We start from the raw sequence: 110803 nt of genomic DNA on the forward strand, positions 1-110803 counted from the left end.
TTCACGGAGGAGTCCGACGTCCGAGCGAGCGGCGTAGCGGAGTGCGATGGTCATTTGCGCAATTCGATGACGGTTTTGCCGATGCGGATCGGAACTCCGAGGGGCACCGGGGTCGGGCGGGTCACTTTCGAGCGTTCGAGGTACGTGCCGTTCGTGGAGCCGAGATCCTCCACGATCCACTGGCCGTCCTGAGGAAAGAGCCGGGCGTGCCGGCTCGAAGCGTAGTCGTCGCTGAGAACCAGCGTGGCGTCGTTCGCCCGGCCGATGGTGATTGGCGTCTCCGTGAGGTTGATGATGGTCCCTTGCAGGGGACCACCGGTGACGATCAGCTGGCGGGGTTCGCCCTTCTTGGGCTTGGAAACCGGTCGGGACTGCTTGACCGGCTTGCGTGCGGGCGCGGGGGCCGTCCGCGGACCGAACAGGTCTGTCCGGATGACGCCGACCGCGGCGATCACGAAGAACCACAGCACCGCCAGGAAGGCGAGCCGGATCAGCAGCAGCGTTAGCTCGGACATGGACCGTCTGTCTACCTCTAATCGCGCCTGAACACCAGTGTCGTGCGGCCGAGGGTCACCCTCGTCCCGTCCTGCATCTCGACCCTGCGGACAGGCTGGCCGTTGACGAAGGTGCCGTTGGTCGACCCCAGGTCCACGAGCACGACCTGCGGCCCTTCCACTCTTAGCTCGGCATGATGCCGTGATACGCCGGGATCCACCAGCCGAAGATCACAATCGGTTCCGCGGCCGAGCAGCGTCACCGGTGTGGTCAGCTCGTACGACCGCTGGCCCTGGGGGTCGTCCTGCGTCGAGACGAGCAGCCGGGGACGCCCCTGGAACGCGCTGGGGCGGCCGGCGGGTACGTCGCTCGGCGGCTGACGGATCTCGTCCTGCTCCACCGTCGCGCCGCGGATCACCCCCGACCGGATGCGGAAGAGCCCGACCGCGAGATCGTCGGCGGTCTCGAACCGCACCCGCACCGGCCCGACGAACGAGTAGCCCTGCTCCTTGGCGTACTCCCTCGCGAGAGTGGCCAGTTCATGGCTGATGCTGTCGGCGTACACCTCCAGCCGTTCGCTGTCGGTCGTCGACAGCTCCACCACGAAGTCGTTCGGCACGAGCGTGCGACCCTGAGCGACGATCGCGGCGCGCTCGTCCATCTCCCTCTGCACGGCGCTGGCAACCTCGACCGGCTGGAGATCGGACTTGAACGCCCGAGCGAAGGCACCTTCAACCAACCCTTCGAGCCTGCGCTCGAAGCGCTGAAGGACTCCCACCGGATACCTCCCTTCCACTGCCACTACGGTCGCGATCGCTCCGGTGCTGCACTGAGCTCCTTCGCATCGTCGTTTAGAAGGATCGTATCCGGGTTCGTAAGCACGGGCGGATACGTGCTAACCTTTCCAGGCACCCAGAGATGGGGCCAACCGCAAGGGCAAGTGGCGGAATGGCAGACGCGCACGGTTCAGGTCCGTGTGTCCGAGAGGACGTGGGGGTTCAACTCCCCCCTTGCCCACCAGAAAGCAGCCCCGTGTGGCCGGAAGCGAAGCTTCCTTCCAGCGGGGCTTTCTCTTTGTGCCGTCCAGGGAGGCAACCCCCTGGAACCCCTGGCCGGATGACGCGCCTCGCCTGGTCGCAAGCGAAGCTTTCACGTCCGGCCTCCTCTCCCGGCCCGTACGGCACGGGCCTCGTGTGCGTGTCGCGCGCAGGGGGCCCCGAAGATCGGGGCCCCCTCCGCGCGCACTGCACATTCTCCGGACGCCGCCTTTCAAACCACTTTCCACACACTTGCATGCGGCGACCTTTACCGTCTGTCCCAGTTCGTGAGCATTGGTGTCTCGCAGTGAGAGACGTCCCCGTGCCCGTCAGGCGACGAGCAGCTCGCCGACCAGGGTGGTGAGATCGATCACACCGACGGGCGTGCCGCCGGCGTCCGTGACGAGCCCGAGCTGGGCCCGGGCCTCCTGCAGCAGAGTCACCGCGTCGGAGATCGTGGTGTTCTTCGCCATGCGGGGGACGGGGGTCGCCAGCTCGCCGGCCCGGCGGCCCGGCTGGATGACCGAGTCGCGCACGTGGAGCACGCCGACCACGTCGTCGGGGGTGACGACCAGCATGCGCAGGCTCCCGCCGCGCGCGGCCGTCCGGCGTACGAGCAGGTCGTCGGCGTTCGCGGGCACCGAGGGCGCCTCGCCGACGGGCACCATCAGCCGTTCGACGGGCTGGGAGTGCACCCGCAGCGCGCGGGTGAGCAGGTCGTGCTCGTCGCGGTCGAGCATGCCCATCCGGCCCGACTCGGCGACCAGCATGGCGAGCTGGCGGGGCGTGCGGGTGGTGGCCAGCTCGTCGCGGGGCCGTACGCCGGCCAGCCGCAGGATGCCGTTGGTCAGCGCGTTCAGCACGGCCAGGATCGGGCGGACGACCCAGGCGAAGCCGCGGAACGGCAGCGCCAGTCCCATCGCCGCCCGCTCGGGATGCGTGAGCGCCAGCGACTTGGGGGCCATCTCGCCCACGACCATGTGCAGGAACGTCACCAGGGCGAGCGCCACGACGTACGCCACGGGCGTGCGCAGCGACTCGGGCAGCAGCGTGAGCACCGGCTCCATCAGGTGCTCGATGGAGGGCTCGGCGACCATGCCGAGGCCCAGGGAGGCCAGGGTGATGCCGAGCTGCGCCCCGGCGAGCATGAGCGACAGCTCGCGCCCGCCTCTGACCGCGGCGCGGGCCGTGACCTTGGCCAGCCGGCCGCCGCTGCCGGCGACCTCCTCCAGCCGGTGCCTGCGGGCCGAGACGAAGGCGAACTCGGCCGCCACGAAGAACCCGTTGGCGGCCAGCAGCACGATGCCGATCAGTATGCCGGTGAGAGAACTCATGCGGGCCTGCCCTGGAACAGCGCGGAGAACAGCTCGGTGGCGTAGTCGGCGCCGCCCGGGTCGCGGGCGGCGCTGCGGGCCTTCTCCCGCTCCGGCCGTTCCTCCTCGGGCGCCTCCGCCGATTCCACCGCGGACGTCTCCGTCGACACCCGCACCCACTCGGGGACGCGGCGGCGCACGCTCAGCACGGTGAGCACGGCCCGCTCGGCGTCCTCCCCCTCCTCGTCGTCGAAGAGGTGGGGCTCGGGCACGAGGGGGGAGACGACCCGGTCACCGGGCTCGGCCATCCGGCCCAGGAGCGCGAGGACGAGCCCGGCGACGGTCTCGTAGTCCTCGCTCTCGGGCAGCCGGACGCGCGTCGCGCGCTCGACCTCGTCGAGGCGGAGGGTGCCCGGCACGTCCCAGACGTCGTCGCCGTGGCGTACCACGCCGAGCGGTTCGGGGTCGTTCTCGTCCACCAGCTCGCCGACGAGCTCCTCGGCCAGGTCCTCCAGCGTCACCACGCCGGCCAGCCCGCCGTACTCGTCGATCACGCAGGTGAACGTCTCACCCGCGGAGGTCATCCGCCGCAGCAGCTCGGGCAGCGGCAGCGTCGCGGGGACGAGCAGCGGCGCGCGGGTGACGCCCCCGACGAGCCCGTCGGACGGAACGCCGGCCCTCAGATACTCGGGCAGCCCGGCCACCCCGACGACGTCGTCGGCGTCGGTGCCGAGAACCGGGTAACGGGAGTGACCGTGCATACGCAGGGCGTCGAGGAACTCGGCGACCGGCCACTCGGCGCGCAGCGAGACCACGCGCGGGCGGGGGACCATGACGTCCTCGGCGGTGCGGTCGCCGAACTCCAGCGCCCGCTCCAGCATGTCGGCCAGCCGGGGCGGCAGCTCGCCCGCCGCGGCCGACTCCGTCACGATGCGCGACAGCTCCTCGGGGGTGGCGCCGTGTTCGAGCTCTTCCACGGGCTCGATGCCGAACAGGCGCACGAGCCTGGTCGCCGAGGCGTCGAAGAAGCGGATGACGGGCCCGGCGACCACGAGGTAGACGTGCGTCGGGCGGGAGAGGAACTTCGCGACGTCGTCGGGCCGGGCGATGCCGAGGTTCTTGGGGGCGAGCTCGCCGAGGATCATCTGCACGATCGTGGCGATCGCGACACCGAGCGCCACGGCGACACCGGGAACGACCGAACCGGGGAGCCCGGCGGCCTCGAGCGGACCGCGCAGCACGTCGGAGATCGCGGGCTCGGCGATGAAACCCACCAGCAGGGTGGTGACGGTGATCCCGAGCTGCGCGCCGGAGAGCATGAACGACAGGCGTCCGGTGATGTCGAGGGCCCGGCGTGCGGCGTCGTCCCCGGCCGCGGCCTGCTCGCGGAGGGTGCCGCGGTCGGCGGCGACGAAGGCGAACTCCTGCGCCACGAAGAATCCGGTGGCCAGGGTCAGGAGCAGCACGGCCAGAAGGCCGAGGGCGGCGCTCATCGGGCGCCCGCCGTGCGATCATGAGATCCCGTGCCTGGGCACGGGCAGGTACTCCAGGGGTCCGAAACGGACACGACGATCCTTTCGCGTGGTGGTATACCACCGTAACGGCTGGAACTTCTCCTGTGTTTCCCGGCAGCCTTTACTGACTGCTTAGAGGGCGTCTGGGTACCGTGAAGAAGGGGGCGCATCGGCAAAGACTTCGGCCGCTGCGGTCAAAGCAGGCGCAAGGACGCTGAGGGGCTGGGGGTTCAGGTGGCCGACGAGGACGAGGCGACCCGCGCGTACCGCCGTACGGCCCGGCCTTCGGCGGCACAGCCTCCGGCGGCACAGCCCCGTGCGGAGGCTCCGGCCGCTCCGGCGGGGTCCGGCAGGGAGGACACGGTCCCCCGCGCCCGCTCCAAGGTGTACGGCAAGCCGCGCTCCGGCGACAGTCCGATCCGCCCGCTCGGCGGGAGCGGGCACGAGGCCGGGGACCGGGACGGCGCCCCGCACGGTGGCGGCGGCGGGCCGAGGGGCCGCGACGGGGCCGTGCGCGGCGGTGGCCGCGGGCCGCGGCGGACCGGCAGGACCGTCCTGCGGGTCGTCGTGGTGCTGGTCGTGCTCCTGCTCGTCGCCGCCGTCGCCGGATATTTCTGGATCGGGTCCCGGTTGAAGCCGGTCGAGTCGCTGACCGACTACAGCGGACGGCCCGCCGAGACGCCGGGCGAGGACTGGCTGCTGGTCGGGTCCGACAGCCGGGCGGGGCTGACCGCGGCGCAGCGCAGGAAGCTCGCGACCGGCAAGGCCGTCGGCAAGCGCACCGACACGATGATGCTGCTGCACATCCCCGAGAGCGGCCGGCCGACCCTGGTCAGCCTGCCCCGCGACTCGTACGTCCCGATCGAGGGGCACGGCAGCGGCAAGCTGAACGCGGCGTACGCCTTCGGCGGGCCGAAGCTCCTGTCCAAGACGGTCGAGCGGGTGACCGGCATCCGGATCGACCACTACATGGAGATCGGCTTCGGCGGGTTCGTCGGCATCGTGGACGCGGTCGGCGGGGTCAACATCTGCGTTAAGCAGGACATCAAGGATCCGAAGGCCGGGATCGACCTGAAGAAGGGCTGCCAGGACATGGACGGCGGCACCGCGCTCGGCTATGTCCGGACCCGGGCCACCGGCGCCATCCCGGACTTCGAGCGCACCCAGCGGCAGCGTCAGTTCTTCTCGGCCGTCGTGCAGAAGGCCGCGAGCCCGGGCACGCTGATCAACCCGTTCACCTCGGTCCCGCTGGCGCTGAACGCGGCCGACTCGGTCGCCGTCGACCCCGGCACCGGCCTGTTCGACCTGCTGTCGGTCGGCCTGGCCATGCGTGAGGGACCCGTCGCCACCGCCGTGCCGGTCGGCTCGCTGCCGACGATCGGCGGCCAGGCGGTGGTCAAGTGGGACACGCAGAAGGCGCTGCGCCTGTTCGAGGCGCTCGCCGCCGACAAGCAGGTCCCCAAGGACGTGATCACCAAGTAGCCGCGGCGGCCGTGCGACGCGCCCGGCCGCTGACATGAGCGCGCGGCGTGCGCGGCACGAGCGTCAGCCCCCGGTTCCGCCCGGGTCAGCCCTCGGTTCCGGCAGGGTCGGCCCCCGGTTCCGGCAGGGTCGGCCCCTGATTCCGCCCGGGTCAGCCTCCGGCGGAGGCGGCGACCGCCGCGGCGGTCGTGGCCGCGACGACGGCGGCGTGCACGGACGCGATCGTCTTGCGGACCGCCTCGCCCGTCCACTGGCCCTGGGCGATCTCCTTGATCCGGTCCTTCGGCGCATCGGGAAACGCCTTGCGGTCGAGCTTGGCCGCGTGCATGACCGCGAACAGCACCGCCGTCCGCTCGTCGGGCTCGGCCCCGGTCAGGACGTTCTGGACGCGTTCCCGCACGCCCTGCTCGTGGCGCGGGTCGAGCTCGGGATAGCGCGTGGTGGGGAAGATCCCCAGGATCTTGCCCTCCTGCTCGCTCAGCACGCCCCGGGCGGCCAGGCGGGTGAGCAGCCGCTTGCGCAGCCTGCCCATGCGTAGCTTGCCCACCCACCAGCTGGCGTCGCGCCGCCTGGCCTCGCCGATGATCCGGGACAGCGTCGCGTCCAGTTCCTCGTCACCCAGCGGGGCGCCGTCCTCGACCCGCAGCTTCTTGCCGTCGAAGCCGACACGTCCGCGTATGGCGAGCTCCGCGAGCAGAGCACCCGCCAAGGCGCAGTCGAGCTCCAGCGACCCGATCATCGGCTTGCCGGTGTCCTCCCGGTAGGCCAGCAGCAGCACTTCCTCGGCGATCGTCAGTGTCACGTGATCGAGCGTAACGCGCCGATCCAGGCCAGAATGTGCCTTTATGGGAATATCTGACGAGCTGCACGCCATCGGGCGGCCGATGCTGGACGCCCAGCTCGCGCACCCGACCGTACGCGGCATCGCGGCGGGCGACCTGCCCGAGCCGGTGTTCCGGTCGTGGCTGGAGCAGGACTACCTGTACCTGCTCGACTACGTCCGGGTGTTCAGCCGGCTGGCCTGGCAGGCTCCGGACGCCCACCTCGGCGACCTGGTCGATCTCGCGTACGCCACCTGGCACGACGAGCTGGACCTGCACCGGTCGCTGTCGGCCGAGTTCGGCGCCGACCTCGACGGCGCGGTGAAGGGCCCGGCCTGCGCGGCGTACACCTCGTTCCTGCTGGAGTCGGCCGCCGACTACGCGGAAGGCCTGGCCGCGCTCTACCCCTGCATGTGGGGCTACTCCACACTCGGCCGGATTCTGGCCGCCGACCCGCCCGCCGAGCCCCGGTACAAGGCGTGGGTGGACACCTACGCCGATCCCGGATTCGCCGCCCTCTCCGCGCGCATCGCCGTCATGATCGACGAGGCGGCTCCCGACCCGGCACGCGCCCGGGAGCTGTTCGTCCGGGGTATGGAGCACGAGCTCGCGTTCTGGGACGTCCCCTGACGGAGCGGGTTAGTGTGAGGGCATGCCGGAGCTGCCCGAGGTCGAGGCGCTCGCCGAGTTCCTCCGCGAGCACGCCGTCGGCCATGCCGTCGTCGGCGTCGACGTGACCGCCTTCCAGGCCCTGAAGACCGTCGACCCGCCCGTCGCCGCGCTCGCCGGGCTGCTCGTCACCGGCGTGACGCGGCACGGCAAGTTCCTCGACGTCGACTGCGACGGCCTGCACTTCGTCACCCACCTGGCGCGTGGCGGCTGGCTGCGCTGGCGCGACGACCTCACGGGCGCGCGGCCGGTGCGGCCGGGCAAGGGCCCGCTCGCGGTCCGCGTACGGCTGTCGCCCGGCGAGGACGGCCGCGCCCCCGGCTTCGAGCTCACCGAGGCCGGCACGCAGAAGCGCCTGGCGGTGTACGTGGTGCGCGATCCCGGGGACGTCCCCGGCGTGGCCGGGCTCGGGCCCGACCCGCTGGCGGAGGACTTCACGCCGGGCGTGCTGAAGACGATCGTGGGCGGCAGCCGGGCGCAGATCAAGGGCCTGCTGCGGGACCAGAAGGTGATCGCCGGCATCGGCAACGCCTACTCCGACGAGGTGCTGCACGTCGCGAAGATGTCCCCCTTCAAGATCGCCGGGACGCTGACGGACGGCCAGGTCGCCGACCTGCACGACGCGATCGTGAGCACGCTGCGGGACGCGGTCGGCCGGGCCAGGGGGCTGGCCGCCAAGGACCTCAAGTCGGAGAAGAAGTCGGGCCTGCGCGTGCACGGCCGTACGGGCGAGGCGTGCGAGGTGTGCGGCGACACGATCAGGGAGGTGTCGTTCGCCGACTCGTCGCTGCAGTACTGCCCGACCTGCCAGACCGGCGGCAAGCCGCTGGCCGACCGCCGGCTGTCCCGCCTCCTGAAGTAGCGCCCAGCGGATCACCGTGGGTCACAGCTTCCGGCATGGGCCCGGGCATCGGCGGGGTGCGGCCACAATGGGCGCATGACATTGCCGGAAATCACCCCCGACGCCCTGCCCGACGACGCGTACCTGCTCGACGTCCGTGAGAACGAGGAGTGGGTGGCCGGCCACGCGCCCGGCGCCGTCCACATCCCGCTCGGCGAGCTGCAGGCGCGGGTGGACGAGGTGCCGCACGACCGCCCGGTGTACGTGGTCTGCCGCGTCGGCGGACGGTCGGCGCACGCCGCGATGTGGCTCAACCACATCGGCAGGGACGCCGTCAACGTGGACGGCGGCATGCAGCTGTGGGCCGCCGCCGGGCGCCCGATGGTCAGCGAAGCCGGTGGGACGCCCTACGTCGCATAGGAAAACGGTCAAAGAAGTGTCATAATCCCAAAGACATCATCAATACCCCGCGGGAGCTCGGGCGTGACCGGGCTGAGAGGGCGGATCGAACGTGCCGCCGACCGCATGAACCTGTCCGGATAATGCCGGCGTAGGGAGCGTGTGATGACTTCTGCCGTCGTCGACGACGCGCACGCGGAGGTTCCCCTCACCCTGGACGAGGAGGCCCCCAGGACTCTGGGGCTGCTCGACCAGGGAGCGTTCTGGGCCAATCTCGGCGTCAGCCTCCTCGGCTTCTCGGGGGCGCTGTTCCTCCTCGACCCCCTGGGCGGCAAGCCGCTGACCTTCACCGCGGCGGTGCTCGCCGCCGTCGTCGGCAGCCTGCTGGGCACGGCCATGGTCGGCCTGGCCGCGATCCCCGGCGCGCGTACCGGCCGGCCCGCGATGGTGCTGCTGCGCGGCCTGTTCGGGGCCCGGCTCTCGTACATCCCGACCGTGCTGAACATCGTGCAGATGCTCGGCTGGGGCGCCTTCGAGCTGTGGGTCATCGCCAACGGCGCGCAGGCCCTGTTCGGCACGGCGGTGCCGTACGCGGTGTGGGCGGTCGCGGCCGGTGCGCTGACGATCGCGCTGACGATCCGCCCGCTCGGCGCGCTGCGGCTGCTGCGCCGCTACGTCACGGCGGGCGTGGTGGTCGCGATGGTCTGGCTGTCGGTCGCCCTGTTCACTCAGGGGCCGTCCGTGGGGGGCGGCTCCTGGGACGCCTTCGCCCCCGCCGTCGACTACGTGATCGCGCTGTCGGTGTCGTGGGTGCCGATGGCGGCCGACTACGCCCGGCACTCGCGGTCGAGCGGCGCGGCGTTCACCGGCGTGGTGGCGGGTTACACGATCGCCCAGGTGGCCTGCCTGGCGCTCGGCATCGCCGCGCTCGCCCTGGTGGGCAACGACCCGGACAAGGTGTGGGACCCCTTCGTGGCCGCCCCGCTCGGGATCCTGTTCTTCGGCATCCTGGTGCTGCGCGAGGCCGACCAGTCGTTCGCGAACGTCTACTCGACGACCGTGTCGATCCAGAACCTCGCGCCGCGCTGGGACCGCCGGGCGATCTCGATCGTGATCGGCGTGCTCACGACCCTGATCGCGCTGTTCGCCGACGTGAACTCCTACGGCGCGTTCCTGACCGTGATCGGGGCGGTCTTCGTGCCGATGTTCGCCGTCCTCGTGGTCGACTACTTCCTGCTCGGCGGGGCCGCCCGGTGGAACACCGCCGGGGACGCCCCCTCCCGGTGGCTCATGGTCGTGCCGTGGATCCTCGGGTTCGTGGCGTACTGGATCGTCACGTCCACCCCGACGGTCGGCTGGTGGGACGGGTTCTGGACCGACGTCCGCCTCGCCCTCGGGTTCGTCCACCAGCCCTGGATGAACGCCGCGCTCGCCGCGTTCCTCGTGGCCGCGCTGGCGACCGTGGCGCTGTCCGTCCCGGCCCGCCGCCTGCGCTCTCGCCGTTGAGTTCGTCGAGCCTCACCTGCCGATCCGCGGGTTCGGCCCGCGTCCCCGGCGCCTGCGACAGCGCTCCGGGGGCGTGATCCGGCGGTTCAGGACGGCTGGGCAGTCTTGCCCGCGGTGCGCACGAACGGCTCCAGCAGGGCCCGTGCGGACTCCCAGGCGGTCTCCAGGTCGGTGCCGGACTCGATCAACCGGGACCCGGCGAACACGATGGCATTGATCATCTCCGCGGTCTCGGGCACCGCGGCGACGCCGAGGCGGCGCAGCGCCTCCACGAGCGGCTCCAGGAGCTGCTGATGCATGGCCCGGCTCTGCTCCGCGACCGTGTCGCCCGGCGCGACCTCCGCGAGGACGGTGGCCAGCGCGTGCTCACCCTCGTTGATGAGCTCGAAGTTCGTCAGCACGTAGGCGAGTACGCGGTCGGCGGGGGTCGCGGCGGCGTCCATCGCCGCGGCGACCCCCGCCGACCAGCGGGGGAAGACGTCCTCCACCAGCGCGTTGAGCAGGTCCTCCGAGGACCGGAAGTACTGGTAGAGACTGGGCCGGGCCAGCCCGGCGCGCTCCGCGACCCGGGTCAGCGTCGGCGGCCGGCCGGTCTCCGCGAGGATCTCCCTGGCGGCGTCGAGCAGCGCCCGGTGCTGGGCGGCCCGATGCTCGGCGACGGTAGCCGCCTGAATGCGTGGCACCTGCTCTCCTCCGCCATGGTCGTCTACTCCGACAGTTTCCCATCCACCATCGACAGGACGCGATCGCAGTGACCGAGCACCTCGTGATCGTGGGTGACCATGATCGTCGCGACGCCCGACTCGTGCGTCTCGTGCGCGAGCAGCGTGACGATGTCGTCGCTGCGGGCGCGGTCGAGCGCGGCGGTCGGCTCGTCCACCAGCAGCACGGCCGGGCGGGTGACGAGTGCCCGGGCGATGCCCACGCGCTGCCGCTCGCCGCCGGACAACTGGTGCGGGCGGTGCCCGGCGCGGTGCCCCATGCCCACCCGGTCGAGCAGCTCTCGCGGGTCGTGACCGTCACCCGCGCGTCTGCCCGCCACGTCGAGCGCGAAGCGGAGCTGGTCGAGCGCGGTGAGGGCCGGGATGAGGTTGCCGGACTGGAAGACGAACCCGATCCGGTCGCGGCGGTGGCGCGCCTTCTCGCGGGCGCTCGCCCGGGAGATGTCGACGCCGTCGAGCAGGACCCGGCCGGTGTCCGGCGTGGTGAGCGCGCCGGCGACGGCGAGCAGGCTCGACTTGCCGGAGCCGGACGGCCCGACGATGGCGACGAACTCGCCGGACGCGACGTCGAGGTGCACGTCGTCGAGCGCGGTGACCGTGGCGTCGCCGTCGCCGAGGGTCAGGGTGACGCCCTCCACCAACAGGCCGCCGCGTTCCCGGGCGCCGGGCCGGAGCGAGTCCGGGCGCGGGGACGTGGAACTGGTGGTCATCTCTGCCCTCCCAGGGCTGCGAGCGGGTCGACGCGGACGATGCGGCCCACGGCCGCCACGGCACCGGCGAGGCCGAGGCCGACGAGGAGCAGGGCGGCGAGGACGAGCGGGGCCGCCTCCAGCGCGAACGGCATGGGGGTCGTGGTGAGCAGCGTGCCGCCCCCCACCCCCAGCAGGAAGCCCACGGCGGTGGACACGGTCAGGATGACGGTCGCCTGGATCATCGTGTCCCGCATGAGGTAGCCGGTCGAGGCGCCCATGGCCCGTATGACGGCGAGCTCGTGCTTGCGCTGGATCGTCCACACGGTGAAGAACGTCCCGACGACGAGCGCGGAGATGGCGTACAGGAAGACCTGGATCAGCGTGAGCGTGGAGGTCTCGGCGGAGTAGCCGGGGGAGGCGCTGAAGGACTCCTTGAGCGTCATGCTCGTGGTGCCCGCCGCGGCGTCGCCGCCGGACAGGTCGATCCGGTCTCCGTCCCGGGCGCGCAGGGCGATGGCCGTGGCCTCCTCGTACGCCCCGTCACGCACCTCGTCCCCCGGCCCGGCGCCCGCGTGCACCTGCTGCCAGGTGCGCAACGGCAGGTACGCGACGTCGACGTGCCCGAAGGTGCGCTGGTCGCCCGTGGTGCCGACGACCTTGAGCCGGGTGCCCAGGCGGTCGATGACGACGGTGTCGCCGATGCCCACGCCCTCGTCCAGGACGGTCTTGCTGACCACGATCCCGTCGGGGTCGCCGAGTCCGGCGCCGTCGGAGACGGCGGGGGCGAGGAAGGAGCCGGGGTCGACGCCGAACAGGGCCAGGTCGATCGGCACCTGGGTGCCGGCGGCGGTCGTGGCCTTGGCGTTGACCAGCATGTTGCCGAACGGCGCGGCGTCGCCGACGTCGTCGCGGCCCTTCCACGCCTCGGCCTGGTTCACGTTGACGGTGCTGCGGGAGAAGGCGGAGTCGGTCTTGGTGCCCTCGGCGAAGGCGAACGCGGTGACGGGCAGCCGCTGGAGCCCGGAGACGCCGTCGTTGACGAGCCCGGAGGAGAGGCCGGACAGCAGCACGACGAGGATCGCGATGAGGGCGACGACTCCGCCCATCAGGCCGAAGCGTGCGCGGGCGAAGACCAGCTCGCGCCAGGCCAGGAACATGGCACTCCTTCGAAGCAGGGATTTCAGGGACGACGAGCGCCCCCATTTACCGACGCTCCGTTGGTAAACATACCAACACTGCGTCGGGAAGAAGCCCGCGCCGTGGTCCGTGGTCCGTGGAGCGCTGAGAGGCCGTAGTCCGTGGAGAGTGCTCCGGGTCTGCCGCTGAGACCTCACGCCCGCGCGCCCGCCGACGCGCCGGAGTGACTAGAGAGCGCCCTCCAGGCGGAGCAGGTGCTCCTTGGCCGCCTGGCCGCCCGCGTAGCCGCCGAGTGCGCCGGGGCCCTCCACGGCCCGGTGGCACGGCAGGAGCAGGCAGACCGGGTTGCCGGCGAGGGCGTTGGCCACCGCGCGGGGGGCCTGCGGCCGTCCGATCCGCTCGGCGATGTCCTTGTAGGTGGTGACGCTGCCGTACGGCACGGCCGGCATGAGCTGGATCACCGTACGGCTGAAGCCGGTGACCAGGCGCAGGTCCACGGAGAGGGAGAAGGTGCGCAGCCTGCCCGTGAAGTAGGCGTCGAGCTCCCTGCGCAGCGGATCGAGACGGCGCGGGTCGGGCCCGATGAACGAGCCGACGGCGCGGGAGATCCGGGCGAAGACCTCGTGCTCGCCCTCGTAGGTGCAGGCCAGCACGCCGCGTGCGGTCACCGCGAGGACCAGGCGGCCGACCGGCGCGTCGGTGGTGCCGAAGGCGACCTCGGGCGGGGTCTCGCCGACGTAGCCCGGCGAGGTCACGCGCAGCAGGGCTTCGAGGTCCTCGGTGGACATGGGCGCCCCGCTTTCTCTTCTCCGCGTGCAGGCAGCGTATCGGAGCGGTTGCGAGGTGACGGAAAAGGCCAAGATCAAAAGGTGAAAGAAGGCACGATGGGGGCGTGGGTGACAGCAGCGTGGACGGCCGGGCGGCGGACATCGCCCCCGCGGCCGCTGACGCCGCGGACGTGCTCGCGGGCGAATTCGACATGCAGCCGGGTGGCGGCTCAGGCGCGGGTCTCCACGGGGGCGACGTCGAGGAGGGCCTCGCGCGTGCGGTCCTGGCCGGCTCCCCCGACGCGATCGTCGCGCTCGACCGCGACCTGGCCGTGCTGAGCTGGAACGCGGCGGCCGAGCGGATGTTCGGCTGGCCCGCGGCCGAGCTGCTCGGCAGGCGGGCGCCGATCGTGCCCGACGAGCTGATGGCCGAGCACAACGCCGTGCTCGAACGCGTACGCGCGGGCGGCCGGGTGTCGCTGACCACCAAACGTCTCCACCGCGACGGGCGGCTGCTCGACCTGCGGGTGGACACGAGCGCGCTGAGTTCCCCGGCCGGCGTCCTGCTGGGGTACGTGAACGTCTACCACGCCGCCGAGGACGACGACGCGGCGCACGGCAGGATGGTGCGCCGCGCCCGCCTGGTGCGGCGGCTGACCGACGTGGTGGGCGACATCAACGCCGAACTCGACCTGCCCGTCGTGCTCGACCGGATCGCCGCGAGCCTGACCGAGCTGACCGGCGCCGACGCCGGCGGTTTCGTGTCCATCGAGGGGGAGCGGCTGCGCCTGGTCGGCGTCCACCGGTTGCCCGAGACGCTGCGCGGGGCCACCGCCGACCTGCACACGAGCCTGGTCGCCAAGCTGCTGCGCACCGGCAAGACCGTGCTGCTGGAGACCGGCCCGGAGGGCTTCCCGGACCTGATCTGGGCGCGCGTGCCCGGCCTGCACACGATCGCCGTCGGCATCGCCGCCGTCGGCGGACGTCCCTATGGAGCGCTCTACGCGTTGTTCGCCCGGCGCAAGGCGAGTCATCTGGAGCTCGAACTGCTCGAACTGCTCGCCGGGCACGCCGGCATCGCGGTCGCCAACGCGACGGCCTACCAGGACGCGGTGCGGCAGCGCGCCCACGAACGGGCGGTCTTCGACGCCAGCGCCGACGGCATCGCGGTGCTGGACGGCGCGGGGGCGGTCGTGCGGTGGAATCCGGCCGCGGCCGAGCTGACCGGCCACCCGGCGGAGCGCGTGATCGGCGGGCCGCCGCCCTTCCCGCTGCCGGCGCCGGGCGAGAAGCTCACCTTCCAGCTCCCGTCCGGCCGGTGGCTCGACGTGCTGTGCGCGGAGATCCGGGAGACGGGGGAGACCGTCGTCGACTTCCGCGACGTGACCCGGGCCAAGGAGCTGGAGGAGGCCAAGGACCTGTTCCTCGCCACCACCAGCCACGAACTGCGTACGCCGATCACGATCGTGCACGGCTTCGCCAGCACGCTCGACTCCCGCTGGGACCACCTGGCGGACGTGGAGCGGCGGTCGGCGGTCCACACGATCGCCGAGCGCGCCCGCTCGCTCGGGCAGCTCATGGACCATCTCCTGCTCGGCGCGCGGGCGGGCGCGGAGGAGCTGAAGGTCAGGGTCGAGCCCTTCGACCTGGCCGCCCGGGTCCACGCGGCGACGCTCGGGCTGCCGGTCCTGTCGGACCGGCACCGGCTGGAGGTGGACATCCCGCCCGATCTCCCCCTCGTGTACGGCGACGCGCTGGCCACCGACATCCTCCTGGCCCAGCTGCTGGAGAACGCGTTCAAGTACTCCCCCGACGGCGGCCTGATCCGGGTCGAGGCGTGGCCGGAGGACGACCGGGTCGTGCTGGTGGTGGACGACGAGGGAGTGGGAATCGCGCCGGGCGACCGGGAGCGGATCTTCGAGCGGTTCGTCCAGGCCGACAGCGGCAACCGGCGCAGGTTCGGTGGGGTCGGGCTGGGGCTCTACATCGTGCGCAACCTCGCCCGGGCCCAGGGCGGGGACGTCGCCGCGCTGCCCCGATCCGGTGGGGGGACGCGGATGCGACTGGTGCTGAACTCGGCGGAATCTTCATCCTGACAGGACAGATCGGAGCGTGGCGTCACCACTTAAGGACTGATCTATTGTCCAATGTGCACAAGCTGTGATGCGGGGCACGGTTTCCCGGCCGAGTGAGCGGGGCATTTCGGTCGTAGTTGCTCGTGCAGCAGATACGGGGGTCAGGGGGAGGTGAGTGCGTCGAGCGTCGTGATGCTGCCGTACGCACCGTCGAGCGTCGCCGTCGCACGTCAGCGCCTCAGCGCCGAGCTTTCGACCGCGGGGCTGCTCGCCTCCGCGGTCGACGACGTCGTTTTGATCATGAGTGAACTGCTGAGCAACGCGCTGCGCCATGCCCATCCTCTTCCGTGCGGCCGGCTCAAGGTGGCCTGGGTCTGCTCGGACAGCCAGGTCGAGGTGGCCGTGAGCGACGGCGGCGCGTGTACGGAGCCCCGCGCGGGCCGCCCGACGCTGTCGTCCCTCGGCGGCCGTGGGCTCGGCATCGTGGAGTACCTCGCAGAACGCTGGGGAGTCCGGCACGAGGAGGAGGCGACCACCGTCTGGGCCGTGGTGCCCGCCTCATGGCCCGACCAGAATGGGCATGCCGAGCTGTCCGAAATTCCGGTGCTGCGCGAGGTCGGCTGACACGCGCTCACGCCGCGTGGCCGGGCATCAGGGCCGGCTGTGCTCCATGCAGATCAGGTCGTCGCGGGAGTCCCACGACGCGGTGACGGTGAACCCGAGCCGCTCGTAGAGGGCGATCGCCGTCGTGCGCCACCGCCACACCGACAGCCGTACCGACCGCAGGCCGGTCGCGTGCGCCCGGGCGAGCGCGGCGCGGACGAGCGCGGCGGCCACGCCCCTGCCACGCTCGTCCGGGTCCACCCACAGGCGTTTGATCTCCGCCCGCCCGCCGGCGGGCGCGGCGAGCACCACGCAGCCGATCGCGGCGTCGCCACTGCGCGCGACCAGCACGACGTCGTCCGCGAACGCCGCGCCCGGGTCCTCGACCTCCGCCCGGTAGCGCCCGGGCAGGCGCGTCGCGTCGGCCGCCGGGACGCCCTTCTCGGCCTCGGTCCGCAGGTGGTAGGCGGCCAGGAGCGCCCGCAGGTCCTCCCGGCCGTCGTCCCCGGCCGCCCAGGTCACGATCGAGTGGTCACGGATCACGCCCGCCAGCATTCCACCGATCCGGGGTCAGGCCGTGCGCGGGTGGAGCACGGCCCGCTCGGCCGTCGTCCAGGCGCTGCTCACGAGCAGGTAGACGCCCGCCGCGAGCGGGAGGAAGGCCGCGGCGAGCACGGTCCAGAACGGCATCAGGACCGCCAGGCGCCGCATCGGCGCAGTGGGCTCGACCCGGCGGGCGGCGATCACGGCCACGGCCACGAGCAGCGCGAGCAGCGCGGCGAACACTCCGGCGGCAGGGCTGACCAGGCCCGCCCCGGCGAGCACGGCGGAGAGGTGCTCCCCCAGCGGCACGCCGAGCACGCTCTGCGCCAGCAGCAGGTTCGGGTGCCCCGCGATGACGGCCGCCGTGAACAGCCGGTAGGTCACCGTGAAGAACGGCAACTGCGCGAACGCCGGGAGAAAGCCGGTGAACTGGCCCACGCCCTCCTTGGCGTACAACGCGTTGACCTCGCGCAGGAGCCGCTGCGGGTCGTTCTTCCACCGCGTGCGCAGCCCTTCCACCTGTGGTGCGAGCCGCATGCGGATCCGCTGCGCCCGCGCGACGCGGACGCTCAGCGGCAGCAGCGACAGCCGTACGGCGAGGGTGACCAGGACGATCGCGAGTCCGGCGCCGGTGAGGTGGCTGAGCGCGTCGATGAGCCGGTAGGCGGGGTCGAGCACGAAGTCGAACATGGGAAGCCTTTCGTCTGTGACCTGTTGCCGGTGAATGAGGGCATGACGAAAGCGCTCGTCACCGGATCGCCGGTCAGACGAGCGCGGGGCTTCCTGATGGTGCGCGGGGACGGGGACGGCCAGGCGTGCCGGGATCACGCAGCCTGACCATCGCCGTCTCACCGTTGTACGACGGCCTGCCCGGCCCCTGACGCAGAACGGGGACGCCGGCCAGCCGGCAGAGCATCCAGGCGAACACCAGGACGGCCACGCCGGCCAGGCCGACCGCGGTCAGCGCGCCGGGGCCCGGGGACCCGGCGGCCAACTCGGCCAGCAGCCAGAGGAGCGATCCGATGGCGGCCTGGAGCGCGTTCACGTCAGCGGGACAGCTTCCCGACCACGGTGACGACGACCACGGCGACGAGGGCGACGATGCCGATGATCAGCAGGAACTTCAGCGTCGCGAACAGGGCGGGGATCACGAATCCGAACACCAGCCAGAGGGCCAGGAGGATCCCCAGTACGGTCAGTACGGTACGGGCCATAGCCACAAGGTACGCGGTGGGACCGACAACCGCGAGCTTGATCGTGTTCGACCATCCTCGGCCCTGCGGTGATCCACTGAATCCGCGCTCGCGACGGGCAGCGTCGGTCAGACACTGCCTTGATCCAGAATCGGTTCGCATACCCGTGATTCATGAGGTTTCACGTGAATCATCGCGTTCGGCGGCAGTTCATCGACAGAAAGTCAGGGCTCCCCTGCCGGTCCCTGTGGTCCCATCGGCTACCTTCACCGCATGCGCCGTAGGCTCCGTAGGCTCCGCTTGATCACCGCGAAATCACCCGACTCGTGGCGTTCCTGACGCGGCCGCGCGGCGCACACGACCCGGTCCCACTGGTTGAGGTATGAACCTTCCGCGACTCGCACCGGCCCTCCAGGGGCGTTTCAGTCCGCTGCGCTTCGATCCGCACCATCGGCTGTCCGGCTCGGACGTCGAAACCCTGCTGGAGGCGGCCCGGTGGGCTCCGTCCGCCGGTAACGCGCAGCCCTGGTCGTTCCATCTGCGCCGCCGGGGAGAGGACGGGCACGGGCAACTCGTGGAACACCTCGCCGGCAGTTCGCGCCGGTGGGCGCCCGATGCCAGCGCGCTGGTCGTCAACCTGGCCCATCGCGAGGCCGACGACAGCGGCCTGCTCTACTCCGAGTTCGCCGACTACGACCTCGGCCAGGCGGTGGCCCATATGACCGTGCAGGCCCATGCGATGGGCCTGTCTTCCGGAAGCGCGACGGCCGCCGCGAGCGGCGGTTCTTACGGGGCGGTGACGGCGCTTCGCCGGGCCGCCCGCCGGACTTACCGTGGGGACGTGCCCTCCTCGAGAACTTCCCAGAATCCCGCCCGCGTCCTGGTGGTGGAAGACGACCCCACCGTCGCCGAGGTGGTGGCCCGCTATCTGGAACGCGACGGGCACGAGGTCGAGTGCGTGGGCGACGGCGCCGAGGCGCTGCGCCGGGCTCTGGCCGACCCGCCCGACCTGATGGTGCTCGACCTGATGCTGCCCAAGCTCGACGGCCTGCAGGTCTGCCGGAAGCTGCGGGAGCGCCGGCCCGTCCCGGTGATCATGCTGACCGCCCTCGGTGAGGAGATGGACCGGGTTGTCGGCCTGGAGACCGGCGCGGACGACTACGTGACGAAGCCGTTCAGCCCGCGCGAGCTGGCCCTGCGCGTGCAGTCCGTGCTGCGGCGGGCCCGGGGCGCGCTGGTGCCCACCGGCACCGGCGTGCTGCGCGACGGCGACCTGGTGGTCGACGTCGGCGCCCACGAGGTGCGCCTGGGCGGCAAGGAGATCACCCTGACCGCGCGCGAGTTCGACCTGCTCGTCTACCTGCTGCGCAACCCCCGCCAGGCGTTCAGCCGTACGGCCCTGCTCGACCAGGTCTGGGGCTGGTCGTTCGGCGACTCCTCCACCGTGACGGTCCACGTGCGCAGGCTGCGGGAGAAGATCGAGGACGATCCCACCGACCCCCACCGGATCGTGACGGTCTGGGGCGTCGGCTACCGCTACGAACCGCTGTCGTGATCGTCCAGATCGTCGCGGTCGCCGCCGGGCTCGGTCTCGTCATCGCGGCCCTCGGCCTGGCGCTGCTGCGGGTGCTGCGCCGCCGGTCGATCGGCGTGATGCTCGCGGTCGTCGCGGCGGTGACGGTCTCCGCGACGCTGGCCGGGGTGGTCGCCATCACGCTCGCCATGATCATCGACGGGCGGCCGAAGAACATCGTGCTCACCGTCGTCGGCATCGGCGGCCTGGTGGGGCTCGGCGTCGCCCTGGTGAACGCCCGGACGGTGGTGCGCGCCAGCAGGAGCCTCGTCGGCGCGCTGGAGAGCGTGCCGCCCTCCGGCCGGTTCGTCCCGCCGCCCACGCCGCTCCCGGCCGAGCTGCAGACCATCAGCACCACGCTTGAGCAGGCGTACGAGCGGCTGCGGCTGGGCCGCGAGCGCGAGCGGGCGCTGGAGAGCGCGCGGCGCGAACTGGTCGCGTGGGTCAGCCACGACCTGCGCACCCCCCTGGCAGGCATGCGGGCGATGGTGGAGGCGCTGGAGGACGGGGTGGCCGACGACCCCGAGACCGTCAAGCGCTATCACGTCCAGATCAGGGTGGAGGTCGACCGGCTCGCCGGGATGGTGGAGGACCTGTTCGAGCTGTCGCGGATCCACGCGGGCGCGCTGCGGCCCACGCTCACCCGCACGGGGCTCGGCGACCTCGTCGCGGACACCCTCGCCGCCGTCGAGCCGCTGGCCCGCGCCGGGGGCGTGCACCTGACCGGGGAGGCGGACCCGCACGTCCCGGTGTACGCCGACGCCGGGCAGCTCGGCCGGGCCGTACGCAACCTGGTGGTGAACGCCATCCGCCACACGCCCGCCGGGGGGACGGTCGTCGTGCGGGCGGTGACCGAAGGGACGACCGCCCGCCTGTCCGTGCTCGACGGCTGCGGCGGCATCCCGGAGGAGGACCTTCCCCGGGTCTTCGACGTCGCGTTCCGCGGCGAGGCGGCGCGGACGCCGGGCCCCGACGGCGGCGCCGGGCTCGGCCTCGCGATCGCGCGCGGCATCGTGGAGGCCCACGACGGCGGGATCGGCGTGGTCAACGAGGGTCCCGGCTGCCGCTTCGAGATCACGCTGCCGTCGGCCTGAGGCTCACTCCGGCTCGTTCGCGGCGGTCCCGCCCACGGTGAAGGGCGTGCTGACCCCCTCGTACATGAGGTGGGCGACGAGACCTTCGGTCGCGTGCGGCAGGTTGTGGCAGTGGTCCATCCAGATGCCGGGGTTGTCGGCGACGAAGGCGATCTCGTACGTCTCGCCGGCGCCGACCTCGAGCGAGTCCACCCACCACGGGCTGCCCGTCGCCCGCACGCCGTCCCGGCTCAGCACCACGGCGTGGTGGCCGTGCAGGTGCATCGGGTGCGGCTCGCCGCTGTCGTTCACGACGCGCACCCGCACCACGTCGCCCTCGGCGACCATGAACATCGGCACGTCGGGGAACATGTGGCCGTTGATCGTCCACCAGACCCCCGGACGTCCGTCGAGGAAGCCGGGGCGGCGCCCGATCTCGTAGTCGAACCGCCGGTCGGGCCGGTCCGCGTCGAGCCCCAGCGGGGCCGGCGTGCCGTAGGAGAGCAGGTCGAGCGTGATAGCGGGCCGGGGGACGGCGGGCGCGTCGTACGACCGCGAACCGAGCACGACACCGGCCGGGCCGCCGACGTGGACCCGCACCGGCGAGCCGTCCCCGGGCATGGTCACCTCGATGTCGGCGCGGCCGCCCGCCGTGACCAGTACGGCGGTGTCCCGCACGGGTGCGGGTTCGTGCAGGTCGGTGCCGTCGACGGCGGCGAGCCGGAACGGGGCCCCGCCGACCCACACGGGCGTCTGGCCGTTCTCCGTGTTGATCACCCGCACCCGCACCCGCTCGCCGGGCCGGGCTTCGGTGCGCACGTCGCCCTCCCGCCCGTTGATCGTGCGGGCTCCGTCGTAGAGGTGCATCAGCGCCACGACGTCGACGGCGCCGGCGGGCGGGCGCGCCGGGGCGACCACCAGGGCGCCCAGGAGGCCGCGGCGTACCTGCTCGTGGGAGACCTGGTGGGAGTGGTACCAGAAGGTGCCTGCCTGGCCGGCGACGAAGCGGTAGGTGAACGACCCGCCCACACGGACCGCGTCCTGGGTGACACCGGCGACGCCGTCGGCGGCGCCCGGCACGTCGACGCCGTGCCAGTGCAGCGTGACGCCGTCCGGCACCGACTCGTTGACCAGGCGGACCTGCACCAACTGCCCGATGGTCGCGTGGATGACGGGGCCGGGCGAGGTGCCGTTCAGGGTGTAGCCGTCCACCGAGCGGCCGGTGGGCAGCCGGAACCGCTGCTTGCGGGCGACCAGGGTGATCGCGACGTCGGCCTCGCGGTCCGGGTCGGCGGTCAACGACGTCAGGCTGCGCGCCGGTGTGCCGTGCCCGGTGTGTCCGGCGCTGTGGCCTGAGGGCTGCGAGTGCTGCGAGTGTTGTGAGTGATCCGCGTGCTCTGAAGTGCCGGCCACGTGGGTCAGGGCGCCGCCGTAGTCGGCGTACCCCATGTCCATGACGGAGTACGCACCCGGCATGAGGCTGGCCTGCCAGAGCCAGGCAAGCGGGCCGAGCAGGGCGATGGTCGCGGCGCCCGCCAGGGCGAGGCGCAGGCGGGTGCCGCGACGGCGAGTCCTGTCCATCGAATCGACGTCAGACGACGGTCTCGACGCGGGCGCCCGGCCGGTCCGGGTCGCTCACCTCCGCGTTCGCCGCCCCGCGCCCGCGGCGTGCGGCGTGGACGGCCGCGCTGAACAGCAGCAGCGCGTTCAGGCCGTGCAGGGCGCCCAGAGCGGGAATCTGGTGGCCGAGGAGGCCGAGGGAGACCTGGACCACGACGAGCAGGACCACGAGGGCGGCCCCCCTGACCGCCCCGGGGATCTTGGCGAAGAACGAGGAGATCAGCAGGAGCAGCGCGATCACAGGGATGACCATCATCCCGTTCACGCCGTGGACCACGAAGGCGAAGAACTCGGGGAACTGGATCCCCCCGCTCTCCGCGGTCGCCTTGTCGATCACGCCGCCCCGCTCGACGTACTTGAACAGGCCGGCGTCGCCGAGGACGACCATCATCGCCTGCACGGCGACCTCGGCGGCGACGAGTGAGGCCAGGACCTTGTAGACCACTTTCATGACGCTCTTCCCATCCAGGACCTGAAGGCCCTTCCGCGTCCGGGCCCTGCGGTCCTCTCCTGTGTCGGCCGGCGTACGTCTCCGTACGCCGGCCCTTACACAGGGGAAGTTAGGAGCGCCTCCATGGCGGTCGCTTAACGACGACTTCGCCGGCTCTTGGCGCCGCGCGAAGCCGCAGGAAAGCGCAGGCCGGCGAGGTCACGGTTCGCCCTGGGGCTCCAGCTGGCCGCGCCACGGGGGGATGTCGGGGGCGGCCTCCCGACGGCGCGGGGCGAACGCCTCCGCCATGGCCCGGAACGTCGGGCACGGCCAGCGCCACATGCAGCTCCGGCACCGCAGGATCGGGTTGGCCGGGTCGCTCGAGATGCCGCCCGCGTCCCTGGGCTGGTGCAGGTCGAGCAGCCGGATGCCGAGCTCGGAGAAGCTCAGCAGCTCCTCGCGGGCCTCCGCGAGGAAGTCGAGGTCCTCGGTCGCCAGGCGGGCGCTGACCGGGACGTACCCCTCGCGGTTGACCAGGCCGCGCAGCGGCTCGGCCGCCTCGCGCCACGACGAGGCCTTCTCGGTGCGCACCTGGATGGTCTCCAGATGCTCGCGCAGCACGCGGCGCTGGGGATCCTCGGGTATCTCAGTGTTCATCTGCTCTCGGGCCCGCTGTGCTCGGCGCCCGCCCTCCTTTGCGAAGTGACGACCAAGACGCGGAGGTTCCGGGCCCTCCATCCGGCGACGCCGGTGTCGCATAGCGTCAAGCTTCGCGCACTCACCGTTTGCGTGGGGCCGGAATCGGGGACAAAGGGCGGACGACTCTTCGACGAATCCGATGGAGCGTGACCCGAGGCCGGGACGACGCTAGTGTGCGCCTCGTGGAGCTCAAAGTCGCGACGCAATCCCACGCCGGTCAGGCCGTCATGGCCGTCTTCGGCGAAATCGACCTATATACCGCGCCCCGGCTGCAGGGGGAGTTCACCCGCCTGCTGGAGACCGGGCCGGACCGGGTGGTCATCGACATGTCCGGAGTGGAGTTCTGCGACTCCACCGGCATGAACGTGCTGCTGTCGGCGCTCAAGCGGCTGCGCGAGCGGGGCGGCACGCTGGAGGTGGCGGCGCCGAGACCGGCGGTACGCAAGATTCTGCAGGTCACCGGGCTGGACTCGGTGTTCACCGTGCACGACACGGTGCCCGCCGATCTGCTCACGGCCGAGCACCAGGGCTAGGCGCATGGGGGAAATGGCACTGCCCGAGCCGGACACCGCGGTGGTGATCCCGGCGAAGGACGAGGCCGACCGGATCGGCGCCACCGTGACCGCCGCCCTGAAGCTGCCCGGCGTGGATCTCGTGGTCGTGGTCGACGACGGCTCGTCCGACGAGACCGGCCGGGTGGCCAGGGCGGCGGGCGCCCGGGTCGTACGGCACAGCCGCAACCGGGGCAAGGCCGCGGCGATGGAGAGCGGGGCCGAGGCCGTGCGCCTCCTCGACGAGGAGCATCCCCGGCACCTGCTGTTCCTCGACGCCGACCTGGGTGAGACCGCGGCGGCGGCCCTCCCGTTGATCACGCCGGTGCGTGACGGCGAGGCCGACATGACCGTCGCGGCGTTCACGACCAGGGTCAAGCTCGGCGGGCACGGCATGGTCGTACGGCTGGCCCGTGACGGCATCAAGCGGCTCACCGGCTGGGAGGCCACCCAGCCGCTCAACGGGCAGCGGTGTCTCACCCGGGCCGCGTTCGAGGCGGGCCGGCCGCTCGCGCACGGTTTCGGCGTCGAGACCGGCCTGACCGTCGACCTGCTGAGGAAGGGTTTCCGGGTGGTCGAGGTCGAGGTCGAGATGTCGCACCGGGCGACCGGCACCGACTGGCGCTCCCAGTTGCACAGGGCCCGGCAGTTGCGCGACGTCGGCCTGGCCCTCGCCGCCCGCGAGCCCGCCGTGGGCCAGGCACGCTCCGCCCTCCGCCCGCCGCGCCGCTGAGCCGATGAGTGCGCTGAGCCGTTGATCCGTTGATTCGGGCCGTTGAGCCGCGCCGTTGAGCCGGGCCGTTGAGCCGCGCCGTTGAGCCGGGCCGTTGAGCCGCTGCGGCGGCGCGCGCCCGGCAGGCCGGGACCGGTGACTTCGCCGGCGTCGCGGGCCGATGTGGTGGAATTCTCGGGTGGATTCTCGGGGGCGCGCGCGGACCGCCGCCCGGCTGGCCCCGGCCGCCGGCGGCCTGTCGATCCTCCTGACGATCACGATCGGCGCCCTCGGGCCGTCCGCGATGGTGCCCGGACTCCCCGGGCGGCCGTGGCAGCCTCCCTACTCCCTCGGCCTCGCGCCGGGCGGCCACCTCGTCGTCGCCCTGGCCGCCGCGGCGCTCGTGCTCGGCACGCTCGGCCTGGCCGCCGGCCTCGCGTACCCCGGCCGGATGCCGCGGGCGCGCACGCTGGTCGTCGCCGGGTGCGCCGCCGCCGCGGTCCTCGCGTTCCTGCCGCCCTCCGGGTCGGCCGACCACCTCAACTACGCGGCGTACGGCCGGATGGCGGCCCTCGGCTACGACCCGTACGTGACCGTGCCCGCCGACCTGCCCGCCGATCCCGTCGTCGGCCGGGTGGAGGAGTGGACCAGGACGCCCAGCGTGTACGGTCCGGTCGCGACGGCTGTGCAGGCGCTGGCGAGCCACGCGGGAGGCGAGTCGGTCCGGCTGACGGTCTTCGTGATGGCCCTGGTCAACGCCGCCGCGTTCGTCGCCACCGGCCTGCTGCTCCACCGGGCCGCCGCCGGCGATCCCGTACGGCAGCGCCGCGCGGCCCTGCTGTGGACGGCCAACCCGCTGGTCGTCTACGAGCTCGTGGCCGGGATGCACCTCGACACCGTGGCCATCGCGTTCGTCGTGGCCGGGCTGGCCGCCCGCCGGGGCGTGCCGCTCGGCCTGGGCGTCGCGGTCAAGGCCACCGTGGGCGTGGTGGCGCTGGGCACGGCGTGGGAGCTGCGCAGGAGCCCGCGGCGGCTCGCCCTGGTCGCCGGGCTGGCGACGCTGACCGTGCTCGTGGCGTACCTGCTGGCCGGGCCCCACGCGCTCGACCAGCTGCTGAACGCCAGCAAGTCGGTCTCGCTCGCCACGCCGTGGAAGCTCGCGCAGAGGACGCTGCAGGTGCTGTTCGGCCCCGGGGCCTACCGGGCGTGGATCCAGGCCGGGTCGCTGCTCCTGCTGGCCGCGCTCGCCGTCCTCCTGCTGCGGGGACGCCCGGCGGCGGACCGTGAGGGGCCGGTGGTCGCCCTCGCCGTCGCCGTGGCCTGGCTGTTCGCCACGCCGTACGCGCTGCCGTGGTACGACGGGCTGGGGTTCGCGCTGCTGGCCCTGGTCGCCTGGCCGGGCCTGGAGGCGTTCCTGGTCGCCCGGCTCGCCGTGCTCTCGCTGGCCTACCTGCCCGCGCGCCAGGCGGATCAGCCGCGCGACCTGGGGTGGCTCGTCGACGTGGTCAGGGCCTGGGTGGCGCCTTCGCTTCTGCTGGCGCTGACGATCGCGCTGCTGTGGTGGGCGGCGCGGTCTGCAGCGCGCGTACGGACGCCGCGAGCGCCAGCGGCACCGCGACCGTCAGGGCCATCGCCGGGATCGCGATCCCCGAGTCGTTGATCAGGAACCCGGCGAACGCCGCGGTCAGCGCGCCGATCAGCCCGGCCCGCAACTCCGGGACCCGTTCGTACGCCAGGCTGAGCGCGGCGGCGCCCCACCGCGACGGCCGGGCCAGCACGAGGAACAGGAACGCGAGCGCGACCAGCGACAGCAGCGTCAGCGGCAGGTTGCCCAGCGTGTGGAGCATCGCCCCGAGCTTGCGCCCGACGACCGAACCACCCTCGCCGGAGACGAGTTGCTGGACGAAGGCCCCCAGGTGGGTACGCCGGTCGGCGGGCCGCAGCCAGTCGAGCACCGCGATCACCGCGATGAGCACGACCCCCGCCACGGCGATCAGCCCGAGCCGGAGGACCGACACCCGCCCGCCCGCGGCCATCAGCACGCACACCGCCACGCCCAGGACGAACGACGGCACCCCGCCGAAGTCCGCGCCCCACGTCGGCCAGCCGTCCCCCGCGATCGCGAGCAGGCCGTACGCCGTGCAGACGGCCACGGCGAGCCTCGGCCGACCGCGCAGCGCGTGGGCGACGGCCGCCAGGAGCAGGATCGTGCCCGTCGAGTAGACGGCGAAGGCCATGTTGCCGAAGCCGTAGAACCGGCCGCCGGTCACGGGCTCGTACCCGGCCACCGCGTTCACCTGCAGCCGCGAGCCCGTCACCACGTCGGCGAGGAGCGCGAGCGAGCTGACCCCGGCGACCACGGCCGGCGGGCCCAGCACGTGGCGGCGCCACGGCCCGGCGTACGCGAGCCCCGCCACCAGGGCGGCGAAGGCCAGGATCGTGCCGAGCAGGGCGGGCATCGGGTGCGCGAAGGCCCACCACGGCACGAGCTGCGCCAGGAAGATCGACACCGGGAGGGCGCCGCTGACCGTCGCCACCACCCGCGTGGTGGTGAGCATCCGCCGGTGACGCCTGACCACGACCGCGGCCAGGGCGTAGAAGAGCAGCTGCGCGGCGACCAGCGTGATGAAGAAGGGCTCCCTGACCTCCCTGAGCATCTGGCTCGCCAGGTCGGCGTCGGCGAGCTCGCGAGCCGCCTCGGCCACGGGCGGCGCCGCGCCGTCGCCCGACCACGGCCTGCCGACCGCGCCCTCGGGCGTGGGGACGCCGAGCAGGTGGGTGACCGTCGACGTGACATCGGTGATAGTGACCAGTGCCCGCTGCCGGGTCGAGGCGGCGGTCAGCCACCCGTGCCCGTACGGCCCGCCCGCGGCGATCGCGACGTGCAGGTGGGCGGTGGAGCCCTCGGCGCGGCCGGGGGAGTCGGACAGCCCCGCCACGAGCACGGCCGAGCCGGCGGGCATCTTGGCGAGCACCTCCGCGACGGTCCGGTCGGCCGCGCTCACGGCCTCCCGGCGCGCCTGCCCGTCGGTTTCGGCGCCGGTGATCCCCGCCGCCTCGGCGACGACGAGGGCGTACGGCGTGAAGTCCGGCAGTGCGGCGGGGGTCGCGGCGTACGTCGCGACCCTGCCGGAGGAGTCGGCGGCGGCCAGGGCCGCCCCCGGGCCGATGGCCGCGATCCGTCCTCCGGCGGCGGTCACGGCGTCGGCGAGGAGCCCGAGCCGGGCCTTGAAGGGGCCGGCCCGCTGCACGGCGACCAGTTCGGACCAGTCCGGGATCGTCGCCGTGCCGCCGACGGCGCCGACGGGTTCGGGGAGGGGCGCGCAGCCCGGGCCCGGAGCCCCCGCCCGCTGGCCCGCGGACACCGTGAGCCATCCGGCGGCCGGGCAGGTCACCGGCAGCCCTTCCGGGGGGACGGCCCTCGTGGACAGCGACCCGCTGGAGCCGCGGCCGGCCAGATCCCACAGCGCGGGGGTCCGCCGCGGGTCGAGGTCGTCCCAGCGGAGCCCGGGCACCCCGATCAGCACGACCCGGCCCGTCACGGCGGCGGCCCGTCCCGACGCCGACGCGGGCGCGGCGGGCAGGACGAGGGCCGCGACGAGGAGCATCAGCAGCGACGCGAAGAACCCCGCAAGCGCACCACGCCGGGCGGGCCGGTTCGCCGGGCCGGCCGGAGGCGGTGCTGAACCAGGTGGCACTGTTCCGCGCTCCTCATGATCGACGACGGTGCGGCCGCGGTTCTCCACGGTAACCTGCCTAATCATGACGACTGGCCGGATCGCCAGGGCCCGCCGGCCCGCCTGGGCGTGGGCGCTCGCCCTCGTGGCGGTGGCCGCCGCGGCCGCGCCGCTCATCGCCTACTGGCTGACCAATCCGGAGGACCAGCGTCTGGTGGACCTGGACGTCTACCGTACGGGCGGCTGGGCGCTGCTGCGGGGCCTGCCCGTCTACGACGTGATCACGCCGGCTCCCCAGTTGCTGCCGTTCACCTACCCGCCGGTGGCCGCCATGCTGGCGGTGCCGCTCGCCCTGATGTCGTGGCCGGTCGCGCAGTGGGTGTGGACGGCCGCCATCGTCGCCGTCCTCGCCGTGACCGTCCGGCACGCCTTCCGGGCCTTCCTGGACGGCGTCCGCGGTGCCCTGGCCGCGCCGCTGCTGTTCGCCGTGCTGTGCGCCGCGTGCACGTATCTCATGCCGATCAGGGACCAGTTCAGGTTCGGCCAGGTGGATCTGTTCCTCCTGGCGTTGTGCCTGCTCGACTGCGTGGCGCGCAGGCCGTGGTGGCCACGGGGGATGCTGATCGGCCTCGCGACCGCCGTGAAGCTCACCCCCGGCGTGTTCCTCGTCTACCTCGCGATCACCGCGTTCCCGCCCCGGGAGGGCGGCACTGCAGAGCGCAGGGCCTTCCTCATGGCGGTGTTCACGGCGGCCCTGCTCACGCTGCTGCCGTTCCTGGTGATCTTCGACGACGCCCGGGACTTCTGGTTCGGGGCGCTGCTCGACTCCGAGCGGCTGGGCGCCAACGCCGCCACCACCAACCAGTCGCTGCGCGGCATGTTGCTCAGGCTCTACCTGCCTGACCGGCTGACCTCGGTCGTCTGGCTCGCCGCCGTCGCCGCGATCGGCTGGTACGGCTTCCGCCGCGCCCGCCGGGCACACCTGGACGGCGACATGACGACCGCGGTGGCGCTCATCGGGCTGATGGCGGTGCTGCTGTCGCCGGTGGCCTGGATCCACCACATCGCCTGGGTCGTGGTCGTGCTCGCGGCCCTCGCGGGGTCGGGGCGCGATCCGGTCCGGCTGCTGGTCGCGGCGGGCGTGTGGCTGTACTACGTGCTGCCCATCCCGTGGTGGGGAGTGGCGCTCAAGGCGCTGGAGATCCCCGTGCTCAGCCCGGTCGCGGGGAAGATCGTGCAGAACGCGTTCGGGCTCGGCGCGATCGGCCTGGTCTGGCTCCTCGGCTCCTGGTTGCCGCGACGGCGGGCCGCTGTCGCCGTTCCCGCTGCGGCGACTTGACCGACTCATTACGCTCGGTGCCGTGCTGGTTACCGTTGTGGAGATGGCCGGTGTCCTGGCGGGTGCGACCGGCGTGGCCGTCGGCCTGATCGCGCTGCGCGCCGCCCGCCGCAGTGTGCGGGAGTGCCTGGACGTCCTCGCCAGGCGGGCCGCCGTCGAGGGGCAGGTGGACAGCAGGGCGATCCGCGACGTCGCGTTGTACCGGTACGACGCGCTCGACGAGATGACCGGCCGGCTGTCGTTCTCGGTCGCGCTCATCAACGGCTTCGGCGACGGGATCGTGCTGTCGTCGATCAACGGACGCACCGAGACCCGCACGTACGCCCGTGCCGTACGCGGAGGGAAGGGAGTGCAGCCGCTGTCGCCGGAGGAGGAGCACGCCGTGTGGGCCGCCAGACTCGGCATCGGGCCCGAGGCCGAGCCGCACCGTGTCCCCCGCTGACGCGCCGTGTCCCCCGCTGACGCACCGCCTCCTCCGCTGACGCATCGCCTCCTCCGCTGAAGCACCGTGTCTCCCGCTGAGGCACCGGGTCTCCCGCTGACGCAGCGTGTCCCCGCTGACCAGCGCCGACGCGGGCCGTCCACAGGGCAAGCGGAATCGTACGGTTTTCCACAGGGGGCGTTTCCGCATGCTGGCCACACGAACCTGCGGATACCCTTGAGGACATGTCGAAGCTCGCGTACCTGGGGCCTCAGGGCACCTTCTGTGAGGCGGCCCTGCGACTCCTGGAGCCGGACGCCGAGCGCCTGCCCTGCGCCAACGTCGGAGCCGCGCTCGACGCCGCCCGCGACGGTGAGGCGGACGGCGCGGTCGTCCCGCTGGAGAACTCGGTGGAGGGGGCGATCACCCAGACCCTCGACGAGCTGGCCGGGGGCAGGCCGCTCCACATCACCGGCGAGTGGCTGCTTCCGGTCGAGTTCTCCCTGCTGGTGCGGCCCGGCACCGAGCTGGGGCAGATCAAGCGGGTCATCACCCACCCGGCGGCCCACACGCAGTGCCGTGGGTACATCGAGCGTGAGCTGCCCGGCGCCGTGGTGATCGCGGCGTCGTCGACGGCCGCCGCCGCCCAGGAGGTCGCCTCTCCCGAGTCTCCGTACGACGCGGCGATCAGCCCGGCCATCGCCGGGGAGTACTACGCGCTGGACGCGATCGCCTCGAACATCGGCGACCGCTCCGACACCGTCACCCGGTTCATCAAGGTGAACCGTCCGGGGCGGCTGTCCGAGCCCACCGGAGCCGACCGCACCTCGCTCGTGGCCTTCCTCCGCGACGACCACCCGGGCGCGCTGCTGGAGATGCTGAGCGAGTTCGCGGTCCGCGGGGTCAACCTGACCCGCATCGAGTCGCGTCCCACCGGGGACGGCATCGGCCGCTACTTCTTCCACTTCGATCTCGAGGGCCACATCGCCGACGCCCGCGTCGGGGAGGCCGTCGCCGGCCTGCACCGGCTCTGCGACGAGGTGCGCTTCCTCGGCAGCTATCCGCGCGCCGACCGGGTTCTCACGCAGATCAAGGAGGGTACGGCGGACGCGGCCTTCGCCGAGGCCGCCGACTGGCTCGCGAAGATCCGCGCCGGTCGCGCTTGACGGGCGGAAGCCACACCGGCTCCGGTAGCCTTTGAGCCGTGATTGACCTGCGAACCCTTCGTGAGGACCCTGACCGGCTCCGGGCGTCGCAGCGCGTCCGCGGCGAGGACGATTCGGTCGTGGAGACCCTGCTGTCGCTCGACGAGCGCCGCCGTGCCGCGCTCAACAACTTCGAGTCGCTGCGCGCCGAGCAGAAGAGCATCGGCAAGTCGGTGTCCCGCGCGTCCGGGGACGAGCGCCAGGCGCTGCTCGACCGTGCGAAGGAACTGGCCGCGCAGGTGAAGGCGGCCGAGGCCAAGGCCGAGGCGCTGGCGAGTGAGCTCGACCAGCTGCTCATCACCGTGCCGAACATCGTCGAGGAGGGCGCGCCCGCCGGCGGCGAGGACGACTACGTGGTGCTGGAGGAGGTCGGCGAGAAGCCGGTCTTCGACTTCGAGCCCCGCGACCACGTCGAGCTGGGCGAGCTGCTCGGCGCGATCGACACCGAGCGCGGGGCCAAGGTCTCCGGCGCCCGGTTCTTCTTCCTCAAGGGCGTCGGCGCGCGGCTCCAGCTCGGGCTGCTGAACATGGCGATCCAGCAGGCCGTCGAGGCCGGCTTCACGCCGATGATCACGCCCGTGCTGGTCAAGCCCGAGGCGATGGCCGGCACCGGCTTCCTCGGCGCCCACGCGAGCGAGGTCTACCGGCTGGAGGCCGACGACCTCTACCTGGTCGGCACCAGCGAGGTGCCGCTCGCGGCCTACCACTCCGACGAGATCCTCGACCGGGCGTCGCTGCCGCTGCGCTACGCCGGATGGTCGTCCTGCTTCCGCCGCGAGGCGGGGTCGTACGGCAAGGACACCCGGGGGATCATCCGGGTGCACCAGTTCGACAAGGTGGAGATGTTCTCCTACTGCCGTCCCGAGGACGCCCACGAGGAGCACCTGCGGCTCCTGGCCTGGGAGAAGGAGATGCTCGAGAAGGTCGAGGTCCCCTACCGCGTGATCGACGTGGCGGGCGGCGACCTCGGCTCGTCGGCGGCGCGCAAGTACGACTGCGAGGCCTGGGTGCCCACGCAGGGCCGCTACCGTGAGCTCACCTCCACCTCCAACTGCACCGACTTCCAGGCCCGTCGCCTGAAGGTGCGCTTCCGGGACGAGGACGGCAGGCCGCAGCACGTGGCCACCCTCAACGGCACGCTCGCGACCACCCGCTGGATCGTGGCGATCCTGGAGAACCACCAGCAGGCCGACGGCTCGGTGGTCGTGCCCAAGGCGCTGCGGCCGTACGTGGGGCTCGACGTCCTGGAGCCGCTGTCTCGTTAGCGGACCGCCCACGAGGGACCTCCGGCGTGGCGGGCGACCGCCAGGTCCGGAGGTCTTCGTGTCTCATCGTGAGAAAGTCCCGGCTGCTGGGATTCACGCGGGGCGCCGACCAGCCCTGGTGACGGAAAGTACGGCCGAAGGCCCCAGAGAGTGCGAAAGCCGCCCTTGGCGGTAGGGGCGTCAGGTGTGATGTAAATCTCTCAGTTCGGACGCGATTTGCGCGCGGAGAAGGCCGCGCGAGTGAAACTTTCACGCGCGAAGGCTTTCGGTTGTCCGGCCGGCATCGGCCCCTCCGCTCGCGGCCGGCCGGCCCCGGCTCTCCTCCGGTGCGACCTCGCGTCAGGCTCCGGGGCCCGGCGGTCCCGCTCCGCCCGGCATGGGCGCCCCCGGGCATGCGAAAGGCGGGGCTCGCCAGGCGAGCCCCGCCTTCGTCACGTCAGGTCAGAGGCCGCGGACGTTCGAAGCCTGCGGACCCTTCGGACCGGCGATGACCTCGAACTCGACCCGCTGGCCGTCCTCCAGGTTGCGGTAGCCGCTGCCCGTGATCGCGGAGAAGTGCACGAACACGTCGGGCTCGCCGCCGTCCGGTGCGATGAAGCCGAAGCCCTTCTCAGCGTTGAACCACTTGACGGTTCCCTGAGCCATTACTGCTCTCCCTAAGGAAGTGAATCTTGGGGACCACACCTCGTGGACCCCGGGTGTGTCGCACAGCTCCCCGGGTGGCTCATACAGTCAAACTGGTTTTCGCTACGGGAACAGCTAATACAACGCCTTCACATCTAACACTATGTAGCCCGTTGGTGTTCCACGTCTGGGGGAGATTTCTCGCCCGGGGGGGTGGCCGAGGACATGCCATGGCGTATCTCGGTGCACACTGGAACCTGTCATGACCTGCCCCCGCCTCGTCGCCACAGACCTCGACGGCACAGCTCTGCGCACCGACGGCACGATCTCTCCTCGTACGGCCGCCGCCTTCGCCCAGGTGGAGGAGGCGGGCGGCACCCTCGTCTTCGTCACCGGGCGGCCGCCCCGGTGGATGCACACCGTCGCGGGAGCCGTACGGCACCGCGGGCTCGCGATCTGCGCGAACGGCGCGCTCGTGTACGACCTCCACACCGAGGAGATCGTCGAGTCGCACCTGATCGCGGCCGACATCCTCGAGGAGTGCGTCGCCCGCCTGCGCCGGCATGTGCCGGATCTCACGTTCTCCGTCGAGTACGAGGGGGGCTTCGCGCACGAGGCCGACTACCCGCTGGGCGGGTGGGACGCCCGGGAGCTGTCCTTCGGCCGGGAGCTGGCGATCTCGGCGCTGACGGCCCGGCCGTGCGCCAAGCTGCTCGCGCAGCATCCCTCGATGGACCCCGACGAGTTGCACCGCGGGGTGGTGGAGATCGTCGGTGACATCGTGACCCCGACCCACTCCAGCGGGCGGGCGCTGATCGAGATGAGCGCGCACGGTGTGACGAAGGCCACGGCGCTGGCCACGCTGGCCGAGGAGCGGGGGATCAAGCCCGCGGAAGTGGTCGCGTTCGGCGACATGCCGAACGACCTGCCGATGCTGACCTGGGCCGGCATCTCGTACGCGGTGGCGAACGCCCACCCCGACGTGCTGGCCGCCGTCGATCACGTGACGGCGGCCAACAACGACGACGGTGTGGCGGTCGTGCTCGAGACCCTGTTCTGAGTCAGGGGTGCCGGGGGGCTAGAGGTAGGGGCCGCCCGCGCGGTGGCCCTGGTCGTCCTGAACGGCCTGGCCCATGCCGCCGGGGAGTGCGCGGCGCATCTGCTCCAGTTGCGCCCGGGCGGCCATCTGCTGGGCGAACAGCGTGGTCTGGATGCCGTGGAACAGGCCCTCCAGCCAGCCGACGAGCTGGGCGTGCGCGACCCTCAGCTCCGCGTCGCTGGGCGCGGTGTCGCTGTCGTCGGCGAACGGCAGGGACAACCGTTCCAGCTCCTCCACCAGTTCGGGCGCCAGGCCCTCCTCGAGCTCCTTTATGGAGCTCTGGTGGATGTCCTTGAGCCGCTTGCGGCTGGCCTCGTCGAGAGGAGCCGCCCGCACCTCCTCCAACAGCTGGCGGATCATGCTGCCGATCCGCATCACCTTGGCGGGCTGCTCCACCAGGTCGGCGACGGACCGCTCCTCGTGCTCGTCCTTACCGTTGCCGCCGGAGACCGAAAGGCCCTGCGGCCCCACGACCACGATCTGCGGCGTGCTCTCGTCTGCGTTCATCGATCGCTTACAACTCCTGATTCGCTCCGCTGGGGCACACCGTGCCAGGTCGTGCCTGCCGGACCATGGCCCTGCCGTGCGACGGGGCGGCGTCGTCAGGCACTCCCGACCCGATCCAACCTAACTCACCTGACCAGCAGGAGTTTGCCGACGTGTTCCCCTTCTTCGAGCGCCTGGTGGGCGCGGGCGGCCTGGTCGAGGGGGATCCGCTCGTGCACCACGGGCCGTACGGACCCGGCCGCGACCAGCGGCCAGACGTTGTCGACGACGCCGCGGCAGATCACGCCCTTGTCGTCGGCCGACCGGCTGCGCAGGGCGGTCGCGTGGACCGCCGCCCGCTTGGCGAGCAGCATGCCGAGGTCGAGCTCGCCCTTCGTGCCGCCCTGCATGCCGATGACGACCAGCCGTCCGCCGGTGGCGAGGGCGCGGAGGTTCCCCGGCAGATACTTCGCGCCGATGATGTCGAGGATGACGTCGGCCCGGCCCTCGAACCGCTCGGCGAAGTCCTCCTCGCGGTAGTTCACGGCTTCGTCCGCGCCCAGCTCGCGGCACCGCTCGATCTTCTCCGGCGAGCCCGCCGTCACGAGCACGCGGGAGCCGTACGCCTTGGCGAGCTGGATGGCCATGGTGCCGATGCCGCTCGCGCCGCCGTGGACGAGCAGGGTCTCGCCCTTCCTCAGGCGGGCGGTCATGAACACGTTCGACCACACCGTGCAGGCGACCTCGGGGAGACCGGCGGCCTCGTCCAGCGCGATCCCCTCCGGCACCGGCATCACCTGCTGCCAGGGGACCGCCACCCGCTCGGCGTACCCGCCGCCCGCGAGCAGGGCGCAGACCCGGTCGCCCGGCGCGAGGTGCGGGACGCTCTCACCGACCTCTATGATCACTCCGGAGCACTCCAGCCCGGGAATCTCGGAGGCGCCGGGCGGCGGCGGGTAGAAGCCGCGGCGCTGGAGCAGGTCCGCCCGATTGACGGCCGACGCGGCGACGTCGATGACCACCTCACCTGCGGCGGGACGCGGGTCGGGCACTTCCTGCCAGGCCAAAACCTCAGGTCCACCGGGTTCGGAAATCACTATCGCACGCATGTGACCTAAAGTAGCGTGGCGGAGAACTCGGCAGTTGCCCGTATTCACCGGGTTACGTGGCGCTAATCTGCAATGTGTTTGCTACCCCATTAGCCCAGCCCGAGGGGGTACACGGTGGCGAGACATGATCGTGAGGATCCCCATTCTCTCGAGGACCAGCTCGCGTGGCTCGACGCGATCAAGGAGATGCCCGACGAGGTGGAGATAGCGGTCAGCGCGGTCACCTCCGCCACCCTCGCCGCTCCACCGCCGCCGCCCGCCGACCCCGAGCCCGCGTCCCCGTACCCCGCCGACCCCTGGAGCCTCGTCCCGGCCGAGCCCGCCTCCGGAGGGCTGCTCCGCGGCGCCGCCGACAGCGCGACCGGCTCCGCGTACGGCGCCCTGTCGCGGGAGGACGCGGAGACCTTCGAGACCTCGGAGGCCGCCGAGGCGTCCGCCACCAGTCCTATCCGGGAGTCCACCTTCGGCGGCTATTCGGGCAGTTTTGGGTACGAAAGTGGCGAAAAGTCCGGATTTGGGGCTGTGTACGGCTCCGAATCGGGCTACGGCGAGACGGCCTTCGGTGACAGCGGTTTCCGTGACACCGGCCTAAGTGATTCGGGCTTCGGCGACACGGCCTTCGTGACCAGGCCCGAGCTCCCGTCCTCGGAGGAGAGCGAGGACGCGCCGGCCGCTTCGGACGAGTCCGGGGAGGGCTCCGCATTCGGCTCGGAGGCGTCCAGGCAGGGCACCGCCCTGGGTGAGCCACAGGAGGCGTCCGCCACGTCCACCGGGCCCGTCAGCGCTCCGTCGTTCGAAACCTCCTACGGCTCGGCGTCCGAGTCGTCCTACGAGCCGGGGTCCGAGTCGTCCTACGGACAGGCGCCGGATCGATCGGCCGGGTCGTCCTTCGCGACGTCATTCGGTCCGTCTTTCGACGCGAAACCGGAGCCCTCGGAGGCGACGGCGGAGTCGCCGAGCGGCGACCAGGAGTCGGACGACGACGGCCACCCCACTCCGCCGCCGGGCGGTTCCTCGTCCTTCACCACCCCCCTGTTCGGCGAACAGGGCTTCGGCGGCGGCGTCATCCCCGGTTCCCCCGCGGACACCGACTCCTACAACGTCAGGGCCTTCTCCGGCAGCGAGTCCGTCACGCCCTACGCCCTACCGGCCTCCGGCGAGCCGTCCTCGTCGCAGGAGCCTCTGCGGGGTTGGCTGGAGCCGGCCGTACCCGTGCCGCCCGCACAGCAGGAACGCGCCGCCGAGCCGGAGGAGCCTCCCGCGCGGCCCTTCGGCCCTGCGCGGGCCGAGACCGCGCCTGACTTCACGGACGGCCGTTTCACCGGCTCGCTGCGGGAGGACCTGGCCGCCGAGGAGCGGAAGCCGTACGAGCCTGGTCCTGTCGCGGCGCCCGCGCCTACGCCCGCGCCGCCACCCGCTCCTACGCCCGCGCCCGAGCGTGCACCTGAGCGTGCGCCGGCGCCGAGCCCCGCACCCGAGCAGGCGCCCTTGATGGAACGGGACGCGGTGGAACGGGACGCGGTGGCGGAGCGGGAGGCGTACCAGACCGCGCGCCGCCCGGCTCCTCCCGCCTCCGCCTTCAGCTCGCCGGCGCGTACGACAGGGTCGAAGGCGGCAGGGTCCAAGCCGACCGCCGACAGCCTCGACCCGGTCACCCTGCTGAGGGGGCGGAGGAACACTCCCGCGACGGGCTGGCGGCGGCTGGTCTACAAGGCGTCGGCCGGACTGATCAAGCCGGGCGAGGCCCCGGAGGTGCGGCGACGCCGTGAACTCGTGCAGCGCGCCCGCACGCCCGTCGCCACCGGCCACCACCGGGTCGCCGTGCTCAGCCTCAAGGGCGGCGTGGGCAAGACCACGACGACAGTCGGCCTCGGCGCCACGCTCGCGCAGGTGCGCGGCGACCGCGTCATCGCCGTCGACGCCAACCCCGACCGTGGAACGCTCTCCGACAAGGTCGAGCTGGAGACGGCGGCCACCGTACGCGACCTGCTGAACGAGCGCGCGCAGATCAAGCGGTACGTCGACATCCGGGCTTTCACGTCGCAGACGCCCTCGCGGCTGGAGATCCTGGCGTCGGACCGCGACCCGTCGGTGTCGGAGGCGTTCAGCGCCAAGGATTACCACGCGGTGGCGCAGGTGCTGGAGAACTTCTACTCCATCTGCATCACCGACTGCGGCACCGGTCTCCTGCACTCCGCCATGTCGGGCGTGCTCGGCATGGCCGACCAGATCGTGCTGGTCAGTTCGCCGTCCGTGGACGGCGCCCGCGCGGCCTCGGCCACGCTTGACTGGCTGGAGGCGCACCACTACGGCGACCTCGTCCGGGCCGCCACCGTGGTGCTGTGCAGCGTACGGCCCCGGTCGAAGTCCACAGTGGACCTCGACAAGCTGGAGGCTCACTTCGCCGCCCGCTGCCGCACCGTGGTCCGCGTGCCGTACGACCCCCACCTGGAGGAGGGGGCGGAGATCGACCTGGACCGTCTCCAGCAGACGACCCGGGACGCCTACCTCCGCCTGGCCGCCTCCGTGGGCGACGGCTTCGCCGGCCCGCAGGCGCTGTCCGAGCGCAGGTTCTCCGAGATTCCGGATCACCTGTAGGCGGCTGGGAAGGGCGAGATGATCTCTTTCGCGGTCGCGGTCACGTGCCCGCGAGTGAGAGGCTAGGCTGCTGCGTGGCGCCTCCAGCCGGTGAGGTGCCGGGGAGAGCTCGCCTAGTGGACGATGGCGGCGGTCTTGAAAACCGCTAGGCCGGGTGACCGGTCTCGTGGGTTCGAATCCCACGCTCTCCGCTCTGTGATGTCGCAAGACATCGGAAACCCTCGAACCTACGGGTTCGGGGGTTTCTTTGTGTACTGGGGTTGGTAGTCGCGGGTGGGGTCGATGATCAGCTCGCGGAGCAGCTCTCCGGTGGTGGCGTTGACCACGCGGACGTGGAGATCGTCGACGAGCAGGATGACGTGGGTTCGGGCGTGGGTTCGTCCGATGCCGATGTGGTGGAGCCGGCCGCCGATCCGCAGGGTGACGACGCCGGTGTGGTCGACGCGGTCGTGCCGGACGCGGGTGTGGGTGTCGCGGTTGCCGGTCGGCTGTGCCTTGGGCCGGTTGCTGTGGGCCGCGGCGGGTCAGGCCGCGATCTTCGCGGCCCACTCCAGTGCCGCCTCGCGGGACGGCAGCTCCAGAACCATGTAGCCGCCTTCAAGTTGCTGCGTCTGCGGGTATGTGCCTTCGGTCACGGTCCCATGCCCATCCACCATGACAGGCGGAACGCTTTCGTCGATGCCGCCGCCGAACACCCAGACGCCGGCGTCCTTCGCCTCCTGCACCACGGCGTGCGACGCATCCGAAACCGTCTGCAGATCCTCGTCGGGGATGACCATGGCGCGACTCGGGAACGAGATCAGGTACTTCGTCATCGCGTCGGCTCCTTCTTCGCGCTTCACGGATCGCACCCAACCTCGCCGACGCCACTCGGCGGCGCGCCGCCATGAGCCTGACCGCTTTCGGACACCTGGGTCGAAGCGATGATCGTCTCGGAAGGAGTCCGTGAGATGCCCGCCGCTGCCCGCACGGTGCGTGAGAAGGTCGTGGCCGCATTGCCGCAGGTAGTGCGTGTGCGATGGGAGCGGCGCAAGAGCGCGCTACAGCCTGTGGAGAAGGCACGGATACCCGGGAGATGGGGGGTCCGGGACATCCATGGGCGCAGCCGGGGTTCGGCGTCCGCCGGTGAAAACCGGGTGACATCTCGCGTCACTCGCCGGAATCCTGGGGTGCGGGCGATGAGTTTTGTCGGTGGCGGCTGTCAGGCTTGCCATGACCACGAACTCCTGTGGGGCCCGGGCTGGGATGCCAGCCATGACCAGGTAATTCCCCCTGACAACCCTGATCGAGGTGCCGTGTCCATCGCACAGCTTGATTCGCCTGCCGATTCCGCGGCCCCCGTCTCGGGCCGCACCCCGCCCGTGATCCGATTGCTGGTGCTCGCCACGTTCGTGGTCATCCTCAACGAGACGATCATGATCAATGCGATCCCACGGCTGATGGACGCGCTGCACATCACCGAGCAGACCGCGCAGTGGCTCTCGACCGCCTTCATGCTGACCATGGCCGCTGTCATCCCGATCACCGGATGGTTCCTGCAGCGGGTGTCCACCCGCAGCGCGTACGCCACCGCGATGGGGTTGTTCCTGTTCGGCACCGCCTTGGCCGCCGTCGCGCCGTCGTTCGAGGTGCTGCTGGGCGCACGCGTCATTCAGGCGTCCGGGACGGCCGTGATGATGCCGCTGCTGATGACGACCTTGATGCAGGTGGTGCCGGAGACAGAGCGCGGCCGTGTGATGGGCAATGTCTCCCTGGCCATCTCGGTCGCGCCCGCGATGGGCCCGACGGTCTCAGGCGTGATCCTCCAGTTCGGGTCCTGGCGGCTGCTGTTCGCCGTGGTGCTTCCCATCGCCGCGTTGATCACTTGGCGCGGCCTGAAGCAGCTCCAGAACGTCGGAGAGACCCAGGCCAGTGCGATCGACTGGCTGAGCGTGGTGACCGCCGCGGCCGGCTTCGGCGGCCTGGTCTACGGGCTCAGCCGGTTCGAGGGCGGTAACGTCCGCGTGGCCGTCGCGATCGTGGGAGTGGGCCTGGTCGCCATCGCCGTCTTCGTCGTCCGCCAGCTTTCGTTGCAGAAGCGCGGCGCGCCGCTGATGGACCTGCGTACCCTGCGCCACCGCACCTACACGATCGCGCTGGTTCTCATGTCGGTGGCCTTCATGGCGATGCTCGGTTCGATGATCCTGCTGCCGCTGTACCTGCAGAACGTCCGCGAGCTCAGCCCTCTGGAGACCGGCCTCCTCGTGATGCCGGGCGGCCTCGCGATGGGACTGCTCGGGCCGACCGTCGGCCGCCTGTTCGACCGGTTCGGTGGCCGGGTTCTGGTTGTTCCCGGCGCGATCGGCATCGCGCTCGCGCTCGCCGGCCTCACCCAGGTCACCATGACCATGCCGTACTGGCAGCTCCTGGGGCTGCACGCGCTGTTGATGGTGAGTCTGGCCGCGACCTTCACCCCGGTGTTCACCCTCGGGCTCGGCGCGGTTCCCCCGAAGCTCTACTCCCACGGCAGCTCGATCCTGAGCACCCTGCAGCAGGTCGCCGCGGCCTTCGGCACCGCGCTCGTGATCACCGTGATGAGCGCGCGAGCCGATGCTCTGAAAGCCGCGGGAGCCTCAGAGGTCCTGGCCAACCTCGACGGCATGCGGCTGGCCTTCGTCATCGGCGCGGTGCTGTCTGTGGCCGTGGTCGTCACCGCCCTGCTCCTGCCGGCGCGAGCGAACGGCGTTGTCGAGCTGGGGCCATCTGCGCATTGAAACAGGTGTCACGGCAGCACGCTCTGATCTCAGCCGGAGCCGCCTCGCGGTGTGGCTCCGCTTGACCTTGACACTGTGACAAGGTCTTCACTGGGGCCAAGGAGGTGGTCCCGATGGCCATGCCGAAAGAGGACACGAACACGACGCGAGCGCTCCGGGGGCTGGAGAACAGCAGCGCCTCGGTGCGGCTGCAGGCGGTGCTGGCGGTCGGGACGGCCCCAGACCCGCGGTTCGTCGACAAGCTCGTCGAACGATGCGCGGTCGAGCCCGACTTCTACGTGCGGGACATGCTCACCTGGGCGCTCACCCGCCACGCGTCATCGGTGACGGTCCCCAAGCTCATCGGCGAACTCCGTTCGGAGCGTGCGCAGGCACGGAGCCAGGCGTTGCACACGCTGTCCAAAATCGGGGATCGGCAGGCGTGGCCGGCGATCACGCGGGCGCTGCTGACCGACGCGGACGACGAGGTGGCGCGGACCGCCTGGCGGGCAGCGGTCGTCCTTGTGCCCGAAGGTGAAGAACCCGGGTTGGCCGGAGTGCTGGCGACGCAGCTCGGACGCGGCGAGCGTGAGACGCAGTTGAGCCTCAGCCGGGCGCTGATCGCGCTGGGCGAAGTGATCACGCCGGCTCTGCGTGCCGCGATGACGGATCCCGACCCGCGCGTACGTCAGCACGCGGTCGCCACCGAACGGCTGTCGCGCAACCCGGATGCCGGATTCGAGTTCGCGATAGAGGAGGCGAAGCGCATCGTGGCCCTCGGCACGACCGGCCAGGAGGGGTGACAGGTGGTGTTGATCGGTGACGTGGCACGACGGTCCGGGGTCAGCGCCCGCATGCTCAGGCACTACGAATCGCTCGGCCTGGTGCGGCCGACGGGTCGTAGCGAGGCCGGCTATCGGGAGTACTCCAGCGAGGACATCCGGCGCATCTTCCATATCGAGAGCCTGCGGTCGTTGGGGTTGTCGCTGCGGGAGATCGGGCGCGCGCTGGAGGATCCCGGCTTCACGCCCGCGGAGCTCGTCGAGGACCTCATCCGCCAGACGCGGGAACGCATCGCGCGTGAGACGGAGCTGCTCACGCGGCTGAGCCGGATCGGCGCCGCGGAACCCGCCGACTGGGAGGGCGTCCTCCGGGTCGTCGCGCTCCTCCAGGCCTTGGGGTCGGAGAGCGCGGGGAAGCGCCAGCGCGCGGCCCTGTCCTCGGCCGCGGAGGTGCCGGTGGACGCTCTGGTCGAGGCGGCGTTGAGCGAGACGGACCCTAACGTCGCCGGAGCCCTTCGATGGGCGCTGGCTCGATCGGGCGACGACGCGTTGGGACTGCTGGCGGAGGGGCTCGGCTCACCGGCGGCCGAGGTGCGCGAGCGCGCCGTCCGGTCCATCGCCGAGATTCCGGACGCCGCGGCGACCGCGCTGCTGCGGGACGCCCTCACGAGCTCCGACGTCGTGGTCCGCAGATGTGCGGCTCTGGCGCTCGGGGCCCGTGGAGTGGCCGACGCGGTCCCGGCGCTCATCGACATGATCGTCGAGGGGGCGAACGACACCGATGCGGCCGACGCACTGAGCGCGCTGGCGCGTGACGAGGCGCCGGCGGATCAGATCGCCACCGGGCTCGCCGATCGCCTCGCCCACGGCGCCGTCGGGCCGTCCGCCCGGCTACGGCTGACACAGGCGCTCGCGGACATCCCGGGACCCACGACGTCGCGTGCGCTCGCGGAGTTGTCACAGGACGAGGACCGTGCCGTCGCGCTCACCGCCACGTACATCCTCAAGCTCCGCGACGCGCGATGACGGAGAACGGCGCGCGATGACGGAGCCTTCCCATACGGCATAGCACGGCGCACGGGGCCGCCCTGCGGCGTGCGGCCCCGTGCGTGTCACGTACGGGGCCGCCCTGCGACCCCGTGCGTGCCGGGTACGGGTCAGTGGCGACGCGGAGCGCCCGCGGCGAGGGCGAGGTCCTGCTGGATCACGTAGTACTGCGACTTGGGCTTCAGGTCCGCGTCATACAGCAGGGCGGCACCCTCCTGCGGGTCGTCGAACCAGCCGGGGATCCAGGAGTACGTGTCGCCGAAGCCCCACGGGGTGAACGAGATGCACTCGCGGATTGCCAGGCAGGCCTTCAGCGCGCGGGACCAGTAGCTCTCCTGGGCGTACACGGCCAGCGGGTTGGTCGGGGTGTTCACGTTCGGCGCGGCCTCGGTGAACGTGCGGACGTCCACCTCGGTCTCGGCCACCTTCAGGCCGAGGTCCGCGAAGCGCTGCAGGTTGTTCTGCAGGTCCGGGAAGCCGTACTGCGTGTCCAGGTGGCCCTGGAAGCCGACGCCGTCGATGGGCACACGCTGGGCCTTCAGGGTCTTGACGAAGTCGTACACCGCGTTGCTCTTCGGCCCGGTGAACTCGAGGTTGTAGTCGTTGTAGAACAGCAGGGCCTTGGGGTCGGCCTGGCGCGCCCAGCGGAAGGCGTCGGCGATGTAGCCCAGGCCGCCCCACGCCTTGTACCAGATGGTCTCGCGGGGCTTCCCGTCGTCGTCGAACGCCTCGTTGACCACGTCCCACTGCCAGATGTCGCCCTTGAAGTGCTTCACCTGGTCCTGGATGTGCTTCTTGAGCAGGGCCTTCAGCTCGTCGTTGGACAGCGTGGTGGTGTAGCCGTCGGAGGAGAGCCAGGTGGGCAGCTGGCTGTGCCACACCAGCGTGTGGCCGCGGACCAGCTGCTTGTTCTTCTTCGCGAAGTCGACCAGCCGGTCGGCCGCCGCCCAGTCGTACGAGCCGCGGTTGGGCTCCACGAGCTGCCACTTCATCACGTTCTCGGCGGTGACGCTGGAGAACTGCTCGGCCGTGATCCGGGTGTACTCGGCGTTGCTGCCGAGCTCGTCCATGTTCACGGCGGTGCCGATGCGCAGACCGACCCGGTCGCCGAGGGCGCGCAGCGAGTCCGCCGGGTAGCGGGTGGGCTGGGAGTGGGCAGGGGCGGCGCCGGGTTCGGCCGAGGCCGAGCCGGTGAGAGCCGCCCCGCCCAGCAGGACCGTGGCGCTCACGAGGCCGATGGACAGTGCGGAACGAAGCACACGAACTCCTCGGGGTGAAAGTGGGGGGTTGATGGGTACTGCGGTCAGGTCAGCCCCGCCGGGCGGGCAGCGACAGGTGCCATCCCTCCGACCGGAGCGCGGGGACGACGGCGGCGACCGCGTCGACGGTCTGACTCCGGTCCCCGCCGCCGTCGTGCATGAGGACCACCGCGCCCGGCGTGATTCCCTCTCGCAGGCGGCGGATCAGTTCGGCGGTGCCCGGCGGATCCCAGTCCCCGATGGCGAGACGCCAGCCCAGCGCCTGCATGCCGAGATCGGCCGCGACGGTCGGCGTCTGCCCCCAACTGCCGTACGGGGCCCGGAAGTACGGGATGTGCGCTCCCGGCACCGCCGCGCGGATGGCGGCGCTCGTCTCCAGCAGGTCGGCGCGGATCTTCGTCGCCGGCCAGGCCGCCATGTCGTCGTGGTGCATGCCGTGGTTGCAGAGCGTGTGCCCGTCGGCGGCGATCAGCCGGACGACCTCCGGGTGCTGCCGTACGTGATCACCCCAGAGGCAGAAGACCGCCTTCACGTGGTGCTCGCGCAGCACGCCGAGCAGGCGCAGCGTGTCGGGAGGGTTCGGGCCGTCGTCGAAGGTGAAGCCGACCGACATCCCGCCGCCGCGGGTCGAGTCGACGACCATGGGAGTCGGGTTGTCCGCCAGGGCCGGATGCGTCATGCCCAGCACCAGACCTATCGCGGCCAGCGGGATCGCGAGAAGACGTGCCCGGCGTGGGCGCCGGCTTCGGTTGACCACGGTGACTCCATCTTCGAACGACGGGGGCGCCCGAAAGTTTCGGCGGTGTTACGAAAGTAATGCAGACCCTAGGAAGATGCTCGATGTACGTCAAGAGCCACAACCACCAGTCAATTCACAGAAGTCGCGACCTACAAGGCGCGGCCCCGGAGAGTCGATACGCCTCCTGCCTCGACGTACCCGGCGGATCCGCCGAAAAGTTTTCGGCTCCCGGGGTGCGGAGCTCGCTGAACGTTTCGTACGGCTGGAGCCGTCACCACCCCCCACGCGAACCCGGCCCTGTGGTTTTCCGCACCCCCGAACGGCCACGCACCTCATGGTCATCGTCGGTTGACCGTTTCTAGGCTCCCGGACATGACGGAATGGCTGATCGACCTCATGGAGACCCTCGGCGCGCCGGGCGCCGCGATCGCGATCGCGCTGGAGAACCTCTTCCCGCCCCTCCCCAGCGAGGTGATCCTGCCGCTGGCCGGTTTCACCGCCTCGCGGGGAGAGATGAACCTGGTCGCCGTCCTGTTGTGGACCACGGCCGGGTCGGTGGCCGGGGCGCTGGCGCTGTACTGGGTGGGCGCGCTGCTCGGCCGTGAGCGCACGCTGGCTCTGGCCGCGCGGATCCCGCTGCTCAAGGTCTCCGACGTCACCAAGACCGAGGCCTGGTTTCTCCGGCACGGGCGCAAGACGGTGTTCTTCGGCCGGATGATCCCGATCTTCCGCAGTCTGATCTCCGTCCCCGCCGGGGTGGAGCGCATGCCGCTGGGCGTTTTCACGCTCCTGACCACGGCCGGCAGCCTGCTCTGGAACACGGTCTTCGTGCTGGCCGGCTGGACACTGGGAGAGAACTGGTCGCTGGTGGAGACCTACGTCGGCATGGGCACCAACGTGGTCGTCGCCATGGTGGCGCTCGCCGTGCTGGTCTTCGTGGGCGTACGGCTGAGCGAGCGGCGCAAGGGGCGGCATGCACTGGACGGTTAGGGGGCTTCGGCTCGCCGGGGCGGTGACCGCCGGTGCGGTCACCGCCCTTGTGGGGTTGGTCTTCGTCCTGGTGGCGGCCCCGTTCGCCGGCTGCCCCGCCGTACGCGCCGCGGCCGCACGCCTGACCGGGCTGGAACTGCGGCGGCTGCGCCTGGACCTGCCGGGCCGCGACGCCGACGGCGAGCTCCGCTACCTGGCCGCGCGGGTGCCCGTCGGTCTCCTGGGCGGCCTCGTGGTGTTGCTGCTGGTGATCGGGGCCACGCTGGCGGTCAGGCTGATGTGGTCGTGGAGCCGTGGGGAGGCGATGGACGGCATGCTGCCCACTCCGCCGCTGCTGGCCTACGCCTTCCTCTCGGGCGTCGTCCTGCTCTTCCTGGATCTGTCCGGCCTGGTGGGGGTGGACGTGCTGGAGCGGCGGCTGGCCGTACGGCTTCTCGCTCCCGACCCGACCGAGGCGCTCCGGCGGCGGATCACCGAACTGACCGAGAGCCGCGCCGGGGTGGTCGCGGCGGTGGACGCCGAACGGCGGCGCATCGAGCGTGACCTCCACGACGGGGTGCAGCAGCGGCTGGTGGCGCTGTCCATGCTCGCGGGGCGCGCCCGCCGGGGCCGCCCCGAGCTGCTGGACCAGCTCCACGAGCAGGCCCGGCAGGCGCTGGTGGAGCTGCGCGAGGTGGCGTGGCGGGTCTACCCGTCGGGACTCGACGCGCACGGGCTGGCGGAGGCGCTGGCCGGGGTGGCCGAGCGGGCCGCGGTCACGGTCAGGGTGACCTGCGAGCTGCCGGAGCGGCCACCGGCACCGGTGGAGACGGCCGCCTACTTCGTGGCCAGCGAGGCCGTGACGAACGCCGCCAAGCACTCCCGGGCCACCCTGGTCGCCATCGAGGTCCGCCAGGAGGGCACCATGGTCGTCGTGCGAGTGCGGGACGACGGCATCGGCGGAGCCGACGCCACCGGCGGCGGGCTGACCGGGCTGGCTCGGCGGGTGGCGGCGCTGGACGGCCGGTTCGCCGTGACCAGCCCGCCCGGCGGGCCGACCGTGGTCGAAGCGGAGCTGCCGTGCGCGTGATGCTGGCCGAGGACTCCGCCCTGCTGCGCGAGGGCCTGGTGCGGCTGCTGCAGGAGGAGGGCCACGACGTCCTGGCCGCGGTGGGCGACGCCGGCGCGCTCCTGGAGGCGGTGGCCGGCGAGCGGCCCGAAGCCGTGGTGGTCGACGTACGGATGCCGCCCACCCACACCGACGAGGGCCTGCGCGCCGCCCTGGAGATCCGGCGGCGCTGGCCGGAGGTCAAGGTGCTGGTGCTGTCGCAGTACGTCGAGAAGAAGTACGCCACCGAGCTGATGGGCGGCAGCATCGACGGCGTCGGCTACCTGCTCAAGGACCGCGTGGCCGAGGTCGGCGACTTCCTGGACGCGCTGGACCGGGTGGGCACCGGTGGAACGGCCTTCGACCCTGAGGTGGTGCGGCAGCTGCTCGCGCGGACCAGCCACGCCGATCCGCTGGCGCGGCTCACCGCCCGTGAGCGCGAGGTGCTGGAGCTCATGGCCCAGGGCCTGACCAACGCCTCGATCGCCCAATCCCTGCACGTGTCGCAGAGCGCGGTGGAAAAGCACGTCAACGCCCTTTTCGACAAGCTCGCGCTGTCGCACATCACCGGATACAGCCGCCGGGTCCTGGCGGTGCTGCGCTACCTCGGTTCCTGACCCGCTGTGGTTTTCCGCAGGTGAAGCAGGCGGCGCACCTCATTCTGCCGCCGAATCGATCTCCCTACCGTTGATCACATGATGCAGACGATGATGAACGTGCTGGTGGCGGCGGTCGTCGCGGCGGGCGGGCAGGTCGTGGACGTACGCCCCGATCTGGAGAAGATCGTGACCGCCGGCGGGGCGACGGCCGCCCTGGCGCGGATCTCCGACGGCGGCCGCGCCCGGTCGTACGCCGTGGGAGTACGCGACGTCGAGCGCGGGGGACGGCCGTCGCCGAACGGCTACTTCCGGATCGGCAGTGTCACCAAGACCTTCGTCGCGACCGTGGTGCTCCAGCTCGTGGACGAGGGCGAGGTTCGGCTCGACGATCCCGTCGAGAGGCACCTGCCCGGCCTGGTGCCGGGCGGCGAGAAGATCACGGTGCGCGCGCTCCTCAACCACACCAGCCACCTGTACGACTACATGAGCGAGCCGGGGTACTCGACCAACCGCTGGCGCGGGGACGCCCGGTTCCGCTCCTACCGGCCGCGCGAGCTGCTCAAGGTGGCCTTCGCCGGGAAACTCCCCGACGACGGGAAGTGGCACTACTCCAACACCAACTACGTGGTGCTCGGGCTGCTGGTGGAGAAGCTGACCGGCAACCCGTACGGCGAGGAGGTCCGTCGCCGCATCCTGCGCCCGCTGGGGCTGCGCCACACGGTGGTGCCGGGCGACCGGGCGGGGCTGCCGTCACCGCACGCCAAGGGGTACGAGCCGCTGCCCGGGCTGGTGGACGCGACGCGGATGAATCCCTCGCTCGACTGGGCCGCGGGGGAAATGATCTCGACCGCGGCCGACCTGGAGCGGTTCATGTCGGCCCTGCTGGGCGGCGAGCTGATCAGCACGGCGTCCCTGCGGGCGATGCGGACGACGGTGGAGACGGGGGCCGGGTTCGGCTACGGGCTCGGGTTGCAGGCCTACGCGCTGCCGTGCGGCACGGTGTGGGGACACAGCGGAGAGCTGATCGGCTACCTGACCTTCGCGTTCCGCTCGGACTCGGGTAGATCGATGACGTTGTCGATCAACCCCTCGGTCCGCAACCCGTCCACCGCGGAGGTCATGGGGATCGCCGTCAGGGTGTTCTGCGGGCCGGCGGCTTAGCCGAGGCCTTTTCCTTATTGCTCGACGGCAGGGCGCGCGTGTCTTTTCGTGCGGGTGATTCCGGCTGGTCCGTATCGAATAACCGGTTGACGCAAGATAAAGCCTCATGTCTTGATCAAATGGTTTCTCGTACTGATCTTGCTTATTGCTGGAGGAATCATGCCGTCGGTGCGACGTTCCGGCCGCGCTCCGTCATCGCCCAAACCCAGGCTGTCTCGATTGATGCGGCGAATTCTCGCCGTCGGCGCCGTTTCGGTCATGGCGGCGGGCCTGATCGCGCCGCAGACGCCCGCGGCCGCGGCAGCCGACGACACGACCGATCTCGGCGTTTCCCTCGCACTCTGGAGGAAGGGGGGTGATGTGGCGGCGGGCAGGGACAAGGTTTTCGTCTCCGCCATAGACCGCATCGTCGTCGCGGACGCCCAGGGCTCCGTCATCGGCACGATCCCCGGCATCCCCGGCGTGCAGGAACTCGCCCTGGCGGCCGACGGCGCCCGCCTTTACGCGGCGGTCGAAAGCGCGAACCAGGTGATGGAGATCGACACCACATCTCTGTCTGTCATCCGGCGAATCGACATGACCGCGTATCCGTGCCCGTCGGCCCTGTCTCTGTCGGGCGACCGTCTTCACGTCGGTTACGGGTGCAGCACGAATACGGGCGGTGTCGTGAGCGTCGACGTGTCGGCGGGCGACCCGGAGTTCACCCAGATCATGACGGGGTTGTACAAGGCTCCGCTGCTGGCCGCGGCGGGACGGACTCTCGTGGTCGCCGAAAAGGGCCTCTCGCCGGGCATCCTCTGGGTCTATGACGTGTCCGGCGCCACCGCCACCCGCCGCGGCGTCATCCGCAGCGGCGCACCGGACCTCGCCATCACCCCGGATGGCGCCACGGTGTTCACGGGACTGGACAGCTGGGACACGGCCACGATGGCCCACGTAAGCCGATACGGCGAGGACCGCGTCCCGCAGGCGGTCGCGCTCAGTCCGGACGGTGCGCTTCTGGTGCGCGGACAGATGCGAGGGATCCCCGTCGAGGCGTTCGACATCGGTACGGGAGAATCCCGGTTCGCCCACGAGAATCGGAACGACGAGGTGGTCCCGGGAGGCATCGCCATCCTCGGCAGCACGGTCTTCGCGCTGCGCAGAGACCCGTCCTACCGGCTCTACCTGTGGCGGCTGCCCGACGTGACGCTCCCCGCGTCCTCGCTCACTTTCACGGCTCCGTCCTGGGCGACCGTGCTCGATCCGCTCACACTGACCGGCCGCCTCACCCTGACGGACGGCTCGGCGCCCGGTGCCCAGCCTCTGGAGGTCACCCGCCACGCGTACGACGGAACCGCGGAGTCCCTTCCCGTGGTGACGACCGCCGAGGACGGCACGTTCACCGTCACCGACATCCCGAAGGCCGTCGGCTGGTTCACGTACGACGTCGCCTGGGACGGCGACTCGGCCTACCGGTGGAGCAGAGCCTGGTGGTGGGCGGGAACCGTCGTGGAAAAGCGCCTGCCCTCATTCACCCTGTCGCGTCCGTCCACGCCGCCGACCGCGCTCGAACCGCTCACGATGACCGGCCGGCTCACCCTGGTCCCCGGATCGGCTCCGGCCACGCAACGGCTCACGGTGACCCGCAAGTTTCCCGGTGACGTCATCGGCGAGCCCCTCGCGGAAGTGACCACGGCCGAAGACGGCACGTTCACCGTCACCGACACCCCGCCCGTCGGCGGGACCGTCAGCTACGAGGTGAACTGGCCTGGGAACGACATCTACGACAGGCGTACGGTCCGGCATGCCCTGAAAGTCGCCATGCGCCGGACGACCCTCACCGTGTCGGGTCCCGAGGAGACGATCGCCGGCAGCCGGATCGAGTTCAGCGGCGAACTGGACGGCGACGGGCGGCTTCCGTCACCGAACGCCGTGCTCACGGTGCGCCGCACCGTCGTCGGCTTGACCGGCACCACGACCACGACACTGCCGGACGTGACGGTGTCCGAGGACGGGTCGTTCGGCTTCACGGATACGCCCACCGAGGCCGGCGCGTACACCTACAGCCTCAAGTGGGCCGGCGACGCGACGTTCTCGGCCGTGCAGGGTACGCACGTGGTCACGGTCGAGGGTGGCCCGGCCGAGTAACGGAGCCCTCCAGTGGAGGCACCGGTGAGTGCGGGTGACCGGCTCGCCACCCGAGGCCGACGCCGGGCGAGCGGCCCGCGCCCGCGTCGGCCTCGGTGCCCTATGGGACGTGACTAGACTCGGTCGGGTGACGTTCGATCTCCATGGGCGGACGCGGCGGCTGGAGCTGACCGATCAGGACCTGCGGGCCTTCGAGGCGGTCGTGCTGGAGGCCACGCCGGACGGAATCGTCCTGGACCGCTCGGCCTTCTACCCGGGTGGCGGCGGACAGCCGCCGGACCGGGGCGTGCTGCTGTGGCAGGGCGTCGAGACCCGCATCGAAGGCGTCCGCAAGGGCGACGACCTCTATCTCATGCCCGCGCCGGACGACCCGATCCCGCCCGCCGGCACGGTCGTACGGGCGGCGGTCGCCGACGAGCGGCGCACGGCCCTGATGCGCACGCACTCCGGACTGCACGTGCTGTGCGGCGTCGTGTTCCGTGACTACGGGGCCCTGGTCACGGGCGGGAACATGGAGCCGATGACCGCGCGGATGGACTTCAACCTCCCCGAGGTGCCGCCCGGCTTCAAGGAGGCGGTCGAGGACGCCTGCAACGCCGAGATCGCCGCCGACCGCCGGATCGACGTACGGGTGCTGCCGCGCGCGGAGGCCTTCGCGATCCCGGACATCATCCGCACCGCGACGAACCTCGTGCCGGAGCACATCCCCGAGGTGCGGATCGTGGACATCGCCGGGCTGGACACCCAGGCCGACGGGGGCACGCACGTCGCCTCGACCAGGCAGATCGGCAGGATCAAGGTCGCCAAGATCGAGAGCAAGGGACGCGGCTTCCGCCGCCTCCGCATCGCGATCTCCGACTAGACCGCGTCCCGGACGGCGTCGTGTTCCCGTGGGGAGGCGTGCCCACGGCCGACCCCGTGACCCGGCTGTGCGCCATGGCCGGGCGCGATCTCACCCGGGCCGAGTGGGACCTCTATCTCGGTGATCGGCCGCGCGAACCGATCTGCTGATCAGAAGTCGATCCGCACGACGGCTCGCCTGAGCGTCGGCCTGCTCACCTCGGTGAACCCCGCGTCCAGGAAGACGTCACGGCTGCCGACGTGGAGCTCGCCCCAGGTGATCTCGGCGCCCGGCCGCGTGATCATCGGATATGCCTCCAAGGCCCGGGCTCCCCGCGTCCGGGCGAAGTCGATCGTGGCGCGTGCGAGCGCGTACGTCACCCCGCGCCGGCGGAAGCCCCTGCGGGTGACGAAGCAGGTCACGGCCCAGACGCTGTCGTCGGTCTCGTCCTCCTGCCGCCCGGTCCAGGGCACGCGGGTGCGGGTCAGCTGGGGATAGGCCGTCCGGGGCTCGACCGCGCACCACCCCACCGGCTCATCGCCGAGGTAGGCGACGAGACCGCTGGTCGAGCGGGCTGCGGGCGTTCCACAGCCGGTCTGCTCGCGCAGGCGCGCGGCGCGTTCCGCGGCGAAGACCGCGCCCCACTGGTACGTGAAGATCTTGTAGCGCTGGCAATGGCAGTCGATCGTGCCGAGGATCGCCCGCAGGTCGTCCCACGACGCCTGGTTGGCGGGGACGACGACGAGCTGGTCGACGGGGATCGGCTCCGTGATGTCCTGCCTCATTCCGCCGGCTGGTCCTCTCCGACCAGGCCGTCGACGGACTCGCGGATGAGGTCGGCGTGCCCGATGTGGCGGGCGTACTCCTCGATCATGTCGATCAGCAGGCGGCGAAGGCTGGGCGACTCGCCACGTGAGTTGGTGTGGGCCGCGAGTCGTCCGAGGCCGCCCTCGGCCAGCGCCTGCCGTACGCCGGCCCGGGAGCGGGCCACCGCGTCCTGCCACAACGTCGTCAACTGCTCGGGAGTGTCGTCGGCGGCCGTACGCCACTCCCAGTCGGGGTCGGTGTCGAAGTCCACCGTGTCCCACGGCGGCGACGGCGGCCGCCCGAACAGCTTCCGGGAGAACATGTCGTCCTCCACCAGGGCCAGGTGCTTGAGCAGCCCTCCCAGGGTGATGGACGACGCGGCGGCGGTCGCCCGCAGGCCTGCCGCGTCGAGCCCGCCGCACTTCCACGCGAATGTCCGGCGCTGGCGTTCCAGCGACCCGAGGAGCGTGTCGATCTCGTCGCCCGCGACCGGCGGCTCACGAAGGATGTTTTCGGCCATGGCGGACAGGCTACGGTCATTTCCGGACGATCCCCTTCCGGAATCCACGGGTTGCCGAATGAAACGAGACGAGAGCCCCACCGCCCGGGCCCTCCTGCTCCTCGAACTGATCCAGAACAGTCCCGGCATCACCGCGGAACGGCTGGCCGACCGGCTCGGTGTCTCCGAGCGGGCGGCCCGGCGTTACGTCGGCATCCTGCGCGAGGCCGGCATCCCGATCGAGTCCGTCCGCGGCCCCTATGGGGGATACCGCGTCGGCCGGGGGCACCGGCTGCCTCCCCTGATGTTCACGCCGGCCGAGGCGCTCGGGCTGGTGATGGCCGTGCTGGACGGCCATCACGACGACGCGGCGGATCCGGCCGATCCCGTGGGCGTCGCGCTCGGCAAGATCCTGCGGGTGCTTCCCGAGGCGGTGGCGGAGCCGGCCGCGGTGGTGCGGAGCCTGAGCGCGAGACACCCCGAGCCCGGGGCCAGGACGCCCGACCCCGAGACCACCGCCGTCCTCGCCCAGGCCTGCGCCGCGCGTCACCGGCTGCGGCTCGGATATCGCATCCGCCCCGGAGACGAGCGGATCATGGAGGTCGATCCGTGGGCCGTCGTCGTGCGTCGCGGCCGGTGGTATCTCCTGTGCTGGTCGCACACCAGGAACGCCCGCCGGGTGCTGCGGGTGGACAAGGTGGCGGACGTCGAGGTCCTCGACGTTCCGGCCGTCCCTCCGGCCGATCTCGATCCGGCGGAGATGCTGGAAGACCACCTGTCGGCGGGCTGGCGGCACGAGGTGGATGTCGTCGTGGACGCACCCGCCGAGGCCGTGGCCGAGTGGATCCCGCGCAGCCTGGGCCGCCGCGAGCCGATCGACGCGACCACCACGCGCCTGGTGGGCGGCACGGACGAGCCGGACTGGTACGTCCGGCAGCTCACGGCGATCCGGGCGCCTTTCCGCATCGTCGGCTCACGCGAACTGCGGGAGGCCGCCGAAGCCCTGGGACGGCGCCTCCTCCGGGCCGGGTCCTGAAACGCCGGGTCCTGGGAAGCGCGGTCCTGGGAAGCGCGGTCCTGGGAAGCGCGGTCCTGGAGGCTAGGCGGAGCACGTGGCCCAGAGTTCGGCCCAGCCCTCGTGCATGAAGTCGTCGTTCTGGTACCAGACCGCGTACGAGTGGTCGTCGGACTGGACCGAGGTGATGCCGACGTTGGCGGGGCGCCGCCCGTCGGCACCGCTGAGGTGCGGGTGGCTGGGCGGGCAGGCCACCATCAGCAGAGCGTCGCCGCCCGGCGGGATCCTCGTGCTCTGCATGAACTCGAAGCCGGTCATGGGCTCGTGCTGCACGTTCGAGCAGAGCACCTCGATCTTCACCAGGATGGCGGACGCGTGCTTGTCCGTCTTCGACTGGGAGTTGCCGAACGTCACCTTCACCTCGCGCCCGTTCACGGTGATGCCCTTGTAAACCAGCTCGCCCCCGTCCCAGGTGTCCTGGGCGACGGACGAGGTCCGGGTCGTCACCGGATACGGCTTCGTCGACGGACAGGTCCTCGACACGTAGACCGTCATGCCCGGCTGGACGGAGGTCGAGTTCGTCATGACCACGGTCTCCTCGGCGAACGCCGGGGCGACGGGGACCGTGAGTGCGGCGGCGGCGGCCATCGCCGCGACCGCGCCCGTTCGCGTGAGCTTGCGCATGTGGTGTCTCTCCTCGTTCGTCAGGCGTGTCCTTGCGCCGACGACGCTAGAGAGACCGTCTTGAGGCGGTCTTGACCGTGTCGTGTGGAGTGCTTCACGCGCACTTGGGGCCGGTGTTTCAGCCCGGCATGACGACGGTGGACAGGAGGCGCCGGGTGCGGCCCGGTGCGGGCTGGTTGGCGAGTCTCGCAAGGAGCACCTCGCGCAGGTCCCGCAGGAAGTCCTGGAACTCCTCGTCGCTGAGGTACATGGCCGCCTGCCGGAATCCCACGCCGTCGCGGCCGAGGTCGATGTCGTCCCGGGCGAGGTAGCGGTCGAAGTCGGCCAGCAGTAGCGCGACGAACGTCAGGAACGCCTGGCGGTGCTCCTCCGCGCCCAGCCCGGCCGCCTCCTCGGCGCCGACGTTCGCGTTGGCCGCACGCAGCCGGTAGGTCCGTTCGAAGGTGCCCCGGACCTTGCGCTCGGCCGCGACCTCCAGAACCTCGCCGTCGACCAGTGCCGCGACCTGCCTGTAGAGGGTCGCCGCCGGCACGTCGGGGAGCTCCGCGCGAAGGTCGGCCGTCGTCAGCGTCCGCTCGCCCAGGAGCGCCTGGACGATGCGCAGCCGGATGGGGTGCAGCAGCAACTCGGCCGTCGTCATGATCCTACGTTCTCACATTTGACATCATTCTCACAATCGAGAACAATCAGGCTCACCACAGCACAACCTGCGAGGAACGCCATGAGCACCATGACCATCACCCCCGACGCCATCGAAGTCCGCCTCTCCGCCGTCGAGAAGGCCGCCGCGCTGCGCACCGACCTGCGTGTCCCGCGGTCGGCGGTGCGGTCCGCCGAGATCGTGGACGACGCGCTCCGCGCCGCCCGAGGCCTGCGCACCGGCCTCGGCCTGCCCGGCCAGCGCAAGCTCGGCACCTGGCACAGCCGGGCCGGCAGGGAGTTCGTCGACGTGCGCAACGGTCAGCCGGCGGTGCGGATCCACCTCGACGGGCACGGCTACACCTCGCTGCTGCTGGGCGTGGACGACCCGCGCGCCGTGGTCGCCGCCCTCACCGGCGCCTGAGACGGGCCGGCGCGATGCGCGACATCGACCTCACCTTCACCTCGGCCGGCGAGCGGCTCGCCGGCACGCTGACCCTGCCCGACGGCGACGGGCCCTTCCCGGCGGCGCTGCTGGTCCCCGGCTCGGGGCCGGTGAACCGTGACTCCGACCACCGGCGGCTCCCCCTCGGGGTGACCCGCTGGCTGGCGGAGGCGCTGGCCGCCGCCGGGATCGCGTCACTCCGCTACGACAAGCGCGGGGTGGGGGCCAGCACCGGCGTTTTCCTGACGTGCGGGTTCCGCGACAACATGGACGACGCCGCAGCCGCGCTGGCCACGCTCCGCGGACGCCCGGAGATCGACCCCGGCCGCGTGGGGGTGGCGGGACACAGCGAGGGCGCGTTGATCGCGACGAACCTCGCCGCCCACGATCCCGCGGTGGCGGCGGTCGTGCTGTTGTCCGGCGCCGCCAAGATCGGTGCCGAGACGCTGCGCTGGCAGGCCGCGCGTCTCGCGCCGACCTTGCCGGCGTTCGTCCGCGCGGTGCTGCGCCTCACCCGCACCGACCTGGTCACCAAGGTGACCAAGAACCACGAGCGCATCCGCCGTACGACGACCGACGTCGCCCGGATCGGCGGAGTCCGGGTGAACGCCCGCTGGACCCGCGAGTTCCTCGACTACGACCCGGCGGCCGACCTCGCCCTGATCAAAGCGCCGGTGCTGGCCGTCACGGGCGAGAAGGACCTCCAGGTCGATCCCGGGGACCTCGCCCGTATGGCGGAACTGGTGCCGGGACCGATCGAGACGCACCTGATCCCCGATCTCAGCCACATCCTGCGCAGGCAGCCGGGGACGCCGTCGCTGCGCGCGTACAAGCGTGAGGCGCGCGAGCCGGTCGACGCGCAGGTGCGAGACCTCGTCACCGCCTGGCTCGCGCGCACGCTTGCGGCGCCGGCGCGGGACGGAGGCTGATTCCCCGGGCCGACGTCGAGGGCATAGGGGCGGGCGAAGACCCGCTGCGAGTCGAAGAGGAGCGAGGCGGAGCCGCGGACCCCGCCGAGCGACCAGTACGACCTGCGCCTCCGGTCGTTCGGCGTGCCCGTTTTGCGGGGAGGACGACCTCAGGGTGCTGGTGGGCGACTCCGAGGAGACCACCGTGGACACGTATCACAATGTGATCGCCGGAGAGCGTCGTGACCCGGCCTCCGGCGAGTGGATGGACCTCGTCGACCCCTCCACCGAGCAGGCGTACGCCAGGGCGGCCCGGTCGGGCGACCAGGACGTGGCGAGCGCGGTGGAGGCGGCCACCCGGGCCGCGCGGGCCTGGCGGCGGACCACCCCGGCCGAGCGTCAGCGGATGCTCGTCGAGCTGGCCGATCTGATGGCGGACAACCGGGAGGCGCTGGGCGAGGCCGAGGTGCGGGCGACCGGCAAGCCGCGCGGCACCGCGCTGCGGGTCGACGTGGACGGCGCGATCGACGTCATCCGCTACTTCGCCGGGGCCGCGCGAGTGCTGGAGGGACTCGGCGCGGCCGAGTACGCCGAGGGGCACACCTCATACGTACGGCGCGAGCCGATCGGCGTCGTCGCCCAGGTGACGCCGTGGAACTACCCGCTGATGATGGCGGCCTGGAAGATCGGCCCGGCCCTGGCGGCGGGCAACACCCTGGTGCTGAAGCCGTCCGACACCACGCCGGGCTCGGCCGTGCTGCTCGGCGAGCTGTGCGCGCGGGTGCTGCCGCCCGGCGTGGTCAACGTCGTGTGCGGCGACCGGGACACCGGCCGCGCGCTGGTGGCGCACCCCGGCGCGGAGATGGTGGCGATCACCGGCTCGACGCGGGCCGGGGCCGAGGTGATGGCGGCGGCCGCCGCCGACCTCAAGGACGTCCACCTGGAGCTGGGCGGCAAGGCTCCCGCGGTGGTGTTCGCCGACGCGGACCTGAAGGCGACCGCCCGCGGCGTCGCCGAGGCGGCGTTCTTCAACGCCGGGCAGGACTGCACGGCCGTCACCCGGGTGCTCGTCGAGGAAGGGGCGCATGACGACTTCGTCGCCGCGCTCGCCGAGGCGGCGCGGGCGCTGGCCGTCGGCGACCCGGACGAGGAGGGCGTGTTCCTTGGACCGTCCAACAACGCGGCCCAGGCCGAGCGGGTCGCGGGCTTCCTCGACCGGCTGCCCGCGCACGCCCGCGTGGTCACCGGCGGCGCCCGGCTCGACCGCCCCGGCTACTTCTTCCCGCCGACCGTCGTCGCCGGCGTCCGGCAGGACGACGAGATCGTGCAGCAGGAGGTCTTCGGCCCGGTCGTGACCGTGCAGCCGTTCGCGGACGAGGGCGAGGCCGTGGCCCTGGCCAACGGGGTCGAGTACGCGCTCGCCTCGAGCGTGTGGACGAGAGACGTCGGCCGGGCGATGCGGCTGTCGGCCGCGCTCGACTTCGGCGCGGTGTGGGTCAACTGCCACCAGGTGATCATCCCGGAGATGCCGCACGGCGGCTTCAAGCACTCGGGCAACGCCAAGGACCTGTCCCGGTACGGCCTGGACGCCTACACCCGCGTCAAGCACGTGATGATCAGCCACGCCTGAGGTCCACGGCGAGGCCGGCGGGGTCGACAACCCTGTCGTACTCGGCGGCGGCCACTGCGGAGGGGACGGATCCAAGGCCTGCTCGGCGGTCGATCCCAAGGAGAGGGTGCGCTCCGTCCGCCGTGACCGTCATTTCTCCCGTCCGGGAAACGGCGGCAACTCGCCCAGGTCCGCCGCCCTCGGGGCGGCCTCCACCTGCGACCGCCGTGTGCGGGGAGGGATCCGCAGGACGATCTTGAGCACCTGGACCGCGCGGGTCTGACGCTTGGCGGAGGGCGCCCAGATGGCGGTCAGACCAGCGGCCACGACGACGACGGCAACGGCGACGGGCACTATCGACGCCCCCATGCCCACGGTTTTGAAGAACTCGGTCACGGACGGCCTCCCGGGCAGCACGAAGCTGACCAGAGGTCTCTCCCGCCCATCGTGTGGCCGGACCGGCGGCCCCGGGCAGTCACGCCGCGATGACGAGGCCGTCGCGAAGGGATACTCCCCTCTGTTCTCGCCGTAAGCGTAAGGGCCGGTGCCGCTGCCGATCCAGGGACACTTCAGTCACCGCGGCCGGCGCGGGTTCTCACTGCGCCGACGGCTCAGTCGCGCAGGCCGGCGAACAGGTCGTCCTCGTGGGCCGGCGCGTCCACCCGGCAGGTCTGCCGGATGAAGAACTCGTGCGAGAAGGCCTGGTGCTGGGCCTCCGGGGGCATCTTCAGCAGGAAGATGTTCTCGCCCTGGCTCGCGTGCGCCTGCAGGGCCTTCACCTTGTTCTCCACGTACGGCGACACGTCGACCACGGAGGAGATGAGCTCCTCGGGGGTGCCGAAGTCGTCGGGGAGCTCGAAGTCCTCCGGGGCCATGCCGCTCGACCGCATGAACGCGAACATCTCACGGATCCGCTCGCGCGGCACGGCCGTGTAGTAGAGCTTGTCCGGGATGCCGGTCATCTCGGCCGCCGCGACCGCGATGCGGTGGGCCTGGATGTGGTCGGGGTGCCCGTAGTTGCCGTTCTCGTCGTAGGTGACGATCACCTGCGGGCGGTAGCGCTCCATCAGCTCGGCGAGCCGGGCGGCGGCCGTCTCGACCGGGACGTTGGCGAACGCGTCGGCGTGACCGTTGCCCTCCCAGCCGTCCATGCCGGAGTCGCGGTAGCCGAGCAGCTCCAGGTGGGAGATGCCGAGGTGGGCGACCGACTCGCTCAGCTCGGACAGCCGCCGCTCGGCGACGGCGGCGTCGTCGTGGCCGGGCTCGCCCGGCTTCACCCCGCCGGGGCCGTCCCCCTGCTCGCCGTTGGTGCAGGTCACCAGGACCGTACGGACACCCTCGGCGGTGTATTTCGCGAGGATCCCGCCGGTGCCGATCACCTCGTCGTCGGGGTGGGCGTGCACGGCCATCAGGGTGAGCTGTCGGTCCATTCGATTCCCCCGGGTGTCGTTTACCGTCACCCGGACGAGCCTATATCGCCTCTTGATCTCGCGCGGGGACGCCGTTGACCGGCGGAGTGGGGGCCGGGGTCATGCGGGTGGTCACCAGCCACCAGATGACCAGTTGCAGCAGGGCCAGCGCCAGGGCGAAGGGCGGCAGCGTCCAGGCGCCGATCCCCTGGGCGATCGCCCCTGTCAGCCAGGGGAACACCGCGCCGCCGACCACCGACACCCCGTTGATCAGTCCGATGGCGGTGGGCACCAGCCGCGTCACGGTGAGCCGAGGCGCCACGGCCATCGTGGTGGGGAAGACCGGTCCGAGCCAGAAGCCGAGCAGCACGAAGCTGACGCTGGCCATCGCGGCGCCCGGCACGAGCCAGGCCAGCGCCGTGCTGAGCGTGACTCCGGCCAGGCAGAGGAAGGTCATCCCGGTCGCGGTCATGCCGAGCCTGGTGGCGATCGGGCTGATCAGGAAGCGGCCCAGGGTGAGCCCGAGCCAGTAACCGGAGATCGTGTAGCCGGCCAGCAGGTCGCTCTGCCCGTGCTCGTCGACCAGGAAGCTGAACCCCCAGTTGCCCACGCTGATCTCCAGGCCGACGTACACGGCGAGGAACACCGCGCCCAGCAGGACGGCGGGCTGCCGTGCCGCGGTGGACAGCAGTCCGCCGGTCGCGGCGTCCGCGTGTCCCGCCGCGGGCGTGGGCGGCGGAGCCTCGCGGGCGGGCAGGGTCAGGTAGAAGCCGATCAGCAACGGCAGGCAGACCAGGGCCAGGACCAGCCACACGGCCGTCCAGGGCAGGAAGGTCAGGATCCAGGTGGCCAGCAGCGGCCCGAGCAGCGCGCCGACGCCGAAGAACGCGTGCAGGCGGTTGAGCAGCGTGGTCGCCCCGGGCAGGTCGGTGAGATAGGCGTTCAGCACCGATTCGAAGACGCCCGTGCCGTACCCTGCCACGACCTGGGCCACCAGGAAGGCCAGGAACGGCGGGCGCACGGCCGTGAAGAGACCGGCCAGCGCGAACGTGCCGCCGCCGAGGAGGAGCGAGGCCCGGATCCCGAAGCGGTGGATCAGCGGGCCCGCGGTCGAGCCGGACAGCATGAACCCCGCGGAGAAGGCGAAGAACTGGGTGCCGATCGTGGCCTTGTCGAGGCCGTAGTCGTCCATCTGCGCCGGCAGCAGCACCCCACCCACGCCGGCGCTCACGCCGACCAGGATGAAGGTGACATAGGAGAGCGCGACCGGCGCCCAGAACTCGCGCCGCAGTGCGGACACCTGACCTCCCGCGTACGAGCAGCCTTCCGGCCACCCGGCATGCGGGATCGGCCGTATCCGTGATCAACGGTGATCCCGTTTTCGGCGTCATGCTACTTGGAGTGCCTGCTGCTCCCAAAGGGGTTTCCGGTGGATATCGTCCATCGTGTGACCGATCATGCGACGCTCCAGGCCAACGGCATCCGCATGGCGTACCGGACGTACGGGCCGGACGGCGGCGTGCCGCTGGTCCTGCTGCACGGGCTGGGCGAGGGCATGGCCGGCTGGGCGGACGTCGCGCCGGTGCTGGCCGCCCACCGGCACGTGTACGCCCTCGACCTGCGCGGCCACGGCGCCAGCGACCGGCCGGGTGACTACGGCCTGGAACTCATGCGCGACGACGTCCTGGCCTTCCTCGACGCGCTGTCGCTCGGCACGGTGGACGTGATCGGGCACTCGATGGGCGGCATCGTGGCCTACCTGCTCGCCGCCGAGCGGCCGGACCGGGTGCGGACGCTGATCCTGGAGGACGTCCCGCTCCCCGTGCCGCGCGTCCCGCCTCCGCTCGTACGGCCGGAGGAGCCGCTGACGTTCGACTGGGCGATGGTCACGGCGATCAGGCCCGAGATCGACCGGCCCGACCCGGCGTGGCTGGAGCGGCTGGGCCGGATCACCGCGCGCACGCTCGTGATCGGCGGCGGGCCGGACAGCCACATCCCCCAGGACCGGGTCGCCGAGATGGCCCGCCGCGTCCCCGGCGCCGCGCACGTCATGATCCCGGCCGGGCACCTGGTGCACGAGAACGCCCCCGGCGCCTTCGTCCGCGAGGTGCTGGCCTTCCTCGCCTAGAGCCTGGCCGGCAGCCCGAAGACGGCGAACAGGGCGGGACTCCCGAACACGACGTTGCGCGCGATGCCGTCCTTGCCGATCGCGAGGACCTGGAGTGAGTGGGCCCGCAGGACACCGTCGCCGCCGTCGGCGTAGGCGACGAGCGCGGGCTGGCCGTTGGCCCGCGCCGGCGCCATCCGCCAGGGGCCGCGCCGGGCGCAGACCCAGCGGATGAAGCGGCCGAACTCCTCCCTGCCGGAGAACCACGACAGGAACGGCGGCATCTCCAGGACGGCGTCCTCGCGCAGCAGCCGCTCCAGGGCGTCGACGTCGGCCTTCTCGAACGCCGCGACGTACCGGTCGAGCAGCTCGCGGCAGGCGGGGTCGTCCGATTCGAGGAGGTCGTCCTCCGTCTCGGCGACCGGCGGCCCCGTGATGTGGGCCGCGCTGCTGGTGTACGGCGCGGGTCTGGGCGTCTCCATCAGCCTGCTCACCCATGCCCTGGTCCACGTGCCACCCGCCCGCGCCGCCGACGCGAGCGGCCTGCTCACCACGGCCATGCAGCTCGGCCAGCTCAGCGGCGTGGCCGTGTTCGGCACGGTGTTCCTCGCCCTGGCCGACCCGCCGAAGCCGGAGGCGATGGGGACGACCGCCTGGTGGCTCGCGCTGGCCACGGCCGCGGGCGCGGCGGGCGCGGTCGCCCTGGCCCGTGCCGTACGGCCCCGGCCCGCGTAGCCCCCCCGCGGGCGGTGCGGGTGTTGCGTCTTCCTCGGACGTCCTTTGCCCTGGCGGCGCTACCGTGGGTGTACGCCCTGGGGGTGATCCGCATGCCAGACGGCCGGCAGCTCGCGGACCGCGTGCTGAACGCGGTGAACGGTCATGACCTGGAACGACTGTCGGCGTGCTACGACGACGACGCCGTCCTGTCCACCCCGCTGAGGGACTGCGTGGGGCGCGAGCAGATCGTCCGATACTGGGAGAGCCTGTTCAAGGGCTTCACCGACATGGCCATGACGGTCTGGAACAGGGTGGAGTGCGCCGACCCGGGCTTCAGCGAGTGGACGATGACGGGCACGCACACCGGGCCCTTCCCGCTGCCCGATGGAGGTGCCGCGAGCGCGAGCGGCCGGCGGATCACGGTCCGCGGCTGCGGGGCGTGCCACGCGAAGGACGGGCTCGTCGTCGCCCACCGGGACTATTTCGACCTGCTCGAGCTGTACTCCCAGCTCGGGTTCTCACTCGTCCCCGGCTAGGTAAGCGCCCCCCGCTTTCGGGTGATTTGTGGTGGTTTACGTAGCCTGAAAGTCTGGGAGAGGGGAGGCGTCATGCCCGATCCAGCGGACGCGACCGTGTTCTTCGTGGGAAACGCCACCATGATCATCCGTTCTCACGGGTTCACCCTGCTGACGGATCCGAACTTCCTGCACCAGGGGCAGCGAGCCCATCTCGGCTGGGGGCTGAGCACCCGCCGTCGCACCGAGCCGGCGATGAAGGTCACGGAGCTTCCGCCGCTGGACCTGGTCGTGCTGTCGCACATGCACGGCGACCACTGGGACAGGATCGCCAGGAACGGCCTCGACAAGGACCTGCCGATCGTCACCACCCGCCACGCGGCGGCCCGGCTCCGCCGCCAGGGGTTCGACCACGCCATCGGGCTGGAGCCGTGGGAGTACCACCACGAGCGCCACGGGGACGGCACGCTCACGGTGACGGCCACGCCCGCCCGGCACGCGCCGGGCCCGGCGAACTCGCTGATGCCGCCGGTGATGGGGAGCGTGCTCGACTTCGCCCACGCCGGCGAGGTGGACCTGCGCCTGCACATCAGCGGCGACACGATCATGGACGACTGCCTGTCGGAGATTCCGCGCCGCTTCCCGGACATCGACGTCGGCATCGTCCACCTCGGCGGCACGCGGATCCTCGGGGTGACGGTGACCATGGACGGTGCGCAGGGGGTGGAGTGGCTCAGGCTGATGCAGCCGGAGTCGGCCCTGCCCGTCCATTACGACGACTACGCGGCGTTCGCCTCCCCGCTCAAGGACTTCCAGCAGCACGTCCGGAGCGCCGGGCTGTCGCACCTGGTCCACTACCTCATGCGCGGGGAGACCTACCGCCTTCCCGTGCGGCAGTCCGGCGTACGCCCGCGCCGGCACGTCCCGGGAGTGGGCTGACAGGCGCTAGTCAAAAAGAAACCATCCTATTGACACCCGTACGGTGAGGGTGTTGCATCTTTATTCAAGCTTTAAAGCTTTCCTGTAGCGCTGGACACCGGCACGCGCGCCCCCAGACCGGCGGGCGGCGCGGGCCGGAGATCCTGCTGGCATCCCCCCACCAACCGGAGATCTCCATGCGCAAACCCCGGCTCCTCATCATGGCCGCGGCCATGGTCGTCAGCCTGACCGGCGGCCTGGTCGCCGGCACGGGCGCCGACCGGGCCGAGGCCGCCATCGGCCCCGTCACCTGGTCGGACGAGTTCAACGCCGCGGCGGGAACGCCGATCGACGGCGCCAAGTGGAAGTTCGACGTAGGCGGCAGCGGCTGGGGCAACAACGAGTTGCAGTACTACACGAACTCCACCCGCAACGTGTACCACGACGGGCAGGGACACCTGGCCATCACCGCCCGCCGGGAGAACCCGTCCAACTACCAGTGCCACTACGGCACCTGCCAGTACACCTCGGGCCGCATCCTGACCGCCGACAAGTTCAGCCAGGCGTACGGCCGCTTCGAGGCGAGCATCAAGATCCCCAAGGGGCAGGGCATCTGGCCGGCGTTCTGGATGCTCGGCGGCGGCAACTGGCCGAACACCGGCGAGATCGACATCATGGAGAACGTCGGCAAGGCGCCCAACACCGTCTACGGCACCGTGCACGGCCCCGGTTACTCCGGCGGCGGCGGCGTCGGCGGCAACCGGACGATCGGCGCGCCGCTCGGCGACGCCTTCCACAGCTACCGGGTCGACTGGTCGCCGAACCTCATCGTCTGGTATCTGGACGGCTCGGAGTACTTCCGCGTCACGCCGGCCGACATTCGCGGCAACCAGTGGGTGTTCGACCACCCGTTCTTCATGATCCTGAACGTCGCGGTCGGCGGCAACTGGCCGGGCAACCCCGACTCCACCACGTCGTTCCCGCAGACCATGCTGATCGACTGGGTCCGCGTCTCCGCCTGGACCAGCGACGGGGGAGGCGGGAGCGGCGGCGCGCTGAAGTCCGGCCTGAACGGCCGCTGCGTCGACATCCCGGGCGCCAACCCCGTCGACGGCGCCCGGCTGCAGATGTACGACTGCAACGGCACCGCCGCCCAGCAGTGGACGATCAACGGCGACGGCACGGTCCGCGCGATGGGCAAGTGCATGGACGCCGCGGCGGCCGGCACCGCCAACGGAACGCCGATCCAGCTCTACACGTGCAACGGCACCGGCGCCCAGCGCTTCACGCTCACCCCGGCCGGCGACCTTGTCAACATCCCCGCGAACCGATGCGTGGACATCGTGGACGTGAATCCGGCCAGCGGCGCACGCCTCCAACTGTGGGACTGCACCGGCGGGGCCAACCAGAAGTGGACCCGCGGCTGACGACCGCGTGACCGGCGTGAGGGGTTCGGCCTCTCACGCCGGTCACGGCCGCTTCCGGCGTACGGCGAGGGCGATCACCAGGTACGGCGCCGCCGCGACGGCGAACAGCGGCCCGGGGCCGGTCCACACCGAACCGGCGGCGTAACCGCCGTAGACCGCCAGGGCGACGACCTCGGTGCCGACCCCGGCCATCGACGTGACCGTGGCCCGCGCGCCGTCCGAGATCCCCTCCTGAAGCCTCGCCTCCAGCGCCGCCGTCGCCCACTGGAACAAGCCGAAGGCCACGGCGACCAGCGTGAGCGCCTCCGGCCGGCCCGCGGACGCTCCGACGGCGCCGGCCGCCATGCAGGCGGCGGCCGTCACCAGGGCCGGCGCGAGGGCGCCCCGCCCCCGCCCGGCGAACCACCCGCCGACCATGCCGCCCGCGCTCACCAGCAGGACGAGCAGGGGAACCCGCCCGACGGACACCCCGGTCGCCTCCGCGAGCAGGCGGACGTACTCGTCCATCGCCCCCGCGACCGACGTGGCCGACAGGACCACGATCGCGCGGCGGACCGCGGGACCCCCGCGCACCTGGGCCAGGCCGTCGCGCAGGACGGCGAAGTATCCGCCGGCGACGTCGGACCGGTCGCGGTCGCCGCGCGACTCGGGGAACGACAGTCCCACGGCGGCTCCGAGCAGCGTCACGAGCACGCTGGCCAGGCCCGCGGCGCGCATGCCGCCCACGGCGAGCACGGGCCCCGCCAGCGCGGTCGCGGCCATCACCGCCGTCGTGCCGAGGGCCGCCGCCCGCCCGGCGAGGGACGGGTAGCGCCCGGTCGCGCCCCGCCGGTCGAGTTCCTCGTACACCAGGGCCTGGAGTGTGCCCGAACGCAGGGAGCCGCCGGCGCCCCACAGCACGAAGCCCAGCGCGAACGACCAGTAGGAGGGGGCGAACGTCCACAGGGCGTATCCCGTGCCCGCCAGGAGGGGCGCGGCGGCGAGCAGCCACCGCCGCGAGACGAGGTCGGCCCACACACCGGACGGGACCTCCAGCACGAAGCCGGTGACGGACCAGATCACGAACAGCGAGGAGATCTGGGCGGGGGAGAGCCCGTTCTCGGCGAACAGCAGGGCGTACACCGGATAGAGGACGACGAAGTCCTCCAGGAACGCGTACACGTACAGGCGGGCCGCGAGGGCCCGTTCAGGTGAGCGTCAATGTCGCCAGGTCACCCTTCGCACCCTACGCGCCCGTCGATCTTCGCGCATCGGACTTTTCTCTGCAGGCTCACGGGCCCGAGGCTCGGCGGCTCGCGGGCTCGGGGCTCGCGGGCTCGGGGCTCACGGGCTCACGGCGAGGAGCAGGAAGGCGGCGAGCAGCGTGAGGTGCACGCCCGCCTGCAGGACGGTGGCCCGGCCGGGCACCACGGTCAGCGTCGCCACGACGATCGTCAGCCCGAGCAGCACGATGTGCGTCGCGTCGAGTCCGAGCAGCAGCGGCCCTTTCACCCACAGCGACGCCGCGGCGATCGTCGGGATGGTGAGCCCGATGCTGGCCATCGCCGAGCCGAAGGCGAGGTTCAGGCTGACCTGGACCCGCGCGCGCCGGGCCGCGCGTACGGCGGCGAGGGTCTCCGGCAGCAGCACCAGCAGCGCGATCACGACGCCCACCACCGCCTGCGGCAGGCTCGCGGCGCGTACGGCCGTCTCGATGGCGGGCGACTCGACCTTCGCCAGGCCGACCACGGCGACGAGCGCGGTCAGCAGCAGCGCCAGGCTGGCCGTGGCGGCCCGCGTGGTCGGCGGGCCGGCGCGCCCGTCCGCGTCACGGCCGCGGGGTTCCACCGGCAGGAAGTAGTCGCGGTGCCGTACGGCCTGGGTGAGTACGAACAGGCCGTACAACGCGAGCGAGGCGAACGCGGCGAACGCGAGTTGAGCCGGAGAGAAAGCGGGCCCGTGCTTGCTCGTGGTGAAGGCCGGCAGGACGAGGCTCAGGGTCGACAGGGTGGCGACGGTGGCGAGCGCGCCCCCCGTTCCCTCCGCGTTGAACACCGCCACCCGCCGCCGCAGCGCCGCGACCAGCAGCGACAGGCCGGCGATCCCGTTGCATGTGATCATCACGGCGGCGAACACCGTGTCGCGGGCGAGCGACGCCGCGGCCGGCCCGCCGGACACGGTGAGGCTGAGGATCAGCGCCACCTCGATCACTGTGACCGCCACGGCGAGTATGAGCGAGCCGAACGGCTCACCCACGCGATGAGCGATGACTTCGGCGTGGTGCACGGCCGCGAGCACCGAACTCGCGAGGAAGAGCGCGGCGATCACCACGACGACGGGTGGGATGCTCCGTCCCCACGCCAGCGCGAGCACCGCCACGGCGAGGATCGGAACGCTCACGGTCCAGGTGGCGGCCAGTCGGCGGTAGCGCAGGCTCACATGGTTCTTCCTGCCCAAATGGGACGAAAGGTATAAAGGACGCTAGAGCTGCTTGAGCAGCCAGCGCGGGCCGGCGACCAGGGCGCCGAGGGCCGTCACCCGCTCGCGCAGCCCTCGATCGGCGGTGACGACGAGGGCGGTCTCCCACGACCGCACGCCGCGCACCACGTCCACGATCGCGTCGTCCCCGCTGCCACCGGCCACCACGACCGCCAGGTCTCCGGCCACCGGCCCCGGGTCGGCGGCGCCGGCCGCCGCCCCTTCGAGCACCGCGACCATGCGCGGGAACCACCGGGACAGTGCGGGAACGCCTTCCGGCATCTCGCCGAGGCCCTGCCCGGAGAGCGGGACCAGCTCGTTGAGCAGGCGGTTCGCGGCGCCGGCGCGGTCGTTCCACCATCCGTGCTCGGCGCGCGCGCCGATGATGTTGGCCATGTCGAGGACGACGACCACCGGGCTCAGCGCGGGCCGGATCCTCGGCCACGAGTCGGCGAAGCCCGGATGCAGCTCCTTCGACGCGACCTCGTCGGCGGCCACCCAGCGCATGTCGGCGCTCTCGCCGTTGGCGGGCGCGGCGTCGAGCAGCCCCCCGGCCTCCGCGATCACCGTCTGGAACGACCAGCCGCCGTGGTCGTCGACGTAGAGCCCGCGCACCCGGACGAGATCGGCGTCCAGCGCGGCCTCCTCCTGCGCCTCGCGCAGCGCGCCGGTGATGGCGTCCTCATGGCTGTCGCAGGCACCGCCCGGCAGCCCCCACGTCCCGCCGTGATGGCTCCACCAGGCCCGCTTCTGCATCAGCACGTACGGCATGCCGTCGAGGGTGTGATGCACGGTGAGCAGGCCGGCGGCGCCGTACACCCCCCAGTGCTGGTGCCCCAGCGCGCACAGGGCCCAGCCGTCACCGTCCTTCGCCGCCATGGACCCATCTTGCCGCAGCGGGCTGAGTGCGGTCCGCCGCCCCGTTGCTCTGTGGGCGCCGGCGTGGACCGGCGGTACGTGACGGGGTCGTAGGCCGATCGTTATTAACCGGTAAGCGATCCTTCCGAAGGCCGAGTCCGAAGCCCGTTAGCGTGTGAGCCCTCACTCGTGATTCCCCCTTATCCGGAGAATCAGGAGATGTCATATCTGGAGAGACGCCCGCTTCCTGCGGCCGGAGGAGCGGGCGTTGTCCTCCCCCTGTCGTTTCGGTGTCGGCCCACCGGCCGTCCTCCTCGGCTCCTCTCGGGTGCCAGGCGGTGGAATTCTTCACGATCTCTCCACGGACGCCGCACAAGTGCCTGATTGACTGATGCCGTGATCCGGGAACCGGTGGGCCGGCATCGTGAACGCGTCCCGTTCAGGGCGACCACGTCGAGACAGAACATCGCCGTATATCTCGCACTTGTGGCCGGCGTGGCACTGGTTCCACTCGGAATTCTGGATTGGCTCGTGGCGATGTGGCTCATCCGGGGAGTCCGAGATGGCCACCCCTTCCTTCCAGAAAGCACGACGGGCCCGCAGAGAGCACGACGGGAGAAGCCCGCGCGAGTTCAGGTCGTGCAGGCTGCACTCGATCATCTGACGCCGACAGAGCCGCGGCCCGCGGCTCTCATCGTGGCCGTGCTCGTCGGTGAGCAGCCGATTCGCGAACAGTGGGCCACAACGGCCGGACGTCCCGCGATCGTGTGCTCGGGAAATCGTGTGCTCGGGGAAAGGGAAACACATATGCCACTGGAGGAAACGGCCGGGCGGGCGCCGGGAGCGGGGTCGCGTACCAGAAGATCGTGGCGGGCCGCCGTCGGCGCATTCGTCGCCCTGGTCGCCGTGTTCGGCATGACCGCCGGTGCGGGCGCGAGCGCGACGGCCAAGGAACCCGCGGAAGGCCCGGCGCGCTTCGCCCCCGGGTTCAGGCACGGCAAGGTCGTCGTGGAGGGCGGCGCGGTCCACTACGTCATCGGCGGGTCCGGACCGGCCGTCGTGCTCCTGCACGGCTGGCCGCAGACGTGGCTGATGTGGCGACCGCTGATGCCCGAGCTCGCCCGCGATCACACCGTGATCGCCGTGGACCTGCCGGGGCTGGGCGACTCGGCCGTGCCGGCCGGCGGCTATGACAAGGTCACCACCGCACGGCGGGTGCGCCAGGCCGTACGCCAGCTGGGATTCGACCGGGTGGCGATCATCGGTCACGACCTCGGCGTCCTGGTCGCCTACCCCTGGGCCCGTGACTTCCCCGGCGAGGTGACCCGGCTCGCCATGATCGAGACGCCGCTGTCCGGCTTCGGTCTCGAGGAGCTCTACGGGGTGAGCTGGCACTTCCGGTTCAACATGTCCCCCGCGCCGATCCCCGAGCGGATCATGGACAACGACGACGTCAGCACGTATCTCGGCATGGTCTTCGACTTCGGCTACCGCAAGGACACGGTGGATCGCGAGTCGTACTACCGGGCCTACGCCGATCCGGCCAGGCGGACCGCGGGGTACGAGTACTACCGGGCGTTCGCCGCGGACGCGGAGAACAACAAGGCCAACGCGGCGAAGCGGCTGCCCATGCCGGTGCTGGGCATCGGCGGTCAGTACTCCTTCGGGCCGGGGGTCGCGGACGCGTTCCGCCAGGTCGCCGACGACGTGCGCACGGTGGTGGCACCCGACTCCGGGCACTTCGTCCCCGAGGAGAACCCGCGCTTCATGGCCGATTGCGCGAGCCTCTTCCTGGGCGCCCGGACCGGCACGCCCCCGCGCCCCGAGCTCACCTCCTGCGCCCCGTAGACACAGGCATGTGATCGACGTTCTCTCCATCTCGCGCCGTCGCCGGTGCGGGTGGTGGTGGCTGTTACCCGATCACGTTTTCACCGGGCTCGGCTCGCTTCCTGCCGGTACATCGGTACCGGCAGGGGGTCGGCGCCGTCAGGGGTGTGCGGTGTCGCGACGGCAGGCCGGCTGGGCGGTGACCTCTCCAGCAGCGGCCCGATGAACACCGGGTCCGCCGTCTTGTTTTCCGAATTCTCGCCTGAATGTTTCAGCCGGTCCTGGAGTCCCGTTCTTGTCTCCAGCGATCCCTGTGCAAGTGAGGGCCGTTCTGGGCGGAAAGCCGCCGCGGCGCGGCGTTGACCGGCGATCGACGGGATCGTAGCTTGATGCGCGGTGTTCCTGTGGGTGAATTCAGTTCAGGTGCACGAAAACCCTTGTGGGGTCAGGAGTAATTCCTCGGTCAGGGGCCCTGCGCGACCTTGCAAGGAGCTCGGTTGTGAAAAGCAGAACCAGAACGGGTGCCGGGGTGATCAGCGCCCTCGCCGGAGTCGTCGCCCTGACCGCTGTGGCCACCGCCGGGTCGGCGCAGGCCGCCACCGGGTGCGCCGTGACCTACACGACCAACGACTGGCCGGGTGGGTTCACCGCCACCATCACGATCGAGAACCTGGGCAGTGCGATCAACGGCTGGACCCTCGGGTTCACCTTCCCCGACAGCGGTCAGAAGGTGGGCACCGGCTGGTCGGCCACCTACAGCCAGAGCGGGCAGAACGTCACCGCCACGAACGTGGACTACAACGCCGCCATCGCGACCGGCGCGTCGTTGTCTCTCGGGTTCAACGGCAGCTGGTCGGGGTCCAACCCCAAGCCCACCTCGTTCACCTTGAACGGTGTCACCTGCACCGGCTCCACCACCACCTCATCGCCGACCCCGTCGCCCACGCCGACACGCTCGCCCTCGCCGTCACCCAGCCCCACACGCTCACCCTCACCCTCGCCCTCGCCCTCGACGACGCCGTCGAGTGGTGCGGTGTACGTGTCGCCGACCGGCAGGGACGGTGCGGCGGGGACGCAGTCCGACCCGACGACCCTCACTTCGGCGATCACACGCGTCGCCCCCGGCGGGACGATCTACCTGCGCGGCGGGCGGTACGCCTTCGCGCAGACGATCACCATCGCACCGGGCAACAACGGCACGTCGAACGCCCGCAAGACCCTGTCCGCCTACCCCGGTGAGACTCCGGTGCTGAACTTCTCGGCCCAGAGCGAGTCCTCGTCGAACCGCGGGCTCGTCGTGAACGGCTCGTACTGGCATGTGTACGGCATCGTCGTCGAGCGGGCCGGCGACAACGGAATCTACGTCGGCGGCAGCAACAACGTCATCGAACGCACGGTGACCCGGTTCAATCGCGACACCGGGCTGCAGCTCGGGCGGATCGCCTCCGACACCCCCCGCGACCAGTGGCCGTCCAACAACCTCATCCTCAGCGCGGAGTCGCACGACAACGCCGACTCCGACGGCGAGGACGCCGACGGCTTCGCCGCGAAGCTCACCACCGGCACCGGCAACGTCTTCCGCTACAACGTGTCCCACAACAACATCGACGACGGCTGGGACCTCTACACCAAGACGGACACCGGAGCCATCGGACCGGTGACCATCGAGGACTCCCTGTCCTACAACAACGGCACCCTCACGGACGGCAGCCAGGCCGGCGCCGGCGACCGCAACGGCTACAAGCTCGGCGGCGACCAGATCTCCGTCAACCACATCGTCCGGCGCAACATCGCCTACCGCAACGGCCACCACGGGTTCACCTACAACAGCAACCCGGGCACGATGTCGATCTCAAACAACGTCGGCATCGACAACGCCGAGCGCAACTTCTCCTTCGACGCCGGCACCTCGGTGTTCCGCAACAACACCTCGTGCCGCAGCGGCAGCGGGTCCAACGACAAGACCGTCGGCAACGTCGACAGCTCCAACCAGTTCTGGTCCGGCTCGAACGGGTCCCGGTGCTCCTCCTACACCGGCGCCATGGGCTGGTCCTTCGCCTCGGACGGCCACCTCGTGGTGACCTTCGGCGGCAGGCCGGTCACGCCGTAACCGGTCGTCTCGTCAACCGGCATGGGCTCCCCGGCGGACTGCGGCTCAGCCCTGCCGGCCGCTCACTGGGTCACCGGCGGGGGGACCCGCCCACCGCGCCGTACGCGATGGGCGGGGCCCGCGGGGCGGCTTGCGCGGCGCCGGTCTCAGCGGCCGTTCACGGAGAAATGCTGGTAGTCCTTGGCGCCCGACCACGAACCGCCCCAGCCCCAGCCGATCTGCTCGAAGGCCCGCACCACGCGGTCTCCGCTGTTGATCACGCCCGGCTTCTTGAGCGGCCGGTCCACGAACGCGTCCGCGTTGCGGTGGGCGTTCGAGCCGTTCGCGTAGACGTACGGGTTCTCCCGGGGGTTGAGGTCCACGGCGAGGCCGTACGCGTGGTTGGACCAACTGCCGGATCCGGTGGCGTTGCGGCAGTTGAAGGCCGAGGTGTTGTCGGCCTCGATGGAGTCGTAGTCGCTGCCCTTGTAGACGTCGACGGGCTCCATCCGGCGGATGGGATAGCGGAGGTCGTAGAGCTTCTCGAAGACGGAGGCCACGTCTTCGGCCACCTTCTTGTTGACCACCAGCGTGCCGGTGTGCGCCTTGTCGTCGAAGCCCCAGTAGGTCATCGTGATCTTGCGTAGCCCGCTCAGCGGAACCGGGCAGCCCGGACGCCACGAGTGCCTGACCTCGTCGCGGGACACCGTCTCGATCTTCGCCGAGAAGGGAGGCGGCCCGCTCGGGCTCGGCGTGGGCCCGGTCTCGGGCGTGGGCGAGACCGGTACGGCCGAGGGCGTGACGGACGCGGACGAAGCCGGCGCGGCCGAGGAGGCGGTGGGCATGGGCGAGTCCGATGCCGGGGCCGCCGGGGCGGTCACGGACACCCGGGTCCGGGCGGTGGCGGACGCGCCCGCGTCGCCGACCCCGCCGCAGCCGGTCATCCCGACGAGAGCCGCCATCACTACCACTGACCTGCGGTTCCACAAGGAGGTCATAGGCGCAGGTTACCCGTGGGCGAGACATGCGCCGGCGGTCGCGCGACACTCCTGTGGACAACGGGATTCCTGTGGACAAAACTTCGGCGGTTGAACGACTAGCCGTATAGAACCGGAATCGACATACGGAAGGGGCGCAAGCCGTACGAATTGACGATCGGAATCGTCGTGTGCCGCCGCTAGGGTGGCGTCGTGCTTGAGGAGCTGCGTTTCGGCGGGGTGATCGTGCCGACCCACGCGTTTTTCGTGGGCCTCGGCGTGATCCTCGCGAGCGTGGTGTTCGTCCTGGAAGCACGGCGCCGGGGAGCCCTGCGGGAGGAGTCCCTCGTCGCCGTCACCGGCGCGCTGGTCGGCGGGGCGATAGGCATGCGACTGTCCGGGTGGGCCGAGCATCTCGACCCCGCCCTCAACCCCGGCCTCGTCGAGGCGTGGATGTTCGGTGCCCGGAGCATCCTCGGTGGCCTGACCGGCGCGTACGTCGGGGTGCTGGTCGCGAAACGGCTGATCGGCTATCGGGAGCGGACCGGCGACCTGTTCGCGCCCGCGGTCGCGCTCGGCATGGCCGTCGGCCGCATCGGCTGCTTCCTGACGGAGGCCCCCGGCCGTCCCACGAGCCTTCCCTGGGGTGTCCACGCACCCGCCACCGTGCCGGAATGCCCCGGTTGCGTGACCGGGCAGGCCATGCACCCGTCGTACCTGTACGAGACGGTCTTCCAGCTCGCCGCATTCGGCGCGCTGCTGTGGGCCCGGAGCCGGGTCGACCGGCCGGGAGAGCTGTTCACCCTGTATCTGGGCGCGTACGCCGCCTTCCGGTTCCTCGTCGAGTTCACCAGGGCGAACGAGACGGTCTGGCTCGACCTGACCCGCCCGCAGTGGTTCCTCGTCCCGGGCCTCGCGCTCCTCGCCGTCCGCCTCGGGATCGGATACCGCAAGGGCTTCTACGATCGGCTGCTCCCCCGCCGGGGCGAGCGGCGACCGCTGTCACTGGGCGCCCGGCTGTCGCCCGCGGCCGAGGAGGAGAGATGAGCACACCCCCCGAGCCGCCCGAGCGGCCGGACGAACCGCAGCACGGCGATCCTTCCGGGCGGCCGCCCGTCCCGCCGCCTCCCGGCACGCCGCACGGTCCCGGTGGCCCGACACCGCCTCAGGGCCCCGGCGGTCCGACATTGCCTCACGGTCAGGGTGCGCCACCGCCGTCGTACGGCCCGGGTGGTCCACCGCCTCACGGTCCGGGCGGTCCGCCGCCGTCGTACGGCCCGGGTGGCCCATCGCCTCAAGGTCAGGGTGGTCCGCCGCCTCATGGCCCGGGCATCCCGCCGCCGCCGTGGGGTGCGCCGCCGCCTTACGGTTTGCCGTATCGACCGCCTGCGGCCCAGAGCTCGACCGGCGTGGTCGTCGCGATGACGATCGTGGGGATCGTGGCCTACGTGGTCATCAATTTCGTGCTCTTCCTCGCGACCCTCGCGGTGGCGGACGGAGTCGCGAGCGACAACAAGAACATCGCGCTCATCGGCGGATCCGTGATCCTGGCCGCGATCGCGTTCGGCGGCGGAACGCTGCTGTTACTCCTTCGCAGGCCCTGGTCGCGCGGGCTCGGGATGGGCCTGATGATCGGCTGGGCGCTCATGACGATTTTCACCGCCGGCTTCTGCACCGGGGTCAACCCCTCGCTGTACACGGACGGTGCCCTGTGAGCACGGGAATGCCCCTGCGGGGCGACCGCATCCTCCGCTACGTCAACGCGTTCTGCCCCCGCTGCCACGACGAGCGGCCGGACCGCCCGCTGGCGGAGGTGCCCCGCCTGTCCGGCTGGCTCGCGGCCCGCGACGGGCGGGTCTACCTGGAGCGCGGCTGCCGGACCCACGGCATGGTCAGGACCCTCTACGACGAGGACCCGGAGATCCTCGCCTACCTGGAGGAGTGGACCGCCCCCACCAAGGCGCATCTGCCCGACGTCGCCGGGAACTTCGACCCGGTCCCGGAGGCGTACCTGCGGGGGCTGCCGGAGATGCAGACCCAGCACACCTGCATCCTCCTGGAGGACGTGGCGGAGGCGTGCAACCTCCGCTGCCCGACCTGCTTCACCGAATCCTCGCCCGACCTGCGGGGGATCGTGCCGGTCCGGGAGGTGCTCGCCAACGTGGACCAGCGGCTGGCCCGCGAGAACGGCCGTCTCGACGTGCTCATGCTCAGCGGCGGCGAGCCGACCCTCCACCCCGACCTGCCCGAGCTGCTCGCCGAGCTGACGGCCCGGCCGGTCACCCGCATCCTGATCAACACCAACGGGCTCCTGGTGGCCCGGGACGACGCCCTGCTCGACCTGCTCACCGAGCACCGCGAGCGCGTCGAGATCTACCTGCAGTACGACGGCGTGTCGGCCGAGGCGTCCCGCCACCACCGGGGCGGTGACCTGCGGCGGCAGAAGGCGGAGGCGCTGCGGCGGCTGTCGGAGCGGGAGATCTTCACCACGCTCGTCATGACGGCCGCCCTCGGCGTGAACGACGGCGAGATCGGCGACGTGGTGCGCCTCGCCCTCGAGACGCCGTACGTCGGCGGCGTGTCGATCCAGCCGCAGTTCGGGTCGGGGCGATCCGGGGTGATCGACCCGATGGACCGGCTCACCCACACCGGTGTGCTCAAGCGCCTCGGCCCGCAGACCGGCGGCCTGGTCACCTGGCGCGATCTGACCGCCCTGCCCTGCTCGCATCCGCACTGCTGCTCGGTCGGCTACATGGTCAAGGATGACGCCGACCAGTGGCGCTCGCTGACGGCGTTGGTCGGGCACGACCGCCTCAAGGAGAACCTCGGGCTGGTCTCCAACCGCATCGCCGACTCGGAGATCCCCCGCCAGCTCCGCATGGCCGTGCAGGAGTCGCTGCTCGGCCTGCTGTCGGAGCAGTCGTCGCTGTCGCACCCCGAGATCGGCAAGGTCTGGCGCGACATCTGCGAGAACTGCGACCTCGGGCTGACCACCCTGCTGACGCTCGCATCCTCGGCCCTGCCGGGCCGCAGGAAGCGGCTGCGCCGGCTGCTGGGCGAACGGGTCGTACGCATCACGATCAAGCCCTTCATGGACATGTCCACGATGCTGGAGGAGCGGCTGGTCCAGTGCTGCGTCCACGTCGGCACCCGCTCCGACCAGGACCAGTGCGCGCCGTTCTGCGCGGTTCAAGCCTGGCCGGCGCTCGCGCGCCAGCGCCTGTCCGCCGTCGCCGCGACCGACCCCGGCGTACGGCTCCCGCTGCTGGAGATCACATGAGCCTCCCGCACGGGAAGCCCGGCGATGGGGAGACAGGCCCGACGGGAGTCGCGTACGAGCAGGCCCTCGCGGCGCGGGCGTCCGAGGGCGGGCAGGCCAAGCCGTACGATCCGCTGAAGCTGTGCGTCTACGCGACGGTGGCGCTGCTCGCCTGGCTGTTCGGCGCCTGGGCCGTGCTCGGCTTCGCGGCACTGGGGTTCGCCGGATACTGGCGAGCCCGCCGCGCCGGGCTCACCAGGAGCAAGTGCTATCTCAGGGACACCCGGCTCGTCCTCGCCTATCTGGGCTTGATCGCCCTGCTCGCCGCGGCGGCCCTCGTGCTCCCGCACCTGCCTCGTTAGCTGGGCGCGCAGCGCCAGGCGAAACTGTCGGTGGGCCTCGCCATGATCGGCGTACCTACTCACCGAGGAGCATCATGGCTGTCGCCCAGGAAGCGGACTGGTCCGGCATCGGCTGGGACGCCTGGAAGAGCCTGCGGCTGATTCGCGCCCGGCTCGACGCCGGCGCCGACCCCAACTCGGGGGTGTTCTTCCACGGACGGCCCTTGCACGCGGCCGCCGAACAGGGCTCTCCCGATGTGGTGGCGGAGCTGGCCGCCCGCGTCGACGACGTGGACGCCGAGCACGAGGGCCGTACGGCTCTGTGGACGGCCGTCTTCGCCAACCGTCCGGACAACGCCCGGATCCTGGCCGAGGCCGGTGCCGACCCGTGGCGGCCGATGATGAACGGCTGGTCGCCCGGACGGCTGAGCCTGGCCACGCGGACCCCCGACCTGTTCGCCCTTCCCGCAGGCAAGACGGGGCTTTCCGAAGCCGAGCTGAACGCGGTGGCCGAAGCCCGGCGTCTCGTCGACGCGTTGGGCGACTTCTACTACGACGGGCTGAGTCTCGCCTGCGCGGCCGGTGTCACCGCGGCCGAGGCGGTACGCCGCCTGGAGGCCGTCCCGGTCGACGGCGCCGAAGTCGAAGCGCTCTTCGAAGACGACATCTTCGAGAACTTCGACGAGAGCCTCGAAATCGTCGGCGTCACGGATGTGCCCGGCGGTTGTGTCGTCACCCAGCCCTGGGGATACATGTCGTCCACCCCCGGCGTCACGAAGCGCCTGTCGGCGGGGACCGTCTGCTACGCCATGTACGCCAATCCCAAGAGCGGTAACCAGGGCAGTGTCGCCCGGGACGGCGAGATCGTGGAGTGGGACACCCACCCCGGTGGCGGCCACCCCTCGTCAGACGACTTCGCCGAGGAGATCCTCAACAGCTACCTCTTCCGCGGACGAGCGATCGCGTACTGCTGCGCGGGCGCGGGCCTGCGGCTGGCCGACGCCGATGCCGTCGAACGGCCCGGCATGTGGGTGAGGCTCCCCGAACGCGACTACTGGAACTGACTGCCAGGACGAGGCCTACGAGCGCACGGGCTTCGGTCGCCGAGCAGGTCGGCAGACAAGCGGTGGGGGCGGCGTCGCGCCGCCGATGACGGCGCGCAGGGCGGCTGCCGGGGCCGTTCCCGGGACCAGGGACGGCGGGGTGGGGTGTCGCTGAACGACGGTGTTTGACGGAGCTTTCGTGGAAAGCTCGCGCAGGTGTTCGATGACGCGCTACAGTCATGCCCATCGGATCGAACACGGGTTCGGTCGAGTCCTGCCAGGTAAGGGGTGTGTGATGACTGTGCCCACGGTGTCCGCCACCCCGGTTCCGGCCGGCGCCGTTCCCGTGACCGGCGATCCGGTCGTGCCCTCCCCGGCTCCGCCCGCTGTCGTCCCGGTCGTCCCGGCCCAGGCTCCGCCCGCCGCCGCGCGGTGCGTGCCGCGGCCGCGGCGGGCGACACGCCGTAGCACTCTCTACGGAAATCTACGACGGCCGCTATATCCCGTCATAAAGTCCGAGAGCGTGGACCCCGTGCGCAATCCCTACGCCCCCGGCGCCGGTCAGCGCCCCCCGGAACTCGCCGGACGCGACCGCGAACTGCAGCAGTTCGAGATCGTGCTGGAGCGGGTGGCCCGGGGCCGCCCCGAGCGGAGCATGGTCCTCACCGGCCTGCGCGGCGTGGGCAAGACCGTCCTGCTCAACACGTTCAAGTCCATGGCCATGCAGCGGCTGTGGGGCACCGGCAAGATCGAGGCCAGGCCCGACCAGTCGATCCGCCGCCCGGTGGCGGCCGCGCTGCACATGGCCATAAGGGAACTCGCCCCCCGGCACCGTGCCCCGGAGCGCATCGAGGAGTTCCTCGGCGTGCTCAAGGCGTTCGCTATGCGCGATCCCGCCGCCGCGAAGGGCACCTCGCACTGGTCGCCCGGCATCGACGTGCCCGCCGCGCGCGGCCGGGCCGACTCGGGTGACCTGGAGATCGACCTGACCGAGTTGTTCGTCGACGCCGCGGGTGTCGCGACGGACCTCGGCGTCGGCATCGCGCTGTTCATCGACGAGATGCAGGACGTGCAGGCGCCGGACGTCTCGGCCCTGTGCGCGGCCTGCCACGAGCTGTCGCAGAACGGCGGCCCGCTGATCGTCGTCGGCGCCGGCCTGCCCCACCTGCCGAGCGTGCTGTCGGCGAGCAAGAGCTACTCCGAGCGGCTGTTCCGGTACGCGCGCATCGACCGGCTGGACCGGGACGCCGCCGACCTGGCGCTCATCGCCCCGGCCGCCCGTGAGGACGTCGAGTTCACGCCCGACGCGCTCGACGCGTTGTACGAGGCGGCCGACGGCTACCCCTACTTCGTCCAGGCTTACGGGAAGGTCGCCTGGGACCTCGCTCCGCGCAGCCCGATCACGGCCGAGGACATCAAGGTGTCCGCCCCGGAGGCCGAGGAGGAGCTGGCGGTGGGCTTCTTCGGCAGCCGATACGAACGGGCCACGCCCGCCGAGCGGGACTACATGCACGCCATGGCCCAGCTCGGCGACGACCCTGTGCCGACCGCCGAGGTGGCCGAGACACTGGGTCGCAAGCCGTCGAGCCTGTCCCCGGCCCGCGACAGCCTGATCAAGAAGGGCCTGATCTACAGCGCGGAGCGCGGCGTGATCGGGTTCACCGTTCCGCATTTCGGGAGGTTCCTTCGTGCGCAGCCGCTCTGAGCGGCGCGCCCATCGACCTCTCTACGGCTTTCTAGAGGGGAAGCTAGAGAGCCGTAGAGAGCTGAAGTGAAAGACCTCGATGCGGGAATCTACGCGTGTATAGCGTCAGGCCGATACAGGCGTAGATTCCCGCAGAGAGGCATCGCCGCGGTCATCGGCCGAGGTCACGTGGCCGTCGGCCCCGACCACGACGGCGCGTACGGCGGGACGCCGGCCGCTGAGATGCACGGCGAAGACGACCTCCGCGTCGCCCTGGGTGGGGAAGACGAAGAAGCGCCAGCACAGTTCACGCCACATGTCGGACGGCTCGTCCGTCAGCAGCGACCCGGCGTGGGCCCGCCACGCCTCGCTGGCCCGCAGGCGCGACAGGGCACGTCCGGGCGGCATCGGCCGCTGCTCGCACGGCGCACGGTGACGCAGGCGCGAGACGATCTCGTTGATCTCGGGTGAGAGGGCGAGCAGCAGGGCGGCCCCTCCGGCCGCCCAGGCGGCCGTCTGTCCGGTGAGGGCGGGCAGCCCCGTGGCGTTCTGGACCGCGACGAGGGCCGCCATGGCGGTCAACGCCGCCACCCGGCCCATCGACCGCAGCCCGACCGGGGCGGCGCTCACGTCACCGAAGCAGCCGCACCCCACGTCCGGCCGCCGCCTGCGCAGGTCCCACAGGACGTACGTCGCCACGGCGAAGAACGCGGCCGGCAGCCACCGGGCGGCCGGGTGATCCACGACCAGCAGGCCGGTCGCCAGCGCGAGCTCGACCAGGGAACAGGCGTACAGGGCGGGCCTGGCGAAGCGCTCGGGCATGAGCACCGCCGGGCCGAGCCGGGCCAGCGCGCCGGGCGACTCCTCGCGCCCGGCCGTGGCCAGTTTGGTGACGCCGCCCAGCGCCAGTGTCACCACGAGGATCGGCAGCGCGGCAGCCGCGATGGTCGAAAGCACCGGTCACCCCAATCCGACGCGGGCATTGAAGCAGCCCTTGGTCAAGTCTCCCCCAAGCGCGACATAGGAGGACGCGGCGAGTTCCACGACCCGGCCGCGCGGGGACGTGCCGCATTCCAGGCATCGGTCGCAGAACCGCCCCGTGAGGCACCCGCACGCGACGATGGGCAGCACGTCCGTCCGGCCGTCGCACACGTTGCGTACGCGCAGCAGCGAGCCCATCGCGAGGTACGGCAGGCCGGCGCAGGAGGCGCCGGCGTCGTCGCAGCCGCTGTCCTCGCGTTCGAGCATGGGGTAGGCGACACCCTTCGCGACGCCCTCCTCCGCGAAGTCCGGAAGATCCGCCCACACCGCCGTGCCCGAGATGCCCGCCTGGCCTCCTCCGTACGCCGGCGGAGACGGGGGCGCGGCCGTCGCTCGGTACGGCGGTTGCGAGGTCGCCGGGAGGTGCGCGAACGTCGCGCCCTGGTCGAACAGCCCGATGGCGTCGAACAGGTAACCCGGCTCCAGCTTGGGGTGCCGCACCCGGATGCGCCCGGAGGAGCGGTAGGGAACGACGATGGAGCGTTCCCGGCGATGCGGACCGCAGTCGAGCTCGACGGTGAGATCCCGCCGGCCGTGGACCTCCCGGATGACGCCGGTGATCCGCGTGATGTCGGCCCAGATGCGCTCGGCCACCGTGCCGCCGCGCAGCGCCCGGATGACGACCCTCGCCCCGGCGGGCAGATCGGCGGGCGCCACCGCGCCCCCGCGCCAGGCGGTCGCCCACGGCGCGATGACCAGGCGCCGCTGCTCGCCGCCGGCGGTCTCCAGGATGATCAGGTGCGGGCTCACGTCGAGCAGGTCGCCGCTGACCACGTCGAACGGCGTCGTCTCCTCCGGTGACCGCGGCGCGGGCCCGGGGTCGCGGCCGAGCACCGCCGCCGCCAGCGTCCGCCGTCGCTCTCCGGCCCGGTACGGCATCGCCCCTTCCACGTCCTCCAGCCTCACATGCCGGACGGGGATGGAGAGGTGGTTTTCCGGGCGATGGTGGCGTCCGGGATCAATATTCCTCCTCCCGGTGCAAGGCGTTGCCATCCGTTTCGGGCAAACCACTGCCTGACGGGACGTGTGGCACGCGCGCGCGGGCCGCCACCGGGTTGCCTGGTCTTTGCCCACGCGGGTGCGAAACCTGGATTTCGGTTCAGCCGGATCCGGGAGCGCGGCTGCGATTCTGGCACGAGATGCCTCTCTGGCCGGGTTGGTGATCCCTGATCGTGAACCATGAGGAGTTCCGCACGTACGTCCAGTGTCGTGGGGCGGCCCTGCTCCGTGTGGCGAACCAGTTGACCGGGAACCCCAGCGACGCCGAGGACCTCCTGCAGACGGCCCTCGCCCGTACGTACCTCGCGTGGGACCGGATCCGCGACCGGTCGTCGCTCGACGGCTACGTGCGGCGGGCGATGGTGAACATCAACATCTCCTGGTGGCGGCGGCGCAAGCTGGAGGAATACCCCTCCGACGAGCTGCCCGACGTACCGGTGCAGCAGGACGCGCGGCACCGGTACGACGAGCTGGAGCAGGCGCTCGACCGCCTCCCCGCGCGGCAGCGTACGGCGATCGTGCTGCGCTACTACGAGGACATGACCGAGCCCGAGATCGCCAGGACCCTCGGGATCAGCGTGGGCACGGTCAAGAGCTCGGTCTCGCGGGGCATGGCCAAGCTGCGCGGCGACCTGGTCGTGCCCGACGCGAGCAAGAGCGTGAACTGACGCGCCGCGTCACCTCTCGCAGACCAGGCCGTCGCTGTCGCGGTCGATGTACCAGTCGTATTCGGGATCGATGCCGCGTCGGTACGGGCCGAATCCGTGGTCGTTCGCCTCCTCGCAGGTGCTGTACCTGGGGTCGGTCGCGCCGTCGGCGCTCGGCGAGGGGCTCGGAGTGGGACTCGGCGCCGAGTTGGACGCGGGGCTCGGGGAGGGCCGCACCGTGGCGACCGATCCGGCGGTGCTACCCGGCGGAATGGGCTCGAGGGAGTACGTCGTGCCGGGCGGGGCCGGGGACGCGTCCACGGGCTCGATCGGCGCCGGAGTCGCCGCGCCGGCTCCCGGCGGGGCCTGGAGGCTGCCGCGCTTGTCGTAGGTGTCGGCGGCCCAGCAGCCCGACCACAGCCCGAGCTTGTCGACCTGCGCGCGCACCTGCTCCCAGTACTGCCACTCGGTGTAGCTGTGCTCGGGGAAGGAGTTCACGGTCTGGGCCAGGCCGTTCCTGACCATGTCACCGTTGACGTAGACGCCCTTGGCCGACCACACGTAGATCAGGATGCGCTCCTGCTCGGGCACCTGCTCGGCGGCCCGGACGTACGCCGGCTTGCCGGGCGGCAGCAGGGCCTTCAGCCGGGCGGTGGCCTCCGGAGACCAGCAGACACCCTTGTCGGGGGCCTCCGCCTCCAGCAGACCGATCCGTACGGTCCTGCCGCTCGAGGTGACGACATCCGCGGTGTCACCGTCCACGATCTTCTTCACCGTCACCTGGACGGCGTCCTTCGGCACGGTCTTCGGCCGTGTCGTCGTGGCCGTCGTGCTCTTCGTCGTCGCGGGCTTCGCCGCCCCGGGGGTGACCGTCTTCGTGACGGTGACCACCGGCTGCGGGACGCTCGAACTCGTCGCGGCGGGCGTCTGCGCTGTGCTCGGACTCGGACTCGGACTCGGACTCGGGCTTGGGCTCGGGCTTGGGCTCGGAGAGGCCGGGGCCGCGGCGGCAGCGGAGGTGGAAGCGGCGACGGGAACCGCGAGGGCCGCGGCGGCGAGGACGGCGAGTGCGTGTGAGGGGAAACGCACGGGCGCTCCATGGGCTCGGGTACGGGGGACTGCGTCGGCTGTCGTGGAGCCGTTTCCTGAATTACGGAGTCCACCAGAAATCGATCGTTTACGCCAGTCCGTCCGGTCAGTTCCCTCGAATCCCGATTACGGCGAGGCTCAGCCCGTCTTGGCCCGCGCGGCCCTGCTCGCCTCCCGTACGCCGGCGGTCGCGCAGGGCCGTACGACGTCGCGGATCACCCGCAGCGCCTCCAGGAAGTCGGCGAGCTGGTTTTCGGTCAGCAGTCCGGTGAACCAGGTCTCGATGTCCTCGACGTGCTGGGGGAGCACCGTGCGCAGCCGCTCCGCCCCGGCGGTGCTGAGCACGGCGTACGAGGCGCGGCGGTCGCTGACGCAGGCATGCCGTTCGACGAGCCCGTCACGTTCCAGGCGGTCGACCACGCGGGTGATTCCGCTGGTCGACAGCGACGTCTGAGCCGCGAGGTCACTCATCCGCAGCCGTCGCTCCGGCGAACGGGCCAGCCGGATCAAGGTCTCGAAGTCGACTTCGGAAAGTCCTGCGGCGGCCAGTGTCGGGCTGGTCTTGCTCGACAGCCCGCTGAAGACCTCCGCGAACAGGCCCATCGCCGTGAGCCGGGGGTCGTCGAATGGGTCCATGGTCCAAGTCTACGGCACGATAGTTGACGCGAGGAATATTTTTCCGGTAGACATTTGCTTAGTGAGACATCCGCACAGCAACGATCAGGGGAGCAGCCATGAGCATCCGTGAGTGGGAGGGCCTGAAGGTCCCGACGGCCGGCGAGTTCGCGCTGGACAAGGCCCACACGCGCGTCGGCTTCGTCGTCAAGCACATGATGGTCAGCAAGGTCCGCGGTCACTTCGCCGACTACGAGGGCAAGATCGTCATCGCCGAGAACCCGCTGGAGTCGAGCGTCGACGTCGTCATCAAGGCGGGCACGATCGAGACCGGTGCGGCCGACCGCGACGGCCACCTGCGGAGCGACGACTTCCTCGCCGCCGACAAGTTCCCCGAGGTCACCTTCCGCAGCAAGCGGGTCAGCGGCCTGTCGGGCAACGAGTTCACGCTCGTCGGCGACCTCACGATCCGTGACGTGACCAAGGAGGTCGAGCTCAAGGTCGAGTTCAACGGCGCCGCCAACAACCCGTGGGGTCAGGAGATCTTCGGGTTCGGCGCGGAGACCGAGATCGACCGCGAGGAGTACGGCCTGACCTGGAACCAGGCCCTGGAGACCGGTGGCGTCCTCGTCGGCAAGAAGGTCAAGATCGAGATCGAGGGCGAGGCCATCCGCCAGGCGTAGCCTGTGTCGGGCTGAGGCGCGATATCCACACCCTGTGCACAGCCCTTGTCCACACCCTGTGGACAATGGCTGTGCACCGGTCCAATCGCCCCGCCATGTGAGTCCACAGAACTGATCCAACGCGGCACCGGCAATCCGCTTTGCCGCCTTGGGCGATCGCCGGTACGCTGTGCTGAGCAACGCGCTACCAGGAGGCTTCGCCTAGTCAGGTCTATGGCGCCGCACTGCTAATGCGGTTTGGGTCTTAAGCCCATCCGGGGTTCAAATCCCCGAGCCTCCGCAGCTCAGAGCCCCTCTCGCCGGTCTTCGGCGAGAGGGGCTTTTTGATCTCCACAGGGCCTCTAGTTGCAGTTCTAGTTGCAGTTGCTCTCAGCCTTCGGGTTGCGGGCGCTTTCAGTCCTCGCCCCACAGGGCCGCCCCCATGCGCTCGCTGGCGTCCTTCACCTGGGGACTGGCGATGTGGGTGTAACGCTCCGTGGTCGTCACTCGCGCGTGGCCGAGGATCTCTTGCACGACCCGGATGTGGACGCCCTGCTCGACGAGGAGTGTCCCCGCCGTGTGTCGCGCGTCATGGAGCCGGGCTCCCCTGACCCCGGCCTGGCGCAGGAGGGCCTTCCACATCTTGTAGTCCTCGCTGCGCTCCATTGGCCGGCCCCGCCTCGTCGGGAAGAGCAGGTCGTGATCCTCCCAGAGCTCCCCGGCCTCCGCGTGTTCGGCGTCCTGGCGCCTCTTGTGCTCTCTCAGGATCGGAAGCAGCTCGGGCGGGCACTGGAGCGTGAGTCGGCTGCGGCCCTTGCGTTGCCGAAAGACGATGCCGCCGCCCGTACGCTTCGGGCACCTGTCGGCGTGGCCGGTGCAGTCCTTGGCGCATGTTCGCGTCGGGCAGACGTGGCCGCGCTTTGTGCAGTCCTGTGGACAGCCGGGGTCGTGCTTGTGGACCTTGCACCGCGGCTTGCACGGCCAGCGGTGCCACTCCTTGCCGCACGCGTGAGGGTCGTCGCAGCCGTGTTTCCACGGTGCCCGCTGCGCCTGGTACCAGGCCTTGATCACGCCGGTCTGAAGGTCGACGAAGGACCACCGGAGGCCGAGCGCTTCGCCCTGGCGGATGCCGAGGGCCAGGGCCACCGACCAGCGGGCTGCGTTCCGGCGCGACTTCGCCGCCTCCAGGATCTTTCGCGCCTCGTTGCGCGTCAGCGGCTCCAGATCGGGGTCAGCAGCGACCGGCGCGTCCACGAGCGTGGCGACGTTCCTGGTGACCTTGTTCCGGCGTACGGCGATCTTCAGGGCGCGCGACAGGATGCGATGCACCTTGAGGACCGTGCTCGACGACCGGCCCTGCTCCAGCATCGTCGCGTACGCCTTGTCCAGATGCTCAGGGGCGAGTCGGTCGAGGCGGTGACGGCCGAGGAGCGGAATGATCCAGTGGCGGGTCTTGGAGCGGTAGTCGTCGAGGGTCCGAGGCGCCATCTTGCCCGACGCGACGAGCCGTTCGCAGATCACGTCGAGGTATTCGGTGATCCACTCGGCGACGGTCGGGACCTTGCCCGGCTTGGCCACTTGCCCGGTCTCGCGCTTGCCCTCCAGCTCTTGGACTTTGCGTGTGACCTCCGCCTCCGTCTTCCCCATCCGGTGACGGCGATCAGGGGACCCGTCCGGCTTGATGCCCACGGTCACCCAGCCGTGCCAGTAGCCGTCCTGGCCGAGGTAGATGGACGATCGCCCGTTCGGCTTGCGGTCGGCCATCACGCCGCCTTGGTTAGACGCCGGGCGAATTCCTGAAGGGCGTCAGCCGGAACGAGGCGGTATCCGTCGTACTTGACCGAGCGAAGCTCACCGGTCTTGATCAGCCGGAAGACCGCCGTACGGCTCATGCCGAGGACGACCGCCGCGTCTTTGGGTCGGTAGAAGAGTCTGTCCATCACGCTGCCCTCCCTTCAGTTGCCGAAAAACCCTGCCCGTCTGCCTCGGCTGTCAGCCGGGCCAGGTGGTTACGCCATCGCTGCCGTTCGTGGACCGAGCGGAGCAGGCGTACGCCGATCGGGGCCAGGTCGGGATCTCCGGGCTTGACCGGTCGCCAGATGTAGCGGTGGGGGTCGACCGGTCCGTCTTCGACGCCGAGGGCTTCCAGGACCCAGGTGCGGCGGTCCTGCTTGTGCTCAGTGAGGGTCTTGTTGGACCACTTGCGCGAGACGAGGACGCGGCGGCCCGCGTAGCCGAGGTGGTCGGGCTTGTGCGCCTTGCCCTTGCATCGGCCCGGGGCCATGCCCGGCTTGGCGCCCTTGGGCTGCACTCCGTACCGCAACCAGTTCGGGCACGTGGGCGAGCACGGCTCGAACCGCAACGCCTCAAGTAGCCGTTCGGCGTGTGCCTTGCGGCGTGGGTCGTCGGTGCCGAGGGCGTCACCGAGGCTCTTGGTCAGGTACTTGGAGAGGTACTGGATGAGCTGGTCGGCGTCCGGGGTTCCGGCGAGCACGCTCTGTATGTCGAGCTGGTCGCCGAAGCGGAGCACGTGCAGGGGTTCGGCCTCGTCGTCCTGGTCGAGGCGGTCGAGGGCCTGTTCCCAGGTCGGCAGCACTTCCCCCGTGGTCGGGTCGAGGTAGCCGGCCCCGTCCTCCCACACAGGCAGGTGGTCGCCCTCGAACCGCACGACATCAGTGGGCGGCCACCACACTTGGTGATACGTGGCCGCGACGATCTGCCGCAGCTCCGCACGGGGCAGGGTCCCGCGGATCGCCATGTGCAGGTGCGGAGCGAGCCGCTTCTGAGGCTCGACGGTGGCGAAGTACTGCACGTCATAGCCCGCCACACGACGGAGGTTCTGCACGAACCGATCGACCAGCTTGGAGAAGTGCAGCGCATCGCGAGCCGCCCGCGCGTAGTCGTAGCGGTCCGGGTCGAGGGGCGCGCCCTCCAGCACGCGGCCATAGGACGGCAGGGTGAGCGTGACGAACATCGACGGCCGGTAGGTCTTGCCGTCTGAGCCGGTGAAGGTCCGCCCGAGGGTGGTCTTGGTCATCTGCCGCTTGGGCAGGTCCGGGGCATCCTGCCGCCGCTTGGTCGAGCGGGAGCGCTTGCCGGAGGTGCGGCCGAGGACGTTGCCGCGCATCCCCGCACGGTTAATCTCCTCGTCCAGGTCCTCGTCGATGGCGGCGTCCAGGTCGGTGGTGTCGCCGCCGGCCTTTTCGACCTCGTCCCGCCATGCCTGGGCGTCGGCCCGCAGTTCCACGAGGTGACGCTGATAGTCGTCGGCGTTGTCGGGCAGGTTGACGGGTTCGTGGTCGAGGTGCCAGCCTTCCCGGCACTGCGCCCGCCGAAGCTGCCGGTTCCGCTTGGCGCACGGCGGGCACTTGCTCTCCAGGGTCGCCCCACAGGGCACGTCGATGACCTCAACCTGTCCGGTGAGGATGTCCTGCCGCCGAAGCGGAACCGGCCGGATACACACGCCGTACTGCTTGGCGATCTCCTCTACCACGTCCCTCGCGAGCGGTTGGGCCATGCGGACGGCCCGGGGCGTCGACCGGTCGTTGAGGCGAGCGGGGGAGGTCGGCTGGTCTCCCCCGGCCTGCTGGGCGTCGGTGGGGTCGATCAACTGTCCTCCTCTGCGGTCTCGGGGATGGTGAGGGCGGTCTGGCCGCATTCGTGGCACTCGACCAGGCCGCGGATGGGGTCGAGCCACAGGACGTTGAGCGCGCCGCAGATGGAGCAGCGCAGCCCGTCGAGGAAGTGCACCAGGCCGTTCATGCGGCCTCGCTTCGACCGCCGTACTCGGCGGCCATCTGGCGAATGTCGGCGTCGGAGACGTAGGCGGCCCGGACTCGCACGGGATCGGGGGAGGTTTCCAGCCGGACGTAGCCGACGCCCGCGCCCAGCTCCGGGACTGGTGAGATGTGGTCGGCGAGTGCTCCCCGGTCGCGTGCGCCGTCGCCGAGGACCATGTCCACCTGCTCGGACTCATCGAGCCGGAGGGCGATCTTGTCGGGGAACAGGTTGCGGATGTTCATGACCTCCTTGCGGGGGTCCTGGAGCGCGGCCATGACGCCGACTCCGACCGCGCGGCCCTGCGTGGTGAGCGTGGCCAGGGCCGCAGTGATGCGCTGGCGAAGCTGCTTGTCGGACTGGTAGGCGGTGAGGAACGCGACCTCGTCGACGAGCACCAGGACGAATGGGTCATCGACGGTCGGCGTGTGCGAGCGTTGGAGGCCGGCGAAGCGGTCGGCCCGCTCCTGCATCACGCTCACGGCGTCGTCGAGCAGGTCGGCGCACTCCTTCGGATCGGCGGCGTACCGACTGCCGAACAGGGCGCGGCCGAAGGACAGTTCCATCCGCTTGGGGTCGAGTGCCCAGACCTGAACGAGGCCCGCACGCATCGCGGGGAGCAGGCCGCGGATTGTCGACCACAGCCACGAGCCCTTACCGGCCCCGGTCGCGCCTGCGATGAGGACGTGCGTGCCGTGGAGCTTGAGCCGGTATGGCGTGCCGTCCTCGCATCGGCCGATCTCCACTGGCCCGACCTCCGCCGACTCGGGAACCGGGACGGCGGGCAGGGGTTCGGCGAGCGGGTCACGTCGGGGGAAGGTGAGCACGAGCCGTCCGGCCTTGGAGACGGCGATGCGGCAGGAGGGGGAGCCGAAGCCGTGGGCGAGGTGGTCGGTGCGGTCGGCCCAGTCTTTGACGGCCTGCCCGGACAGCATGCGCACGGTGACGCGGTCGGCCCAGCCGTCGCACTCGACCCGGAGCAGGCGGGGCAGGTAGTCGCGGCCCTGGAGGTGACGGCCGAGCCCGGACACGATCATCACGGGTTGCCAGTGCCGCCGGTAGATCCAGAAGCGGCGCCAGAAGGCCAGCAGCCGCCAGCCGATCCAGCGGGCGAACGATGCCCGGTCGGCCAGCACCCAGCCGAACAGCAACGAGAGCGGGATGGTGATCGCGGCGACCGCTGTGGGCCAGCCGTACCGGATCCAGATCACGCAGTGGACGGCGAGCACCGCGACCGCGATGGGGTGGACGACGAGGGTACGGACGAGTCCGGCGACCAGGTGGCCGAGGACGACCAGGATGGTGAGGATCGCCGGGGTCTGGACGACGGCCGGTTTGAACACGACCGCCGTGTCGGGAGTGGTGGACACGAGGTTGCGGACCTCGCCACCGGGAAGGCGCTTGAGCATAAGCTGAACTCCTCTCTTGTGATGCGCAGTCAGGGAGAGATCGAGGGGCCGCCGGAAGTTGCCGCTTCCTGCGGCCCCGCTTGCGTGTCAGGCCGCCGAGTCGGTGGCCTGGGTGTGTTCGGCGTGGATGCGTTCGCAGTCGGCCAGGTACCGGGCGGCGGCGTTGAAGATCTGTCGCGCGATGTCCAGGTCGTCGGTGGTGACCGGTCCGGCGCCGGTGGCCGAGACGGTCACGTCCGCCTCGTCGGACTCCAGGACCAGGTAGGGCCGCCCGGACTCCAGCACCCGAGCCCGCGCCTGCGTGATCGAGGCGTAGAACGAGATGCCGATGCGGGGCCGTTGGCCGGGGTCGATCGACATCGACACGTGGGTGTAGGGACCGTGTGCCATCAGGCCACCCCGCGACCGTTGGCCAGGCCGTGAAACCGCCGCTCGACCGACCGGGCGAACGAGGCCGCCTCACGGGCGAGCTGCCGCGCGAACTCGACATCGGCCGGGCTGACCTGATCACTGTCCGAAGTGGACAGCAGCACCGACGTCGAGCCGAAGTCCAGCGCCAGCACCGGCGTGCGGGCCGGGTACGGCATGGTCTTGACTGAGGCCCCGCCCCCGGTGTTGAGGCTGATCACGGCCGAGGGCCGCACCGTCCGCCGCCCCATCACGCCGCGTCCTTCGCAGCCGTGTTGGACTTGCCGGCCGAAGCCGAGCGGGGAGCCCGCATCACCCGAGCCGAGATCGAGTAGGCCAGCCGCCCCGTCGCCTGATGCACGTACGGCTTGACCTCCAGCCCGTCGAACTCGGCCGGGGCTAGCGGCACCCCAGGCAGCGACGGCGGGACGACCGGCTGAACCTCCGACAGGATCTTCACGGTCACCGTCTTCTGCGCGGCCTTGAGCGAGGGGTCGGCGTCCATCACCGGGACCTGCCACACCGGAAGTCCGGTCACCTTGTCCTTGGCCTGGGTGTCCCGCTTGGCGTCGAAGTCCTTTGCCGCGGTCACCTCGCCCACGACGTAGCAGCCGTGCGGGAACAGCAGCTCGAAGCTGATCGGAATGGGCCCTTGCAGTGCCATCGTTCACCACCTCATTGTCCACCCCCCTAGACAGCGGCGGCCGATCCGCGACGGAAACTGTCTAGGGGGCTATGCGGAAGAAGATAACAAGCCTTAGGAGGGCTGTCTAGGGGGCTGGACGATGTAGTCCTGATTGCGATGGCGGACGCAGCCGACTCCAACGGCTGCAACTCCTATCCGCTCCATCGGGCAGCCCATGGGCATCGCCGTCGGCCTCGACAAGCGCACCGTCCTCCCTCGCCAGCTCGCGATAAAGGGCCGAGGTCTGCTCTGTGAGGACACGTCGCCGCCCTGGCCTGAGGCTCAGCAACTCAGCGAGCACTATCAACCTGAGTGGCCAGAATCCCGCCAGTTAGGAAGGAAGGTATGACTTTGAGCAGTCATGACGCGTTCCAAACCCCGTCGTACCGTCGGGATCGTGCACCAGGAACATCGGCGAGGGAGGTTCCTATGCTCACCACGGCAGAGGAGCGGGCAGCGCTGAGCGGTCACGCATATGCTGCCCCTATGAGCGCTCAACCCGTCCACCAGGAAGACCCCGAGGACCCCAACGAGATCCTGCGAGGGCTGCCAAAACGGGAGCGCGAGGAGTTCCTCCGCCAGTACCGTGCCGCCGCGCAGGCCGCCCGAGACGACATCACCCAATACGCCGCACTCCGACGGCTACTGCACCGCTGGAGCCTCGTCGCCATCGCGGCCAACCAGCCTGGCTATTACGAAGCCATCGAGGATGCTAAAGCCGGCACAGGCAGCTACACGCCGCTGGACAAGGCCTTAGCCGCCGAACGCGCGCGCCGCGCGTCGTGACCTGGGAACCTGACCTGTCAGAGCGGGCGCTATCCCAGCTTGGCGGGTTCCCCGAGGACGCATTGGACGCCCTAGGCAAGGGCATGGCCGTGGTGTGTGACGACCCCTACGACCCCCTCACCACTATGGCCACTCACGACCCGATGGTCCGGCGAGCAGACTTCGGGCAGGGGCGAGGGTTCGTCACCTACGTGCCGATCGACGCGGCATACGTGGTACGGGTCGTGGACATCATCTGGGTAGGCTGACCTCAGCCTGCTTGATGAGCCCGCCAGCAGTAGGCAACCGATGCGTCATCGTGGGGTTTGCTGCGCGGCCAACGTTCGCCGTGGGGGTCGGAGCGCTCGGCGTCGCGGACCTGGCGGATCAGCTCGGCCGGGCCATCCTCTGCAAGGACGTCGAGGAGCTGCCGCCAGGCAATAAGCCGGTAGCGGCTGACGGCGTCGGCGGCCCCGTCGGTGAGCAGGGCCGCGGCGTGTACCTGGTCGGCGGGGATCGTGCCGCTGAGGGCGTGGTCGGCGGCGAGGGGGTCGGTTGAGGCGACCCAGAAGCCGCCGTCGCGGTTGCGGTACTGGCTCAGGGTTTCGACGTACTCGCGGCGGGCTTCGGCGTGCTCGGGTGTGCCCCCGCGCAGGCTGTCGAGGCGTGCGCGGTGGGGTGCGGCGACCTGTTCCAGCCGGTCGTCGCAAATCACCATCGGCTCGGGTACGCCGGTGTCGAGGATGAGGGTTGAGTCGCCGAGGACGAGCCAGTCGAGGTGGTCGGCGGCCTGGCGGAGCATGATGACGGTGGCGGAGGGGGAGCCGCCGTGGGTCAGGTCGCAGGTGAAGACGTGCAGTGAGGTGACGTGCTTGATGCCCTGGGCGAGGAGTTCGGGCAGGGGGCCGGCGCTTTGGGTCATCTCGGCGAGCAGGGTGGAGCCGAGGGTGTGGGAGTACCAGCGCACGCTGTGCGAGCAGGTCGAGGTGACACCTGGGGGGATGCTGGCGCCGTCGAGCAGGACGACGGCGTCGGCGGTTGCGCCGATGAAGTCTTCGTTGGGCCGGTCGGGGTAGGCGGGTTCGCTGGCGAAGGCGACGCGCATTCAGGTGTCCTCGTGCCGGTAGAGCGGGCTGGCCAGTTCCGCCCGCACTGGTTCCCCGGTTTGCGGGTCGTATTCAACGCCGACCACACAGGAGAAGCGGCGGTCGCCGACCTGCCCCCACAACGTGGCGATCTCGCTGGCGAGTAGGTGGATGACGCCGAGGGAGCCGTTAGGGTGGATACCGGCGATGGCCAGGAACGACCCGTTGCCGTCCGGGCGGGGCAGCCTGCCGAGGAAGGCCGAGTCGGTCGGCTGCTGAGGGTCGAACTGCGAACCGGACCGGTACTCCTGGTCAGTCCGGCTGTCCACCAGCTTCCACCCCTTGTCGTCGCGATCCCAGCGGATAACCGGATCGGCGTCGTAGGCGGCCCGCATAGCCCCGGACATGCGGGGGCCGCAGATGACGAGCAGGCCGGGCCGGTTGAGGTCGATCTGCCCGTCCACCGTGACGTTGTCGGTGGCGACGGTCAGGCCGAAGGTCCGGGCGAGGTCTTCCAGGCGCTTGCCGGCGCGCATGTCGTCCAGAGCGACCATGGAGCGGCCGGTCGCGGCGTCGTGCCGCAGCGGGGTCACCACGGTCACGGTGCCGACGCCGAGGAAAGCACCTTCGGGGGCGGGGCCGGTGTGGCGGATCTGATGGATACGCCCGCGGGACAGGCCGGCCTTCTCAGCGATCTGCGCATACGACATGCCCTGGGCGTGAAGTTCCTGGATGACGCGGCGGCGCAGCCGGGCCAGCTCGGTGACTTCTTGCTGGGCGGCGTTGAGTCGTTCGGTGGCGACCCGGAGCAGCAGGTAGGGATCGTCGATCGCGGCGATTTTGTCCAGGTCGCTCGGTGGCACGGTTCCTCCTCGATGGTGCGCATCCGAGTCTAGGGCCCTAGACGAAATGCCGTCTATCCCTCTTGACAGTACGGTTTTGACGGGTTTGCCGGTCCTTGGGTCCACAGCCCGGATCGCCGAGCGCCGGTTAGGGACACCGCGCGGGCTCACCGCGCCATCCCCGTCAACAGGGCCGCCCAGACCTCACGCGCGTGGGCGAGGGGCCAGCAGTGGGTCTCGCGGATCTCAGGTGCGTCCTCGTTCTGGAGGGTACGCCGAATGAACCCCTGTCCGCCCGCCTGGCACAGCTCATAGACCATGGCCAGGCAGTCGCAGGTCCAGGCGAGCACGAGCATCCGCGCCCCGTCCGAGGGCTTGAACCAGGCCAGCTTCGTGCAGCCGGGCTGCCGGCGATCGGGGACGTGCGGGCTCACGCAGCTCATGACCGGCCCGTGGCCTGTGCGGCGGAGGCGATGGGGTCGACCTTGAGCAGCGCCCAGACTGTACGGCCGGCCTGGTTGCCGTACACGCCCCAGTTGTCGGCCAGGGAAGCGACCAGCAGCAGGCCGCGGCCGCCCTCCTCGTGGCTGGGCCGGACGAGCCGGGGGAGGCCCGGGCCGCCCTCATCGGTGACGCCGAGCCAAACCTGATCAGGTTCGGCCTGGATGCTGACGATGAACTTGCCGCCGAACCGGGCTGAGGCGGTGTGCCGGACGGCGTTGGTCGCCAGTTCGCTCACGATGAGTTCGGCCGGCTCGACGACCGGCCAGGCGCCGAGGGTTGCGGTGATGAAGCGGCGGGCTTCGGTAACCGAGGCGGGACGGCCGAGGAAGTGCCGGGACAGGCGCCATGGGGGCATGGAACACGCTCCGTCGTATAGGGGGCTAGACATGCCATCGACGTGAGCGTATGACCAACAGTAGGATCATCTCAAGGAATACGACGCATAAATGCGTCGCTCATCGAGCTGCTTCGCCAGCTCCCGGAAGTCCGCCGCGATCTCACCCAGCAGCGCCCGCAACTCATCCCCGTAGAGGGCGGCACCCGCGAATGCCTCGAATGCCTCTTCGTGAGCGCCGATCTCGGCCGCCTCGGTCAGTGTGAGGTCACCGGCCAGGCTCTCCACCACACTCACAGATCCGTCGTAGATGGTGAACCCGTGCAGTGGGAAGGCCGGCGCCTCCACCTTCCACGGCACGACCCCGAGCCGGACATGCGGCAGCGTCGACACCTGGGCCAACCGGTCGAGCTGAGCCAGCATCAGCGACGGCGACCCCGGCCACGTACGCACCGCACCCTCAGTCAACACGAACGCGAACCGCCGGCCCTCCTCAAACAGGACCGCTTGTGCATCAACGCGTGCGGCGGCGGCCTTGGCTGCATCGTCCTCATCGACATCCCGGCCGATCGCCACTGCCAGCCGCGCATACTCCGCCGTCTGCAACAGAGCCGGAATCATCGCCGAGGAGAAGACCGCCAGCCACTTCGACGAGCGAACACGCGCAGCGTTTGCCGCCTCCCGGCCAGCAAGCCCACCTTTCAGCCGCGACACCTCGTCACGCAGCCGCACGAGCAAAGTGTCCAACTCGCGCCGCGCGTCCTGGTCGAGGTCGAGAGCCGCAGAGACGCGCTCAACCGTCTCCGGTGTCGGCAGTAGTCGCCCCGTCTCCATCCGCGAGATCGTCGGCTGCGCCACCCCAGCCCGCTGCGCCAGCTCCTTACCCGTAAGCCCCGCATCCTTACGCAACCGCCGCAGCAGCTCGCCCAGCTCCCGCAGTCGATCCCGCCGATCCTCCATACCGAGCGTTCTACCACGAGAGCCTGAGCCATCAGAGCTGACAAAGATCACATAATGGCACATATCCTCCTCGAAACGCGCAGTACCAGTGGAAGCTGGGCTGCACTTACGTAGGCATGCAAGGACTGTGCCGCCCGTTGACTCATCGCGGGTATCGGGAGGAGCACAGTGAACGCTGACCGCTTAACAACTTCTCCGGATGGTCTCCCCTGAGCCTCTCTGTCCGCTCTAGGCTTGGAACACCCGATATAGACCCCAGATAGGGAGCGAAGGTGTCATCTCAAGTTGTGATGTACGAACTCGACGAATCCACCCAGGTCCGTTTCGAAGTCGATGTGCTACCCGGGTACCAACCGGCGGGTGGTCCCGAGGAGATCGTCGGCTCCGTGCGGGAGGCGCTCGAGCCTGCAGTGCGAGCAGCGAAGTTGGTATTGGACAAGGCTAAAGAAGTTTCACCCCATGAGATTCAGGTGAAGTTTGGAATCAAAGTCACCGGGACCATGAATTGGTTAGTCGCGAAAGCGGCAACGGAAGGCAATTTTGAAGTGTCCATGACATGGCGGCCTAGCATGGGAAAATCAGAAGAAGGTATTAAAGAAACCCACGGCGCTACTTCGGCGGAGGCCTCTTAAGCCTATGCCTGGAGAGCCGACGGTCGATTCATGGGTTGCTGCGGTCCATCAACTGGCCGATGACTACTCTCCACTCGGGACGGCCTTAGTTATCGATAATCGGCGAGTTTTAACTGCTGCGCACGTGGTCACAAGGAACGGCATACCGCTAGAAGAGCTATGGATAGCCTTTCCGAAATCGGACGAAGCGCATGGTCAACGGCGTCGTGTCAGCGAAGTAACGGTTGCTCAACCGTCCCAAATCGCAGATCTCGCACTTCTTGCTTTAGACGACGATATCCCTGTCGGCGTTCATCCGGCACCGATTCGATGCCCACGCCCAATGGACTTGGTAGGGAAAAAATGGTGGGCCTTTGGTTTTCCAAATGCGGATCCATGGGGCGACTTTGCCGAAGGTGAGGTTAATTCATCACTGGGTTATGGGTGGGTCAGACTAGATACTAGATCTCAGCCTCCCCTCGCTCGAGGATTTAGTGGAGGAGGCGTATGGTCTCACGATTATGAAGCTGTTGTCGGCATCGTAGGTCAGGCAAATGCTGATGGTGGTGGCCGGGCTATCACGCTTCACCAAGCCGACCTCTGCTTTCCGGAAGAGAAGATCCGCTCTCTGGCAGAAAAATGGGCGACGGAGCAGGCAGGTGAGGTGGCCTTAGCCGCCTGGGGATGGACGCTGGAGGCAGATCCCGAAGGAGTACGGCATTGGCGGCCTCGTGCTAGGGGAGTTTCTGTCGAAAGCGAACGAGGTTACCGGTTCCGCGGTCGGACTGCTGCCTTAACCGAAATCGTGAAATGGCTCGATAGTGAGAACCCGCATCGTCAAGCCTTAGTGGTAACAGGCTCTCCGGGGGTGGGTAAGTCTGCAGTACTAGGCAGGATCGTCACAACGGCAGACGCGCAATTACGCAACGCGCTACCATCTCAGGACGATGCTGTATGCGCATCTATAGGATCGGTAGCTTGCGCTGTTCATGCCAAAGGAAAGACCGCACTAGACGTAGCGAGAGAAATCGCGCGTGCAGCTTCAGCACCTCTACCTGAGTATGTTGAAGATCTCGCGCCTGCAATTAATGCAGTCCTTTCAGATAGTCGGCGTCGCTTCAACGTGATAATTGACGCTCTCGATGAGACTATCTCCCCAAGTGAAACCAGAACTATCATCACTCGAATTGTTCTTCCATTGGTAGAGACATGCGCTGATCTAGGGGCTCAAGTAGTGGTGGGGTCCCGACCGCGAGATGATGAGGGTGACATCCTCCGATCCTTTGGAGGATCTGCTAAGGTGATCGACTTAGACACCTCTGAATATTTTTCTGGGAGTGACCTTAGTGCCTATGCTATGGCCACACTACAACTTGTTGGAGATGAGCGGCCTGAGAATCCCTATCATGAAGATAGAGTGGCATTCCCAGTAGCAGAGCGAATTGCAGAACTTTCTGATCGCAATTTTCTAGTCGCGGGACTAGTGGCGCGAACCCATGGTCTGCATGACCAGCGACCAGTGGATGTGCCGACTCTGGCCTTTACGGCAAGCGTGGATCAAGCTCTGCGAGCCTACCTTGAACGCTTGCAACCCCTAGGGCCGATATCGGCAGAGTCCGCCCTGACCGTCCTGGCTTTCGCGGAAGCACCCGGATTTACCGTCGATCTCTGGCTCCAAGCAATCAAAGCACTTACCGCAGAGGAGATAGCTCCTCAGCTACTAACGAGATTTGCTCGCTCATCCGCTGCTAACTTCCTTGTAGAGTCTGCCGAGGAAGGCCGGACTGGTGTTTATCGCCTCTTTCATCAAGCTCTAAATGATTCTCTTCTTAGCACTCGCCTAGACCACTCGCCTCGCGGCGCAGATGAAGGTGAACTCACTAAGATTTTTAGAGCGATAGGAATGGAGCATGGCTGGGCCTCAGCTCCGAGCTACCTGCTTCGATCTCTACCTGCGCATGCGGCGAGGGCAAGGCAGATCGACGAGCTACTTGCCGATGACCAGTTCCTGCTTCATGCAGACTTGCGCCGGCTGATTCCTCTGGCTGACCTTGCGGTTACAACACTAGGGCGTAAACGAGCGCGATTGCTGCAGATGACTCCCTTCGCAGTCAGCGCTAGTACCGAACTTCGGGCTTCTCTATTCGGCGTCACTGAAGCCCTGGAGAAGCTAGGCAGCGTATATATGGAGCTGAGCAAAACTGGCCAATATTATGCAATGTGGGCCTCAACTGCGCCTCGTACAGAACGGGCCGTCCTTGAGGGCCACATTGGAGGAGTTAACTCTCTTTGTGCAATCACCTTGAGTCAGGATCGCACGCTACTCGCCACTGGCGATGATGGCGGCGTTATTCGTCTCTGGGATCCGGAGATTGGGGAACGCTACCGCACTCTTACAGATGTCGACAATCCTGTAGATGCCATGTGCTCGGTGCCCTTAAACGATAGCACTAGTCTTCTTGCTACGACTAGGGCTAATACTGTTAACTTCTGGGAGCCCAACACGGGTGCGTTCATGTTTTACGTGATTCATTCGCACCGAGGAAACTTGGTGACCGCAGTGTGTACGCTTAAATCTCTTATCGAGAACCGCACCGTGCTTGCTACTGCTGATATTCGCACTGTCATCCTCTGGGACCCTGAGAGCGGAGATAGTCTACTGGAATATCGGCACAAGAGGCGGATCACAACTATATGTGCTATACCTAGTCAAACCCGAGACGCGATTGCCATTGCCGATAGTGCCTCGATATTACTTTGGTATGTTAGTGGCGAGGATGTAGAGGCCCCGCCGCAAGTTCGCCACGTTTCCTCAGACAGAGCGACGGCCATCGCTTCTATTCTGCTGTCTGATAGTCGTACATTACTAGCGATAGCGGTCAGAGGAAAGATAAAGATATGGGACGCGGACAGCGGGTTTATATGCGAGATTGATATGAGCGCTGGTGACATCGTGACATGGATGTGCACAGTAACCTTCGAGGACGGCTCAGTTCTCCTAGCTGCCGCGACTGATCGCATAGTTAGTCTCTGGGATCCCGTGACGGGTACATTCCAAGGATCTTTAGAGAGTGATACCGGACGAGTCACAGGCATGTGCGCTGTGCCTATCCACGACGGAAGAGTGTTGCTAGCCACCGGCAGTGATGACTCAATTGTCCGGCTGTGGGATGTGAATACCCCAGGGCGAGCTGAAATACGAGACACATATATCAAGAAGGTCGATTCGATCTGCTTTCTTATGGCGGATGGCCAGAGGCGAGTTGCCGCATTGATTGGCGAAACCATCACCATCTGGAACTCCTTTGATGGTGCGCGATTGGAGTTTGCTCCCTATAGTACTGCGCTCTGTGCAGCATGCATTCCGGGCAATCAAGAAGCTTTAGTCACCAGCTATGGTGGCAGCATTACCCTATGGGATATCCCCAGCGGTTCTGTCATAAATCGATGGAGGGTCGATGATGCCGATATTCGGCTGATGCGCCCAATCCCAGGAGAGGAAGGCGATAGCTTGCTTGCAGTAGCCTCTACGGAAAACGTGAGCACTTGGAACTTAGCAACGGGTGAGTTAAAGAGCGTGCTACAGGAAAACATGGGTAGAGTGACGGCAATGTGTACAATTCGGCTATCTGACGGCCGGACCCTGCTCGCTACCGCAGGAGATTGGTGCACTGTTCGTGTGTGGGATCCAGAAACAGGTGCTCTGCAGCGCACATGGCGAGGAGCTCCAGTTGGAGAGATTTATTCTCTGGCCACCGTGCGGGTAGACGGAGGTGAGACACCGTTACTCGCCATCGCCACCGATGAGTGCATTCTATACTTGTGGAATCCGGTCTCGGGAGAAGACTTTCAGGAATATTGTATGGAAGACGAAACGTATGCAATGTGTTGTGTCCCCCGAGAGGGTGACAATGATCTGCTAGCCATGGTTGGTCATGCTCGTGTTGTGTCAATATATGATCCCGTAGCCGGTGAGCGCTATTGCTCTATTCCTGTGCATCACCCGGGATATGCTCTTTCATGGACGGGTGATGCGCTGATTGTCGGACTCTCGGCCGGCATTTTACAGATAGGTCTTAAGGTGTAACAAAATGCTATTTAAGCGGGGCGGTATGCCCCCCATATCTGGGCACAATATGTCGGTAATAGACCACTCACTCCCAGTTCTGGGTGATTTGTCCGATTGTATGAATGCCGCTGGGCTGACAAACGCATCTACCAGCAGCAGGGTGGCCGTCGATTCGCTGCTGAGTTGTTCTAGTAGAGATCAAGGCGGCGGCGCTGCGCGCCGCCTCGCGGGCCTTCGCCCGCTCGTCGGCCGGGCGTGCGGCCTGGGGGCCGGTCCTGGCCGCCGGCGGCTCAGGCCGCGGACCGCATAAGAGCGCCCCACCCCGCGCTGCTGCAACGATGACCGCATGAGTGACATGGCCCTGGAGATCGCAGACCTCCGCCGACTGTCTACCCTGCTCCTGGACGCCGTCGAGCGACGACATGGCGCCCGAATCGACCTCTCGCGGTGGAACGTCGACTACTGCGTACTGGGACATCCCTCTCCAAGCCGCTTTGGACATGTACAGCGATCCAACCCAACACGTCGGCTGCGGACAGATCAGTGACGACCTGGCTGAGCTGCAGGACGCGCCTGATCGCGTGAAAAATGACGACGTCATTCTCTGGCATGACCTGGCGCATCTGTCCGGGCTGCTACGAGCCCTGGCAATCGTTGATCTCGCCGATACAGCTTGATCTGAATGCCTCCGGCGGGGGCCTCCGGCTCCGGGATGTCGCGAAGTTGGGGAGGCGGGTCCCGAGTGGCTGAGGTAGGTGCCCGCGCATCCCTTCTGCCATCGACCCAGGCATAGCCCAGCAGACCGGCTCCTACGGCTCAAGCCCGTCTGTGACCCTTGGCGTCCAATGGCCGAGGAACGGCGAGCGGCTAAGGTACACGCAAAGACGGGCTTGCCCCTCCGTCGCCGGCCCGCTGCCGCTTCGCGGTGGGTCGACGGCATACGGGATGCGCGGAAGGTAAGGCGTGCGCGTCCGCGCAGGTCACGACCCCGCCCTAGTTGCAGTTTTAGTTGCAGTTCCCCGCCGTCCCAGGCCGTTCGAGAAGGACCGCCGAGCGGTGTTGGTCCAGGTGGAACGGATCGGGACGGCCAGGAGCCGAGCTGCTAATGCGGTTTGGGTCTTAAGCCCATCCGGGGTTCAAATCCCCGAGCCTCCGCAGTTCAAAGCCCCTCTCGTCGACTTCGGCGAGGGGGGCTTTTTGATCTCCAAACCCGTGAGGGTTGCAGTTTGAGTTGCAGTTGCTTGCAGCCTTCGCCCCAAAAGGCCGCCCCCATGCGCTCGCCGGCGTCCTTCACCTGGGGACTGGCGATGCGGGCGTAACGCTCGGTCGTGGTCGCCGGTCCCAGCCGCCGGCATTTCCGGCCGCTCGTGACAAGCGCGGCCGAAGCGGCCTTCACCCTGACGGCGTGGTCGCCTGAGAGCAGTACGAACGCCTGGTCTGTCACCTCCAGCAAGACGGAGGCGAGCACATCACAATGAGCTTCGCTCAGGTCGCCCGCGTCATGGGCGAGGAGCTACCTGTCAGCCCCTACGCGCACTCAGCCTGGTGGGCCGGCGACCCCAAGCACACAGGCCGTATTACATCGCGAGGACCGATCTTCAATCCACGCCCGGCAAGTAGGCTGACCGCGGTTGCCCGCGACGGTGAAGGAGCCACCGATGACCACCGATCCAACGCTGGCCCGGATCGGCCAGGGGGTGGAGTTGCATCACCACCAGGGCCAGCGTGAAGCCGCTCGTGACTTGTTCGCGCAGATCTGGGACGACATCGGCGGCGAGCAAGGCGATCCGCTGCATGTCTGCGTTCTTGCCCACTCGATGGCCGATGTGCAGGACGACGTGCACCAGGAGCTGATGTGGGACCTGCGAGCGCTTGCCGCCGCTGATCGGGTCACCGACGAGGCGGTGGCGCAAGCTGGGGTGCCGCTTCCGGTGGCGGGCTTATATCCGTCGTTGCACCTGAACTTGAGCGAGTGCTACCGCAAGCTGGGCGATCTCGATCGCGCCCGTGAGCACCTCCAGCAGGCCCGAGCCGGGATCGGCGCGCTTGGCGACGACGATTATGGGCGGCTCATCAAGGGTGGTCTGGAGCGGCTGGCCGAGCAGTTGGGTGAGGCCGTCTGACTGCGAAGCCGGTGAGTTTCCGCACCTGCTTTTGCTCTTCGTCGTGGGCGCTCGCCTCAGCGGGCGGCCCTCATGTGTCAGACGCTCAGCCGCCCCTGTCGCGGGGGCCGTCGTGGGTTGCCACGACGTGGGTGGCCCGTGACCACGAGGCCAAGGGTCACCCGACGAGTCCGGACTCGCTGTTCGTCAGGCGGGGGTTTCGGCGGTAGCGATGAGGACCGCGCGGCCGAGGGTATGGCCGGCCATGGTGAAGCCGAGCAGGGCCGGGGTGGCGTCGGCCGGGACGCCGATGGACTCGACATCGAGGGCGTGCACCACGACGAAGTAGCGGTGAGGGCCGTGTCCGGCCGGCGGCGCGGCGCCGATGAAGCGGGCCACGCGGACGTCGTTGGGCAGTTGGAAGGCGCCCTCGGGCAGGCCCGAGCCGATGTCGTCGCCGGCCCCCTCGGGCAGTTCGGTGACGGTGGCGGGGATGTCGGCGACCGCCCAGTGCCAGAACCCGGACCCGGTGGGGGCGTCGGGATCGTAGACGGTCACGGCGTAGCTCTTGGTGACTTGCGGGGCGCCGCTCCAGGACAACTGCGGGGAGATGTCCTTCCCGCCGGGGACCCCGGAGGAGAACTGCTCGGGCGGCCAGGCGGCGCCGTCGGTGACGGTGGTGCTGGTGACGGTGAAGGAGGCCGCCTCGGGAAGGCGGGCGAAGGGGTCGTTGGCGGTCATCGCGTCGTTCCTTTCAGGTTGTGCTGCGGGGTGTCGGTGGTGCGGCCGACGGAGAAGCCGCGGTTCGCGGAGAGGCGCGCCGGCGTCTTCCGTTGCAATCGATTATTTGCCGAATCGTCTATGCTGACCGCATGGCTCAGACGGCCCACCCCCCGACCTCTCCGGGCAAGCAGATGCTGTCCGAGCAGGTCTACACACACCTGCGGGACGCGATCATGCGCGGGGACCACAGACCGGGTGACGCCCTCAAACCGCAGGACATCGCCAAGGAACAGGGCGTGAGCCTGGCCGTCGTGCGCGAGGCGCTCGTACGGGTGGTCGGCGAGGGCCTCGCCGACCGGCTGCCCAACCGCGGCTTCGCCGTCCCGTCCTTCTCCGACCGCCGCTGGCAGGAGGTCGCAGAGGCCCGCCGGAGCATCGAACCGGTCGTGCTGCGCATGTCGATCGAGCGAGGCGACGTCGACTGGGAGGCCCGCGTACGAGCCGCCCATCACCGGCTGGCCCGCACCCCGGCGTTCGTGCCCGAGGAAGGCGAGTACTACAGCAGTGCATGGTCCGAGGCCCACCGGGTCTTCCATCGCACCCTGCTGGAGGGCTGCGGCAACCTCGTCCTGCTGGAGACCTTCGACCGGTTGTGGACCGCGAGCGAGCTGGCTCGCCGCTTTTCGGCGCACCGCGACCCCGACCGGGATCACGTGGGCGAGCACCGCCGGCTGGAGGAGGCGGCGCTGGCCCGCGACGCCGACACCGCGGCCGAGGTGCTGGTCCGGCACCTCACCCAGACCGCGGCCGCCCTGACAGGCTGTGCTCCCCAGACCACGGAAGCCTGACACGCGCCTCGCCCCAAGGCGTCGCGCACCGGCCGCCCGCGCGGGCCACGGCCGGCGCCTGTGACCGAGCACCGTCGAGGGGCCGAAAAAGACCGTGAGCTAGCTCTTCCAGGTGGCGTTCTGCAGCACGGTGGCGAGTCCGGGAGTGGCCCACTGGTCGACGACCAGGAGCCTCTCCTTCGGCAGGTACCACTCGCGCTGCTTGAACGTCGACTTCTCGGTCGCGTCGTCGTTCGTGACGCAGCGCCCCGGCCATACGCGGTAGTGCGCCTTGTGGCCCTCCCCGATGTTCCGGTGACCGACGGCGATCGCCTTGCCGAGGACATGGCCGAGCTTGGGGTCGGTCGGGCAGGGAGCCACGTCGACGGCGGGATAGAACGGTCCATCGACAGGGTTGTAGCGCCGGAAGCCCTCGCCGCCGGTCTTGAGAGTTTTCGCTCCCATCACCCAGAAGCCGCGGCACCTGGGCTCGAAATAGTGACCCTTGGGCTTGGCGCAGGCGCCGGTCACCACGTGCACCTGGTCGGCGCTCCGGTAGACCCGCCAGGCGCGGGGGAGCTCCAGGGTCAGCCCGCCGGACAGCCGCAGAGACGTGGTGGAGGAGGCGGAGGCACGGTCGGCGCCGGTCACGGCGACGGTCCCGATGACGGCACCGGCAGCGGCGGCCACCGAGATCATTTTTCTCATCACGGCGCAAATAGTAGTGATGATCTATATATGGGTCATTAGGGTACGTCGTTCGTCGGCCACGTAGATCTTGATCCACGAGAGGGGCAGACGTGGGCTCTTCGTACGTTGTCACCGGGGGTGGCCGTGGCGTCGGACGCGCGCTCGTCGAGCGCCTCCTTCACGACGCCGACAGTGTCGTCGTGATCGAATTCGACCCGTCGGCGCTCGAATGGACCCGCACCCACCCGGCGGGTTCCCGGGTCATCGCGGTGGCCGGCGACGCCGCCGACGAGGCCGTCGCGGAGCGGGCCGCCGACCTGGCGCAGGCAGCGGGCCCGCTCGCCGGCTGGGTCAACAACGCCGCCGTGTTCCGCGAGGCCTCACTGGACTCCCCGTCGGCGCGCGAGGTCCTGGATCTCATAGGGGCGAACTTCAACCCGGCGGTCGTCGGATGCATGACCGCGATCCGCCGCTTCCTGAGCGCCGGCACGGGCGGGGCGATCGTCAACGTCTCCTCCCACCAGGCGCGGCGGCCGGTACGCGGCTCCCTGCCGTACGCGACGGCCAAGGCCGCCGTCGAAGGACTCACCCGGGCACTCGCCGTCGACTACGGCCCGCGCGGCGTCCGGGTCAACGCCGTCGCCCTCGGCTCGATCAGCACCGAACGCTACGAGGCGTTCCTGCGCGGCCAGGAACCCGCGGAGGCCGCACGGATCGAGCGTGAGATGGGCCTGTTGCATCCGGCCGGCAGGGTGGGACGCCCGGAGGAGGTGGCCGCCGCCGTCGCCTACCTGCTGTCCGACGAGGCGAGCTTCGTCAACGGCGCGACCGTGCCGGTCGACGGAGGCCGCTCGATCCTCGGACGCGACCCCGAAGAGGCCTGACGGGCGGTCAGCGGCCGAGGCCGGCGTCCCGGGCGCGGATGATCGCCTCCGCCCGGTCGGCGGCCTGGAGCTTGGTGAGCACCGCGTGCACGTGGTTGCGTACGGTCTTCTGGGACAGGAAGAGCCGCGCGGCGATTTGGCCGTTCGACAGGCCGGCGGCCACCAGGTCGAGCACCTCGTGTTCCCGGGCGGTCAGGGCCGGGAACGGCGTGCCGCCACCGGCCTGAGGCCTCGGGGCGAGGAAGCCGGCGATGCGCGAGGCCAGGACCGCGCCGAACACGACGCCGCCGCCCGCCACCGTGGTGATCGCGCGGACGACCTCGTCCGGCTCGGCGCCCTTCAGCAGATAACCGCGGGCACCGGCACGGAGCGCGTCGAAGATGGTGCCGTCCTCCTCGGACATCGTGAGCACCACGATGCCGATCTCCGGGTGCTTCTCGAGAATGCGACGGGTGGCCTCGATGCCGTCCATGTCCGGCATCTGCACGTCCATGACCACCACGTCGGGTTCCCGCTCGGCGGCCTGTCGCAAAGCCTCGACGCCGGTCGAGGCCGTCCCCGCGACCTCGACCTCGTCGATGCTGCTCAGCAGTGCCGCGAAGCCTTCGCGGAACACCGGGTGGTCGTCCACCACGAGGACCCTCACCGGCCGCTTACCGGTCATCTGCCACCTCTCCTGCAGTAGCGAGCACGGGCGTCCGCCCGGGCGACGTGACGGGCAGGCGCGCCCGCACCCGCGTACCGGCCGGCTCCGCGGCGGTCACGGTGCACGACCCGCCGAGTTCGGCGGCCCGTTCGCGCAACGACACCAGTCCCACCCCGGCGACCGTCTCCGGGGCGAGGCCGACTCCGTCGTCGACGACCACCACGTCGAGGTGCCCGCCGTCGACGTCGCGGATCAGCGACACCACGCATTCGCCGGCCTTCGCGTGCCGCACCACATTGGTGATCGCCTCCGACGCGATCCGGTACGCCGCCACCTCCACGGCGGCCGGCAGACCGGTGAGGTCGCCCCGCTCCTCCACCCGGACGGTCAGGCCCGGGGCGCGCAGCCGCTCCGCCTGCTGGCGGATCGCGCCGACCAGGCCGACGTCGTCGAGCGCGGGCGGGCGCAGGCCGTGCACCAGCCGCCGTACCTCGGCGAGCATCCCGGTGAGCTCCTGACGGGCCGTGCCGAGGATCCGGTCCGCGTCCTCGTCCGAACGGCGGGCGGTGATCCGGGCGGTGTCGATCCGGGACGCGACCGCCGCCAGGGCGGGGCCGAGGCCGTCGTGGAGTTCGCGGCGCAGGCGGCGCCGCTCGTCCTCGACGGCGGAGACGATGCCCTCACGGCTGCGCTGCAGCTCCTCCGCGAGGCGTACGGCACGGGCCGCCGCGGCGGCCTGACGGATCAGGTCGGCCAGCAGTCGTTCGTCGCCGGCGGTGAGCCGGCGGCGGGCGGCCCGGCGCGGCAGCAGCAGCCGCCCGATGCGCTCGCCCCGATAGGTGATGGGGAGCGCCTGCGTCTCGGCGGGACGCTCGCCGTCCTCGACGAGCAGCACTTCGCCGCTGACCTGGGTGATCTCCACGCCCACGTAGGGCGTACGGAAGGCCTGGGCCACCGTACGGGCCAGCGTGACGAGTTGCGCCTCCGAGTCGTCGGTCCGCTCCAGCCGCTCGGCGAGCCCGGACATCACGTGGTAGGGGTCGTCCCGATCCCCGATGATCCAGCGGCGCACCAGGCGCCACAGCCGGTGCCGGAGCTGGGCGTACAGGATGGCGACCGCGAAGACGGCGATGACCAGCCGCTCCCCCTCGTTGAGGCGCGGCCCGAGCAGCCGGCCCGCACCGCCGAGGACCAGCAGGTCGAGGACGAACGTCAGGGCGAGCAGGAGGCCGTAGACCAGCGTCCCGCCGAGCAGCCGGTCCACGTCGACGAGGTCGGGGCGCACGATCCCGATCGCGACCGACCCTGCCGTGAGGAGCACGGCGACGGTCAGGCCGGCGGCGCCGAACCAGTTGGGCAGCAGCCGGAACGTCAGCATGACCAGGAGGTCGACCACGGCCGCCCACAGCAGCCAGCGCATCCGGGCGCGGCCGGCGCCGGTCAGCGTGCGGTAGCGCCGCACCACCACGACGAAGGGGGCGATCAGGCTCAGCGGGAGGCCCAGCTGAGCCACCAGCAGCACACCGGTCCAGACGGCGTCCGGCAGCGGGAGGTAGAGCGCCTCGAGGTTCAGCTCGCGTAGCGGCGCGGGCAACGGGGACGACTCCGAGGTGGCCTGGGCGATGGCGGACGGCGCCGCGAGCAGGGCCAGCGGGAGCAGGCTCGTGAGCCCCAGGCTGAGCAGCGAGGCGCCCCGCCACCACCCGGAGGGCAGCTTCCCGTCCGGGAACAGCAGCAGCACCAGGGGGAGCAGCAGCACCAGGCCCGCTCCGAGCCGCTGGTAGACGACGAAGGCCGCGGACGCCCCCGGGAGCGCGGGATGGTGCGTGGTGGCGTACGCGAGCCACGACGACGCCACCCCGTCCAGTGCCCACCAGGCGCCGAAGGCCGACATCAGGCGGCCGAGGGTGTGGCGCGGATACCGGCGGAGCACCACCATGCCGGCCGCGGCGAGTGCGACACCCGCTATCGAGTCGACTCCGCCCGGCTGCAGCTCGAGCACGGCGCGATGGGCCTGCGGCACCCGCAGGTCGATCAGCGCCGCCACCGGTGTGGCGGTCACGGCGATCGCGAGGAGCACAGGCCCGAGGCTCAGGCGCGAAAACCGACGAACCGTCCCAATCTGCACCAGGAAAGTGTGCCTCAGCAGGTGTCCGATGTCCCTAGGACGCGCGTCCCATGTGTCGTGGGACGCGAGAGATGTCGGGAATCGGGACGCGATGCCCTGACGACCTGGGCCGGTGCTTCGTGAGGATCGTCCTCGTTGCCGCGGCGACCGCCGCCATCGAGACACCCTCCGTAGAAGGAACGACCATGACCGTTCACGCCCAGCCCAGCACCCACGCCGCCGGCGCGTCCTCGTCCGCGCCGCTCGCCGAGACGACCGTACGACGGCTGGCGCTGGGCCTTTCCATCGGCGCACTGGCCTGGTCCGCCGTCAGCTTCCTCTATGGCTTCAACCCCGCCACCGAGACGGGAATCAAGATCACAGACCTGGGCAGCCTGGCGTTCCAGTTCGGCGCCATGTCCCTCCTCGCGATCATGGTCCGTACGAGGGCGACCGGGGTGAGCCGCGTGGCCCGCGCCATGCTGCAGGTCGAGCGGGTGCTGCTGGCTCTGGCGATGGTGTGGAGCGTCTTCCACGCCTTCCTGCCCGCCGAACGGGACAGCGTCTGGCTGGGGATCCTCGACGCGTTCTGGCCGCTGTCGATGCTGGGCATGTTCGTGATCGGCGTCAAGGTCGCCGTCGCCGGGCGGTGGCGCGGGGCGGCCCGCTTCTGGCCGCTCGTCGCCGAGAGCTGGGTGGTCGTCACCCTCCCGACCATGGCGATCCTCGGCACGTCCGTGTCGGACGTCGTCGGCGCGGCCCACCTGCTCGTGGGCTACACCACGCTCGGCCTCATCATCGCGTTCCGTCCCGAGCTCGTACGCGGCGCGAACTGAACGCCGCACCGGCTCAGCGAGCCGGGGCCGTGACACCGGTGACGCGGACGAGATCGAGCTTGGTCTCGTCCTCGCTGCCGGGAACGGCCGTGTAGACGACGATCTTCAGGTCGGTGTCGGAGTCGCAGAGCACGTCGCAGTCGACGGTGACGTCCCCCACCGCCGGATGCCGGATCGTCTTGCGATCCTCCGCGTGGCCGCCGACGGCGCCGGAGTGCCACAGCTCGGCGAAGCGGGGGTTCCCGCGCAGAGTCCGGCGGATCAGCTCGCTCAGGCGCGCGTCCTCCGGGTAGCGGCCGGACGCGCGCCGCAGGTCGGCGACGATCGCCCGGTCGGTCGCGTCCGCGTTCTCGGACACGACGGGCCAGGCCGCCAGGCGCGTGCGATCGGACGCCGCCGGGAAGCGCGAACGCACCAGGTTCCGCTCCTCCGGCGGGACCACGGAGGGGTCGCCGAGGAGCGCCGCCCAGCCGCGGTTCCACCACAGCAGCCGCCAGTCGGCGGCGAACACGGCGACCGGCGCGTCCCCGAGCCGGGCGAGCACCCGCTGCATCCCGGGCGGGATGTGGTCGCTGATCACGCCGTCCCGGGGCGGTTGCAGCCCGGCGAGCCGGTAGAGGTGGTCGCGCTCGGCGCGGCTGAGCTGGAGCGCCCGTGCCAGCGCTGCGGCGACCTGCGCCGACGGCGTGGTGGCCCGGCCCTGCTCCAGCCGTACGACGTAGTCCACCGAGACGCCCGCGAGGTCGGCGAGCTCCTCGCGGCGCAGCCCGGCCGCACGGCGTACGCGGCCCGCGGGCAGGCCGACCGCCGCGGGGGAGAGCCGGTCGCGCCACGCGCGGATCGTCGAGCCCAGGCTCGTCTCGTCTGTGGTCACATGCCCATTCTGCGTGGGCCACGGAACGCCAGGGTGGTACTGCCTGTCCTACCGGAGCGCTCTCCCTGGTTGTCCGCGCCCGGCCCGGCGAAGCTTTGAGCCATGACGATCACCTTCATCACCGGGGCCAACAAGGGCCTCGGGTTCGAGACCGCCCGCCGCCTCATCGACCTCGGCCACACCGTCATCATGGGCGCCCGGGATCCCGAGCGCGGACAGGTGGCGGCCGGCAAGCTCGGCGCACGTTTCGTGCGGATCGACGTCGCCGACGACGCGTCCGCCGCCGCCGCCGCGGCCGACGTAGCCGCGCACGAGGGCCGCGTCGACGTACTGATCAACAACGCCGGGATCCTCGGCCCGCACGTGCCCGCCGAGGAGCTGACCGCGGACCACGCCCTCGAGGTCTACCAGACGAACGTCGTGGGCATCGTCCGCGTGACGAGCGCCTTCCTGCCCCTGCTGCGGCGGTCGGAGCACCCGGCGATCGTCAACGTCAGCAGCGGCACGGGGTCGTTCGCGCTGACCCACGACCCCGGCCGGGTGGAGTCCAAGGTCGTGGGGCCGCTCTACACGTCCTCGAAGTCAGCGGTGACCATGCTCACGACGCAGTACGCGAAGGCGCTGCCCGGCATCCGGGTCAACGCCGCCGACCCCGGCTACACCGCGACCGACCTGAACGGGCACAGCGGCACCCAGACCGTGGCGGAGGGCACCGACGCGA

At 70.3% G+C, this 110803-nt stretch carries 113 protein-coding genes, 3 tRNA genes, 2 pseudogenes and 1 riboswitch (2 of these 119 running past the window's edge); of the genes and pseudogenes, 60 read left to right on the plus strand and 58 right to left on the minus strand.

What is annotated here, in order from left to right:
* The 3 genes in view from HHX30_RS22690 to HHX30_RS22700 are tightly spaced (at most 17 nt apart) and all read right to left on the minus strand, a layout consistent with a single transcriptional unit that may run on beyond the window.
* Nucleotides 1-54, minus strand: the 5' end (the start) of a protein-coding gene (locus HHX30_RS22690) for a Stp1/IreP family PP2C-type Ser/Thr phosphatase (RefSeq protein WP_169983992.1). Its footprint begins 1221 nt before the window's first position; 54 of the gene's 1275 nt are visible here — the first part of the coding sequence; it begins with the start codon at nt 52-54; the stop codon falls past the left edge of the window.
* Entirely contained in the window at nt 51-515 is a 465-nt protein-coding gene (locus HHX30_RS22695; RefSeq protein WP_169983993.1) for an FHA domain-containing protein, read from the minus strand. The genes HHX30_RS22690 and HHX30_RS22695 overlap by 4 nt, the downstream gene beginning before the upstream one ends.
* 17 nt (nt 516-532) lie before the next feature.
* Nucleotides 533-1273 carry a DUF3662 and FHA domain-containing protein gene (locus tag HHX30_RS22700; RefSeq protein ID WP_169983994.1) on the minus strand — a complete coding sequence of 247 codons (741 nt, stop codon included), beginning with the start codon at nt 1271-1273 and terminating at the stop codon, nt 533-535.
* 156 nt (nt 1274-1429) lie between these two features.
* Here HHX30_RS22700 and HHX30_RS22705 point away from each other — a divergent pair.
* A tRNA-Leu gene (locus HHX30_RS22705) sits at nt 1430-1515 on the plus strand.
* A gap of 346 nt (nt 1516-1861) precedes the next feature.
* Here the strand turns inward: HHX30_RS22705 and HHX30_RS22710 are convergent.
* Together HHX30_RS22710 and HHX30_RS22715 are read right to left on the minus strand one after the other, a co-directional pair.
* Complete coding sequence (locus HHX30_RS22710; protein ID WP_169983995.1) at nt 1862-2866, minus strand: hemolysin family protein; 1005 nt, start codon at nt 2864-2866, stop codon at nt 1862-1864.
* Nucleotides 2863-4338, minus strand: a complete 1476-nt coding sequence (locus tag HHX30_RS22715) for a hemolysin family protein (protein WP_169983996.1) — start codon at nt 4336-4338, stop codon at nt 2863-2865. Before HHX30_RS22715 ends, HHX30_RS22710 begins: the two co-directional genes overlap by 4 nt.
* Nucleotides 4339-4593: 255 nt before the next feature.
* Here HHX30_RS22715 and HHX30_RS43350 point away from each other — a divergent pair, with 255 nt between their 5' ends.
* Nucleotides 4594-5841 carry an LCP family protein gene (locus tag HHX30_RS43350; protein WP_310741789.1) on the plus strand — a complete coding sequence of 416 codons (1248 nt, stop codon included), beginning with the start codon at nt 4594-4596 and terminating at the stop codon, nt 5839-5841.
* A 151-nt stretch (nt 5842-5992) separates the two neighbouring features.
* On the opposite strand, the gene HHX30_RS22725 is transcribed toward HHX30_RS43350, so the two are convergent.
* Nucleotides 5993-6643, minus strand: coding sequence for a GPP34 family phosphoprotein (locus tag HHX30_RS22725; protein ID WP_169983997.1), 651 nt, complete (start codon nt 6641-6643; stop codon nt 5993-5995).
* Nucleotides 6644-6686: 43 nt separating this feature from the next.
* Here HHX30_RS22725 and HHX30_RS22730 point away from each other — a divergent pair, with 43 nt between their 5' ends.
* The 4 genes from HHX30_RS22730 to HHX30_RS22745 all read left to right on the plus strand — a co-directional run bounded on the left by HHX30_RS22730 (nt 6687) and on the right by HHX30_RS22745 (nt 10077).
* Entirely contained in the window at nt 6687-7292 is a 606-nt protein-coding gene (locus HHX30_RS22730; protein WP_169983998.1) for a TenA family protein, read from the plus strand.
* Between the two features lie 22 nt (nt 7293-7314).
* The gene (locus HHX30_RS22735; protein ID WP_169983999.1) at nt 7315-8193 is read left to right on the plus strand and encodes an Fpg/Nei family DNA glycosylase; all 879 of its coding nucleotides are present in this window, start codon (nt 7315-7317) and stop codon (nt 8191-8193) included.
* A 75-nt stretch (nt 8194-8268) separates the two neighbouring features.
* Nucleotides 8269-8592 carry a rhodanese-like domain-containing protein gene (locus tag HHX30_RS22740; RefSeq protein WP_169984000.1) on the plus strand — a complete coding sequence of 108 codons (324 nt, stop codon included), beginning with the start codon at nt 8269-8271 and terminating at the stop codon, nt 8590-8592.
* A 39-nt stretch (nt 8593-8631) separates the two neighbouring features.
* Nucleotides 8632-8746: riboswitch (TPP riboswitch) on the plus strand.
* Complete coding sequence (locus HHX30_RS22745) at nt 8737-10077, plus strand: cytosine permease (RefSeq protein ID WP_169984001.1); 1341 nt, start codon at nt 8737-8739, stop codon at nt 10075-10077. Its footprint overlaps the riboswitch before it by 10 nt.
* Before the next feature lie 86 nt (nt 10078-10163).
* Here the strand turns inward: HHX30_RS22745 and HHX30_RS22750 are convergent, their stop codons facing one another.
* From HHX30_RS22750 to HHX30_RS22765, 4 genes are all read right to left on the minus strand, one after another.
* Nucleotides 10164-10760, minus strand: coding sequence for a TetR/AcrR family transcriptional regulator (locus HHX30_RS22750; RefSeq protein WP_169984002.1), 597 nt, complete (start codon nt 10758-10760; stop codon nt 10164-10166).
* A 23-nt stretch (nt 10761-10783) separates the two neighbouring features.
* A complete protein-coding gene (locus HHX30_RS22755) occupies nt 10784-11509 on the minus strand; it encodes an ABC transporter ATP-binding protein (protein WP_169984003.1) in 726 nt (241 codons plus the stop codon).
* Nucleotides 11506-12648, minus strand: coding sequence for an FtsX-like permease family protein (locus HHX30_RS22760; RefSeq protein ID WP_169984004.1), 1143 nt, complete (start codon nt 12646-12648; stop codon nt 11506-11508). The genes HHX30_RS22755 and HHX30_RS22760 overlap by 4 nt, the downstream gene beginning before the upstream one ends.
* Before the next feature lie 207 nt (nt 12649-12855).
* Entirely contained in the window at nt 12856-13416 is a 561-nt protein-coding gene (locus HHX30_RS22765; protein WP_169984005.1) for a methylated-DNA--[protein]-cysteine S-methyltransferase, read from the minus strand.
* Between the two features lie 191 nt (nt 13417-13607).
* On the opposite strand from HHX30_RS22765, the gene HHX30_RS22770 reads away from it, so the two are divergent.
* Together HHX30_RS22770 and HHX30_RS22775 are read left to right on the plus strand one after the other, a co-directional pair.
* Nucleotides 13608-15491: a PAS domain S-box protein gene (locus tag HHX30_RS22770; protein WP_169984091.1), complete on the plus strand. Its 1884-nt coding sequence runs from the start codon at nt 13608-13610 to the stop codon at nt 15489-15491.
* Nucleotides 15492-15641: 150 nt separating this feature from the next.
* Entirely contained in the window at nt 15642-16094 is a 453-nt protein-coding gene (locus HHX30_RS22775; RefSeq protein WP_311922728.1) for an ATP-binding protein, read from the plus strand.
* A gap of 27 nt (nt 16095-16121) precedes the next feature.
* Here HHX30_RS22775 and HHX30_RS22780 read toward each other — a convergent pair whose 3' ends face one another.
* The 4 genes from HHX30_RS22780 to HHX30_RS22795 form a co-directional block, all read right to left on the minus strand.
* The gene (locus HHX30_RS22780; protein ID WP_311922729.1) at nt 16122-16616 is read right to left on the minus strand and encodes a GNAT family N-acetyltransferase; all 495 of its coding nucleotides are present in this window, start codon (nt 16614-16616) and stop codon (nt 16122-16124) included.
* A 27-nt stretch (nt 16617-16643) separates the two neighbouring features.
* Nucleotides 16644-17306: a membrane protein insertase YidC gene (locus HHX30_RS22785; RefSeq protein WP_169984007.1), complete on the minus strand. Its 663-nt coding sequence runs from the start codon at nt 17304-17306 to the stop codon at nt 16644-16646.
* A 73-nt stretch (nt 17307-17379) separates the two neighbouring features.
* Nucleotides 17380-17661: a DUF6412 domain-containing protein gene (locus HHX30_RS22790; RefSeq protein ID WP_169984008.1), complete on the minus strand. Its 282-nt coding sequence runs from the start codon at nt 17659-17661 to the stop codon at nt 17380-17382.
* Between the two features lies 1 nt (nt 17662).
* The gene (locus HHX30_RS22795) at nt 17663-17830 is read right to left on the minus strand and encodes a hypothetical protein (protein ID WP_167530395.1); all 168 of its coding nucleotides are present in this window, start codon (nt 17828-17830) and stop codon (nt 17663-17665) included.
* Between the two features lie 361 nt (nt 17831-18191).
* Between HHX30_RS22795 and HHX30_RS41875 the strand changes: the two are divergent.
* The 3 genes and pseudogenes from HHX30_RS41875 to HHX30_RS22805 all read left to right on the plus strand — a co-directional run.
* A pseudogene (locus HHX30_RS41875) lies at nt 18192-18389 on the plus strand (nitroreductase family protein); the annotation flags it as partial.
* 261 nt (nt 18390-18650) lie between these two features.
* Entirely contained in the window at nt 18651-19364 is a 714-nt protein-coding gene (locus HHX30_RS41880) for a response regulator transcription factor (RefSeq protein ID WP_182905073.1), read from the plus strand.
* Nucleotides 19361-20476 (plus strand): ATP-binding protein, encoded by a 1116-nt coding sequence (locus tag HHX30_RS22805; protein WP_311922730.1) that lies wholly within the window; start codon nt 19361-19363, stop codon nt 20474-20476. The genes HHX30_RS41880 and HHX30_RS22805 overlap by 4 nt, the downstream gene beginning before the upstream one ends.
* Nucleotides 20477-20479: 3 nt before the next feature.
* Here HHX30_RS22805 and HHX30_RS22810 read toward each other — a convergent pair whose 3' ends face one another.
* The 3 genes from HHX30_RS22810 to HHX30_RS22820 form a co-directional block, all read right to left on the minus strand.
* Nucleotides 20480-22036 carry a multicopper oxidase family protein gene (locus tag HHX30_RS22810; protein WP_169984009.1) on the minus strand — a complete coding sequence of 519 codons (1557 nt, stop codon included), beginning with the start codon at nt 22034-22036 and terminating at the stop codon, nt 20480-20482.
* A gap of 10 nt (nt 22037-22046) precedes the next feature.
* The gene (locus HHX30_RS22815) at nt 22047-22526 is read right to left on the minus strand and encodes a hypothetical protein (protein ID WP_211592372.1); all 480 of its coding nucleotides are present in this window, start codon (nt 22524-22526) and stop codon (nt 22047-22049) included.
* Between the two features lie 198 nt (nt 22527-22724).
* The gene (locus HHX30_RS22820) at nt 22725-23162 is read right to left on the minus strand and encodes a hypothetical protein (protein WP_249350321.1); all 438 of its coding nucleotides are present in this window, start codon (nt 23160-23162) and stop codon (nt 22725-22727) included.
* 224 nt (nt 23163-23386) lie between these two features.
* Between HHX30_RS22820 and HHX30_RS22825 the strand changes: the two genes are divergently transcribed.
* From HHX30_RS22825 to mptB, 3 genes and pseudogenes are all read left to right on the plus strand, one after another.
* Complete coding sequence (locus HHX30_RS22825; RefSeq protein WP_169984010.1) at nt 23387-23737, plus strand: STAS domain-containing protein; 351 nt, start codon at nt 23387-23389, stop codon at nt 23735-23737.
* Nucleotides 23738-23741: 4 nt separating this feature from the next.
* Nucleotides 23742-24488: a glycosyltransferase gene (locus HHX30_RS22830; protein WP_249350322.1), complete on the plus strand. Its 747-nt coding sequence runs from the start codon at nt 23742-23744 to the stop codon at nt 24486-24488.
* Nucleotides 24489-24918: 430 nt separating this feature from the next.
* Nucleotides 24919-25401: pseudogene (gene mptB, locus HHX30_RS41885) on the plus strand (polyprenol phosphomannose-dependent alpha 1,6 mannosyltransferase MptB); the annotation flags it as partial.
* 571 nt (nt 25402-25972) lie between these two features.
* Here mptB and HHX30_RS41890 read toward each other — a convergent pair.
* Nucleotides 25973-28165, minus strand: coding sequence for a hypothetical protein (locus HHX30_RS41890; RefSeq protein ID WP_311922732.1), 2193 nt, complete (start codon nt 28163-28165; stop codon nt 25973-25975).
* A 64-nt stretch (nt 28166-28229) separates the two neighbouring features.
* On the opposite strand from HHX30_RS41890, the gene HHX30_RS22840 reads away from it, so the two are divergent.
* The 4 genes from HHX30_RS22840 (at nt 28230) to serS (ending at nt 32374) form a co-directional block, all read left to right on the plus strand.
* Entirely contained in the window at nt 28230-29483 is a 1254-nt protein-coding gene (locus HHX30_RS22840) for a glycosyltransferase 87 family protein (RefSeq protein ID WP_169984012.1), read from the plus strand.
* 22 nt (nt 29484-29505) lie between these two features.
* The gene (locus HHX30_RS22845; protein ID WP_169984013.1) at nt 29506-29925 is read left to right on the plus strand and encodes a DUF4446 family protein; all 420 of its coding nucleotides are present in this window, start codon (nt 29506-29508) and stop codon (nt 29923-29925) included.
* Nucleotides 29926-30149: 224 nt separating this feature from the next.
* A complete protein-coding gene (gene pheA, locus HHX30_RS22850; RefSeq protein WP_169984014.1) occupies nt 30150-31070 on the plus strand; it encodes a prephenate dehydratase in 921 nt (306 codons plus the stop codon).
* A 38-nt stretch (nt 31071-31108) separates the two neighbouring features.
* A complete protein-coding gene (gene serS, locus HHX30_RS22855; protein ID WP_169984015.1) occupies nt 31109-32374 on the plus strand; it encodes a serine--tRNA ligase in 1266 nt (421 codons plus the stop codon).
* Nucleotides 32375-32815: 441 nt separating this feature from the next.
* On the opposite strand, the gene HHX30_RS22860 is transcribed toward serS, so the two are convergent.
* Nucleotides 32816-33019, minus strand: a complete 204-nt coding sequence (locus tag HHX30_RS22860) for a cold-shock protein (RefSeq protein ID WP_041952879.1) — start codon at nt 33017-33019, stop codon at nt 32816-32818.
* Between the two features lie 241 nt (nt 33020-33260).
* On the opposite strand from HHX30_RS22860, the gene HHX30_RS22865 reads away from it, so the two are divergent.
* Complete coding sequence (locus HHX30_RS22865; RefSeq protein ID WP_169984016.1) at nt 33261-34058, plus strand: HAD family hydrolase; 798 nt, start codon at nt 33261-33263, stop codon at nt 34056-34058.
* Between the two features lie 18 nt (nt 34059-34076).
* Here HHX30_RS22865 and HHX30_RS22870 read toward each other — a convergent pair whose 3' ends face one another.
* Both HHX30_RS22870 and HHX30_RS22875 read right to left on the minus strand, forming a co-directional pair.
* On the minus strand, nt 34077-34604 hold the full coding sequence (locus HHX30_RS22870; protein ID WP_169984017.1) for a bacterial proteasome activator family protein: 528 nt from the start codon (nt 34602-34604) through the stop codon (nt 34077-34079).
* A gap of 125 nt (nt 34605-34729) precedes the next feature.
* Nucleotides 34730-35692 carry an NAD(P)H-quinone oxidoreductase gene (locus tag HHX30_RS22875; RefSeq protein WP_169984018.1) on the minus strand — a complete coding sequence of 321 codons (963 nt, stop codon included), beginning with the start codon at nt 35690-35692 and terminating at the stop codon, nt 34730-34732.
* 114 nt (nt 35693-35806) lie between these two features.
* Between HHX30_RS22875 and HHX30_RS40825 the strand changes: the two genes are divergently transcribed.
* Nucleotides 35807-38290 (plus strand): AAA family ATPase, encoded by a 2484-nt coding sequence (locus HHX30_RS40825; RefSeq protein ID WP_311922738.1) that lies wholly within the window; start codon nt 35807-35809, stop codon nt 38288-38290.
* Between the two features lie 102 nt (nt 38291-38392).
* A tRNA-Ser gene (locus HHX30_RS22890) sits at nt 38393-38481 on the plus strand.
* Between the two features lie 333 nt (nt 38482-38814).
* Here the strand turns inward: HHX30_RS22890 and HHX30_RS22895 are convergent.
* Nucleotides 38815-39105, minus strand: coding sequence for a YciI family protein (locus HHX30_RS22895; protein WP_169984019.1), 291 nt, complete (start codon nt 39103-39105; stop codon nt 38815-38817).
* 363 nt (nt 39106-39468) lie between these two features.
* Here HHX30_RS22895 and HHX30_RS22900 point away from each other — a divergent pair, with 363 nt between their 5' ends.
* From HHX30_RS22900 to HHX30_RS22910, 3 genes are all read left to right on the plus strand, one after another.
* Complete coding sequence (locus tag HHX30_RS22900; protein ID WP_169984097.1) at nt 39469-41043, plus strand: MDR family MFS transporter; 1575 nt, start codon at nt 39469-39471, stop codon at nt 41041-41043.
* 113 nt (nt 41044-41156) lie between these two features.
* Nucleotides 41157-41825: a HEAT repeat domain-containing protein gene (locus HHX30_RS22905; RefSeq protein WP_169984020.1), complete on the plus strand. Its 669-nt coding sequence runs from the start codon at nt 41157-41159 to the stop codon at nt 41823-41825.
* Nucleotides 41826-41831: 6 nt separating this feature from the next.
* A complete protein-coding gene (locus HHX30_RS22910; protein ID WP_169984098.1) occupies nt 41832-42830 on the plus strand; it encodes a HEAT repeat domain-containing protein in 999 nt (332 codons plus the stop codon).
* 131 nt (nt 42831-42961) lie between these two features.
* Here HHX30_RS22910 and HHX30_RS22915 read toward each other — a convergent pair whose 3' ends face one another.
* On the minus strand, nt 42962-44110 hold the full coding sequence (locus tag HHX30_RS22915; RefSeq protein WP_169984021.1) for an endo-1,4-beta-xylanase: 1149 nt from the start codon (nt 44108-44110) through the stop codon (nt 42962-42964).
* Nucleotides 44111-44159: 49 nt separating this feature from the next.
* A complete protein-coding gene (locus tag HHX30_RS22920) occupies nt 44160-44867 on the minus strand; it encodes a polysaccharide deacetylase family protein (protein WP_311922741.1) in 708 nt (235 codons plus the stop codon).
* A 354-nt stretch (nt 44868-45221) separates the two neighbouring features.
* Here HHX30_RS22920 and HHX30_RS22925 point away from each other — a divergent pair, with 354 nt between their 5' ends.
* The 6 genes from HHX30_RS22925 to HHX30_RS22950 all read left to right on the plus strand — a co-directional run bounded on the left by HHX30_RS22925 (nt 45222) and on the right by HHX30_RS22950 (nt 51678).
* Nucleotides 45222-45839, plus strand: coding sequence for a DedA family protein (locus HHX30_RS22925; RefSeq protein ID WP_211592373.1), 618 nt, complete (start codon nt 45222-45224; stop codon nt 45837-45839).
* Nucleotides 45823-46908: a sensor histidine kinase gene (locus HHX30_RS22930; protein WP_169984022.1), complete on the plus strand. Its 1086-nt coding sequence runs from the start codon at nt 45823-45825 to the stop codon at nt 46906-46908. The genes HHX30_RS22925 and HHX30_RS22930 overlap by 17 nt, the downstream gene beginning before the upstream one ends.
* Nucleotides 46899-47543: a response regulator transcription factor gene (locus tag HHX30_RS22935; protein ID WP_169984023.1), complete on the plus strand. Its 645-nt coding sequence runs from the start codon at nt 46899-46901 to the stop codon at nt 47541-47543. Before HHX30_RS22930 ends, HHX30_RS22935 begins: the two co-directional genes overlap by 10 nt.
* A gap of 78 nt (nt 47544-47621) precedes the next feature.
* Nucleotides 47622-48686, plus strand: a complete 1065-nt coding sequence (locus HHX30_RS22940; RefSeq protein ID WP_169984024.1) for a serine hydrolase — start codon at nt 47622-47624, stop codon at nt 48684-48686.
* A gap of 222 nt (nt 48687-48908) precedes the next feature.
* A complete protein-coding gene (locus tag HHX30_RS22945; protein WP_169984025.1) occupies nt 48909-50816 on the plus strand; it encodes a hypothetical protein in 1908 nt (635 codons plus the stop codon).
* Nucleotides 50817-50943: 127 nt separating this feature from the next.
* The gene (locus HHX30_RS22950; protein ID WP_169984026.1) at nt 50944-51678 is read left to right on the plus strand and encodes an alanyl-tRNA editing protein; all 735 of its coding nucleotides are present in this window, start codon (nt 50944-50946) and stop codon (nt 51676-51678) included.
* A gap of 149 nt (nt 51679-51827) precedes the next feature.
* On the opposite strand, the gene HHX30_RS22955 is transcribed toward HHX30_RS22950, so the two are convergent.
* Together HHX30_RS22955 and HHX30_RS22960 are read right to left on the minus strand one after the other, a co-directional pair.
* The gene (locus HHX30_RS22955) at nt 51828-52442 is read right to left on the minus strand and encodes a GNAT family N-acetyltransferase (RefSeq protein WP_169984027.1); all 615 of its coding nucleotides are present in this window, start codon (nt 52440-52442) and stop codon (nt 51828-51830) included.
* Nucleotides 52439-52984, minus strand: coding sequence for a DinB family protein (locus tag HHX30_RS22960; protein ID WP_169984028.1), 546 nt, complete (start codon nt 52982-52984; stop codon nt 52439-52441). The genes HHX30_RS22955 and HHX30_RS22960 overlap by 4 nt, the downstream gene beginning before the upstream one ends.
* Before the next feature lie 58 nt (nt 52985-53042).
* On the opposite strand from HHX30_RS22960, the gene HHX30_RS22965 reads away from it, so the two are divergent.
* The gene (locus tag HHX30_RS22965; protein WP_169984029.1) at nt 53043-53999 is read left to right on the plus strand and encodes a YafY family protein; all 957 of its coding nucleotides are present in this window, start codon (nt 53043-53045) and stop codon (nt 53997-53999) included.
* 63 nt (nt 54000-54062) lie between these two features.
* Here the strand turns inward: HHX30_RS22965 and HHX30_RS22970 are convergent, their stop codons facing one another.
* A complete protein-coding gene (locus HHX30_RS22970; RefSeq protein WP_169984030.1) occupies nt 54063-54662 on the minus strand; it encodes a hypothetical protein in 600 nt (199 codons plus the stop codon).
* A 118-nt stretch (nt 54663-54780) separates the two neighbouring features.
* Nucleotides 54781-55302 carry a helix-turn-helix domain-containing protein gene (locus HHX30_RS22975; RefSeq protein WP_169984031.1) on the minus strand — a complete coding sequence of 174 codons (522 nt, stop codon included), beginning with the start codon at nt 55300-55302 and terminating at the stop codon, nt 54781-54783.
* An 81-nt stretch (nt 55303-55383) separates the two neighbouring features.
* Here HHX30_RS22975 and HHX30_RS22980 point away from each other — a divergent pair, with 81 nt between their 5' ends.
* From HHX30_RS22980 to HHX30_RS22990, 3 genes are all read left to right on the plus strand, one after another.
* Nucleotides 55384-55725 (plus strand): hypothetical protein, encoded by a 342-nt coding sequence (locus HHX30_RS22980; RefSeq protein ID WP_169984032.1) that lies wholly within the window; start codon nt 55384-55386, stop codon nt 55723-55725.
* Nucleotides 55726-55739: 14 nt separating this feature from the next.
* Nucleotides 55740-56675 (plus strand): alpha/beta hydrolase, encoded by a 936-nt coding sequence (locus HHX30_RS22985; protein WP_169984033.1) that lies wholly within the window; start codon nt 55740-55742, stop codon nt 56673-56675.
* A 184-nt stretch (nt 56676-56859) separates the two neighbouring features.
* Complete coding sequence (locus tag HHX30_RS22990) at nt 56860-58284, plus strand: aminobutyraldehyde dehydrogenase (RefSeq protein WP_310741795.1); 1425 nt, start codon at nt 56860-56862, stop codon at nt 58282-58284.
* 129 nt (nt 58285-58413) lie between these two features.
* Here the strand turns inward: HHX30_RS22990 and HHX30_RS22995 are convergent, their stop codons facing one another.
* The 3 genes from HHX30_RS22995 to HHX30_RS23005 form a co-directional block, all read right to left on the minus strand.
* Nucleotides 58414-58659: a hypothetical protein gene (locus HHX30_RS22995; RefSeq protein WP_169984034.1), complete on the minus strand. Its 246-nt coding sequence runs from the start codon at nt 58657-58659 to the stop codon at nt 58414-58416.
* Nucleotides 58660-58874: 215 nt separating this feature from the next.
* Complete coding sequence (locus HHX30_RS23000) at nt 58875-59693, minus strand: PIG-L family deacetylase (RefSeq protein WP_169984035.1); 819 nt, start codon at nt 59691-59693, stop codon at nt 58875-58877.
* Nucleotides 59694-59733: 40 nt separating this feature from the next.
* Nucleotides 59734-60972 (minus strand): sugar MFS transporter, encoded by a 1239-nt coding sequence (locus HHX30_RS23005; RefSeq protein ID WP_211592374.1) that lies wholly within the window; start codon nt 60970-60972, stop codon nt 59734-59736.
* 147 nt (nt 60973-61119) lie between these two features.
* Here HHX30_RS23005 and HHX30_RS23010 point away from each other — a divergent pair, with 147 nt between their 5' ends.
* On the plus strand, nt 61120-61800 hold the full coding sequence (locus HHX30_RS23010; protein ID WP_211592375.1) for an alpha/beta fold hydrolase: 681 nt from the start codon (nt 61120-61122) through the stop codon (nt 61798-61800).
* Here the strand turns inward: HHX30_RS23010 and HHX30_RS23015 are convergent.
* Nucleotides 61797-62261 (minus strand): nuclear transport factor 2 family protein, encoded by a 465-nt coding sequence (locus HHX30_RS23015; RefSeq protein ID WP_169984036.1) that lies wholly within the window; start codon nt 62259-62261, stop codon nt 61797-61799. The genes HHX30_RS23010 and HHX30_RS23015 overlap by 4 nt on opposite strands.
* Nucleotides 62262-62289: 28 nt before the next feature.
* Between HHX30_RS23015 and HHX30_RS23020 the strand changes: the two genes are divergently transcribed.
* From HHX30_RS23020 to HHX30_RS23035, 4 genes are all read left to right on the plus strand, one after another.
* Nucleotides 62290-62514 carry a hypothetical protein gene (locus HHX30_RS23020; RefSeq protein WP_169984037.1) on the plus strand — a complete coding sequence of 75 codons (225 nt, stop codon included), beginning with the start codon at nt 62290-62292 and terminating at the stop codon, nt 62512-62514.
* Between the two features lie 92 nt (nt 62515-62606).
* Nucleotides 62607-63032 (plus strand): nuclear transport factor 2 family protein, encoded by a 426-nt coding sequence (locus HHX30_RS23025; protein WP_169984038.1) that lies wholly within the window; start codon nt 62607-62609, stop codon nt 63030-63032.
* Nucleotides 63033-63104: 72 nt separating this feature from the next.
* Nucleotides 63105-63950 carry an MBL fold metallo-hydrolase gene (locus tag HHX30_RS23030; RefSeq protein WP_169984039.1) on the plus strand — a complete coding sequence of 282 codons (846 nt, stop codon included), beginning with the start codon at nt 63105-63107 and terminating at the stop codon, nt 63948-63950.
* A 176-nt stretch (nt 63951-64126) separates the two neighbouring features.
* On the plus strand, nt 64127-65356 hold the full coding sequence (locus HHX30_RS23035; RefSeq protein WP_169984040.1) for a glycoside hydrolase family 16 protein: 1230 nt from the start codon (nt 64127-64129) through the stop codon (nt 65354-65356).
* 42 nt (nt 65357-65398) lie between these two features.
* Here the strand turns inward: HHX30_RS23035 and HHX30_RS23040 are convergent, their stop codons facing one another.
* The 3 genes from HHX30_RS23040 to HHX30_RS23050 form a co-directional block, all read right to left on the minus strand.
* Complete coding sequence (locus tag HHX30_RS23040) at nt 65399-66517, minus strand: MFS transporter (RefSeq protein ID WP_311922747.1); 1119 nt, start codon at nt 66515-66517, stop codon at nt 65399-65401.
* A gap of 162 nt (nt 66518-66679) precedes the next feature.
* A complete protein-coding gene (locus tag HHX30_RS23045) occupies nt 66680-67774 on the minus strand; it encodes a calcium:proton antiporter (protein WP_169984041.1) in 1095 nt (364 codons plus the stop codon).
* A gap of 42 nt (nt 67775-67816) precedes the next feature.
* Nucleotides 67817-68692: an NUDIX hydrolase gene (locus HHX30_RS23050; protein WP_169984042.1), complete on the minus strand. Its 876-nt coding sequence runs from the start codon at nt 68690-68692 to the stop codon at nt 67817-67819.
* Nucleotides 68693-69478: 786 nt separating this feature from the next.
* On the opposite strand from HHX30_RS23050, the gene HHX30_RS23055 reads away from it, so the two are divergent.
* The gene (locus HHX30_RS23055) at nt 69479-70519 is read left to right on the plus strand and encodes an alpha/beta fold hydrolase (RefSeq protein ID WP_169984043.1); all 1041 of its coding nucleotides are present in this window, start codon (nt 69479-69481) and stop codon (nt 70517-70519) included.
* A gap of 478 nt (nt 70520-70997) precedes the next feature.
* The gene (locus tag HHX30_RS23065; protein ID WP_311922751.1) at nt 70998-72608 is read left to right on the plus strand and encodes a cellulose-binding domain-containing protein; all 1611 of its coding nucleotides are present in this window, start codon (nt 70998-71000) and stop codon (nt 72606-72608) included.
* Between the two features lie 146 nt (nt 72609-72754).
* On the opposite strand, the gene HHX30_RS23070 is transcribed toward HHX30_RS23065, so the two are convergent.
* Nucleotides 72755-73585, minus strand: a complete 831-nt coding sequence (locus HHX30_RS23070) for a M15 family metallopeptidase (protein ID WP_249350323.1) — start codon at nt 73583-73585, stop codon at nt 72755-72757.
* Between the two features lie 192 nt (nt 73586-73777).
* Here HHX30_RS23070 and HHX30_RS23075 point away from each other — a divergent pair, with 192 nt between their 5' ends.
* The 6 genes from HHX30_RS23075 to HHX30_RS23100 all read left to right on the plus strand — a co-directional run bounded on the left by HHX30_RS23075 (nt 73778) and on the right by HHX30_RS23100 (nt 79912).
* Nucleotides 73778-74611 carry a prolipoprotein diacylglyceryl transferase family protein gene (locus HHX30_RS23075; RefSeq protein WP_311922754.1) on the plus strand — a complete coding sequence of 278 codons (834 nt, stop codon included), beginning with the start codon at nt 73778-73780 and terminating at the stop codon, nt 74609-74611.
* Nucleotides 74612-74985: 374 nt separating this feature from the next.
* Complete coding sequence (locus tag HHX30_RS23080; RefSeq protein ID WP_169984044.1) at nt 74986-75279, plus strand: hypothetical protein; 294 nt, start codon at nt 74986-74988, stop codon at nt 75277-75279.
* On the plus strand, nt 75276-76844 hold the full coding sequence (locus tag HHX30_RS23085; RefSeq protein WP_311922756.1) for a radical SAM protein: 1569 nt from the start codon (nt 75276-75278) through the stop codon (nt 76842-76844). The genes HHX30_RS23080 and HHX30_RS23085 overlap by 4 nt, the downstream gene beginning before the upstream one ends.
* On the plus strand, nt 76841-77185 hold the full coding sequence (locus HHX30_RS23090; RefSeq protein WP_249350324.1) for a hypothetical protein: 345 nt from the start codon (nt 76841-76843) through the stop codon (nt 77183-77185). Before HHX30_RS23085 ends, HHX30_RS23090 begins: the two co-directional genes overlap by 4 nt.
* A gap of 74 nt (nt 77186-77259) precedes the next feature.
* Nucleotides 77260-78228 (plus strand): ankyrin repeat domain-containing protein, encoded by a 969-nt coding sequence (locus HHX30_RS23095; RefSeq protein ID WP_169984045.1) that lies wholly within the window; start codon nt 77260-77262, stop codon nt 78226-78228.
* Between the two features lie 502 nt (nt 78229-78730).
* A complete protein-coding gene (locus tag HHX30_RS23100) occupies nt 78731-79912 on the plus strand; it encodes an ATP-binding protein (protein ID WP_142567879.1) in 1182 nt (393 codons plus the stop codon).
* A gap of 105 nt (nt 79913-80017) precedes the next feature.
* Here HHX30_RS23100 and HHX30_RS23105 read toward each other — a convergent pair whose 3' ends face one another.
* Nucleotides 80018-80848: a MauE/DoxX family redox-associated membrane protein gene (locus HHX30_RS23105; protein ID WP_169984046.1), complete on the minus strand. Its 831-nt coding sequence runs from the start codon at nt 80846-80848 to the stop codon at nt 80018-80020.
* A gap of 3 nt (nt 80849-80851) precedes the next feature.
* Entirely contained in the window at nt 80852-81838 is a 987-nt protein-coding gene (locus HHX30_RS23110) for a hypothetical protein (RefSeq protein ID WP_311922761.1), read from the minus strand.
* A 260-nt stretch (nt 81839-82098) separates the two neighbouring features.
* On the opposite strand from HHX30_RS23110, the gene HHX30_RS23115 reads away from it, so the two are divergent.
* Nucleotides 82099-82599, plus strand: coding sequence for a SigE family RNA polymerase sigma factor (locus tag HHX30_RS23115; protein ID WP_169984110.1), 501 nt, complete (start codon nt 82099-82101; stop codon nt 82597-82599).
* Between the two features lie 9 nt (nt 82600-82608).
* Here the strand turns inward: HHX30_RS23115 and HHX30_RS23120 are convergent, their stop codons facing one another.
* On the minus strand, nt 82609-83469 hold the full coding sequence (locus HHX30_RS23120) for a thermonuclease family protein (RefSeq protein WP_169984047.1): 861 nt from the start codon (nt 83467-83469) through the stop codon (nt 82609-82611).
* Between the two features lie 336 nt (nt 83470-83805).
* Nucleotides 83806-84303, minus strand: a complete 498-nt coding sequence (locus tag HHX30_RS23125; RefSeq protein ID WP_169984048.1) for a MarR family winged helix-turn-helix transcriptional regulator — start codon at nt 84301-84303, stop codon at nt 83806-83808.
* Nucleotides 84304-84401: 98 nt separating this feature from the next.
* On the opposite strand from HHX30_RS23125, the gene HHX30_RS23130 reads away from it, so the two are divergent.
* Nucleotides 84402-84965 carry a YceI family protein gene (locus HHX30_RS23130; RefSeq protein ID WP_169984049.1) on the plus strand — a complete coding sequence of 188 codons (564 nt, stop codon included), beginning with the start codon at nt 84402-84404 and terminating at the stop codon, nt 84963-84965.
* A gap of 190 nt (nt 84966-85155) precedes the next feature.
* Nucleotides 85156-85245, plus strand: a tRNA-Ser gene (locus HHX30_RS23135).
* A 113-nt stretch (nt 85246-85358) separates the two neighbouring features.
* Here HHX30_RS23135 and HHX30_RS23140 read toward each other — a convergent pair.
* From HHX30_RS23140 to HHX30_RS23175, 8 genes are all read right to left on the minus strand, one after another.
* A complete protein-coding gene (locus HHX30_RS23140) occupies nt 85359-86708 on the minus strand; it encodes a site-specific integrase (protein ID WP_211592376.1) in 1350 nt (449 codons plus the stop codon).
* Nucleotides 86708-86884 carry a helix-turn-helix domain-containing protein gene (locus HHX30_RS23145; RefSeq protein ID WP_169984112.1) on the minus strand — a complete coding sequence of 59 codons (177 nt, stop codon included), beginning with the start codon at nt 86882-86884 and terminating at the stop codon, nt 86708-86710. Before HHX30_RS23145 ends, HHX30_RS23140 begins: the two co-directional genes overlap by 1 nt.
* Nucleotides 86884-88461: a replication initiator gene (locus HHX30_RS23150; protein WP_169984113.1), complete on the minus strand. Its 1578-nt coding sequence runs from the start codon at nt 88459-88461 to the stop codon at nt 86884-86886. Before HHX30_RS23150 ends, HHX30_RS23145 begins: the two co-directional genes overlap by 1 nt.
* 89 nt (nt 88462-88550) lie before the next feature.
* Nucleotides 88551-88706, minus strand: a complete 156-nt coding sequence (locus tag HHX30_RS23155) for a hypothetical protein (RefSeq protein ID WP_169984050.1) — start codon at nt 88704-88706, stop codon at nt 88551-88553.
* Nucleotides 88703-90130, minus strand: coding sequence for an FtsK/SpoIIIE domain-containing protein (locus tag HHX30_RS23160; protein WP_169984051.1), 1428 nt, complete (start codon nt 90128-90130; stop codon nt 88703-88705). Before HHX30_RS23160 ends, HHX30_RS23155 begins: the two co-directional genes overlap by 4 nt.
* 87 nt (nt 90131-90217) lie before the next feature.
* Nucleotides 90218-90520, minus strand: a complete 303-nt coding sequence (locus tag HHX30_RS23165; protein WP_169984052.1) for a hypothetical protein — start codon at nt 90518-90520, stop codon at nt 90218-90220.
* A complete protein-coding gene (locus HHX30_RS23170) occupies nt 90520-90789 on the minus strand; it encodes a hypothetical protein (protein WP_169984053.1) in 270 nt (89 codons plus the stop codon). Before HHX30_RS23170 ends, HHX30_RS23165 begins: the two co-directional genes overlap by 1 nt.
* Nucleotides 90789-91202 carry a plasmid replication, integration and excision activator gene (locus HHX30_RS23175; protein WP_169984054.1) on the minus strand — a complete coding sequence of 138 codons (414 nt, stop codon included), beginning with the start codon at nt 91200-91202 and terminating at the stop codon, nt 90789-90791. Before HHX30_RS23175 ends, HHX30_RS23170 begins: the two co-directional genes overlap by 1 nt.
* 507 nt (nt 91203-91709) lie before the next feature.
* Here HHX30_RS23175 and HHX30_RS23180 point away from each other — a divergent pair.
* Together HHX30_RS23180 and HHX30_RS23185 are read left to right on the plus strand one after the other, a co-directional pair.
* On the plus strand, nt 91710-92009 hold the full coding sequence (locus HHX30_RS23180) for a DUF6247 family protein (protein WP_169984055.1): 300 nt from the start codon (nt 91710-91712) through the stop codon (nt 92007-92009).
* Nucleotides 92010-92071: 62 nt separating this feature from the next.
* On the plus strand, nt 92072-92257 hold the full coding sequence (locus tag HHX30_RS23185; protein WP_169984056.1) for a hypothetical protein: 186 nt from the start codon (nt 92072-92074) through the stop codon (nt 92255-92257).
* 2 nt (nt 92258-92259) lie between these two features.
* On the opposite strand, the gene HHX30_RS23190 is transcribed toward HHX30_RS23185, so the two are convergent.
* The 5 genes from HHX30_RS23190 to HHX30_RS23210 all read right to left on the minus strand — a co-directional run bounded on the left by HHX30_RS23190 (nt 92260) and on the right by HHX30_RS23210 (nt 95713).
* Complete coding sequence (locus tag HHX30_RS23190; protein WP_169984057.1) at nt 92260-93093, minus strand: integrase; 834 nt, start codon at nt 93091-93093, stop codon at nt 92260-92262.
* Nucleotides 93094-93936 carry a sigma factor-like helix-turn-helix DNA-binding protein gene (locus HHX30_RS23195; RefSeq protein WP_311922764.1) on the minus strand — a complete coding sequence of 281 codons (843 nt, stop codon included), beginning with the start codon at nt 93934-93936 and terminating at the stop codon, nt 93094-93096.
* A gap of 146 nt (nt 93937-94082) precedes the next feature.
* A complete protein-coding gene (locus HHX30_RS23200; protein WP_169984058.1) occupies nt 94083-94349 on the minus strand; it encodes a hypothetical protein in 267 nt (88 codons plus the stop codon).
* Between the two features lie 5 nt (nt 94350-94354).
* Nucleotides 94355-94774, minus strand: coding sequence for an ATP-binding protein (locus HHX30_RS23205; RefSeq protein WP_169984059.1), 420 nt, complete (start codon nt 94772-94774; stop codon nt 94355-94357).
* 66 nt (nt 94775-94840) lie between these two features.
* The gene (locus HHX30_RS23210) at nt 94841-95713 is read right to left on the minus strand and encodes a Scr1 family TA system antitoxin-like transcriptional regulator (RefSeq protein WP_169984060.1); all 873 of its coding nucleotides are present in this window, start codon (nt 95711-95713) and stop codon (nt 94841-94843) included.
* 290 nt (nt 95714-96003) lie between these two features.
* Here HHX30_RS23210 and HHX30_RS23215 point away from each other — a divergent pair, with 290 nt between their 5' ends.
* The 4 genes from HHX30_RS23215 (at nt 96004) to HHX30_RS23230 (ending at nt 102516) form a co-directional block, all read left to right on the plus strand.
* Nucleotides 96004-96345: a CU044_2847 family protein gene (locus tag HHX30_RS23215; RefSeq protein ID WP_211592378.1), complete on the plus strand. Its 342-nt coding sequence runs from the start codon at nt 96004-96006 to the stop codon at nt 96343-96345.
* A 4-nt stretch (nt 96346-96349) separates the two neighbouring features.
* Nucleotides 96350-100411 carry a trypsin-like peptidase domain-containing protein gene (locus tag HHX30_RS23220; protein ID WP_169984062.1) on the plus strand — a complete coding sequence of 1354 codons (4062 nt, stop codon included), beginning with the start codon at nt 96350-96352 and terminating at the stop codon, nt 100409-100411.
* A 482-nt stretch (nt 100412-100893) separates the two neighbouring features.
* Nucleotides 100894-101070 carry a hypothetical protein gene (locus HHX30_RS40830; RefSeq protein ID WP_211592379.1) on the plus strand — a complete coding sequence of 59 codons (177 nt, stop codon included), beginning with the start codon at nt 100894-100896 and terminating at the stop codon, nt 101068-101070.
* A gap of 981 nt (nt 101071-102051) precedes the next feature.
* Nucleotides 102052-102516, plus strand: coding sequence for a hypothetical protein (locus HHX30_RS23230; protein ID WP_169984063.1), 465 nt, complete (start codon nt 102052-102054; stop codon nt 102514-102516).
* A 186-nt stretch (nt 102517-102702) separates the two neighbouring features.
* Here HHX30_RS23230 and HHX30_RS23235 read toward each other — a convergent pair whose 3' ends face one another.
* Nucleotides 102703-103236 carry a YbhB/YbcL family Raf kinase inhibitor-like protein gene (locus HHX30_RS23235; protein ID WP_169984064.1) on the minus strand — a complete coding sequence of 178 codons (534 nt, stop codon included), beginning with the start codon at nt 103234-103236 and terminating at the stop codon, nt 102703-102705.
* Nucleotides 103237-103367: 131 nt separating this feature from the next.
* Here HHX30_RS23235 and HHX30_RS23240 point away from each other — a divergent pair, with 131 nt between their 5' ends.
* Nucleotides 103368-104066: a GntR family transcriptional regulator gene (locus HHX30_RS23240; RefSeq protein ID WP_169984065.1), complete on the plus strand. Its 699-nt coding sequence runs from the start codon at nt 103368-103370 to the stop codon at nt 104064-104066.
* 99 nt (nt 104067-104165) lie between these two features.
* Here HHX30_RS23240 and HHX30_RS23245 read toward each other — a convergent pair whose 3' ends face one another.
* Entirely contained in the window at nt 104166-104753 is a 588-nt protein-coding gene (locus tag HHX30_RS23245) for a hypothetical protein (protein WP_169984066.1), read from the minus strand.
* Nucleotides 104754-104845: 92 nt separating this feature from the next.
* Here HHX30_RS23245 and HHX30_RS23250 point away from each other — a divergent pair, with 92 nt between their 5' ends.
* Complete coding sequence (locus tag HHX30_RS23250; RefSeq protein ID WP_169984067.1) at nt 104846-105619, plus strand: SDR family NAD(P)-dependent oxidoreductase; 774 nt, start codon at nt 104846-104848, stop codon at nt 105617-105619.
* A gap of 7 nt (nt 105620-105626) precedes the next feature.
* Here HHX30_RS23250 and HHX30_RS23255 read toward each other — a convergent pair whose 3' ends face one another.
* Nucleotides 105627-106283 carry a response regulator transcription factor gene (locus HHX30_RS23255; protein ID WP_169984068.1) on the minus strand — a complete coding sequence of 219 codons (657 nt, stop codon included), beginning with the start codon at nt 106281-106283 and terminating at the stop codon, nt 105627-105629.
* Nucleotides 106273-108345: a histidine kinase gene (locus HHX30_RS43355; protein ID WP_169984069.1), complete on the minus strand. Its 2073-nt coding sequence runs from the start codon at nt 108343-108345 to the stop codon at nt 106273-106275. Before HHX30_RS43355 ends, HHX30_RS23255 begins: the two co-directional genes overlap by 11 nt.
* A 233-nt stretch (nt 108346-108578) precedes the next feature.
* On the opposite strand from HHX30_RS43355, the gene HHX30_RS23265 reads away from it, so the two are divergent.
* The gene (locus HHX30_RS23265) at nt 108579-109208 is read left to right on the plus strand and encodes a hypothetical protein (protein ID WP_169984070.1); all 630 of its coding nucleotides are present in this window, start codon (nt 108579-108581) and stop codon (nt 109206-109208) included.
* A 13-nt stretch (nt 109209-109221) separates the two neighbouring features.
* Here HHX30_RS23265 and HHX30_RS23270 read toward each other — a convergent pair whose 3' ends face one another.
* Entirely contained in the window at nt 109222-110082 is an 861-nt protein-coding gene (locus HHX30_RS23270) for a helix-turn-helix domain-containing protein (RefSeq protein WP_169984071.1), read from the minus strand.
* A gap of 102 nt (nt 110083-110184) precedes the next feature.
* Here HHX30_RS23270 and HHX30_RS23275 point away from each other — a divergent pair, with 102 nt between their 5' ends.
* Nucleotides 110185-110803 carry the 5' portion of an SDR family NAD(P)-dependent oxidoreductase gene (locus HHX30_RS23275; protein ID WP_169984072.1) on the plus strand. The gene runs 77 nt beyond the window's last position, so 619 of the gene's 696 nt are visible here — the first part of the coding sequence; its start codon is at nt 110185-110187; its stop codon lies beyond the right edge, outside the window.

This window comes from Microbispora sp. H10836 (assembly GCF_012999525.1).
Classification (GTDB): Bacteria; Actinomycetota; Actinomycetes; order Streptosporangiales; family Streptosporangiaceae; genus Microbispora.

Excerpts from the sequence above, each read along its gene's own strand:
- HHX30_RS22695 (WP_169983993.1), bottom strand. The coding sequence starts at position 515 with ATGTCCGAGCTAACGCTGCTGCTGATCCGGCTCGCCTTCCTGGCGGTG.
- HHX30_RS22710 (WP_169983995.1), bottom strand. The coding sequence starts at position 2,866 with ATGAGTTCTCTCACCGGCATACTGATCGGCATCGTGCTGCTGGCCGCC.
- HHX30_RS22715 (WP_169983996.1), bottom strand. The coding sequence starts at position 4,338 with ATGAGCGCCGCCCTCGGCCTTCTGGCCGTGCTGCTCCTGACCCTGGCC.
- HHX30_RS22730 (WP_169983998.1), top strand. The coding sequence starts at position 6,687 with ATGGGAATATCTGACGAGCTGCACGCCATCGGGCGGCCGATGCTGGAC.
- HHX30_RS22735 (WP_169983999.1), top strand. The coding sequence starts at position 7,315 with ATGCCGGAGCTGCCCGAGGTCGAGGCGCTCGCCGAGTTCCTCCGCGAG.
- HHX30_RS22740 (WP_169984000.1), top strand. The coding sequence starts at position 8,269 with ATGACATTGCCGGAAATCACCCCCGACGCCCTGCCCGACGACGCGTAC.
- HHX30_RS22745 (WP_169984001.1), top strand. The coding sequence starts at position 8,737 with ATGACTTCTGCCGTCGTCGACGACGCGCACGCGGAGGTTCCCCTCACC.
- HHX30_RS22755 (WP_169984003.1), bottom strand. The coding sequence starts at position 11,509 with ATGACCACCAGTTCCACGTCCCCGCGCCCGGACTCGCTCCGGCCCGGC.
- HHX30_RS22760 (WP_169984004.1), bottom strand. The coding sequence starts at position 12,648 with ATGTTCCTGGCCTGGCGCGAGCTGGTCTTCGCCCGCGCACGCTTCGGC.
- HHX30_RS22765 (WP_169984005.1), bottom strand. The coding sequence starts at position 13,416 with ATGTCCACCGAGGACCTCGAAGCCCTGCTGCGCGTGACCTCGCCGGGC.
- HHX30_RS22770 (WP_169984091.1), top strand. The coding sequence starts at position 13,608 with ATGCAGCCGGGTGGCGGCTCAGGCGCGGGTCTCCACGGGGGCGACGTC.
- HHX30_RS22785 (WP_169984007.1), bottom strand. The coding sequence starts at position 17,306 with ATGTTCGACTTCGTGCTCGACCCCGCCTACCGGCTCATCGACGCGCTC.
- HHX30_RS22795 (WP_167530395.1), bottom strand. The coding sequence starts at position 17,830 with ATGGCCCGTACCGTACTGACCGTACTGGGGATCCTCCTGGCCCTCTGG.
- HHX30_RS22810 (WP_169984009.1), bottom strand. The coding sequence starts at position 22,036 with ATGGACAGGACTCGCCGTCGCGGCACCCGCCTGCGCCTCGCCCTGGCG.
- HHX30_RS22815 (WP_211592372.1), bottom strand. The coding sequence starts at position 22,526 with ATGAAAGTGGTCTACAAGGTCCTGGCCTCACTCGTCGCCGCCGAGGTC.
- HHX30_RS22820 (WP_249350321.1), bottom strand. The coding sequence starts at position 23,162 with ATGAACACTGAGATACCCGAGGATCCCCAGCGCCGCGTGCTGCGCGAG.
- HHX30_RS22830 (WP_249350322.1), top strand. The coding sequence starts at position 23,742 with ATGGGGGAAATGGCACTGCCCGAGCCGGACACCGCGGTGGTGATCCCG.
- HHX30_RS22840 (WP_169984012.1), top strand. The coding sequence starts at position 28,230 with ATGACGACTGGCCGGATCGCCAGGGCCCGCCGGCCCGCCTGGGCGTGG.
- pheA (WP_169984014.1), top strand. The coding sequence starts at position 30,150 with ATGTCGAAGCTCGCGTACCTGGGGCCTCAGGGCACCTTCTGTGAGGCG.
- HHX30_RS22860 (WP_041952879.1), bottom strand. The coding sequence starts at position 33,019 with ATGGCTCAGGGAACCGTCAAGTGGTTCAACGCTGAGAAGGGCTTCGGC.
- HHX30_RS22865 (WP_169984016.1), top strand. The coding sequence starts at position 33,261 with ATGACCTGCCCCCGCCTCGTCGCCACAGACCTCGACGGCACAGCTCTG.
- HHX30_RS22870 (WP_169984017.1), bottom strand. The coding sequence starts at position 34,604 with ATGAACGCAGACGAGAGCACGCCGCAGATCGTGGTCGTGGGGCCGCAG.
- HHX30_RS22875 (WP_169984018.1), bottom strand. The coding sequence starts at position 35,692 with ATGCGTGCGATAGTGATTTCCGAACCCGGTGGACCTGAGGTTTTGGCC.
- HHX30_RS22895 (WP_169984019.1), bottom strand. The coding sequence starts at position 39,105 with ATGACGAAGTACCTGATCTCGTTCCCGAGTCGCGCCATGGTCATCCCC.
- HHX30_RS22900 (WP_169984097.1), top strand. The coding sequence starts at position 39,469 with ATGAGTTTTGTCGGTGGCGGCTGTCAGGCTTGCCATGACCACGAACTC.
- HHX30_RS22905 (WP_169984020.1), top strand. The coding sequence starts at position 41,157 with ATGGCCATGCCGAAAGAGGACACGAACACGACGCGAGCGCTCCGGGGG.
- HHX30_RS22925 (WP_211592373.1), top strand. The coding sequence starts at position 45,222 with ATGACGGAATGGCTGATCGACCTCATGGAGACCCTCGGCGCGCCGGGC.
- HHX30_RS22930 (WP_169984022.1), top strand. The coding sequence starts at position 45,823 with ATGCACTGGACGGTTAGGGGGCTTCGGCTCGCCGGGGCGGTGACCGCC.
- HHX30_RS22940 (WP_169984024.1), top strand. The coding sequence starts at position 47,622 with ATGATGCAGACGATGATGAACGTGCTGGTGGCGGCGGTCGTCGCGGCG.
- HHX30_RS22945 (WP_169984025.1), top strand. The coding sequence starts at position 48,909 with ATGCGGCGAATTCTCGCCGTCGGCGCCGTTTCGGTCATGGCGGCGGGC.
- HHX30_RS22955 (WP_169984027.1), bottom strand. The coding sequence starts at position 52,442 with ATGAGGCAGGACATCACGGAGCCGATCCCCGTCGACCAGCTCGTCGTC.
- HHX30_RS22960 (WP_169984028.1), bottom strand. The coding sequence starts at position 52,984 with ATGGCCGAAAACATCCTTCGTGAGCCGCCGGTCGCGGGCGACGAGATC.
- HHX30_RS22965 (WP_169984029.1), top strand. The coding sequence starts at position 53,043 with ATGAAACGAGACGAGAGCCCCACCGCCCGGGCCCTCCTGCTCCTCGAA.
- HHX30_RS22970 (WP_169984030.1), bottom strand. The coding sequence starts at position 54,662 with ATGCGCAAGCTCACGCGAACGGGCGCGGTCGCGGCGATGGCCGCCGCC.
- HHX30_RS22975 (WP_169984031.1), bottom strand. The coding sequence starts at position 55,302 with ATGACGACGGCCGAGTTGCTGCTGCACCCCATCCGGCTGCGCATCGTC.
- HHX30_RS22980 (WP_169984032.1), top strand. The coding sequence starts at position 55,384 with ATGAGCACCATGACCATCACCCCCGACGCCATCGAAGTCCGCCTCTCC.
- HHX30_RS22985 (WP_169984033.1), top strand. The coding sequence starts at position 55,740 with ATGCGCGACATCGACCTCACCTTCACCTCGGCCGGCGAGCGGCTCGCC.
- HHX30_RS23000 (WP_169984035.1), bottom strand. The coding sequence starts at position 59,693 with ATGGACCGACAGCTCACCCTGATGGCCGTGCACGCCCACCCCGACGAC.
- HHX30_RS23015 (WP_169984036.1), bottom strand. The coding sequence starts at position 62,261 with ATGGAGACGCCCAGACCCGCGCCGTACACCAGCAGCGCGGCCCACATC.
- HHX30_RS23025 (WP_169984038.1), top strand. The coding sequence starts at position 62,607 with ATGCCAGACGGCCGGCAGCTCGCGGACCGCGTGCTGAACGCGGTGAAC.
- HHX30_RS23030 (WP_169984039.1), top strand. The coding sequence starts at position 63,105 with ATGCCCGATCCAGCGGACGCGACCGTGTTCTTCGTGGGAAACGCCACC.
- HHX30_RS23035 (WP_169984040.1), top strand. The coding sequence starts at position 64,127 with ATGCGCAAACCCCGGCTCCTCATCATGGCCGCGGCCATGGTCGTCAGC.
- HHX30_RS23050 (WP_169984042.1), bottom strand. The coding sequence starts at position 68,692 with ATGGCGGCGAAGGACGGTGACGGCTGGGCCCTGTGCGCGCTGGGGCAC.
- HHX30_RS23055 (WP_169984043.1), top strand. The coding sequence starts at position 69,479 with ATGCCACTGGAGGAAACGGCCGGGCGGGCGCCGGGAGCGGGGTCGCGT.
- HHX30_RS23070 (WP_249350323.1), bottom strand. The coding sequence starts at position 73,585 with ATGACCTCCTTGTGGAACCGCAGGTCAGTGGTAGTGATGGCGGCTCTC.
- HHX30_RS23080 (WP_169984044.1), top strand. The coding sequence starts at position 74,986 with ATGACGATCGTGGGGATCGTGGCCTACGTGGTCATCAATTTCGTGCTC.
- HHX30_RS23090 (WP_249350324.1), top strand. The coding sequence starts at position 76,841 with ATGAGCCTCCCGCACGGGAAGCCCGGCGATGGGGAGACAGGCCCGACG.
- HHX30_RS23095 (WP_169984045.1), top strand. The coding sequence starts at position 77,260 with ATGGCTGTCGCCCAGGAAGCGGACTGGTCCGGCATCGGCTGGGACGCC.
- HHX30_RS23125 (WP_169984048.1), bottom strand. The coding sequence starts at position 84,303 with ATGGACCCATTCGACGACCCCCGGCTCACGGCGATGGGCCTGTTCGCG.
- HHX30_RS23130 (WP_169984049.1), top strand. The coding sequence starts at position 84,402 with ATGAGCATCCGTGAGTGGGAGGGCCTGAAGGTCCCGACGGCCGGCGAG.
- HHX30_RS23140 (WP_211592376.1), bottom strand. The coding sequence starts at position 86,708 with ATGGCCGACCGCAAGCCGAACGGGCGATCGTCCATCTACCTCGGCCAG.
- HHX30_RS23145 (WP_169984112.1), bottom strand. The coding sequence starts at position 86,884 with ATGGACAGACTCTTCTACCGACCCAAAGACGCGGCGGTCGTCCTCGGC.
- HHX30_RS23150 (WP_169984113.1), bottom strand. The coding sequence starts at position 88,461 with ATGGCCCAACCGCTCGCGAGGGACGTGGTAGAGGAGATCGCCAAGCAG.
- HHX30_RS23155 (WP_169984050.1), bottom strand. The coding sequence starts at position 88,706 with ATGAACGGCCTGGTGCACTTCCTCGACGGGCTGCGCTGCTCCATCTGC.
- HHX30_RS23160 (WP_169984051.1), bottom strand. The coding sequence starts at position 90,130 with ATGCTCAAGCGCCTTCCCGGTGGCGAGGTCCGCAACCTCGTGTCCACC.
- HHX30_RS23165 (WP_169984052.1), bottom strand. The coding sequence starts at position 90,520 with ATGGCACACGGTCCCTACACCCACGTGTCGATGTCGATCGACCCCGGC.
- HHX30_RS23170 (WP_169984053.1), bottom strand. The coding sequence starts at position 90,789 with ATGGGGCGGCGGACGGTGCGGCCCTCGGCCGTGATCAGCCTCAACACC.
- HHX30_RS23175 (WP_169984054.1), bottom strand. The coding sequence starts at position 91,202 with ATGGCACTGCAAGGGCCCATTCCGATCAGCTTCGAGCTGCTGTTCCCG.
- HHX30_RS23180 (WP_169984055.1), top strand. The coding sequence starts at position 91,710 with ATGAGCGCTCAACCCGTCCACCAGGAAGACCCCGAGGACCCCAACGAG.
- HHX30_RS23190 (WP_169984057.1), bottom strand. The coding sequence starts at position 93,093 with ATGCGCGTCGCCTTCGCCAGCGAACCCGCCTACCCCGACCGGCCCAAC.
- HHX30_RS23205 (WP_169984059.1), bottom strand. The coding sequence starts at position 94,774 with ATGCCCCCATGGCGCCTGTCCCGGCACTTCCTCGGCCGTCCCGCCTCG.
- HHX30_RS23210 (WP_169984060.1), bottom strand. The coding sequence starts at position 95,713 with ATGGAGGATCGGCGGGATCGACTGCGGGAGCTGGGCGAGCTGCTGCGG.
- HHX30_RS23215 (WP_211592378.1), top strand. The coding sequence starts at position 96,004 with ATGTACGAACTCGACGAATCCACCCAGGTCCGTTTCGAAGTCGATGTG.
- HHX30_RS23220 (WP_169984062.1), top strand. The coding sequence starts at position 96,350 with ATGCCTGGAGAGCCGACGGTCGATTCATGGGTTGCTGCGGTCCATCAA.
- HHX30_RS40830 (WP_211592379.1), top strand. The coding sequence starts at position 100,894 with ATGTACAGCGATCCAACCCAACACGTCGGCTGCGGACAGATCAGTGAC.
- HHX30_RS23230 (WP_169984063.1), top strand. The coding sequence starts at position 102,052 with ATGACCACCGATCCAACGCTGGCCCGGATCGGCCAGGGGGTGGAGTTG.
- HHX30_RS23235 (WP_169984064.1), bottom strand. The coding sequence starts at position 103,236 with ATGACCGCCAACGACCCCTTCGCCCGCCTTCCCGAGGCGGCCTCCTTC.
- HHX30_RS23240 (WP_169984065.1), top strand. The coding sequence starts at position 103,368 with ATGGCTCAGACGGCCCACCCCCCGACCTCTCCGGGCAAGCAGATGCTG.
- HHX30_RS23245 (WP_169984066.1), bottom strand. The coding sequence starts at position 104,753 with ATGAGAAAAATGATCTCGGTGGCCGCCGCTGCCGGTGCCGTCATCGGG.
- HHX30_RS23255 (WP_169984068.1), bottom strand. The coding sequence starts at position 106,283 with ATGACCGGTAAGCGGCCGGTGAGGGTCCTCGTGGTGGACGACCACCCG.
- HHX30_RS23265 (WP_169984070.1), top strand. The coding sequence starts at position 108,579 with ATGACCGTTCACGCCCAGCCCAGCACCCACGCCGCCGGCGCGTCCTCG.